General features: G+C 67.8%; 74 protein-coding genes and 4 tRNA genes. 49 read left to right on the top strand and 29 right to left on the bottom strand.

The genetic code is table 11. The features are described from left to right. The first annotated feature begins 566 nt into the window (after positions 1 to 566). From EJO66_RS07030 to EJO66_RS07055, 6 genes are read left to right on the top strand one after another with little or no spacing between them, the layout of a single operon-like run. Entirely contained in the window at positions 567 to 1280 is a 714-nt protein-coding gene (locus EJO66_RS07030) for an ABC transporter ATP-binding protein (RefSeq protein WP_124958022.1), read from the top strand. Positions 1281 to 1319: 39 nt separating this feature from the next. Continuing rightward, positions 1320 to 2315 (top strand): PQQ-dependent catabolism-associated beta-propeller protein, encoded by a 996-nt coding sequence (locus EJO66_RS07035; RefSeq protein ID WP_125964807.1) that lies wholly within the window; start codon positions 1320 to 1322, stop codon positions 2313 to 2315. Next, on the top strand, positions 2312 to 3493 hold the full coding sequence (locus EJO66_RS07040; protein ID WP_125964808.1) for a type 1 periplasmic-binding domain-containing protein: 1182 nt from the start codon (positions 2312 to 2314) through the stop codon (positions 3491 to 3493). The genes EJO66_RS07035 and EJO66_RS07040 overlap by 4 nt, the downstream gene beginning before the upstream one ends. Continuing rightward, a complete protein-coding gene (locus EJO66_RS07045) occupies positions 3475 to 4365 on the top strand; it encodes an ABC transporter permease (protein WP_125964809.1) in 891 nt (296 codons plus the stop codon). The genes EJO66_RS07040 and EJO66_RS07045 overlap by 19 nt, the downstream gene beginning before the upstream one ends. Beyond that, the gene (locus tag EJO66_RS07050; protein WP_125964810.1) at positions 4362 to 5375 is read left to right on the top strand and encodes a tripartite tricarboxylate transporter substrate binding protein; all 1014 of its coding nucleotides are present in this window, start codon (positions 4362 to 4364) and stop codon (positions 5373 to 5375) included. Before EJO66_RS07045 ends, EJO66_RS07050 begins: the two co-directional genes overlap by 4 nt. Positions 5376 to 5388: 13 nt before the next feature. Beyond that, positions 5389 to 7686 carry a TonB-dependent receptor gene (locus EJO66_RS07055; RefSeq protein ID WP_240648526.1) on the top strand — a complete coding sequence of 766 codons (2298 nt, stop codon included), beginning with the start codon at positions 5389 to 5391 and terminating at the stop codon, positions 7684 to 7686. Positions 7687 to 7704: 18 nt separating this feature from the next. Here EJO66_RS07055 and EJO66_RS07060 read toward each other — a convergent pair whose 3' ends face one another. Beyond that, positions 7705 to 8682: a LysR family transcriptional regulator gene (locus tag EJO66_RS07060; RefSeq protein WP_125964811.1), complete on the bottom strand. Its 978-nt coding sequence runs from the start codon at positions 8680 to 8682 to the stop codon at positions 7705 to 7707. Between the two features lie 130 nt (positions 8683 to 8812). Here EJO66_RS07060 and EJO66_RS07065 point away from each other — a divergent pair, with 130 nt between their 5' ends. From EJO66_RS07065 to fba, 11 genes are read left to right on the top strand one after another with little or no spacing between them, the layout of a single operon-like run. Then, entirely contained in the window at positions 8813 to 10270 is a 1458-nt protein-coding gene (locus tag EJO66_RS07065) for a form I ribulose bisphosphate carboxylase large subunit (protein WP_317617010.1), read from the top strand. 32 nt (positions 10271 to 10302) lie between these two features. Then, a complete protein-coding gene (locus EJO66_RS07070) occupies positions 10303 to 10722 on the top strand; it encodes a ribulose bisphosphate carboxylase small subunit (protein ID WP_124958015.1) in 420 nt (139 codons plus the stop codon). 32 nt (positions 10723 to 10754) lie between these two features. Beyond that, complete coding sequence (gene cbbX / locus EJO66_RS07075; protein ID WP_125964812.1) at positions 10755 to 11678, top strand: CbbX protein; 924 nt, start codon at positions 10755 to 10757, stop codon at positions 11676 to 11678. Next, entirely contained in the window at positions 11675 to 12478 is an 804-nt protein-coding gene (locus EJO66_RS07080) for an HAD-IA family hydrolase (protein WP_125964813.1), read from the top strand. The genes cbbX and EJO66_RS07080 overlap by 4 nt, the downstream gene beginning before the upstream one ends. Next, positions 12479 to 13183, top strand: coding sequence for a ribulose-phosphate 3-epimerase (rpe, locus tag EJO66_RS07085; RefSeq protein ID WP_125964814.1), 705 nt, complete (start codon positions 12479 to 12481; stop codon positions 13181 to 13183). Then, positions 13180 to 13911, top strand: coding sequence for an HAD family hydrolase (locus EJO66_RS07090; protein ID WP_125964815.1), 732 nt, complete (start codon positions 13180 to 13182; stop codon positions 13909 to 13911). The genes rpe and EJO66_RS07090 overlap by 4 nt, the downstream gene beginning before the upstream one ends. Before the next feature lie 18 nt (positions 13912 to 13929). Continuing rightward, entirely contained in the window at positions 13930 to 15009 is a 1080-nt protein-coding gene (locus tag EJO66_RS07095; RefSeq protein WP_124958010.1) for a class 1 fructose-bisphosphatase, read from the top strand. 47 nt (positions 15010 to 15056) lie between these two features. After that, entirely contained in the window at positions 15057 to 15935 is an 879-nt protein-coding gene (locus EJO66_RS07100) for a phosphoribulokinase (protein ID WP_124958009.1), read from the top strand. 57 nt (positions 15936 to 15992) lie between these two features. Further along, complete coding sequence (tkt, locus tag EJO66_RS07105; RefSeq protein WP_125964816.1) at positions 15993 to 18032, top strand: transketolase; 2040 nt, start codon at positions 15993 to 15995, stop codon at positions 18030 to 18032. Next, positions 18029 to 19210: a phosphoglycerate kinase gene (locus EJO66_RS07110; RefSeq protein WP_125964817.1), complete on the top strand. Its 1182-nt coding sequence runs from the start codon at positions 18029 to 18031 to the stop codon at positions 19208 to 19210. The genes tkt and EJO66_RS07110 overlap by 4 nt, the downstream gene beginning before the upstream one ends. A gap of 40 nt (positions 19211 to 19250) precedes the next feature. Then, positions 19251 to 20267 (top strand): class II fructose-bisphosphate aldolase, encoded by a 1017-nt coding sequence (fba, locus tag EJO66_RS07115; protein WP_125964818.1) that lies wholly within the window; start codon positions 19251 to 19253, stop codon positions 20265 to 20267. A gap of 6 nt (positions 20268 to 20273) precedes the next feature. On the opposite strand, the gene EJO66_RS07120 is transcribed toward fba, so the two are convergent. The 5 genes from EJO66_RS07120 to EJO66_RS07140 are packed head-to-tail and all read right to left on the bottom strand — an operon-like array spanning position 20274 to position 26264. Further along, entirely contained in the window at positions 20274 to 20498 is a 225-nt protein-coding gene (locus tag EJO66_RS07120) for a formate dehydrogenase subunit delta (protein WP_125964819.1), read from the bottom strand. 11 nt (positions 20499 to 20509) lie between these two features. After that, the gene (gene fdhD / locus EJO66_RS07125) at positions 20510 to 21346 is read right to left on the bottom strand and encodes a formate dehydrogenase accessory sulfurtransferase FdhD (RefSeq protein WP_125964820.1); all 837 of its coding nucleotides are present in this window, start codon (positions 21344 to 21346) and stop codon (positions 20510 to 20512) included. After that, on the bottom strand, positions 21343 to 24216 hold the full coding sequence (gene fdhF / locus EJO66_RS07130) for a formate dehydrogenase subunit alpha (protein WP_125964821.1): 2874 nt from the start codon (positions 24214 to 24216) through the stop codon (positions 21343 to 21345). Before fdhF ends, fdhD begins: the two co-directional genes overlap by 4 nt. 27 nt (positions 24217 to 24243) lie before the next feature. Then, entirely contained in the window at positions 24244 to 25803 is a 1560-nt protein-coding gene (locus EJO66_RS07135) for a formate dehydrogenase beta subunit (RefSeq protein WP_125964822.1), read from the bottom strand. After that, positions 25800 to 26264: a formate dehydrogenase subunit gamma gene (locus tag EJO66_RS07140; protein ID WP_125964823.1), complete on the bottom strand. Its 465-nt coding sequence runs from the start codon at positions 26262 to 26264 to the stop codon at positions 25800 to 25802. The genes EJO66_RS07135 and EJO66_RS07140 overlap by 4 nt, the downstream gene beginning before the upstream one ends. Before the next feature lie 123 nt (positions 26265 to 26387). Here EJO66_RS07140 and EJO66_RS07145 point away from each other — a divergent pair, with 123 nt between their 5' ends. Beyond that, a complete protein-coding gene (locus tag EJO66_RS07145) occupies positions 26388 to 27503 on the top strand; it encodes a substrate-binding domain-containing protein (RefSeq protein ID WP_125964824.1) in 1116 nt (371 codons plus the stop codon). A 135-nt stretch (positions 27504 to 27638) separates the two neighbouring features. Further along, a complete protein-coding gene (locus tag EJO66_RS07150) occupies positions 27639 to 28310 on the top strand; it encodes a hypothetical protein (protein WP_125964825.1) in 672 nt (223 codons plus the stop codon). A 12-nt stretch (positions 28311 to 28322) separates the two neighbouring features. Here EJO66_RS07150 and EJO66_RS07155 read toward each other — a convergent pair whose 3' ends face one another. From EJO66_RS07155 to EJO66_RS07170, 4 genes are read right to left on the bottom strand one after another with little or no spacing between them, the layout of a single operon-like run. Next, positions 28323 to 29129 (bottom strand): PPK2 family polyphosphate kinase, encoded by an 807-nt coding sequence (locus EJO66_RS07155; protein WP_124958000.1) that lies wholly within the window; start codon positions 29127 to 29129, stop codon positions 28323 to 28325. Between the two features lie 50 nt (positions 29130 to 29179). Then, entirely contained in the window at positions 29180 to 29614 is a 435-nt protein-coding gene (locus tag EJO66_RS07160) for an RNA-binding S4 domain-containing protein (RefSeq protein ID WP_185738286.1), read from the bottom strand. A gap of 4 nt (positions 29615 to 29618) precedes the next feature. After that, entirely contained in the window at positions 29619 to 31040 is a 1422-nt protein-coding gene (locus EJO66_RS07165) for a sensor histidine kinase (protein WP_125964826.1), read from the bottom strand. After that, positions 31037 to 31717, bottom strand: coding sequence for a response regulator transcription factor (locus EJO66_RS07170; protein ID WP_124957998.1), 681 nt, complete (start codon positions 31715 to 31717; stop codon positions 31037 to 31039). The genes EJO66_RS07165 and EJO66_RS07170 overlap by 4 nt, the downstream gene beginning before the upstream one ends. Positions 31718 to 31843: 126 nt before the next feature. Here EJO66_RS07170 and EJO66_RS07175 point away from each other — a divergent pair, with 126 nt between their 5' ends. The 3 genes from EJO66_RS07175 (at position 31844) to EJO66_RS07185 (ending at position 34949) form a co-directional block, all read left to right on the top strand. Further along, on the top strand, positions 31844 to 32803 hold the full coding sequence (locus EJO66_RS07175) for a Bug family tripartite tricarboxylate transporter substrate binding protein (RefSeq protein WP_124957997.1): 960 nt from the start codon (positions 31844 to 31846) through the stop codon (positions 32801 to 32803). Between the two features lie 93 nt (positions 32804 to 32896). Then, positions 32897 to 33433, top strand: coding sequence for a tripartite tricarboxylate transporter TctB family protein (locus tag EJO66_RS07180; RefSeq protein WP_125964827.1), 537 nt, complete (start codon positions 32897 to 32899; stop codon positions 33431 to 33433). Position 33434: 1 nt separating this feature from the next. Next, positions 33435 to 34949 carry a tripartite tricarboxylate transporter permease gene (locus EJO66_RS07185; protein WP_124957995.1) on the top strand — a complete coding sequence of 505 codons (1515 nt, stop codon included), beginning with the start codon at positions 33435 to 33437 and terminating at the stop codon, positions 34947 to 34949. Between the two features lie 52 nt (positions 34950 to 35001). Here the strand turns inward: EJO66_RS07185 and EJO66_RS07190 are convergent, their stop codons facing one another. The 5 genes from EJO66_RS07190 to EJO66_RS07210 all read right to left on the bottom strand — a co-directional run bounded on the left by EJO66_RS07190 (position 35002) and on the right by EJO66_RS07210 (position 42671). After that, positions 35002 to 35928 (bottom strand): peptidoglycan-binding domain-containing protein, encoded by a 927-nt coding sequence (locus EJO66_RS07190; protein ID WP_164547779.1) that lies wholly within the window; start codon positions 35926 to 35928, stop codon positions 35002 to 35004. A 173-nt stretch (positions 35929 to 36101) separates the two neighbouring features. Continuing rightward, the gene (locus tag EJO66_RS07195) at positions 36102 to 39221 is read right to left on the bottom strand and encodes an efflux RND transporter permease subunit (protein WP_125964828.1); all 3120 of its coding nucleotides are present in this window, start codon (positions 39219 to 39221) and stop codon (positions 36102 to 36104) included. After that, positions 39218 to 40456, bottom strand: a complete 1239-nt coding sequence (locus tag EJO66_RS07200) for an efflux RND transporter periplasmic adaptor subunit (protein WP_124957992.1) — start codon at positions 40454 to 40456, stop codon at positions 39218 to 39220. The genes EJO66_RS07195 and EJO66_RS07200 overlap by 4 nt, the downstream gene beginning before the upstream one ends. Further along, on the bottom strand, positions 40453 to 41952 hold the full coding sequence (locus EJO66_RS07205; RefSeq protein ID WP_124957991.1) for an efflux transporter outer membrane subunit: 1500 nt from the start codon (positions 41950 to 41952) through the stop codon (positions 40453 to 40455). The genes EJO66_RS07200 and EJO66_RS07205 overlap by 4 nt, the downstream gene beginning before the upstream one ends. Next, positions 41949 to 42671 (bottom strand): CerR family C-terminal domain-containing protein, encoded by a 723-nt coding sequence (locus EJO66_RS07210; protein ID WP_124957990.1) that lies wholly within the window; start codon positions 42669 to 42671, stop codon positions 41949 to 41951. The genes EJO66_RS07205 and EJO66_RS07210 overlap by 4 nt, the downstream gene beginning before the upstream one ends. A 157-nt stretch (positions 42672 to 42828) precedes the next feature. On the opposite strand from EJO66_RS07210, the gene EJO66_RS07215 reads away from it, so the two are divergent. The 10 genes from EJO66_RS07215 to EJO66_RS07260 all read left to right on the top strand — a co-directional run bounded on the left by EJO66_RS07215 (position 42829) and on the right by EJO66_RS07260 (position 52671). Next, entirely contained in the window at positions 42829 to 44373 is a 1545-nt protein-coding gene (locus EJO66_RS07215; RefSeq protein ID WP_125964829.1) for a sigma-54 interaction domain-containing protein, read from the top strand. A 46-nt stretch (positions 44374 to 44419) separates the two neighbouring features. Then, positions 44420 to 44695 (top strand): hypothetical protein, encoded by a 276-nt coding sequence (locus EJO66_RS07220; RefSeq protein ID WP_125964830.1) that lies wholly within the window; start codon positions 44420 to 44422, stop codon positions 44693 to 44695. Between the two features lie 144 nt (positions 44696 to 44839). Continuing rightward, entirely contained in the window at positions 44840 to 46027 is a 1188-nt protein-coding gene (locus tag EJO66_RS07225) for a substrate-binding domain-containing protein (protein WP_124957987.1), read from the top strand. A 154-nt stretch (positions 46028 to 46181) separates the two neighbouring features. Then, positions 46182 to 47639: an extracellular catalytic domain type 2 short-chain-length polyhydroxyalkanoate depolymerase gene (locus tag EJO66_RS07230; protein ID WP_125964831.1), complete on the top strand. Its 1458-nt coding sequence runs from the start codon at positions 46182 to 46184 to the stop codon at positions 47637 to 47639. A 40-nt stretch (positions 47640 to 47679) separates the two neighbouring features. After that, complete coding sequence (locus EJO66_RS07235; protein ID WP_124957985.1) at positions 47680 to 48447, top strand: ABC transporter ATP-binding protein; 768 nt, start codon at positions 47680 to 47682, stop codon at positions 48445 to 48447. Further along, the gene (locus EJO66_RS07240; RefSeq protein WP_124957984.1) at positions 48444 to 49169 is read left to right on the top strand and encodes an ABC transporter ATP-binding protein; all 726 of its coding nucleotides are present in this window, start codon (positions 48444 to 48446) and stop codon (positions 49167 to 49169) included. Before EJO66_RS07235 ends, EJO66_RS07240 begins: the two co-directional genes overlap by 4 nt. Continuing rightward, positions 49166 to 50146, top strand: a complete 981-nt coding sequence (locus EJO66_RS07245; RefSeq protein ID WP_124957983.1) for a branched-chain amino acid ABC transporter permease — start codon at positions 49166 to 49168, stop codon at positions 50144 to 50146. The genes EJO66_RS07240 and EJO66_RS07245 overlap by 4 nt, the downstream gene beginning before the upstream one ends. A gap of 13 nt (positions 50147 to 50159) precedes the next feature. Continuing rightward, a complete protein-coding gene (locus EJO66_RS07250; protein ID WP_124957982.1) occupies positions 50160 to 51227 on the top strand; it encodes a branched-chain amino acid ABC transporter permease in 1068 nt (355 codons plus the stop codon). Then, entirely contained in the window at positions 51224 to 52111 is an 888-nt protein-coding gene (locus EJO66_RS07255) for an alpha/beta fold hydrolase (RefSeq protein ID WP_124957981.1), read from the top strand. The genes EJO66_RS07250 and EJO66_RS07255 overlap by 4 nt, the downstream gene beginning before the upstream one ends. A gap of 53 nt (positions 52112 to 52164) precedes the next feature. Continuing rightward, complete coding sequence (locus EJO66_RS07260) at positions 52165 to 52671, top strand: DUF1993 domain-containing protein (protein ID WP_124957980.1); 507 nt, start codon at positions 52165 to 52167, stop codon at positions 52669 to 52671. Here EJO66_RS07260 and hemH read toward each other — a convergent pair. Next, positions 52653 to 53717: a ferrochelatase gene (hemH, locus tag EJO66_RS07265; protein ID WP_124957979.1), complete on the bottom strand. Its 1065-nt coding sequence runs from the start codon at positions 53715 to 53717 to the stop codon at positions 52653 to 52655. The genes EJO66_RS07260 and hemH overlap by 19 nt on opposite strands. Before the next feature lie 15 nt (positions 53718 to 53732). Between hemH and EJO66_RS07270 the strand changes: the two genes are divergently transcribed. Continuing rightward, positions 53733 to 54464, top strand: a complete 732-nt coding sequence (locus tag EJO66_RS07270; protein WP_125964832.1) for an HAD family hydrolase — start codon at positions 53733 to 53735, stop codon at positions 54462 to 54464. A gap of 1 nt (position 54465) precedes the next feature. Here the strand turns inward: EJO66_RS07270 and EJO66_RS07275 are convergent, their stop codons facing one another. From EJO66_RS07275 to hpnC, 5 genes are all read right to left on the bottom strand, one after another. Further along, positions 54466 to 54771 (bottom strand): NIPSNAP family protein, encoded by a 306-nt coding sequence (locus EJO66_RS07275; RefSeq protein ID WP_124957977.1) that lies wholly within the window; start codon positions 54769 to 54771, stop codon positions 54466 to 54468. A 28-nt stretch (positions 54772 to 54799) separates the two neighbouring features. Next, positions 54800 to 55102, bottom strand: a complete 303-nt coding sequence (locus EJO66_RS07280) for a hypothetical protein (RefSeq protein ID WP_124957976.1) — start codon at positions 55100 to 55102, stop codon at positions 54800 to 54802. Beyond that, positions 55099 to 56358 (bottom strand): hydroxysqualene dehydroxylase HpnE, encoded by a 1260-nt coding sequence (gene hpnE, locus EJO66_RS07285; RefSeq protein WP_125964833.1) that lies wholly within the window; start codon positions 56356 to 56358, stop codon positions 55099 to 55101. The genes EJO66_RS07280 and hpnE overlap by 4 nt, the downstream gene beginning before the upstream one ends. A gap of 153 nt (positions 56359 to 56511) precedes the next feature. Next, entirely contained in the window at positions 56512 to 57351 is an 840-nt protein-coding gene (gene hpnD, locus EJO66_RS07290; RefSeq protein WP_125964834.1) for a presqualene diphosphate synthase HpnD, read from the bottom strand. Beyond that, positions 57348 to 58259 carry a squalene synthase HpnC gene (hpnC, locus tag EJO66_RS07295; protein ID WP_125964835.1) on the bottom strand — a complete coding sequence of 304 codons (912 nt, stop codon included), beginning with the start codon at positions 58257 to 58259 and terminating at the stop codon, positions 57348 to 57350. Before hpnC ends, hpnD begins: the two co-directional genes overlap by 4 nt. A gap of 72 nt (positions 58260 to 58331) precedes the next feature. On the opposite strand from hpnC, the gene EJO66_RS07300 reads away from it, so the two are divergent. The 13 genes from EJO66_RS07300 to EJO66_RS07360 all read left to right on the top strand — a co-directional run bounded on the left by EJO66_RS07300 (position 58332) and on the right by EJO66_RS07360 (position 73386). Further along, a complete protein-coding gene (locus EJO66_RS07300; RefSeq protein WP_125964836.1) occupies positions 58332 to 60254 on the top strand; it encodes a potassium transporter Kup in 1923 nt (640 codons plus the stop codon). Between the two features lie 96 nt (positions 60255 to 60350). Beyond that, positions 60351 to 61544, top strand: coding sequence for an efflux RND transporter periplasmic adaptor subunit (locus EJO66_RS07305; protein WP_125964837.1), 1194 nt, complete (start codon positions 60351 to 60353; stop codon positions 61542 to 61544). Beyond that, positions 61541 to 64696, top strand: a complete 3156-nt coding sequence (locus tag EJO66_RS07310; protein ID WP_125964838.1) for an efflux RND transporter permease subunit — start codon at positions 61541 to 61543, stop codon at positions 64694 to 64696. The genes EJO66_RS07305 and EJO66_RS07310 overlap by 4 nt, the downstream gene beginning before the upstream one ends. Positions 64697 to 64810: 114 nt before the next feature. Continuing rightward, positions 64811 to 64897 (top strand) — tRNA-Leu (locus EJO66_RS07315). A gap of 26 nt (positions 64898 to 64923) precedes the next feature. Next, the gene (gene tig / locus EJO66_RS07320) at positions 64924 to 66237 is read left to right on the top strand and encodes a trigger factor (RefSeq protein WP_124957969.1); all 1314 of its coding nucleotides are present in this window, start codon (positions 64924 to 64926) and stop codon (positions 66235 to 66237) included. 114 nt (positions 66238 to 66351) lie between these two features. After that, on the top strand, positions 66352 to 66960 hold the full coding sequence (clpP, locus tag EJO66_RS07325) for an ATP-dependent Clp endopeptidase proteolytic subunit ClpP (protein WP_021007616.1): 609 nt from the start codon (positions 66352 to 66354) through the stop codon (positions 66958 to 66960). Positions 66961 to 67082: 122 nt separating this feature from the next. Continuing rightward, positions 67083 to 68348, top strand: a complete 1266-nt coding sequence (gene clpX / locus EJO66_RS07330) for an ATP-dependent Clp protease ATP-binding subunit ClpX (protein ID WP_012747621.1) — start codon at positions 67083 to 67085, stop codon at positions 68346 to 68348. 119 nt (positions 68349 to 68467) lie between these two features. Continuing rightward, positions 68468 to 70909 (top strand): endopeptidase La, encoded by a 2442-nt coding sequence (lon, locus tag EJO66_RS07335; RefSeq protein WP_124957968.1) that lies wholly within the window; start codon positions 68468 to 68470, stop codon positions 70907 to 70909. Positions 70910 to 70963: 54 nt separating this feature from the next. Next, a tRNA-Gly gene (locus EJO66_RS07340) sits at positions 70964 to 71039 on the top strand. A gap of 65 nt (positions 71040 to 71104) precedes the next feature. Further along, positions 71105 to 71178 (top strand) — tRNA-Cys (locus EJO66_RS07345). 108 nt (positions 71179 to 71286) lie between these two features. Next, positions 71287 to 71378, top strand: a tRNA-Leu gene (locus tag EJO66_RS07350). Positions 71379 to 71400: 22 nt separating this feature from the next. Further along, positions 71401 to 72033 carry a DUF6806 family protein gene (locus EJO66_RS07355; protein ID WP_012747623.1) on the top strand — a complete coding sequence of 211 codons (633 nt, stop codon included), beginning with the start codon at positions 71401 to 71403 and terminating at the stop codon, positions 72031 to 72033. A 51-nt stretch (positions 72034 to 72084) separates the two neighbouring features. Further along, the gene (locus tag EJO66_RS07360; protein WP_124957967.1) at positions 72085 to 73386 is read left to right on the top strand and encodes an MFS transporter; all 1302 of its coding nucleotides are present in this window, start codon (positions 72085 to 72087) and stop codon (positions 73384 to 73386) included. Between the two features lie 9 nt (positions 73387 to 73395). Here the strand turns inward: EJO66_RS07360 and EJO66_RS07365 are convergent, their stop codons facing one another. Genes EJO66_RS07365 through proV form a run of 6 tightly spaced genes read right to left on the bottom strand, consistent with a single transcriptional unit; the run spans position 73396 to position 80069 of the window. Then, positions 73396 to 74175 carry a PA3715 family protein gene (locus EJO66_RS07365; protein ID WP_124957966.1) on the bottom strand — a complete coding sequence of 260 codons (780 nt, stop codon included), beginning with the start codon at positions 74173 to 74175 and terminating at the stop codon, positions 73396 to 73398. 15 nt (positions 74176 to 74190) lie between these two features. Further along, positions 74191 to 75000 carry a glutamate racemase gene (gene murI, locus EJO66_RS07370; RefSeq protein WP_125964839.1) on the bottom strand — a complete coding sequence of 270 codons (810 nt, stop codon included), beginning with the start codon at positions 74998 to 75000 and terminating at the stop codon, positions 74191 to 74193. Then, entirely contained in the window at positions 74997 to 76550 is a 1554-nt protein-coding gene (locus EJO66_RS07375) for a fumarate hydratase (RefSeq protein ID WP_124957964.1), read from the bottom strand. The genes murI and EJO66_RS07375 overlap by 4 nt, the downstream gene beginning before the upstream one ends. A gap of 58 nt (positions 76551 to 76608) precedes the next feature. Next, positions 76609 to 77619, bottom strand: a complete 1011-nt coding sequence (proX, locus tag EJO66_RS07380; protein WP_125964840.1) for a glycine betaine/L-proline ABC transporter substrate-binding protein ProX — start codon at positions 77617 to 77619, stop codon at positions 76609 to 76611. A gap of 23 nt (positions 77620 to 77642) precedes the next feature. After that, on the bottom strand, positions 77643 to 78794 hold the full coding sequence (proW, locus tag EJO66_RS07385) for a glycine betaine/L-proline ABC transporter permease ProW (protein ID WP_125964841.1): 1152 nt from the start codon (positions 78792 to 78794) through the stop codon (positions 77643 to 77645). Positions 78795 to 78815: 21 nt separating this feature from the next. Continuing rightward, a complete protein-coding gene (gene proV, locus EJO66_RS07390; RefSeq protein ID WP_124957961.1) occupies positions 78816 to 80069 on the bottom strand; it encodes a glycine betaine/L-proline ABC transporter ATP-binding protein ProV in 1254 nt (417 codons plus the stop codon). Between the two features lie 552 nt (positions 80070 to 80621). Between proV and fumC the strand changes: the two genes are divergently transcribed. After that, complete coding sequence (gene fumC / locus EJO66_RS07395) at positions 80622 to 82019, top strand: class II fumarate hydratase (RefSeq protein WP_125964842.1); 1398 nt, start codon at positions 80622 to 80624, stop codon at positions 82017 to 82019. A 52-nt stretch (positions 82020 to 82071) separates the two neighbouring features. On the opposite strand, the gene EJO66_RS07400 is transcribed toward fumC, so the two are convergent. After that, positions 82072 to 82689 (bottom strand): NAD(P)-dependent oxidoreductase, encoded by a 618-nt coding sequence (locus EJO66_RS07400; RefSeq protein WP_125964843.1) that lies wholly within the window; start codon positions 82687 to 82689, stop codon positions 82072 to 82074. Between the two features lie 102 nt (positions 82690 to 82791). On the opposite strand from EJO66_RS07400, the gene EJO66_RS07405 reads away from it, so the two are divergent. Then, positions 82792 to 83754: a LysR family transcriptional regulator gene (locus tag EJO66_RS07405; protein ID WP_125964844.1), complete on the top strand. Its 963-nt coding sequence runs from the start codon at positions 82792 to 82794 to the stop codon at positions 83752 to 83754. Here EJO66_RS07405 and EJO66_RS07410 read toward each other — a convergent pair. Further along, positions 83714 to 84352: a YqhA family protein gene (locus EJO66_RS07410; protein WP_124957957.1), complete on the bottom strand. Its 639-nt coding sequence runs from the start codon at positions 84350 to 84352 to the stop codon at positions 83714 to 83716. The two genes, EJO66_RS07405 and EJO66_RS07410, sit on opposite strands and share 41 nt — an antisense overlap. A 146-nt stretch (positions 84353 to 84498) precedes the next feature. Between EJO66_RS07410 and EJO66_RS07415 the strand changes: the two genes are divergently transcribed. Continuing rightward, the coding region (locus tag EJO66_RS07415; RefSeq protein ID WP_276311959.1) for an acetyl-coenzyme A synthetase N-terminal domain-containing protein at positions 84499 to 84876 on the top strand (378 nt) is incomplete at its 3' end.

The raw sequence follows: 84876 nt of genomic DNA on the forward strand, positions 1-84876 counted from the left end.
CATGCCGTACGAGACGGCCGGCGATCTGCCTGGAAAACTTCATAGATGTCTCCTCACATTTCAGTGGGTTTTGAACATGGTCATGGCGGCAGCCTGCGGATCTTTCGATCACCTTGGCGAATGCTGCGGTCCGCAACATCCATGCCTGCCAGTTCCAGCCTGGAGCACTTCAAAAGCCCATGCGCGCTCCATGCGAAGACACGCGGCTCCGCTCGGGAGAGGCGTGTACGAGGCGGCGTTCGCGCAGCGCGCGGCGGCGTGCTGCTATGCGATCCGAACCTAGGGAAATCCCGAGCGTGCGATGCGCTGTCCGGCACCGCACGCCATGCATTGCCGTGGCCCTGCATCGTGTGCGCATCAAATTTGACGCAAAGTGTCTCGTGCGAAGTCACGGATGTCGAGCGGCCAGGGCTTGCAGCGGGCTGCAGCGGCTCTTGCGCGGGCGAATGAGTAGGGACTCATCACAGTGAAAACCCTCGACCGGCAGAGGCACAGAATTTGCGGATTGAAAGCAAACGGCAAATACCATTGAAACCCCCAAAGCCCGGCACATCCCATCGCTCTACATGCTGCGAACCATCGACTTAACCAAGCGCTATGGCACGCGCACGGCGCTGCAGTCGTTGTCGCTGCATGTGCCCGCGGGCCAGTTCGTGGCGCTGCTCGGGCCCAACGGGGCGGGCAAGTCGACGCTATTCCAGGTGCTCACGGGCATGTTCGCGGCCGACGAAGGCGAGGTCGAGGTGGCCGGCCATTCGCTGCGCCGCTCGGCGACCGCGGCGTTGCGGCACATCGGTGTCGTGTTCCAGCAGATGTCGCTCGACCTGGACCTGAGCATCCGGCGCAATCTGCTGTTCCAGGCCGACCTGCACGGCCTGCCGCGGCGGCTCGCGGCCGCGCGCATTGCGTCGGCCTGCGAGCGCCTGAACATCGACGCCGACCTCGACCGCAAGGTGCGCGAGCTGTCGGGCGGCAACCGCCGCAAGGTCGAGCTGGCGCGCGCGGGGCTGCACCGGCCGGCCGTGCTGCTGATGGACGAAGCCACCGTCGGGCTCGATCCCAAATCGCGCCAGGACTTGCTGGCCGCCCTGCATGCGGACGTGCGCGAGCGCGGCGTGTGCGTGCTGTGGGCAACGCACCGGGTCGAGGAGGCGGAGGAGGCCGACCGCGTGCTCGTGCTGCACAAGGGATCGCTGCTGGCCGATGGCACGCCGGCCGACGTGGGCCGCCAGCTTGGCGGCGCCACCCTGGAGGCGGGCTTCATCGCCCGCACCGCTTGATGATTGACGAATCCGAACCAACAAGAATGGAGACATCGCATGCTGCAACCTTCCTTCCCGGCTCCTGGCGCGCTGGTCCGCGCCGCTGCCAGCGCACTTGTGCTCGCCGCTGCCAGCGGTGCCGTGCTGGCCCAGGGCACCGCCTATGTCTCGAGCGAGAAGGACAACGCGCTGACGATGATCGACCTTGCCACGCTGGCGGTGAAGGGAACGATCCCGACCTGCAAGCGCGCGCGCCACATCCAGCTGACGCCCGAGCGCCAGATCATGGTGGCCTGCACCGACTCCAACCAGGCCGACCTGATCGACCCCGCGAGCGGCAAGTCGGTGCGGCGCATCGCGCTGGGCGACGAGCCCGAGGCCTTCGACCTGTCGCCGGACGGCAAGGTCATCTACGTCTCCAACGAGGACGCGGGTGAGGCCAGCTTCATCGACACCGCCAGCGGCAAGAAGCTGCGCTCGGTCAAGGTGGGCGCGGAGCCGGAGGGCGTCAAGGTCAGCGCCGACGGCAAGACCCTGTATGTGACCTCGGAGGTGGCGAGCCTCGTGCACGTGATCGACACGGCCACCGGCAAGGTCGTGAAGAACATCAAGGCCGGCAAGCGCCCGCGCCGCATGGCCATCACGCCCGACGGCAAGGAACTGTGGATCACCAACGAACTGGGCGCGAGCGTCAGCATCGTCTCCACCGCCACCCACGAGGTGATCGACACGCTGAAGTTCGAGGTGAAAGGCGCGCGCGCCGAGGACATCACGCCCGTGGGCATCCAGATGACGAGCGACGGCAAGCGGGCCTTCGTGGGCCTTGGCCGTGCCAACCACGTGGCCTTCATCGACGTGCCCAGCCGCAAGGTCGGCTCGCTGGTGCTGGTCGGCAAGCGGGCCTGGAACGTCACGCTCGACAAGGCGCAGGCGCGGCTCTACGTGGTCAACGGCTTGAGCGACGACGTGACCGTGGTCGACGTGGCCGGCGCCAAGGCCATCAAGAGCGTTCCGGTAGGGCGCGTGCCCTATGGGCTCGTGATCGTCGAATGAGGATGCGCGCAACGGCTTCCTGGCTGGCGGGCGCGTGGTTGATGTCGGTGGCGCTCGCGGCGCCGCTGGCGGCGGGCGCGGCGGTGCTCAAGGCCACGCTGATCACGCCGGACGACGATCCGCGCCTGGACCGCTCCCGCTTGGAGCGTGCCTACCTGGGCCACCCGGGCGGCCCGCTTTCCGATGGGCTCGAGGTCGCGCTCGAGGAGACCAAGTTCGAGCTCGAGGCCGCGGGCGCCGAAGTGGCGCTGGCCGCCGCGCCGGCCGCGTCCATCGAGGCCGCGCGCGCCGCGGCGGTGGCAGCCGAGAAGAGCGGCGCGGCGGTGCTGCTGACCGACCTGCCGGCCGAATGGACGCTCGCCGTGGCCGATGCCGTGAAGCTGCCGGTGCTGAACCTGGGCGACGCTTCCGACCGGCTGCGCCAGCAGGATTGCCGCGCCCGCATGTTCCACCTGGCGTCCAGCGAACGCATGCGCAGCGATGCGCTGGCGCAAACGCTGGTGTCGCGCAAATGGAGCAAGCTGCTCCTGCTGGTGGGCGGCAGCCCGCAGGACGCCCTGCGCGCGGCCACCGCGCAGGCATCGATCAAGCGCTACGGCCTGCAGGTGGTGGCCAGCAAGCCGTTCAAGCTCTCGGCCGACCCGCGCGAGCGCGACCTGGCCAACCCGCTGCTGCTCACGGCCGGCAACAATTACGACGCCGTGTGGGTGGTCGACAGCGACGGCGAATTCGCCCGCACGCTGCCCTACCGCACCGTGCTGCCGCGGCCGGTGGTGGGCGATGGCGGGCTGGTGGCACTGGCCTGGCATGCGCAGTTCGAGCGCTACGGCGCGCCGCAGGTCTCGCGCCGCTTCGCCAAGGCCGCGAAGCGCCCGATGACGGCGCAGGACTGGGCCGCATGGATGGCCGGCAAGACCCTGGCGGCCGTGGCCATTGCCGCGCCCAAGGGCCCGAACGCGGCCTGGGCCCAGGCCATCGGCAAGAGCACGCTCGACGGCTCCAAGGGCACCAGCCTGAGCTTCCGCGCCTGGGACGGCCAGCTGCGCCAGCCCATGCTGCTGACCGACGGCCAGGGCGTGATCGCGCAGGCGCCGGCCGAAGGCGTGCTGCACCCGCGCAACGTGCTCGACACGCTGGGCGCCGATGCGCCGGAGAAGCTATGTCCGATCGCGCGCTGAAAACGCAAACGCCCGCGGGCGAGAGCGCCGGCGAGCCGCTGGCGCGCCGCGGGCTGGGCCATGCGCTGCAGGCGATGCGCGCGATCATGCTGCGCGAGCTCTACAAGTTCTCGCAGCAGACTGGCCGGCTGGTGTCGGCGCTGGTGCGGCCGTTGCTGTGGCTGGCGGTTTTCGCGGCCGGTTTCCGCAACGTGTTCGGCGTGGCGATCGTCGAGCCCTATGACACCTACATTCCCTACGACGTCTACATCGTGCCGGGGCTGGTCGGCATGGTGCTGCTGTTCAACGGCATGCAGTCGTCGCTGGCCATGGTCTACGACCGCGAGATGGGCCTGATGCGCCTGTTGCTCACGGCGCCGCTGCCGCGGCCCTGGCTGCTGTTCTCCAAGCTCTGCGCCACCGCGCTGCTGTCGGTGCTGCAGGCGCTGGTGTTCGTGGCGGTGGCGGCGCTGATCGGCACCGAACTGCCGCTGCTGTCGCTCTCCGGCCTGCATGCATTGGTGGCACTGGCGGCCGGTGCGCTCATGCTGGGCGCGCTCGGGCTGCTGCTGTCGGTGCACATCAAGCAGCTGGAGAACTTCGCGGGCACGATGAATTTCGTCATCTTCCCGATGTACTTCCTGTCGACCGCGCTCTATCCGCTGTGGAAGCTGCAGGAGTCGGGCGCCGAATGGGTGTACCAGCTGGCGCGCTTCAATCCCTTCACTTACGCGGTGGAATGGATCCGCTTTGCGCTCTACGGCAAGGACCCGGGCCTGGCGCCTTATGTGGTGCTGGGCTGCCTGGTCGTTTTCTTCGGGCTCGCCTGCTGGGGCTACGATCCGCAGCGCGGCTTCGGCGGCCTCACCAAGCGCGGAGGGGGCGGACCATGAGCCGGAGGCGGGCCATGGACGGGCAGGGCGGTCCCACCCGGCGCGGCTGGCTGCGCGCGGCCGGCGCGCTGGCGCTGGGCGCGTTGCCATTGGCCCGGGCGATGGCTTCGACCGAGCCCTTTCCTTCGCGCCCCGTCACGCTGTGGGTGCCATGGCCCGCGGGCGGCGCCACGGACATCTCGCTGCGGATCCTGGCCGAACTGGCCTCGGTTGCGCTCGGGCAGCCGGTGCTGACCGAAAACCGCGGCGGCGCCGGCGGCACACTGGCCATGCCGGTGCTGCAGCAGGCGCGGCCCGACGGCTACACCATCGCCCAGATGCCGCAGCCGGTGTTCCGTGCGCCGCACACGCAGAAGGTGCTGTGGGACCCGATCCGCGACGTCACGCCGATCATCCAGGTGTCCAGCGTCACCTTCGGTGTGCTGGTCGCGGCCGGCAGCCCTGCAAGGTCGCTCGAAGACATGTTCGCATTCGCGCGGGCCCGGCCCGGCGAGCTGACCATTGCCACCAATGGCATCGGGACCACGCCGCACATGGTGCTGGAGGAGCTGTTCACGGCGCGCGGCCTGCGCTACATCCATGTGCCGTACAAGGGCACGGCCGAGCAGCTCAACGCGATTGCGGGCGGGCAGGTGATGGCCGGCGTCAATTCCACCGGCTTCGGGCCGGCCGTCGATGCGGGCACGCTGCGGCTGCTGGCGATCTTTTCCGGCGAGCGTTCGAAGCGCTGGCCCCAGGTGCCCGTGCTGCGCGAGCTCGGCTTCGACATCGTGGCCAAGTCGCCCTACGGGCTGGCCGGTCCGCGCGGCCTGTCGCGCGGCGTGGTGACGGTGCTGCACGACGCCTTCAAGAAAGCCATGTTCGACCAGCGCTTCAAGGACGAACTCGCCAAGTACGACCAGGAGGTCGACTACCTCGGCCCGGAGGCCTATGCGCAGTCGTGCCGCGAAATCTTCGCGCAGGAGCGCGCCATCGTCGAAAAGCTGGGCCTCACGCGCACCGGCACTTGAGGAGGAGAACGCCGTGGGCCGACCGAAATCGCCAACCACCCGCCGGCTGGTCGGCCTTGCCGTGGCCGCCGCTGCCTGCCCCATGCCCGGACAGGCGCAGGAGGCCATCGCGGCCCGGGCGGGCAGCCTGCCGGCCGTCGAGGTGGTCGGCACCACGCCCGTGCCGGGCATCGAGGTGCCGAAGGACCAGATTCCGTCCAACGTGCAGACCGCCGACGACCAGCACCTGCGCCGCGCGCAGAGCCTGAACCTGCCGGACTTCATGGCCGCGCAGCTGCCGAGCGTCAACGTGAACGAGATCCAGGGCAATCCGTTCCAGGTCGACGTGAACTACCGCGGCTTCAGCGCGAGCCCGGTGCTCGGGACGCCACAGGGCCTGTCGGTGTACCAGGACGGCGTGCGCATCAACGAGCCCTTCGGCGACGTGGTGAACTGGGACCTGATCCCGAAGGCCGCCATCTCGAGCATCACGCTGCTGCCGGGCTCCAACCCGCTGTTCGGCCTGAACACGCTCGGCGGTGCGCTGTCGCTGCAGACCAAGCGGGGCGACACGCATCCGGGCACCGGGCTGGAGCTGCAGGCCGGCTCCTTCGGCCGGGTGAGCACGGAGCTCACGCACGGCCGCAAGCTCGCCGAAGGCGGCCACCTGTTCCTCGCGCTCGGCGGCCTCAACGAGGACGGCTGGCGCAACTTCTCGCCCTCGCGCGTGCGCCAGCTGTTTGCCAAGGTCGGGCAGGACAGCGGAAAACTCTCCTGGGACCTGAGCTTCACCCATGGCGACAACCGGATGGTGGGCAACGGCCTGCTGCCCGAATCGATGCTGATGCAGAACCGCAAGCAGGTGTACACGCGGCCCGACCGCACCGACAACCGCATGTCGATGCTCACGCTCAATGCCAGCTACCGCCTGAGCGACGTGCAGACGATCTCCATGACCGCCTACACGCGGCGTTCGCGCTACAGCACGCTCAACGGCGACCTCAACGACGATTTCGAGCCGCCGGAGGTCGAAGCCACGGGCGTGGAGAACCGCACCTACACGCGCCAGCATGGCGAAGGCGTGGCGCTGCAGTCCACCTACACGGCGGGCATTCACCAGCTCACTTTCGGCGCTTCCGTGGACCGTGCGCGCACGCACTTCCGCCAGACCGAGTCCGAGGGCATGCTCGACTCCACGCGCGCGGTGGTGCCGCAGGAAGAAGCCGAGGTCGATGCGCTGCTCGCGGGCAAGAGCCGCACCGCGAGCATTTATTTTTCCGACCTGGTGAGCCTGCGGCCGAACCTGCAGCTGAGCCTTTCGGGCCGGTACAACGACACCCGCGTGAGCACCCGCGACGATGGGCGCGCCTTGCTCGGCCTGTCCACGCAGCTCGATGGCGAAGGCCATTACAAGAAGTTCAATCCCGCCATCGGGTTCACATGGCAGGCGACGCCGCGGCTCACGGCCTACGCCGGCTGGAGCCAGGGCAGCCGCGCGCCGAGCCCGATCGAGCTCGGTTGCTCCGACCCGGCCAACGCCTGCGTGCTGCCGAACGCGCTGCAGTCCGATCCGCCGCTCAAGCAGGTGGTGTCGCAGACGCTCGAAACCGGGCTGCGCGGCACGCTCGAGTCCGGCATGCGCTGGAATGCCTCGGTGTTTCGCACCGTCAACAAGGACGACCTGCTGTTCGTGAGCAGCGGGCTCTCGCGCGGCTACTTCAGCAACTTCGGGCGCACCCTGCGCCAGGGTGTGGAACTCGGACTCTCGCAACAGACGGACCGCGTCGACTGGTCGCTGTCGTACAGCTACCTGCGCGCGAGGTACGACTCGCCGGCCTGCCTGGTGGCCGAAGCGAACAGCAGCGCCGAGACCAGCCCCGCCTGCACCGGTGAAGGCGAGATCGCGGTGCGGCGCGGCGACCGCCTGCCGGGGCTGCCGGCGCATTCGCTCAAGCTCAACGTCGACTGGCGCGTGACCCCCGATTGGACGCTGGGCGCGCAGTACCGCGTGTATTCGAAGCAGACGGTGCGCGGCAACGAGAACGGCCTGCACGCGCCCGACGGGGCCGACTTCAGCGGCAGCGGCCGCATCGGCGGCTACGCGCTGCTCGACCTCACGACGCGCTGGAAGCTCGGGCCCAACGTGGAGCTTTTTGCCAAGGTGGCGAACGTGTTCAACCGCCGCTACGCCACCGCGGGCCAGCTGGGCCGCAATGGCTTCGATGCGAGCGGCGTGGTGGCGGCGCCCGAGGCATGGCGCAATGCGCAGTTCGTGGCGCCCGGCGCGCCGCGCGCGGTGTGGATCGGCATGCGGGTGCAGCTGGGCGTCTGAGCCCGAGCGCCCGAAGGCTCAGGCAGCGCGCCGTACGCTGCGTTTCCTTGCGGCGGTACGTGCCACCGGCAGCGTGCCGAGCTGCTGCTGGATCTGCGCCTGCCCATGCGTGCGCAAATACTCCTCGAAGGCCAGCGCCACCTGCGGCAATTGCCGCGAGGCCAGGTGCATCACGTACCAGTCGCGCACCACGGGGTTGCCCGGCACCGGCAGCACGCCCAGGAGGCCCGCATTCATCTCGAGCACGCAGGTGTGCATCGACAAAAAGGCGATGCCGAAGCCCGCGGCGCACATCTGCTTGATGGCTTCGTTGCTCGACAGCTCGGAGCCGATGCGCAGCGGCAGGCCGTGGTCCTTGAAGAAGCGTTCGACCGTGGTGCGCGTGCCCGAGCCGCGCTCGCGCACCAGCATGCGCGTGTCCGAGAGCAGGGCGATGCTCGGCTTGGCCGCAGACATCAGCGGATGCGAGGGCGCCGCTAGAAAGGCCATCGGGTGCTTGGCGAAGGCGCTGGAGTCGGTCTTCAGCTCCGCGGGCGGGCGGCCCATGATGGCGATGTCGATCTCCTGGCCCGCGAGCATGCGCACGATCTCGTCGCGGTTGCCGACCTGCAGCTTGACCTTCACCTTCGGATGCTCCTTGGCGAAGTTCACCAGGATGGGCGGCAGCAGGTACTCGGCCGTGGTGATGGCGCCCACGCGCAAGGTGCCCGAGAACACGCCCTGCAGCATGGCCATTTCGTCGCCGGCCTCGCGCCACAGGTCGAGGATGCGGCCCGCATAGCCCGCCAGCAATTCGCCCGCCTCGGTCAGCCGGATGCCGCGGCCCGTGCGCTGCAGGAGCGGCGTACCGGCCGACTCCTCGAGTGTGCCGATCTGTATCGACACCGCGGGTTGCGTCAGGTGCATTTCATCTGCAGCAAGTGAAACGCTGCCGAGCCGCGCCACGGCGTGGAAGGTGGCGAGCTGTCTAAAGCTCGCGTGCTTGGAAAGAGGCATCTAGTGATATTAGGTTTGGCAAATGTGAAAGTCAAAAGATTTAATTTTTCTTTATCTTTCATGCGGCCTACATTCACTTCACCAGACAGCACCACACCCCTTCTTTTTCGAGAGGCACTCCATGGGCAACATGAACGAAGCAATCCAGATCACCGACGCCAAGAAGCGCTACTCGGCCGGTGTGCTCAAGTACGCGCAGATGGGCTACTGGGACGGCGACTACGTGCCCAAGGACACGGACATCCTCGCGCTCTTCCGCATCACGCCGCAGGAAGGCGTGGACGCCATCGAGGCCGCCGCGGCCGTGGCGGGCGAATCGTCCACGGCCACCTGGACCGTGGTGTGGACCGACCGCCTCACGGCCTGCGACATGTACCGCGCCAAGGCCTACAAGGTCGAGCCGGTGCCCAACAACCCGGGCCAGTACTTCTGCTACGTGGCCTACGACCTCTCGCTGTTCGAGGAAGGCTCGATCACCAACGTGACGGCTTCCATCATCGGCAACGTCTTCAGCTTCAAGCCGCTGAAGGCCGCGCGGCTGGAGGACATGAAGTTCCCGGTGGCCTACGTCAAGACCTTTTCCGGCCCGCCGACCGGCATCGTGGTGGAGCGCGAGCGGCTCGACAAGTTCGGCCGGCCACTGCTGGGCGCCACCACCAAGCCCAAGCTCGGGCTCTCGGGCCGCAACTATGGCCGCGTGGTGTACGAGGGCCTGCGCGGCGGGCTCGACTTCATGAAGGACGATGAGAACATCAACTCGCAGCCCTTCATGCACTGGCGCGACCGCTTCCTGTTCGTGATGGACGCGGTCAACAAGGCCAGCGCCGCCACCGGCGAGGTCAAGGGCAGCTACCTGAACGTCACGGCCGGCACCATGGAAGAGATGTACCGCCGCGCGCAGTTCGCCAAGGAGCTGGGCTCGGTGATCGTGATGGTCGACCTCGTCATCGGCTACACGGCCATCCAGTCGATGAGCAACTGGTGCCGCCAGAACGACATGATCCTGCACCTGCACCGCGCGGGCCACGGCACCTACACGCGGCAGAAGAACCACGGCGTGAGCTTCCGGGTGATCGCCAAGTGGATGCGCCTGGCGGGCGTGGACCACATCCATGCGGGCACGGCCGTGGGCAAGCTCGAGGGTGATCCGATGACGGTGCAGGGCTACTACAACGTCTGCCGCGACACGCACACCAAGGTCGACCTGCCGCGCGGCATCTACTTCGACCAGGACTGGGGCGCGCTGCGCAAGGTGATGCCGGTGGCCTCGGGCGGCATCCATGCCGGCCAGATGCACCAGCTGCTCGACCTGTTCGGCGACGACGTGGTGCTGCAGTTCGGCGGCGGCACCATCGGCCATCCGCAGGGCATCCAGGCCGGGGCCACGGCCAACCGCGTGGCGCTCGAAGCCATGGTGCTGGCGCGCAACGAAGGCCGCGACATCGCCAACGAGGGGCCGCAGATCCTGCGCGACGCAGCCAAGTGGTGCACGCCGCTCGCGGCCGCGCTCGACACCTGGGGCGAGATCTCCTTCAACTACGCCTCCACCGATACCTCGGACTACGTGCCGACGCCGTCGGTGGCCTGAACCCGCCTTTTCCAGTTCCAGGAGCAACAGACATGCGAATCACGCAAGGCACCTTTTCCTTCCTGCCCGACCTGAGCGACGAGCAGATCAGCCGCCAGGTCGAGTACTGCCTCGACAAGGGCTGGGCCATCGGGCTCGAATACACCGACGACCCGCATCCGCGCAACACCTTCTGGGAGATGTTCGGCAACCCGATGTTCGACATCAAGGATGCGGCTGGCGTGATGCTCGAACTCGCGGCCTGCCGCAAGACTTTTCCGCAGCAGTACATCCGTGTGACGGCCTTCGACTCGACCCACGGCACCGAATCGGTCGTGATGTCCTTCATCGTCAACCGGCCGTCCAACGAACCGGGCTTCCGCCTGATCCGCTCCGAGGAGCCGGGCCGCACGATCCGCTACAGCATCGAAAGCTATGCGGTGCAGGCGCGGCCCGAAGGCAGCCGCTACTGATCGAACCCCGTACGGAGATGCCGGAGCCACGCATGGACGCCACCGAAACCCCCGCTATCACGGCCACGGCGCCGAGGCAGCTCTTCGAGTCCTCGGGCGTGAAGGCGCTGCTCGACCAGCTCGACGCCGAGCTGATCGGGCTGGCGCCGGTCAAGGGCCGCATCCGCGACATCGCGGCGCTGCTCTTGATCGACAAGCTGCGCCAGGAACAGGGACTGCAGTCGCAGCCGCCCTCGCTGCACATGTCGTTCACGGGCAACCCGGGCACCGGCAAGACCACGGTGGCGATGCGCATGGCCGAGGTGCTCAAGCAGCTGGGCTACGTGCGCAAGGGCCACCTGGTGGCGGTGACGCGCGACGACCTGGTGGGCCAGTTCATCGGCCACACGGCGCCCAAGACCAAGGAAGTGATCAAGAAGGCGATGGGCGGCGTGCTGTTCATCGACGAGGCCTACTACCTCTACCGGCCCGAGAACGAGCGCGACTACGGGCAGGAGGCCATCGAGATCCTGCTGCAGGTGATGGAGAACCAGCGCGACGACCTGGTGGTGATCCTCGCGGGCTACAAGGACCGCATGGAGACCTTCTTCGGCAGCAACCCGGGCATGGCCTCGCGCATTGCGCACCACATCGACTTTCCGGACTACAGCGAGGCCGAGCTGATGCAGATCGCGCAGCTCATGCTGGGGCGGCTGAACTACAGCTTCGACGACGGCGCGGCCTCCACCTTCTCGCGCTACGTGAGCCTGCGCCGGCAGCAGCCGCACTTTGCCAATGCGCGATCGATCCGCAACGCGCTCGACCGCATCCGGCTGCGCCACGCCACGCGCCTGTTCGGCAGCGACGAGTCCCTGACGCGCGAGCAGCTCTGCACGCTGCAGGCGCAGGACATCCTGGCCAGCCGCGTCTTCCATCCGGCGGCGGATGCCGCGCAGGCCGAAGGAGCAAGGAAATGAGCATCGAAGCCCTGGTCTTCGACGTCGACGGCACCCTGGCCGACACCGAGGAAGTGCACCGCATGGCCTTCAACCTGGCCTTCGAGCAGCTCGGGCTCGGCTGGCACTGGAGCCAGGCCGAATACCGCGCGCTGCTGGCGGTCACGGGCGGCAAGGAGCGCATGAAGGCCTGGATCGACTCGCGACCGATCGGCGCATCCGAGAAGAAGCGGCTGCACGAGCGGGTGCCGGCCATCCACGCGGCCAAGACGCAGCACTACACCGACATCGCGCGGCGCGGCGGCATCGAGCTGCGCACCGGCGTGCTGCGCTTTCTGGAGGAGGCCCAGCGCGCCGGCCTGCGCCTGGCCATTGCCAGCACCACCACCGCCGCCAACATCGATGCGCTGCTGCAGGCCACGCTGGGCCCGCGCGGGCTCACGATGTTCGACGTGATCGCCTGCGGCGACCAGGTGCGCGCGAAGAAGCCCGCATCCGACATCTACCTGCTGGCGCTGGACACCCTGGGTGTGCCGCCCGAGCGCGCCATCGCCATCGAGGACTCGCCCAACGGGCTGCGCTCGGCCCTGGGCGCCGGGCTCTGGACGCTGGTCACGCCCACCTTCTGGACCGAGGGCAGCGATTTCAGCGGCGCCGGCCTGGTGCTGCCGAGCCTGGGCGATCCCACCCAGCCGCTGTCCGGCGAGCCCGGCGGGCGCCTCGAATCCGCGGCGTGGCTCGGAATCGATGAGCTGTTGCAAATGGCCACCGTGGCCCCGCCATTGAATGCCGTGCAGGCGCTTTACCGCGAGAACCCCTAGATGCAGAACACAAAAAACGCCATGCGCATCGCGCCCAGCCTGCTGTCGGCGAACTTTGCGCGGCTCGGCGAAGAGGTCGCGGCGGTCATCGAGGCCGGTGCCGACCTGATCCATTTCGATGTCATGGACAACCACTATGTTCCAAATCTGACAATCGGTCCGCTGGTCTGCGAGGCCATCAAGCCCTATGCGACGGTGCCGATCGACGTGCACCTGATGGTCAAGCCGGTCGATGCGCTGGTCCCGATGTTCGCGCAGGCCGGCGCCTCGATCATTTCGTTCCACCCCGAGGCCAGCGAGCACATCGACCGCACGATCCGGCTGATCCGGGACAGCGGCTGCAAGGCTGGCCTGGTGCTCAACCCCGCCACGCCGCTCGCGGTGCTCGACCATGTGCTGGAACAGCTCGACCTGGTGCTGCTGATGTCGGTCAACCCGGGCTTCGGCGGCCAGAGCTTCATCGAGGGCGTGCTGCCGAAGATCGAGGCGGTGCGCCGCCGCATCGATACGAGCGGGCGAGACATCTGGCTGGAGGTCGATGGCGGCGTGAAGCCCGACAATGCCGCGCGCATCGGCGCCGCCGGGGCCGACACGCTGGTGGCGGGCTCGGCCGTGTTCAACGGCGGCCGCTACCGCGAAGCCATTGGCGCCATCCGCGCGCAGGCGCTGCAGGGCCGCGAGTCGATGGAAGGGCATCCCGCATGACGAAAGAAGAGCTGCACGGCATCGATGCGATCGCCTTCGACCTCGACGGCACGCTGGTCGACAGCGCGCCCGACATCCGGCAGGCGCTGAACTGCGCGCTCGAGGAAGCCGGGCTGGCCTGCTTCGAGCTGGACACCGTGCGCGCATGGATCGGCGACGGCCCCGACGCGCTGATCCTGCAGGCGCTGCGCGAGCACGGGCTCGGCGGCAGCGAGGCGCTGCGCGGCCGGCTGCGCAAGTCCTTCGATGCCGCCACGCTGGCGGCGCCCTTGAAGTTCGGCAGCGTGTTCGAGGGCATTGCCGCACTCGTCGCGGGCCTGCGCCGCACGCTGCCGATGGTGGTGGTCACGAACAAGCCGACGCCGCTGGCACGCGCCGTGCTGGATGCAGCGGGTCTGCTGCCGGCAATGGCGGGGGTCCATGGCGCCGACACTGCGGCGCAGCGCAAGCCCGCGCCGCTCCTGCTGCAGGCCGCGGCGCGCCAGCTGGGCGTGGAACCCGCGCGGCTGCTGATGGTGGGCGACGGCCCGGCCGACCTGCTTGCGGCGCAGGCGGCGGGCTGTCCGGCGGCGCTGGTGGCCTGGGGCTATGGCGGCCATGCGGCGGCGAATGCGGCTGAAGCGGCGTGCGCGTGGCGCGTCTCGACGCCGCAGCAGCTGCTGCTGCGGGCACGCGAGTCGCGCGCTGCCGTCCGCCGCGACGAAGAGACGGCGACCCGGATTTCTTGATTCAACCAGGAGACGATCATGCCCATTGCAGGCAAGGCCACGCTGACCCAATACATCATCGAGGAGCGCCGCCGCCACCCCGGTGCCACGGGCGCACTCAACGCGCTCATCACCGACGTCTCCCTTGCCTGCAAGGCGATCTCGCGCAAGGTGGCGCTCGGCGCCCTGGGGGACGTGCTCGGCAGCGCCAGCACGCAGAACGTGCAGGGCGAGGAACAGAAGACGCTTGACGTGCTGAGCAACGACATGTTCCTGCGCGCCAACGAGTGGGGCGGCCACGTGGCGGGCATGGTCTCGGAAGAGATGGAGGAACCCTACCTGCCGCCGCAGCAGCAGCAGTACCCGCGCGGCAAGTACCTGCTGCTGTTCGACCCGCTCGACGGTTCGTCGAACATCGACGTCAACGTGGCGGTGGGCAGCATCTTCTCGATCCTGCGCGCGCCCACGCCCGAGGCCGACGCCAAGCCCGAAGACTTTTTGCAGCCCGGCACCGAACAGGTCGGCGCCGGCTATGCGATCTACGGCCCCTCGACCATGCTGGTGCTGACGCTGGGCAACGGCACGCACGCCTTCACGCTCGATCCGCAGCTCGGCGAATGGGTGCTGAGCCATCCGAACCTGAGCATTCCGCGGCAGACCAGCGAGTTTGCGATCAACGCCTCGAACAGCCGCTTCTGGGAACCGGCCGTGAAGCGCTACGTCGACGAATGCCTGGCCGGCAAGGAAGGCCCGCGCGGCATCGACTTCAACATGCGGTGGATCGCCTCGCTGGTGGCAGAGACGCACCGCATCCTGATGCGCGGCGGCGTCTTCATGTACCCGCGCGACAGCAAGGAAGCCGGCCGCGACGGGCGCCTGCGGCTGCTCTATGAGGCCAATCCGATCTCCTTCCTGATCGAGCAGGCCGGCGGCATGGCCAGCACCGGCCGCCGGCGCCTGATGTCGGTCGAGCCGGAGTCGATCCACCAGCGCATCGGCTTCGTCTTCGGCTCGTCCGAAGAGGTCGCGCGCGTGGAGGCCTACCACAGCGAGGAGCCGCAGGACACCTATCAGGCGCCGTTGTTCGGCAAGCGAGGCCTCTTCGCAACCGCCGCCTGAACGAGGCCCTGCCGCCTGCACGAATTCTTCATCTCCCCGAGGCCACCATGTCAGCCAAACATCCCATCGTTGCCATCACCGGCTCGTCCGGCGCGGGCACCACGTCCGTCACGCGGACCTTCGAGAACATCTTCCGCCGCGAGAGTGTCAAGGCGGCGATCGTGGAGGGCGACAGCTTCCACCGCTACGACCGCAATGCCATGAAGGTGGCCATGGCCGAGGCCGAGGCCGCCGGCAACCGCAACTTCAGCCACTTCGGCGAGGACGCCAACCTGTTCGCCGAGCTCGAGGCGCTGTTCCGCGACTACGGCGAAGCGGGCGTCGGCCAGAGCCGCAAGTACCTGCACGACGCGGTGGAGGCGGCGCCCTACAAGCAGGAGCCCGGCACCTTCACGCCGTGGGAAACGCTGCCCGACAGCGAGCTGCTTTTCTATGAAGGCCTGCATGGCGGCGTGACCACCGAGAAGGTCGACATCGCGCGCCACGTCGACCTGCTGATCGGCGTGGTGCCGGTGATCAACCTCGAGTGGATCCAGAAGCTGCACCGCGACAAGAACACGCGCGGCTATTCGACCGAGGCCGTGACCGACGTGATCCTGCGCCGCATGAACGAGTACGTGCACTACATCTGCCCGCAGTTCACGCGCACGCACATCAATTTCCAGCGCGTGCCGGTGGTCGACACCTCCGACCCGTTCATTGCGCGCACCATCCCGAGTCCGGACGAGAGCCTGGTCGTGATCCGCTTCGCCAACCCGATCGGCTTCGACTTTCCGTACCTGCTGAGCATGTTGCACGACTCTTTCATGTCGCGCGCCAACACGCTGGTGGTGCCGGGCGGAAAGATGGAGCTCGCGATGCAGCTGATCTTCACGCCGATGATCCTGCGCCTCATGGAGCGCCGCAAGAAGGCCTACGCGATCTAGCGCGCGCGCCGCGGCCGAACGAACACCTCACGCACAACGAACCAACCGGACCTTCGCATGACGACTGACAACTTCGCCTTGCGCACGCAATGCGCCAACGCCATCCGCGCGCTGGCCATGGACGCCGTGCAAGCCGCCAACTCGGGCCATCCGGGCATGCCGATGGGCATGGCCGACATCGCCGAAGCCTTGTGGCGGCATCGCCTGCGGCACGACCCGGCCGATCCGCGCTGGATGAACCGCGACCGCTTCGTGGTTTCCAACGGCCACGGCTCGATGCTGCTGTATGCGCTGCTGCACCTGAGCGGCTATGCGCTGCCGATGGAGGAGCTGCGGCGCTTCCGCCAGCTGCATTCGCGCACGCCGGGCCATCCCGAGGTCGGCGTCACGCCCGGCGTGGAGACCACCACCGGGCCGCTGGGGCAGGGCATCAGCAATGCGGTGGGCATGGCGCTGGCCGAGAAGCTGCTGGCCGAGGAATTCAACCGCCCCGGCCACGAGGTGATCGACCACCGCACCTATGTGTTCCTGGGCGACGGCTGCCTGATGGAGGGCATCAGCCACGAGGCCTGCTCGCTCGCGGGCACCTGGCGCCTGCGCAAGCTGGTGGCGTTCTACGACGACAACGGCATCTCGATCGACGGCGAGGTCGGCGGCTGGTTCGGCGACGACACGCCGGGGCGCTTCGAAGCCTACGGCTGGACCGTGCTGCGCGACGTCGACGGCCACGACGCCGCGGCGCTCGATGCAGCCATTGAAAGCGCCACGGCCGCGGACCGCCCGGTGCTGGTGTGCTGCAAGACGCGCATCGGCCAGGGCTCGCCGAACCGCGCGGGCACCGCCAAGGCGCACGGCGAGGCGCTGGGCGAGGCCGAGATCGCGCTGACGCGGCAGGCGCTGGGCTGGAGCGCCGCGCCCTTCGAGGTGCCGGCGGATATTGCAGAGGCCTGGTCGGCGCGCGAATCGGGCGCCGCGCTGCACAAGGCCTGGCAGGAACGCTTTGCCGCCTATGCACAGGAGCATCCGGCGCTCGCGCGCGAACTGCTGCGGCGCCATCGCACCGATGCGCCGCTCACTGCGAAGGCCGAAGCGGCACTGGCCTCGGCCGCGTCCGGCGCGGAGCTGCGCAAGGCATCGGTCGCCACGCGCAAGGCCTCGCAGCAGGTGCTCGACGAGGTCGGCCCCGCGATGCCCGAGCTGATCGGCGGCTCGGCCGACCTCACGGGATCGAACCTCACCGACTGGAAGGGCCACCGCGAGCTCAAGGGCACGGGCACCGGCAACCACGTGCACTACGGCGTGCGCGAGTTCGGCATGGCGGCCATCATGAACGGGCTCGCGCTGCATGGCGGTTTCCGCCCCTTCGGCGGCACCTTCCTGACTTTTTCCGACTACGCGCGCAACGGCGTGCGCATGTCGGCGCTGATGAAGCTGCCGGTCATCTACGTCTTCACGCACGACTCCATCGGGCTCGGCGAGGATGGCCCGACGCACCAGCCGGTGGAGCATGCCTCGAGCCTGCGGCTGATTCCCGATGTCGACGTCTGGCGCCCCGCCGATGCCACCGAGACGGCCGTGGCCTGGCGGCAGGCGCTGCGCCGCGTGGACGGGCCAAGCTGCCTGCTGCTGACGCGCCAGGCGCTGCCGCATGCCGGCGACGGCGGCGAGCGCATCGAATCCATTGCGCGCGGCGCCTACGTGCTGCGCCGCCCGGAGGCCGAGTGCGTGGCGCTGCTGGCAAGCGGCTCCGAAGTGGGCGTGGCGCTGGCCGCCGCGGCCTTGCTGGCGCAGGACGGTATCGAGGCGCGCGTGGTGTCCGTGCCGTGCATGGACGTGTTCGAACGCCAGGACGCCGAGTGGCGCCACGCAGTGATTCCGCGCTACCTGCCGCGCGTGGCGGTGGAGGCCGGCAGCACGGGCCTCTGGTGGAAGTTCGTCGGCGAATACGGCGACGTGGTCGGGCTCGACCGTTTCGGTGAATCGGCGCCGGCCGGCGAACTCTTCAGGCTGTTCGGCCTCACGGCCGAAGTGGTGGCCGAACGCGCCCGCCACCTGCTCGCGAACGCCGCGCTGGCCAGCCTGAAAGAGGCCGCATGAGCTTCAACACGCTCGACCAGGTCGACCTGCGCGGGCAGCGCGTGTTCATCCGCTGCGACCTCAACGTTCCGTTGGACGCCTCGGGCCGCATCAGCGACGACACGCGCATCCGCGCCAGCCTGGGCGGCATCCGGCACGCCCTGTCGCAAGGTGCGCGCGTGATGGTCACTTCGCACCTGGGCCGCCCGAAGGAAGGCCGGCTGGCACCCGGCGAATCGCTGGCGCCGGTGGCGAAGCGGCTCGGTGAGCTGCTGGGCGCGCCGGTGGCGCTGGTCAGCGACTGGCTCGATCGCCCCTTCGACATTGCGCCCGGCCAGGTGGCGCTGCTCGAGAACTGCCGCGCGAACGTGGGCGAGAAGGCCAATGCCGAAGCCCTGGCGCGGCGCATGGCGGCGCTGTGCGACGTGTACGTGAACGATGCCTTCGGCACCGCGCACCGCGCCGAGGCCACCACCGAGGCGCTGGCCCGGCTCGCGCCCATGGCCTGCGCCGGTCCGCTGATGGCGTCGGAACTCAACGCGCTCGGCCGTGCGCTCGCGAACCCCGCGCGGCCGCTGGCCGCGATCGTCGGCGGCGCCAAGGTGTCGACCAAGCTGTCGATCCTCGAATCGCTCGCCGCGCAGGTCGAGTGGCTGGTGGTCGGCGGGGGCATGGCCAACACCTTCCTGCTCGCGGCGGGCCATCCGGTCGGCCGCTCTCTCTGCGAGCCCGAGATGGTGGACACCGCGCGCGCCGTGGCCGCGGCGCTCGCGGCGCGCGGTGCGCGGCTGTTCATGCCGACCGACGTGGTCACGGCCACCGAGTTCTCGCCGAACGCAGTGGCAACGGTGAAGGCCGTGGCCGACGTGGCGCCGGACGACATGATCCTGGACTTCGGCCCGGACTCGGTGGCGCGGCTCGTCGCGATGCTCGGCCAGTGCAGGACCATCGTCTGGAACGGTCCGCTCGGCGTGTTCGAGATCGAGCAGTTCTCGCACGGCACGCGCACGCTGGCCCACGCCATCGCGCGGATGGACGCGTTCTCGCTCGCGGGCGGCGGCGACACCGTGGCCGCCATCAACCAGTTCGAGGTGGAGGAGTGCATCGACTACGTCTCGACGGCGGGCGGCGCCTTCCTCGAATTCCTCGAAGGCAAGAGCCTGCCGGCCGTCAAAGCGCTCCAGGACCGGCGGCATTGACGCCCCCATCACCGATTTCCCACATCCACAGGAGCTTCCCATGGCCATGATTTCGCTGCGTCAACTGCTGGACCACGCCGCCGAGCACCAGTACGGCGTGCCGGCGTTCAACGTCAACAACCTGGAGCAGATCCAGGCCATCATGCAGGCCGCGCGCAAGACCGACAGCCCGGTCATCCTGCAGGCCTCGGCCGGTGCGCGCAAGTACGCGGGCGAACCCTTCCTGCGCAAGATGGTCGAGGCGGCCGCCGAGATGTACCCCGAGATCCCGATCGTGATGCACCAGGACCACGGCGCGAGCCCGTCGATGTGCATGCAGGCCATCCGCTCGGGCTTCACCAGCGTGATGATGGACGGCTCGCTGATGGAAGACGCGAAGACGCCTGCGAGCTACGACTACAACGTGGGCGTGACGAGCCGCGTGGTGGAGATGGCGCACGCGGTGGGCGTCTCGGTCGAGGGCGAGCTGGGCTGCCTGGGGTCGCTCGAGTCGGGCATGGCCGGCGAGGAAGACGGCAGCGGCGCCGAGGGCGTGCTGACGCACGACCAGTTGCTGACCGATCCGCAGCAGGCGGTCGACTTCGTCTCGCGCACCGGCGTGGATGCACTGGCCATTGCCATCGGCACCTCGCACGGCGCCTACAAGTTCAGCCGCAAGCCGACCGGCGACATCCTCGCGATCGACCGCATCAAGGAGATCCATGCCCGCATTCCGAAGACGCACCTCGTGATGCACGGCTCCTCGTCGGTGCCGCAGGAATGGCTGGCCGTGATCCGCGACTTCGGCGGCGACATCAAGGAGACCTACGGCGTGCCGGTCGAGGAGATCCAGGAGGGCATCCGCCATGGCGTGCGCAAGGTCAACATCGACACCGACATCCGGCTCGCCATGACGGGCGCCATGCGCCGCGCCATGGGCCAGGACCGCAGCGAGTTCGATCCGCGCAAGTTCCTGAAGGAGGCGACCGCGGCCGCGCGCGACGTCTGCGTCGACCGCTTCCAGGCCTTCGGCACCGCCGGCATGGCGTCGCGGATCAAGCCCGCGGCGCTGCAGTAGGCGCTGTTATTCGAGCAGCGCCCGGTGCACGCGGATCGCCTCGGCCGACACCCGGTTCAGCTCGCCCGGTCCACCGGCGTCCAGGTGCGCCAGCAGCTCGCGCCGCATGCGCGGTTCCCAGAAGCGCTTCAGGTGCAACGCGAGGTCATGCAGGGCCTCGCTGCGGTCGGGCATGGCTTCGAAGAAGCTGCCCATCTGGTTCACCATGCGGATCAGCTGGTCGACGTGCATTGCAAAAAGCCTCAGGCGTTGGCAGGCAGGCCGTTGAGCCGCCACGGGTGGGTGTAGATGACCAGGTCGTCGCTGCGCACGAAGCCCGCCAGCGTCAGGCCTGTGTCCTGTGCAATGGCCGTGGCCAGCGAGGTCGAGGCCGATACCGCCGCCAGCAGCGGCACGCCGGCCGCGACGGTCTTCTGCACCATCTCGAAACTCGCGCGGCTGGTCACCGCGATGAAGCCGGTGGATGCGGCCACGCTGCTTCTCGCGAGCGCGCCCACGAGCTTGTCGAGCGCGTTGTGCCGGCCGACGTCCTCGCGCACCAGCAGGGCTTCGCCTTCGGCGCTGCACCAGGCCGCCGCATGCACGGCACCCGTCACCTTCTGCAGCACCTGCATCGATGCCAACTCCCGCATGCCGCGCGCCACGGCACGGGTCGAGAGCGCCGGACCGTCGGCCAGGGGTGGCAGCGCGCGCGTGACGTGCGCCAGGCTCTCGGTGCCGCACAGGCCGCAGCCCGTGCGCCCAGCCATCGAGCGGCGGCGCTCTTTCAGCCGCGCGAAGGCCGCGCTCGCCACGTCGAGCTTGAGCGTGATGCCCTCGGGCCCATACGCTTCCTCGACGCCGTAGAGCTCATTGCGCCCGAGCAGGATGCCCTCGCTGAGCGCGAAGCCCAGCGCAAAGTCGGCCAGGTCGGCGGGCGTCGCAAGCATCACGGCGTGCGCGATGCCGTTGAACTCCAGCGCGACCGGCACCTCCACGGCCACCCAGTCGCGGTTGTCGAAGGCCTGGAGCGCGCGCACGCCGCGCACGGGCAGCAGTTCGGCGCTCCCGGGGCGCAGTGGTACATCGGACAGGTTCACTTGGCGGCCGCCGTTTCTTCGATGCGCCTGTTCAGCAGTTCTTCCTGCAGCGCGTTGAACCGGCTGTACTCCTGCTGCCATTCGGAAGGCTGCATCACCGGCATCACCTGCACCGCGGTCACCTTGAACTCGGGGCAGTTGGTGGCCCAGTCGGAGTTGTCGGTGGTGATCACGTTGGCGCCCGATTCGGGGAAGTGGAAGGTGGTGTAGACCACGCCCGGCTGCACGCGCTCGGTGATGGTGGCGCGCAGCACGGTTTCGCCCGCGCGGCTCCGGATGCCGACCCAGTCGCCCTCGGCGATGCCGCGGTCCTCGGCGTCGGCCGGGTGGATTTCGAGCCGGTCCTCGCTGTGCCACTGGTTGTTGTCGGTGCGGCGCGTCTGCGCGCCCACGTTGTACTGCGACAGGATGCGCCCGGTGGTCAGGATCAGCGGGTACATGCGCGTGACCTTCTCGTCGGTCGGCACGTACTGCGTGATGATGAACTTGCCCTTGCCGCGCACGAACTCGCCGATGTGCATGGTCGGCGTGCCTTCGGGCGCGGCCTCGTTGCACGGCCACTGCACGCTGCCCAGCTTCGCGAGCTTGTCGTAGCTCACGCCCGCGAAGGTGGGCGTGAGTGCGGCGATCTCGTTCATGATTTCTTCGGCGCTCGCGTAGTTCATGGGATAGCCGAGCGCGTTGGAGAGCAGCTGCGTCACCTCCCAGTCGGCATAGCCGGCCTTGGGCGGCATGACCTTGGTGACGCGCGAGATGCGCCGCTCGGCGTTGGTGAAGGTGCCGTCCTTCTCGAGGAACGACGCGCCCGGCAGGAACACGTGTGCGTACTTGGCGGTTTCGTTCAGGAACAGGTCCTGCACCACGATGCACTCCATCGCCATCAGGGCCTCGGCCACGTGCTGGGTGTTGGGGTCCGACTGGACCACGTCCTCGCCCTCGCAGTACAGGCCCTTGAAGCTGCCGGTGATGGCGGCATCGAACATGTTGGGAATGCGCAGGCCCGGCTCGGGCCGCAGCTCCACGCCCCAGGCGGATTCGAAACTGCCGCGCGCGGTGCTGTCGGATACATGGCGGTAGCCGGGCAGCTCGTGCGGGAACGAGCCCATGTCGCAGGAACCCTGCACGTTGTTCTGGCCGCGCAGCGGATTCACGCCCACGCCTTCGCGACCCACGTTGCCGGTGGCCATGGCGAGGTTGGCGATGCCCATCACCATGGTCGATCCCTGGCTGTGCTCCGTCACGCCCAGGCCGTAGTAGATGGCGGCATTGCGCTTGCCGTCGTGGCCTTTGGCAAACAGCCGCGCGGCGGCGCGCAGCTCGGTGGCCGGCACGCCGGTCACTGCTTCCATGGCCTCGGGCGAGTTGGCCGGGCGTGCAACGAATTCGCGCCACTCGTTGAACGACTTGGGCTCGCAGCGCTCGGCCACGAAGGCCTCGTCGACCAGGCCTTCGGTCACGATCACATGCGCCATGGCGCTGATGACCGCCACGTTGGTGCCGGGCTTGAGCTTGAGGTGGTGGTCGGCCTTGACGTGCGGCGACTTCACCAGGTCGATGGTGCGCGGGTCGATCACGATCAGCCGGGCACCGGCGCGCAGGCGCTTCTTCATGCGCGACGCGAACACCGGGTGGCCGTCGGACGGGTTGGCGCCGATCACCATGATCACGTCCGACTTCTCGACCGACTTGAAGGTCTGCGTGCCGGCCGATTCGCCCATGGTCTGCTTCAGGCCGTACCCCGTGGGCGAATGGCACACGCGCGCGCAGGTGTCGACGTTGTTGTTGCCGAAGGCCGCACGCACCAGCTTCTGGACCAGGTAGCCCTCTTCGTTGGTGCAGCGCGAGGACACCAGGCCTCCAATCGAATCGGTGCCGTATTTCGCCTGGATGCGGCGGAACTCGCTGGCGGCATGGTTGACGGCTTCGTCCCAGCTCACCTCCTGCCACGGGTCGGTGATCCTGCTGCGGATCATGGGCTTGAGCACGCGGTCCTTGTGGGTGGCGTAGCCCCAGGCGAAGCGGCCCTTGACGCAGGAGTGGCCTTCGTTGGCCTTGCCGTCCTTCCAGGGCACCATGCGCACCACTTCGTTGCCCTTCATCTCGGCCTTGAAGCCGCAGCCCACGCCGCAATAGGCGCAGGTGGTGACGGCGCTGTGCTCGGCCTGGCCGAGCCAGATCACCGACTTTTCCTGCAGCGTGGCGGTGGGGCAGGCCTGCACGCAGGCGCCGCAGCTCACGCATTCGGATTCCATGAAGGGCTGGTCCTGGCCCGGCGAGACGCGCGATTCGAAGCCGCGGCCGCTGATGGTGAGCGCGAAGGTGCCCTGCGTCTCCTCGCAGGCGCGCACGCAGCGGTTGCAGACGATGCACTTGGCGGGGTCGTACGTGAAGTAGGGGTTGGACTCGTCCTTGGCGCTTTTCAGGTGGTTGGCGCCGTCGTAGCCGTAGCGCACGTTGCGCAGGCCCGTGACGCCGGCCATGTCCTGCAGCTCGCAGTCGCCGTTGGCTGCGCAGGTGAGGCAGTCGAGCGGATGGTCGGAGATGTAGAGCTCCATCACGCCCTTGCGCAGCTCCTGCAGCCTCGGGCTTTGCGTGCGCACCTTCATGCCGGCCTCGGCCGGCGTGGTGCACGACGCCGGATAGCCCTTGCGTCCGTCGATCTCCACCAGGCAGAGCCGGCAGGAGCCGAAGGGTTCCAGGCTGTCGGTCGCGCACAGCTTGGGCACTTGCACGCCCGCGTCGACCGCGGCGCGCATCAGCGAGGTGCCCTTCGCCACCGTCACAGGCATGCCGTCGATCTCGAGCGTGACTTCCTCGGTGGACTCGCGCCTGGGCGTGCCGCGGTCGATGTCTTGCGATGGATTCAACATGGGGTGTCTCCTGGAATGCTCTTGGATTCAGGCTGCGGCGCGGTCCGGAACCTTGATGCCGAAGTCCTCCGGGTAGTGATTGATGGCCGACAGCACGGGGTAGGGCGTCATGCCGCCCATCGCGCAGAGCGAGCCGTGCAGCATGGTGTCGCACAGGTCGCGCAGCAGAATGACCTGCTGCGGGCGGTTCTGGTTGCCCGTGATCTTGTCGATCACTTCCACCCCGCGCGTGGAGCCGATGCGGCAGGGCGTGCACTTGCCGCAGGACTCGATCGCGCAGAACTCCATCGCGTAGCGCGCCAGCTGCGACATGTCGGCCGTGTCGTCGTGCACCACGATGCCGCCGTGCCCCACCACCGCGCCCACGGCCGCATAGGCCTCGTAATCCAGCGGCAGGTCCCATTGCGATTCGGGCACGTAGGCGCCCAGCGGGCCGCCCACCTGCACCGCCTTGATCGGCCGGCCGCTCGCGCTGCCGCCGCCGAAGTCGTAGAGCAGTTCGCGCAGGCTCAGGCCGAAGGCCTTCTCGACCAGGCCGCCATGCCTGATGTTGCCGGCCAGCTGGAACGGCAGCGTGCCGCGCGAACGGCCCATGCCGTAGTTTTTGTAGAAGTGCGCGCCGCGCGCCAGGATGAGCGGCACCGATGCCAGCGTGATCACGTTGTTGATCACCGTGGGCTGGCCGAACAGGCCCTGCAGCGCCGGCAGCGGTGGCTTGGCGCGCACGATGCCGCGGCGGCCTTCCAGGCTTTCGAGCAGCGCGGTTTCTTCGCCGCACACGTAGGCTCCGGCAGCCTTGCGCACGGTCAGGCGGAAGCTGCGGCCCGAGCCCAGGATGTCGTTGCCCAGGAAGCCGGCCTGCTCGGCATGGCGGATGGCTTCGCCCAGCGTGGCAATGGCATGCGGGTATTCCGAGCGAACGTAGATGTAGCCTTCGGTCGCGCCCGTTGCAATGCCTGCGATGGCCATGCCTTCCACCAGCATCAGCGGATCGCCTTCCATCGTCATGCGGTCCGAGAAGGTGCCTGAGTCGCCTTCGTCGGCATTGCAGACGATGTATTTCTGCGGCGCCTCTGCGGCCAGCACGGTCTTCCATTTGATCCCGGCCGGAAATGCGGCGCCGCCGCGGCCGCGCAGGCCGGAGTCCAGCACCTGCTGGACGATCTCCGCTGGCGCGAGCGCCAGTGCGCGGCGCAGTCCGGCGAAGCCCTCATGCGCCTCGTAGTCGGGCACCGACACCGGATCGGTCACGCCCATGCGCGCGAAGGTCAGTCGCTCCTGCTTCTTCAGATATGGAATCTCGTCGGTCAGGCCCAGGTTCAGCGCATGGGCGCCGCCGGAAAGAAAGCCGGCGTCGAACAGGCCCGCAACGTCGGCACCCGTGACCGGGCCGTAGGCCACGCGGCCCTGCGGCGTGGCCACTTCGACCAGCGTCTCCAGCCAGAACAGGCCGCGCGAGCCGTTGCGCACGATGCGCACGTCGGCATTGCGCACATGGGCTTGCGCTTCGATCTGCCGGGCCACCGGGTCGGCGCCGACAGCCAGCGCCGCGGAGTCGCGCGGGACATAGATCACGGTGGCGGTCATGAGGCGCTCCGTGCTTCCCGGGCGATGTCGTCGAACAGCGCCGGCGTGACGCGCGCATGCACCTCGCCGTTCACCGCGATGGCAGGCGACGAGGCGCACAGGCCGAGGCAGAACACAGGCTCCAGTGCGCAATGGCCGTCCGCCGAGGTCCCGTGCGCGCCGCAGCCCAGGCGCTGCTCGGCATGCGCGAGCAGCGCGTCCGCCCCCATCGCCTTGCAGGCTTCGGCGCGGCAGACCTGCACCAGCAGCCGGCCCGCCGGGGCCGAGCGGAAGTGGTGGTAGTAGCTGACCACGCCATGCACCTCGGCGCGCGACAGGTTGAACTGCTCGGCGATGAGCGGGACCGCGTCGGGCGGAACATGCCCCAGCGCGTCCTGGATGCCATGCAGGGCAGGAAGCAGCCCGCCCGGCGTGTCCTTGTGCGCGGCGGCGATGGATGCAGCGATGCTCAGATTGTTCATATGCTTTGAATCTCCTAAAGTTGGAGCTGCAATACTCGTGGTGGCGCGAGTCTATGGAGAGGCGTCCAACGCCACAATATGAAGCGTTCAGCCCAATAAATATGCTTTGGAAAGCCGAAATTCATGCATGAAGTGCACATCAGGCCGCAATGGACCATCCGCCAGCCCGACGGCGCGGCCCTGGCGCCGCGGGTGATCGAACTGCTGGTGCAGGTGCTGGAGCACGGCAGCCTGTCCAGCGCCTGCACCGCGTCCGGCGTGTCCTACCGCCATGCATGGGAGCTGATCCGCCAGGGCGAAGCCATGTTCGGCCAGCCGCTGGTGGCCATGCGGCGCGGCAAGGGCTCCAGCCTCACGCCGCTCGGCGAAAAGCTGGTGTGGGCCGACCGCCGCATCACCGCGCGGCTGTCGCCGCTCCTGGATTCGCTGGCCTCCGAACTGGGCGCGGAAATCGAGAAGCTGATTCCCACCGCGCCCACGCTGCTGCGCATCCATGCGAGCCACGGTTTCGCGATCGAGGCGTTGCACGGCTTCCTGGCCGCGGCGCAGGTGCCGGGCGATCTGCGCTACTGCGGCAGCGAAGAAGCCGTGGCCTCGCTGCACCACGGCAGCTGCGACGTCGCAGGCTTCCATGTGCCACTCGGCGTGTTCGAGGCCGAAGCCGTCGCGCACTACGGGCCTTGGCTCAACGCCGATACGCAGAAGGTCATCGGCATGGCGACGCGGCACCAGGGCCTGATGGTGGCGCCCGGCAACCCGAAGAAAATCTACACGCTGGCCGATCTGGCGCGTCCCGGCGTGCGCTTCATCAACCGGCAGGCGGGCTCGGGCACGCGCTATTTGTTCGACCTGCAGCTGCGAGAGCAGGGCATTGCGCCCGAGGCCATCAAGGGCTACGAGCAGTGCGAGTTCACGCATGCGGCGGTGGCCGCCTTCGTGGCCAGCGGCATGGCCGACGCGGGCTATGGCGTGGAAACGCCGGCGCGCCAGTTCAAGCTGGACTTCATCTCCAACCAGGTGGAGCGCTATTTCCTGCTGTGCGAGGAGCGCTCGCTTGCCGCGCCGATCGTGCGGCGGATGCTGGACATCCTGCAGAGCGAGGCCTACCAGGATGCCGTGAACCGGCTGCCGGGCTACCAGGCGGTGAACTGCGGCCGCGTGCTGTCGCTGCCCGAGGCCTTCGAGTCGCTTCGCCCCGCACCGGCTGGCAAGCGCCGCACGGCCGCGCGGTCCAAGTGACCGAGGCTCTGTTCCACTGTCAGCAAAAAGCACTCAGCAACTCGCTCGTCGCAACTTTGCGACAAAGCAGGCTCAAAAGTAACCATCTGTATGGTTAAATCGCCCGAACTATCGCGAAGAGGACGAGGGATCTCCATGAAGCTGCTGCTGAGCATCGTGTGCGCCGTTGTTGCGTTGGCAGGGTGCGTCAGCACGCCGCCCACGCCGACGCAACCCGGAACCGGATCGGGGCTGTCGTACGTGCCCATGGTCGCCATGGAAGGCGTGGACCGGGCCCGCTACGACAGCGACGTGGCCGATTGCCGCACGGCGGCGACGCGGATCACCGCGCGCAGCGAAACCGGCGACGCCATGTGGCTCGCACTGGGCCTGGGCCTGATCACGGTGCATGGACAGGGCATCGTGGCAGCGGCCTCGTACACCGGCATTTCGGCCGCGGTGATCGACATGTCCTACCGGCCCAGCGCGCAGCTGATTGCCGAGCACCAGCAGATCGCCGTGGTGCACTGCATGGCCAAGCGCGGCTACCGCAACCTCGACCCGAACGTGCGCGACACGTTCTACGGCCATGCCTTCAATCCGGAAGTGCTGCTGGCGCCGCGCAGGACCGGGGTCGACACCTACAACGCCGAAGTGCTTGCGAGGGCCGGGCAGTGCAGCATCCAGCCGCGCGCCGAGCTGACGGCCAAGGGCCCGGGCTACGAGTCGTACAGCGTGCCCTGCTCGAACGGCACGGCCTGGGCCGTGCGCTGCGAATTCGGCAAGTGCCGCGTGCTGGGCCAGTCGGCCGTCCGGCGCGCCTCCTGACGCCGGCGCTCGTCACTTGATGAGCATGCCCTTGAGGGCCGGGTCGGCGGGCGGCGCCTTGAGCTTCATCTGCCGCAGGATCTTCATCAGGAGCCGCGCGATCATCAGGTTGCGGTGCCGCTTGTTGTTGGCCGGTATCACGTACCAGGGCGCGTGCTCCGTCGAGGTGGCGCGCAGCGCCTTGTCGTAGGCCTGCTGGTAGGCGTTCCACTTGGTGCGCACCTCGAGGTCGCCCACATTGAACTTCCATTGCTTGCCGGGCGTGTCGATGCGCGCCTGCAGGCGTTCGCGCTGCGTGTCCTTGTCGATGTGCAGCATGCACTTGACGATCACCGTGCCGGTCTCGACGAGCAGGCGCTCGAAATCGTTGATCTGCGCGTAGCGCCGCTGGGTCTCGGCCTTGTCGATCCAGCCTTCGACCACGGGCACCAGCACGTCCTCGTAGTGGCTGCGGTTCCACACCGCGATCTCGCCGCTGCGAGGCACCACCGCATGGCAGCGCCAGAGGTAGTCGTGCGCGCGCTCGTCGTCGCTGGGCACCTTGAAGGCGGTAACGCGCACGCCCAGCGGGGAGGTTCGCGAGAAGACCCAGCGGACGGTGCCGTCCTTGCCGCTGGTGTCCATGCCCTGCAGCACCAGCAGGACCTTGCGGCGGCCCTCGGCATGCAGCAGGTTCTGCATTTCGTCGAGTTCGATGGCCAGAGTGTCGATCTCGGCGAGCTGGGCGGCTTCGTCGCCGTCCAGGAACGGAGATTCGCCGGAGTCCACCTGCGAGAGTTTGAACTTGCTGTCGACGCGGTACTTCTTGAAGCTGGCCATGAATCCGGACCTCCGTGCAAAAACACGCAGCGTACGCGATTGGCGCCAGGTCAGAGTTCGCTGTCGTCCGGATCGATGGAAGCGCTCCAGCGGCTGTCCCATTCGGCATGCCGCGCGGCGCCGTCGAGCTCGCGCCGGTCGCGCTTGGTGGGCCGGCCCTGCTCGATGGCCAGCGCCGGCTCGCTGCCCATGCGGCGCTGCTCGCGCAGTGCCGCCTGCGCGGCGATGCTCTCGGGCGTTTCTTCGTAGAGCTGCTGCGCCACCGGCGCCGGCCCGCGCTGGCCGCTCAGGCCGCGCACCGTGACCGTTCGCGTCACCGCGCCCAGGCGGATGGCCACCGTGTCCCCCGGCTTGAGCTCGCGCGAGGCCTTGGCGACGTCGCCGTTGACCTGCACCCGGTTCTTGCCGATTTCGTCCGCGGCCAGCGAGCGCGTCTTGAAGAAGCGGGCGGCCCAGAGCCATTTGTCGATGCGCAGGCGATCCATAGGTTCAGGGATTGTGGTGGAGGGCAGGCAGCCGCACGACAGCATCGAGGCCGACCGCCTGTGCGGAATTTTCCTGCGTGCTGCGGTTGTCGAGGCTGATGCGTCCGCCGAGCGCAAGCACGATCTCGCGGCAGATGGCCAGGCCCAGCCCCGAGCCGCTGGCCGTGTCGCCGGCGGAAAACGGCGCGAACAGGCGCTGGCGCAGCTCGGCCGCAATGCCGGGCCCCTGGTCGCGCACTGTCAGCAGGGCTTCCTGGCCTTCCGAGCGCACCATCATCGAAAGGGCGCCGCCGCGCGGGCTCTGCTTGATGGCGTTGTGCAGCAGGTTGCGCGTGAGCTCCTGCAGCATCCATTGGTGCGCGCGCACGGTGACGGGCCCGTCGATGGCCAGTTCGAAGTCGAGCGCCTTGTCGGCGATCAGCGGCGACAGGTCCAGCGCAATCTGGCGTACCACCTCGCCGAGCTCCAGCGGCACCGATTCCGGCTGCTGGCGCAGCTGCTCGACCTTGGCGAGCGACAGCATCTGGTTGGCGAGGGTGGTGGCGCGCTCCACGGTCTGGCTGATCTCGCCCAGCGCCTGCTCGGGCGGCACGTCGCCGCGCCGCGCCGACTGCACCTGCGCCTTGAGCACTGCGAGCGGCGTGCGCAGCTGATGGGCGCTGTCGCGCACGAAGCGCTTCTGGTGGTCGAGCAGGCGCTGCAGCCGGCCCATGACCTCGGTGGTGGCGTCGACCAGCGGGCGCAACTCGCGCGGCGCATCGGGCGCGTCGATGGGGGAAAGGTCGTCGGCCGCGCGTTTCTCGATGGCTTCGCCGAGCTCACGCACCGGCCGCGTGGCGCGCTGCACCACCAGCACCGTCACCAGCGCGATCACGCCCATCAGCAGCAGCTGGCGCCACAGCATGTCCACCAGCAGCTTGCGCACCAGCGTTTCGCGCAGCTCCAGGGTTTCGGCCACCTGCACCACGGCCATGCCGCGGCCGCGCGCGCTGGCCACGGGCTGCAGCATGACCGCCACCCGCACCGGCTGGTCGCGAAAGCGCGCGTCGTAGAAGTCGACCAGCGCCGCATAGGCCCCGCGGTCGGGGATGCGGCCGCGCCAGAACGGCAGCTCGGCAAAGCCCGAGACCATCTCGCCGTCGAGCGCGGAAACGCGATAGAAAAGGCGGCTGCGGTTGTCGGCCTCGAAGGCCTCGAGCGCGGAATAGGGCACGATGGCGCGCAGCCGCGCGTTCTCGTCGTAGCCCTCCACGTCGAGCTGCTCGCCGATGGTCTTGGCCGACGCGAGCAGCGTGCGGTCGTAGGCCGTGGTGGCCGCGGCCAGGCTCTGCCGGTACAGGCTCACGCTGTTGATCACGATGAACAGCGCCACCGGCGCGAGAATGCCGAACAGCAGCCTCGCGCGCAGCGACAGGGCGGTCTTCATGGCTCGGCGCGCAGCAGGTAGCCCAACCCGCGCAGCGTCATCAGCGCCGCGCCGGTGCCCGCGAGCTTCTTGCGCAGCCGGTACACCACCACCTCGATGGCCTCGTACTGCACTTCGGTCTCGCCCGGGAACACGAGTTCGAAGAGCCGCTCCTTGCTCACCGCATGGCCGGGCTTCATCATCAGCGCCTTGAGCAGCGCCAGTTCGCGCGGCGTGAGCTCCAGGATGCCGTGCTTGTGATAGATGGCGCCGCTTTCGGGCTCGAAGCGCAGCCCGCCCACTTCCTGCGGGTTCGGGCCCGCGTCGGCGCCGGCATTCTGGTGGCGCCGGCGCAGTGCGCGGATGCGCGCTTCCAGTTCGTCGAGATCGAAGGGCTTGGGCAGGTAGTCGTCGGCGCCGGCGTTCAGGCCCATGATGCGGTCGCCCACCGTGCCGCGGGCAGTGAGCAGCAGCACGGGCGTGCGCAACCCCGCTGCGCGCGCCTGGGCCAGCACCTGCAGGCCGTCGAGGTTGGGCAGGCTCAGGTCGAGCGCCACCACGTCGGGCTCCAGCTCTCGCCACTGCTCGACGGCCAGGGCGCCGTCGCCGCAGATGCGCACGTCGATCTTGCTGCGGGCGAGGGCGCGCTGCAGGGTGACCTGCATCGAGGGATCGTCTTCGACCAGCAGCAGCTTCATGGGGTGTGGAGGGGGAATGGTACTTCGGTGTTTTCCCCAGTCTGGTGGACAGCCAACTGACAGCAGGGCGGCGCATGATAGCGGCTCAGGTCCAAGTCAGGTTTCTTTAGTTTTCAGGAGACAACGATGCGTCGCGACACCTTTTTGAAGTCATTGGCCGCGCTGGCCGCCGCCGGAGCCCTGCCGTTGTCGGCGCGCGCCGCAGCCAACGTCAAGATGATGATTCCGGCCAACCCGGGCGGAGGCTGGGACACCACGGGCCGCGCGCTGGGCAAGGCAATGACCGAGGCCAAGCTGGCCGACACGGTCACCTACGACAACAAGGGCGGCGCCGCCGGCGCGCTGGGCCTGGCCCAGTTCGTGAACGGCTCCAAGGGCGATCCGAACGCGCTCATGGTGATGGGCTCCGTCATGCTCGGCGGCATCATCACCGGCAAGCCGCCGGTCAATCTCTCGCAGGCCACGCCGATTGCGCGCATGACCACCGAATACAACGTGTTCGTGCTGCCGGCCAATTCGCCCTTCAAGACCATGAAGGACGTGGTCGAACAGCTCAAGAAGGACCCGGGCAGCGTCAAGTGGGGCGGCGGTTCGCGCGGCTCCACCGAGCACATCGCCGCGGCCATGATCGCGCAGAAGGTCGGCGCCGATCCGTCCAAGATCAACTACGTGGCCTTCCGCGGAGGCGGCGAGGCCACGGCCGCCATCCTGGGCGGCAACGTCACCATTGGCGGCAGCGGCTACAGCGAGTTCGCCGAGTACATCGCCGCCGGCAAGATGAAGGCCATTGCGGTCACGTCGGCCCAGCGCCTGCCGGGCATCAACGTGCCCACGCTCAAGGAGCAGGGCATCGACGTGGAGATCGGCAACTGGCGCGGCGTGTATGGCGCCCCGGGCATCAGCGCCGAGCAGCGCAAGGCGCTGACCGACATGGTGCTGGCCGCCCTCAAGAGCCCGTCGTGGGCCGAATCGCTCAAGAAGAACGACTGGACGCCGGCCGTGCTTTCGGGCGAGGCCTTTGCCAAGTTCGTCGATGACGACTTCGCGAGCCTGCGCGCCATCATGGCCAAGTCCGGGATGATCTGAACTCGCCCCCAGGCTACGCGCACTTCGTGTCGCTTCTCCCTCCCCCTGCCGGGGGCAGGGGTGGCCTTCCTTCCCTGACTGCGGGAGTAAAAAATGACAACTCCAGAATCCTCGGTCTCGCCGCGACCTGCGGCCACGTGGCCGCAAACCCTGGTTGGCGCCGGCGTGCTGCTGACCGGCCTGGCGCTGGCTTTCGGCGCCATCGGCATTTCTTCCGAGGCCGGCTACGGCGGCGTCGGTCCCAATTTCCTGCCCTGGCTGGTGTCGGGCGTGCTCATGCTGTGCGGCGCCTGGATTCTCTGGGAAGCGCGCACCGGCGGCTTTCGCGAGCTCGACGCACCCTCGGACGCGGAGCATGCCTACTGGCCGGGCTTCGTCTGGGTGTCGGCCGGCCTGCTGCTCAACGCTGCGCTGATCACCACGCTGGGCTTCATCCTGAGCTGCACGCTGTGCTACGTGCTGGCGGTGCAGGGCCTGCGCCGCGCGGGCGGCCAGCCCTCGGCCAACCAGCCGCGCACGTGGGCCATCGACCTCCTGACCGGCGCGCTCATCTCCGGGCCGGTGTTCTGGATGTTCACCAAGTTCCTGGCCATCAACCTGCCGGGCCTCACGACCACCGGCTGGATCTGACATGGAAATCTTCAACGCACTCATGGCGGGTTTCGCTGCGGCGATCACCCCTGTCAATCTGCTCTGGTGCCTCGTGGGCTGTGCCCTGGGTACGGCCGTCGGCGTGCTGCCGGGCATCGGCCCGGCGGTGGCGGTGGCCATGCTGCTGCCCATCACCGGCAAGGTCGACATCACGGCCTCGATGATCTTCTTCTCGGGCATCTACTACGGCGCCATGTACGGCGGCTCGACCACCTCCATCCTGCTCAACACGCCGGGCGAAACGGCCAGCATGGTGACGGCGATGGAAGGCAACAAGATGGCCAAGAGCGGCAGGGCGGGCGCAGCGCTTGCGACCGCCGCCATCGGCTCCTTCGTGGCCGGCACCATTGCCACCGTGATCGTCACGCTGTTCGCGCCGTTCGTGGCCGAGTTCGCCGTGAAGCTCGGGCCGCCCGAGTATTTCCTGCTGATGCTGCTGGCCTTCACCACGGTGAGCGCCGTGCTCGGCAAGAGCACGCTGCGCGGCATGACGGCGCTGTTCGTCGGCCTGGCGGCCGGCTGTGTCGGGCTCGACCAGATCTCGGGCCAGGGCCGCTACACCGGCGGCATTCCCGAACTGCTCGACGGCATCGAGATCGTTCTGGTGGCCGTGGGCCTGTTCGCGGTGGCCGAGGTGCTGTACGCCGTGCTCTACGAGGGCAAGGTGGTCGAGGGCCAGAACAAGCTGACCCGCGTTCACATGACGGCGCGCGACTGGAAGCGCTCGATTCCGGCATGGCTGCGCGGCACCGCCATCGGCGCGCCGTTCGGCTGCATTCCGGCCGGCGGCACCGAGATTCCGACCTTCCTGAGCTATGCGACCGAAAAGAAGCTGGCCAAGGACGCGGAAGCCAAGGCCGAGTTCGGCACCAAGGGCGCCATCGAAGGCGTGGCCGGCCCCGAAGCCGCCAACAACGCCACGGTGACCGCGGCGCTGATCCCGCTGCTCACGCTCGGCATTCCCACGTCGAACACCACCGCCATCCTGCTGGGCGCGTTCCAGAACTACGGCATCCAGCCGGGGCCTCAGCTGTTCACCACTTCGGCTGCACTGGTGTGGGCGCTGATCGCCTCGCTCTATATCGGCAACGTGATGCTGCTGGTGCTGAACCTGCCGATGGTGGGCCTGTGGGTCAAGCTGCTCAAGATTCCCAAGCCGCAGCTCTACGCCGGCATCCTGATCTTTGCGACGGTGGGGGCCTACGGCATGCGCCAGAGTGCGTTCGACCTGTTCCTGCTCTACGGCATCGGCCTGCTGGGCGTGGCGATGCGGCGCTTCGACTTCCCGACCGCCCCCGTGGTGGTGGGCATGATCCTCGGGCCGCTGGCCGAAGCGCAGCTGCGCAACGCGATGTCCATCGGCGAGGGCAGCGCCGCGGTGTTCTTCCAGCGGCCGATGTCGATCACGCTGGTAGTGATCATCGTGGCTGTGCTGGTGCTGCCGCGCGTTGCCAAGCGCATGAGCGAACGCAAGCTCGCCAGGCTCGCAGCCTGAGCCTGAGCCGGAATGCCGCGGTGCCTTGTCGGCCCCGCGGCATTTTTCTTTTTCACGCCGCCGACACGGGCGCGAGGAAGTACGCCGTCTCCTGCCTGAGCGCGGCGTAGCTGTACTCGTTGCGCGCGATCACGCTCTTGTTGCCCTTGCTCTTGTCGTTGCGGTCGGGGCCGAAGGCGTTGCCGTCGATGCTCTCCATCCGGTCGTTGCCGTTCGAAGTGACGATGAAGTGGTGGTTGCGTCCGCCCGGGGCGATGCCGCTCACCACGCCGATGCAGCCCGGAAACACGGACGAATAGTCGGTGATCCGGCGGAACACCGTGCTGTCGAACACGTTCTTGCTGTGCTGGGCCCAGCCGCCCGGCACATGGACGCCGGCCGTGCGGTACACGTAGATGCAGAAGATGCCGCACCATGCGCACAGGTCGTTGGCGTTGCGCCAGTTGCCGGCGTCCATCTCCTGCCACTTCGACACGGCCGCCGCGGTGATGGTGGGACAGCGGCTGATGTAGGCGCCGGCGGCGTTCGCATCCTGGAAGATCTTCTGCAGGCCCATGCCGCCCTGGCGCGGACGCTGCGGGCTCGCCGGATTGGCGCACAGCGCCGCGGCAATGCGCTCATTGCTCGGGCTGGGCTGGGACGAGGTCGTCCATCCCCACCTGAGCAGCGCCGCCTCCGCCGCCGCGACCACGCTGTCGCCCAATGCCGACGCCGGCTTGTCGCCGGGCGGCGGCGTTGCCATTCCGACGAGCTGGGCGATCAGCGCTTCGAGCATGCCCCAGGTCTTCGGCCCGACGATGGCATCGGGCACCAGCTTGCAGAATCCCTGGTACTCCTTGACCTTCGAAGTGGTCTTGGATCCGAACTGCCCGTCGGGCACCAGCTGCGCAAGCCTGGAGGCCGTCCACAGGTTCAGGGCCGATTGCAGCAGTGAAACGTCGGCGCCGTGTGAGCCGAATCGCAGGGTGGGTCGAATCATGGGGATCTCGCCGCGCAATGCCGGTGCCTTGTGTGTGTACAGGCACCGGATTATTCGAAGCGCCGCCCTTCGGCGGAATCCGCCATGCAGCCTATTCCTCTGGCCGAACGGGCGGCCCTTCGCCGCCCGATCCCTCTTCCTGCCCATGGCGAGGAAGAGGGACTCGCAGCCGCTCAGGCCGCGGGGCGGGGCGGCGTCTCGACCAGGTCGTCGTCGATATGCGGATCGGCCGGCTGCCCGCGCAGCTTGCGCACCGTGCGCCGGATCCAGTGCTCGATGTCGTCCACGTAGGTGAACACCGCCGGCACCACCAGCAGGCTCAGCACGGTCGAAGTGATCAACCCGCCGATCACCGCCATCGCCATCGGCGAACGGAAGCTCGAATCCGCGGTGCCAAGGCCCACGGCAATCGGCAGCATGCCCGCACCCATGGCCAGCGTGGTCATGATGATGGGCCGCGCCCGCTTGTGGCAGGCGTCGCGCAGCGCGCCCCAGCGGCTCATGCCGTGGTCGCGGCGCGCCACGATGGCGTATTCCACCAGCAGGATCGAGTTCTTGGTGGCGATGCCCATCAGCATGATCAGGCCGATCAGCGACGGCATCGACAGCGCCTTCTGCCCGATCAGGAGACCCACGAAGGCGCCGCCGAGCGCCAGCGGCAGCGCGCAGAGGATCGTCACCGGATGCAGGAAGTCCTTGAACAGCAGCACCAGCACGATGTAGATGCACAGCACGCCCGTGAGCATCGCAAGGCCGAAGCTGTTGAACAGTTCCGTCATCACCTCGGCGTCGCCCACCTCGGTCACGCGCACGCCGGGCGGGAGCTTCTGGATCGAGGGCAGCGCCGTGACCGCAGTCTTGGCATCGCCCAGGCCCACGCCCGAGAGCTCGATCTCGAAGTTGACGTTGCGCGAGCGGTCGTAGCGGTCGATGACGGCGGGGCCGCCTTCCATCGTGAGCGAGGCCACCTGGCTCAGCATGACCGGGCCGCGCGTGCCGGGCACCGAGAGGCGGCCGAGCAGGTCGAGGTCCTGCCGCGCCGAGTCCTCGAGCTTCACCACGATGGGCACCTGCCGCTGTGCGAGGTTGAGCTTGGCCAGCGCCTGGTCGTAGTCGCCCAGCGTGGCCACGCGCAGCGTCTCGGCGATGGCCGAGCTGGTCACGCCCAGGTCGGCGGCGCGCGCGAAGTCGGGGCGCACGGCGATCTCGGGGCGGATCAGGCTCGCGGTGGAAGTGATGTTGCCGAGACCGGGCACCGTGCGCAGGTCCTTCTCGACCGCGCTGGCGGCGCTGGCCAGAGCGGCGGGGTCTTCACCGGTGAGCGCGAGGATGTATTTTTCACCCGAGCCGCCCAGGCCGACGGTGCTGCGCACGCCGGGCAGCGTTTCGAGCGCGGCGCGGATCTGGTTCTCGATCACCTGCTTGCGCGGACGGTCGCCTCGCTCGTCGAGCTTGATGGTGAGCGTGGCCTTGCGCGTCTCGGGCGTGCCGAAGTTGGCGAAGGGATCGCCGCCCGCGCTGCCGCCGGCCACGGTGGTGTAGACGCTGCGCACATGGTCGATCTTCATCACTCTGTGGCGCGTTTCCTCCGCGGCCGCAGTGGTCTGTGCGAGCGTGGAGCCGGGCGGGAGCGACAGGTAGATCTGCGTCTGCGAGTTGTCGTCCGGCGGAATGAAGCCGGTCTTCAGCAGCGGGATCATCGCCAGTGAGCCGAAGAAGAAGAGGGTGGCGAGCACCATCGTCTTGAAGCGGTGGTGCGTGCTCCATTCCACGGCGCGCATGTAGGCCGTGAGCCAGCGCGGCTCCTTTTCGGCACCGACCACCGGCTTCAGCAGGTAGGCCGCCATCATCGGCGTGAGCACCCGCGCCACCACCAGCGACGCGAACACCGCCAGCGAGGCCGTCCAGCCGAACTGCTTGAAGAACTTGCCGGCCACGCCGCTCATGAAGGCGGTGGGCAGGAACACCGCGATCAGCGTGAAGGTGGTGGCGATCACCGCCAGGCCGATCTCGTCGGCCGCCTCCATGGCCGCCTCGTAGGGCGACTTGCCCATGCGCAGGTGGCGCACGATGTTCTCCACCTCCACGATGGCGTCGTCCACCAATATGCCCACCACCAGCGAGAGCGCGAGCAGCGAGATCACGTTGACCGAAAAGCCCAGCAGGTGCATGCCGATGAAGGCGGGTATCACGGACATGGGCAGCGCCACGGCCGAGACGAAGGTGGCGCGCCAGTCGCGCAGGAACAGCCACACCACGATCACGGCCAGGATCGCGCCCTCGTACAGCAGGTGCAGCGAGCCCTCGTACTCTTCTTCCACCGGCTCGACGAAATTGAAGGCCTCGGTCAGCTCGATGTCGGGGCGCTGCGCGCGCAGGTCGGCCAGCGCCTTCTGGATGGCACGGCCCACCTCGACCTCGCTGGCGCCGCGGCTGCGCGCCACTTCGAAGCCGACCACCGGCTTGCCGTTGAGCAGCGCCGCGGCGCGCGGCTCGGCGATGGTGTCGCTGATGCGCGCCACCTGGTCGAGCCGGATGCGCCGGCCGTCGGAAAGCGCGATCTGCATGTCCGCCAGCTGGTCGGCCGACTGCACGGTGGCCAGGGTGCGCACCGGCTGCTCGCTGCCGCCCAGGTCGATGCGGCCGCCCGCGCTTTCGGTCTGCACCTGTCGCAACTGGCGCGAGATGTCGGCCGCCGAGGCGCCCAGCGCCTGCAGCTTGGCCGGGTCGAGGTCGACGTGCACCTGGCGCGTGACGCCGCCCACGCGGTTCACCGCGCCCACGCCGGGCAGCGCGAGCAGCTTCTTGGTGATGTCGTTGTCCACGAACCAGCTCAGCGCCTCGCCGTCCATGCGCGACGAGGCGATGGTGAAGGCCAGCACCGGCTGGGCCGCGAAGTCGAGCTTGGTGACCACCGGGTCGCGTACGTCGGCCGGCAGGTCGGCGCGCACGCGCTGCACCGCGGAGCGCACGTCGTCCACGGCTTCCTGCACCGGCTTCTCGAGGCGGAACTCGACGATCAGCGTGGCGGCGCCGTCCTGCACCTTGGTGGTGATGTGCTTGAGGCCCTGCACCGTGGCAATGGAGTTCTCGAGCTTGCGCGCGACGTCGGTCTCCAGCTGCGAAGGCGCGGCGCCGGGCAGCGACGCCGAGACCGTCACGGTCGGCAGGTCGATGTCCGGGAAGTTCTGCACCTTCATGGCGTTGAAGGACAGCAGCCCGCCGAAGCTGAGCAGCACGAACAGCATCACCGCCGGAATCGGGTTGCGGATGGACCAGGCAGAGACGTTCATGGGCGCGCCCTCGTTTCACCGTTGCCCTGGCCGCCTGCGGCAGCCGAGGCCGGCGCTGCGGCGGGCTGGGCGCCGGCGCCCGCGGCTGCAGGGGGCGGCGCCGCCACGACGCGAACCAGGTCGCCGTCGTTCAGGAAGCCGGCGCCCTGCACCACGATCTGCGCGCCCTCGGGCAGCGCGCTGGTGATCTCCACGCGCTCGCCGACGCGGCGGCCGGTCTGCACCTTCAGCTGCGCCACGCGGTTGTCGGGCTGCAGCACGAAGACGTTGTTGAAGCCGTCGCGCGGAACGATGGAGCTCTGCGGCACGGTGGGCGCGGAGCTGCGCCCCAGCTCGAAGTCGCCGCGCGCGAACATGCCGGCCTTGATGCCGGTGTTCTGCTGCACGTTCGGCAGGTCGACATAGACCAGCGCCGCGCGGGTCTGTGGATCGACCGTGGGTGCGATGCTGCGCACCTTGCCGCGCACCTGGGCGCCGCTCGCGCTCACCACGAAGGCCGTGGTGCCCACCGCAATGCGGCTGAGCTCGGCCGAAGTGACTTCGGCGCGCCATTCGAGCCGGCCCTGGCGGATCAGGCGGAACAACTCGGTGCCGGCGGCCACCACGCTGCCCACCGTGGCGGTGCGCGAGGAGATCACCCCGTCGTCGGGCGCCAGCACCTGCGTGTTGCGGCCGCGCACTTCCTGCGCTGCCAGCACGGCTTCGGCGGCCTCGACGCGCGCCTTGGCGGTCTGCTCGGCCGTCTGGTACTGGTTGATCTGCTGCTGGCTCAGTGCGCCGGTGGCCTGCAGCGTGCGGGCGCGTGCCGCGTTGCCCGCGGCATCGGCCGCGGTGGCCCTGGCCTCGGCAAGCGAGGCGCGCGATTGCGCGATGTCCGCGCGCACCGTCTCGGGCGAGAACACGGCCAGCAGCTGGCCCTTCTTCACCACGTCGCCCACGTTCACGCGCACTTCGGCAAGCCGGAGGCCGCTGGATTCGGAGCCCACGCTGGCCTCCTGCCAGGCCGCCACGTTGCCGTTGGCCGCGAGCGTGAGCGTCAGCTCGGTGGGTTCGGGTTTGGCCACGGTCACGGTCAGCGTCGGCCGGGAAGCGGGCGTGCCGTCCTTGCCCTTGGCTGCGGCGGCCGGCGTGCCGGCTTCGTTCTCGGGCTTGCGGGTCAGCCACACGGCAGCGGCAATGATGATGACCAGCGCCAGCAGCGCGATGGCAAGGGTGGAACGTTTGATTCTTTTCATGGCGACGTCGCGACCTTGGCGGCCGGGTTGGAAGTCATTGAGGGTGATTCGGGGCGGGCCCAGCCGCCGCCCATCGAGCGGTAGAGCGCCACCCAGGCTTCGGTGCGCTCGCGCTGCAGCGAGACGCGCGCGGTCTGCGCGGCAAAGAGCGTGCGGCGCGAATCCTCGAGCTCGAACAGGCTGGCCAGGCCGCTCTGGTAGCGCGCCTGGGTGGCGTCGAACGAGGCCTGGTAGTTCTGCACGGCGGCATCGGCATCGGTGGCGCGTGCGTTGGTGCTGTCCAGATTGACCAGCGCCTCTTCCACTTCGCGCACCGCCAGCCGCACGTTGGCCCTGTAGAGCGCCACCGCTTCGGTGTAGCGGGCCTTGGCCGCATCGGAGTTGGCGGCGCGCGTGCCGCCGTCGAACAGCGGCACGGTCAGCGACACCGGCCCCACGGTCCAGGTGTCGAGCGATTCGCGGAAGCCGCTGGTGCGGATCTGAATGCGGCCGATGGAACCCGAAAGCGACAGGCGCGGATAGCGTGCGGCCTCGGCCGAGCCCACGTCGGCGCTGGCAGCTGCCACGCCGAGCTCGGCGGAGTAGACGTCGGGCCGCTGCGAGATGGCCTGTGCCGGCACGCTGGCAATGCTGCCCACCGCCGGCAGGGCGCGCTGGGTCGGCGAGGCGGCCAGTTTCCCCTCCAGCGCCGTTTCGTCGATGCCGCTGAGCGCCACCAGCGCCTTGCGCTGCACTGCGCACAAGGCGCGCTGCTGGGTCAGGCGGCCCGAGGCGTCGGAGGCGCTGGCGCGTGCGAGCGCGGCATCGGCCGGCGCCGTGAAGCCGGCGCGCGCCGAGAGGTCAGTGAGGCGCGCGGTTTCGGCGCGCGACCTGGCATCGGATTCGGACACGCGCAGCTGCTGCCGGCAGGCGCGTTCTGCAAAGTACGCGTTGGCTGTTTCGGCCGCCACCGCAACGCGCGCCTCGTGCCACTTGGCATCGGCGCTTTCCTGCCGGCGAAGCGCCGCGTCGCGATCGGCACGCAGCCGGCCGAACAGGTCGATCTCCCATTGCGATTGCAGGCCGGCCTGCAGCGTGGTCAGCGGCGCGATCGCCGAGAGGCTGCTGCCGCTCGACGAGCCGCTCGTGCCGCCCGAGCCGAGCGAAGAGCCCGAGACGCCGCGGCTGGCCGATGCCGTGCCGTCCAGGTTGGGCAGCAGTGCCGCGCCGGCCGCGATGCGCGTGGAGCGCGCCTCGGCCACGCGCGCCGCGGCGCTCGCGACATTGGGACTCGCGGCCTCGGCCGCGGCAATGAGTTCGACCAGCAGCGGGTCGTCGAGCTGGCGCCACCAGTCGGCCAGCGATGCGAGCGAGCCGCCGTGCGGCAGCGGCGCGTGCCACTTCGCGGGAAGGGGCGCCTCGACCGCGGCGGGCGGCCTCGTGAACCCGCAGCCGGCAAGCCCGAGCCCAAGGCCCAGCGGCAGGCAGAGGGCGGCAATCGATCGGAGTCGTCTCATGTCTTCTTTCTCCCGGAACGGGCAGGTGCCGCCGCGTGCCTGGCGGCGGTTTGGCGGCGCAGGGCTTCGGCCTCGACCAGCGCAATGGCATAGCCCGTGAGGCGCTGTGCCCAGGTGTCCACGCTGCGCGGCGTATTCAGCAAGGAAGGGCGTATCGCCTCGACGAGGTCCTGGCTCACGAAAAGCTGCATTGCCAGGCCGGTGATGGCAAAGGTCAGCCGGTGCACGTCGTCGTCGGGCCGCGTGATGCCCAGGCGGCGGCACAGCACGCCGGCGATGGCATTGTGCGGGCCCTTGATGTCGCGCTCCATCTCCTCGGCCCACTGGCTGGTCGGCTCGAGCATTTCGCGCAGGTGCAGCTGGATGCACTGGCGCACGATCTCCCCCTGCTTCAGGGGCTCGATCATGCGGGTGAAGAAGATCTGCAGCGCCTCTTCCAGCGGCAGCTCGGGCGCGGCATAGAGCGAGATGAAATCGCCCGCGTTGCCGCCCATCGGCTCGCCGAAGGTGGCGGCATACAGCCCGGCCTTGTCGCCGAAGTAGTAGCTGATGGCCGAGATGTTCACGCCTGCCGCGCGCGCGATCTCGCGGGTCGAGGTCTTGGCGTAGCCGTTGGCGGCGAACAGCGCGAGGGCGGCGTAGAGCAGGCGCTGGCGTGCTTCGACGCCGTCGCTGCGCGGTGCGCGGGCGGAAAGTGCTTGCAGGGCGGAGGCGCTCATGCCGGCGATTAGACCATGCAGCTAATCAAACGTTTGATTTACTTATGGCGGGATGAGGGCTTTCTTCGCATCGTCTGGCGAATGTGCATTTGGTGCATTTCCGGTGGCCGCATTGCCGCCCGGCGAGCGGCCGAATGAGGCGCGCTACGATCCGCCCATGTCCGCCGTTCCGCCCGCTGCCGCATCGCCCGCCCTGCCTCTGGACGCCGAAGGCATCCTTGCGCTGGCCGCGCGCTCGATGTTCCATTTGTTCTCGAGCATCAGCCAGGGCATGTTCCTGGTGGACCGCAGCGGGCGCATCGTGTGGGTCAACGAAGGCTATCGCCGCTTCCTGCCGGCGCTGGGTTTTTCGTCGATCGACCAGTTCCTGGGCCACATGGTCGAGGACGTCATTCCCAACACGCAGATGCGGCGCGTGCTCGAGACCGGCGAGCCGATCCTGGTCGACCTGCTCAACAACAAGGCGGGCACCTTCGTGGTCAGCCGCATTCCGCTGCGCGCCGAGAGCGACGGGCGCGAGGGGCAGGCGGGGGAGGTCATCGGCGCCATCGGCATCGTGCTGTTCGACCAGCCGGAAACCACGCTGCAGCCGCTCATCAGCAAGTTCGCGCTGCTGCAGCGCGACCTCGACGATGCGCGGCGCGAGCTCGCCACCCAGCGCAACAACCCGCTCTACCAGCACGCGGCCGACGGACAGCGCCGCTCCAAGTACACCTTTGCCAGCTTCATCGGCAGCAGCCCGGCCGCGGTGGAGGTCAAGCGCCATGCGCGGCGCGCCGCACAGTCCGCCAGCCCGGTGCTGCTGCTGGGCGAGACGGGCACGGGCAAGGAATTGCTCGCGCATGCGATCCATGCGGCCTCGGCGCGGGCCAAGGGGCAGTTCGTCAGCGTCAACATCGCGGCAGTGCCGGACACGCTGCTGGAGGCCGAGTTCTTCGGCTTCGCGCCCGGCGCCTTCACCGGCGCCGACAGGCGAGGGCGCGAGGGCAAGTTCAAGCTGGCCGATGGCGGCAGCCTGTTCCTCGACGAGATCGGCGACATGCCGCTCGGCCTGCAGGCCAAGCTGCTGCGCGCATTGCAGGAGGGCGAGATCGAGCCGCTCGGCTCCAACAAGCTGGTGCCCTTCGATGCGCGCGTGATCGCCGCCACCTCGCGCGACCTGCCAGAACTGGTGCGCCGTGGCCAGTTCCGCGAAGACTTGTACTACCGCCTCAACGTGCTGCCCTTGCGCGTGCCGCCGCTGCGCGAGCGGCGCAGCGACATTCCGGCGCTGGTCGAGGCGCTGGGCGAGGACATGGCGCTGCGCAGCGGCGAAGCCCCGCCCGAGATCACGCCCGATGCGCTCGCGCTGCTGGCCGGCCAGCACTGGCGCGGCAACATCCGCGAGCTGCGCAACGTGCTGGAGCAGGTCACGATGCGCAGCGACTCGCAGCGCATCGACGCCGCGCAGCTCGAGCGCATCCTGCGCGAAGCGGGGCTGGAGCAGATCGAACTGCCCGCCACCCTGCAGAGCGCGCACGACGCCGACGAAGAGGCGCTGCTGCTGCGGCCGCTCGCGCAGCAGGTGGCCGAACTGGAGCGCAAGGCGATCGCCGCGGCGCTTGCAGCGACCGGCGGCAACAAGCTGGCAACGTCGAGGCTGCTCGGCATTTCGCGTGCAACGCTCTACGAGCGCATGACGAGCCAGGAGCGGCCGGCGTGAAGCCGCCGAGCCTCGTGCGCCGCATCGGCCTGGAGCGAGCAAGCCTGTGAGCGTGCGCGCCCTGCGGTCCACCTTCGGCCCCAATTGCCATTGGTGCGGCCTGGCCATGGACTTCGACGAGCCTCACGGCAGGCCCGAGTCCGCGACCATCGAGCACCTGATCGATTCGACGCTTGGCGGCGTGCGCTCGCAAAAGCGCCGCCGGCTCGCGCACGCCGCCTGCAACCACGCGCGCAACGAGTTCCGCATGCAGGCCGAACGCCAGTTCCAGCACTGGATCGCGGAGCGCCAGGCCTCCGAGAAAACCCTGAACGAAAAATAGACAATTGATCAAAATTCAGGCACATCAAGTGTTCTGAATTCAGTCGAAAGACGCATCTTCCGAATGAAGAAGCGTTTGGTATCAAGGGGTTAGCAGATGGCACGAAGTGTGCAATATTCAGTCACCTATTACAGGAGACACAGAATGAACCGTCGCCATCTCGTCGCCCTGGCCGCACTCGCCGCCTGCGCCGCCGCCGCACCCGCCTGGGCCCAGTCCAACGAAATCCGCATCGCCCACATCTACAGCAAGACCGGTCCGCTCGAGGCCTACGGCAAGCAGACCCAGACCGGCCTGATGATGGGACTGGACTACGCCACCGGCGGCACGATGACCGTCAACGGCAAGAAACTCGTGGTCATCGAGAAGGACGACCAGGGCAAGCCCGACCTCGGCAAGTCGCTGCTGGCCGCGGCCTACTCCGACGACAAGGCCGCGCTGGCGGTGGGCCCCACGGCTTCGGGCGTGGCGCTGGCCATGCTGCCGGTGGCCGAGGAGTACAAGAAGATCCTGATCGTGGAGCCCGCGGTGGCTGATTCGATCACCGGCGACAAGTGGAACAAGTACATCTTCCGCACCGGGCGCAATTCGAGCCAGGACGCAATCAGCAACGCGGTGGCCATCGACAAGGCCGGCGTGACCGTGGCCACGCTCGCGCAGGACAACGCCTTCGGCCGCGACGGCGTGAAGGCCTTTGGCGCCGCGCTCAAGAAGGCGAAGCTGGTGCACGAGGAATACCTGCCGCCCGCCACCACCGACTTCACGGCCGGCGCGCAGCGCCTGATCGACAAGCTCAAGGACCAGCCGGGCCGCAAGATCATCTGGATCGTCTGGGCCGGCGCGGGCAATCCGTTCAAGATCGTCGACCTCGACCTGAAGCGCTACGGCATCGAGATTGCCACCGGCGGCAACATCCTGCCGGCCATGGCGGCCTACAAGAACCTGCCCGGCATGGAAGGCGCGGCGTACTACTACTTCGGCATTCCGAAGAACCCGGTCAACGAGGCGCTGGTGTCGGCGCACTACAAGGAATTCAAGACGCCGCCGGACTTCTTCACGGCCGGCGGCTTCTCGGCCGCGATGGCGGTGGTCACGGCGCTCAAGAAGACGGGCGGCGACACCGGCACCAACAAGCTCATCGGCGCCATGGAAGGCATGAGCTTCGACACGCCCAAGGGCAAGATGACCTTCCGCAAGGAAGACCACCAGGCGATGCAGTCGATGTACCACTTCAAGATCAAGGCCGATCCGGCATTCGCCTGGGGCGTGCCGGAGCTGGTGCGCGAGATCAAGCCTGAAGAGATGGACATCCCCATCAAGAACAAGAAGTAAGGCTCGCCCTTTCAAGTTTGTGCGAACTCGCCCCGGCACGGCCGCCGGGCGAAGCGCCAGCCTGCGCCGCCGAAGCGCGGGCGGGCGCAACCAACGGCCGATTCGTCAGCAATCCAGCAAGCGTTCGATACACCTACAACAGAAGGAGACAGCGATGGCAGCGATGCGATGGAAAAACTGGAAGGGATGGGCCGCGGCCGCGGCGATCACGATGGCGGCGGGGCAGCCCGCGACGGCGGCGGTGCCGCTGCCGGCGCTCGGCGCCAACCCGGCGGAGGTGAGCGTGTCCGGCCTCTCGGCGGGCGGTTTCATGGCCGTGCAGTTGCACGTGGCCTATTCGGCCACCTTCAAGCGCGGCGCGGGCGTGGTGGCCGGCGGGCCGTACTACTGCGCCGAAGGCTCGGTGCTCAATGCCACCGGCCGCTGCATGGCGCACGGCAGCAGCATTCCGGTGTCGACGCTGGTCAACACCACCAACAGCTGGGCCGCCAGCGGTGCGATCGACCCGGTGTCGAACATGACGGGCTCCAGGCTTTACCTGTTCTCGGGCACTTCGGACAACACCGTCAAGCCGGCGGTGATGGACGACCTGAAGACCTACTACCAGAGCTTCGTGCCGGCCGCCAACACGGTCTACAGGAACAACATCGGCGCCGGCCATGCGATGGTCACCGACGACTACGGCGGCGCCTGCAGCACCACCGCCGCGCCCTACATCAACAACTGCGGCTTCGACCTGGCGGGCGAGATCCTCGCGCAGCTGTATGGGCCGCTGAACCCGCGCAACAACGGCACCTTGGGCGGCAGCTTCACCGAGTTCAACCAGTCGGAATTCATCACCGGCCACGGCGTGGCCGCCACCGGCTGGATCTACGTGCCGCAGGCCTGCACCACGGCGTCGTGCCGCGTGCACATGGTGCTGCATGGCTGCAAGCAGAACTACACCGACGTGGGCGACCAGTACGTGAAGAAGACCGGCTACAACCGCTGGGCCGACACCAACGACATCGTGCTGATCTACCCGCAGACCAGCACCGCCGCCACCAACAGCTGCTGGGACTGGTGGGGCTACGACAACGCCAACTACGCGAAGAAGTCGGGCCCGCAGATGGCGGCGCTCAAGGCCATGGTCGACCGCGTGACCGGCTCCGGCGGGGGCTCGTCGCTGCCGGCGCCCACCGGCGTGGGCACCTCGGGCGCGACCAGCAGCAGCATGGTGGTCGGCTGGGCCGGCGTCTCGGGTGCGAGCGGCTACAACGTCTACCGCGGCGGCAGCAAGGTCAACGCGGCGCCGGTGGCCGGCACCAACTACACCGACACCGGCCTGGCCCCGTCCACCACCTACAGCTGGACCGTGGCGGCGCTGGATGCGAGCAATGCGCAAGGCGCAATGTCGGCTGCGGCCACGGGCACCACGCTGGCCGGCAGCGGTGGCGGCGGAACCTGCTACACCGCCAGCAACTATGCGCACACCGTGGCGGGCCGCGCCTATGCGCTGTGGGGCCTCACCTATGCCTACGGCTCGGGGCAGTCGATGGGCCTGTGGAACGTCTACGTGACCACCACGCTCAAGCAGACCGGGCCCAACTACTACGTGATCGGCACCTGCTGAGGCCGATCGGCACCTTTTTTTTCATTTGCCATGACCCACGATGCTTGAGACCAAAGACCTGACCATCCGCTTCGGCGGGCACGTGGCCGTCAACGGCGTGAGCTGCGCCTTCGCGCCGGGCACGCTGACGGCCATCGTCGGCCCCAACGGCGCGGGCAAGACCACCTACTTCAACCTGATCTCGGGCCAGCTCAAGGCGAGCGCGGGCACGGTGTCGCTCGACGGGCAGCTGCTGTCGGGCCTGTCGCCGTCGGCGCGCACGCACGCGGGGCTGGGGCGGGCCTTCCAGCTCACCAACCTGTTCCCCAACCTCACGGTGCTGGAGAACGTGCGCCTGGCGGTGCAGGCCACGCGCGAGGGCGAGCACCGGCGCGGGCTCAACCTGTGGAGCATCTGGAGCGACCACAAGGCGCTGACCGAACGCGCCGACCAGATCCTCGCGGACGTGGCGCTGAAGTCGCGCGAACACGCGACGGTGGCGAGCCTGCCGCACGGCGACCAGCGCAAGCTCGAAGTGGCGCTCCTGATGGCGCTCGAGCCCAAGGTCTTCATGTTCGACGAGCCGACCGCCGGCATGAACGCGGCCGAGGCGCCCGTCATCCTCGACCTGATCCGCAAGCTCAAGCAGGACAAGAGCAAGACCATCCTGCTGGTCGAACACAAGATGGACGTGGTGCGCGAGCTCGCGGACCGCATCATCGTGCTGCACAACGGCACGCTGGTGGCCGATGGCGAACCGGCAAAGGTGATCGCCTCGCCGGTGGTGCAGGAGGCCTACCTGGGCATTGCGAAGGAGGCTGCTGCATGAGCACCAACCTGTTGAGTCTCGAAGGCGTGCAGACGCACATCGGGGCGTACCACATCCTCCACGGCGTCGACCTGGTCGTGCCCCGGGGCCAGCTCACCATGCTGCTGGGCCGCAACGGCGCGGGCAAGACGACCACGCTGCGGACCATCATGGGCCTGTGGCATGCATCGCAGGGCAGGGTGCGCTTCGGTGAAAGGGATATCACGGCGATGCACACGCCGCAGATCGCGGAGCTCGGCATTGCCTATGTGCCCGAGAACATGGGCATCTTCTCCGACCTCACGGTGAAGGAGAACATGCTGCTGGCCGCGCGCGGCGCAAGGAGCGCAGCGGAGATCGACGACACGCGCCTCAAGTGGATCTTCAAGCTCTTTCCCGCAGTGGAGAAGTTCTGGAACCATCCGGCCGGCAAGCTCTCGGGCGGGCAGAAGCAGATGCTCGCGGTGTCGCGCGCCATCGTCGAGCCGCGCGAGCTGCTGCTGATCGATGAGCCCAGCAAGGGCCTCGCGCCCGTGATGATCAACAACATGATCGACGCCTTCGCCGAGCTCAAGGCGAGCGGCGTGACGATCCTGCTGGTGGAGCAGAACATCAACTTCGCCCAGCGCCTGGGCGACACCGTCGCGGTGATGGACAACGGCCGCGTGGTGCACAGCGGCTCGATGGCGGCGTTCTCCGCCGATGCGCAACTGCAGCAATCGCTGCTCGGACTGGCTCTATGAAACTCGACTTCGACTGGAAGCCATTGCTTCTCGCGCCGATCCTCGCACTGGCTGCGCTGCCCCTCACGGGCTCGTTCTCGACCTGGCTCACGCTCACGGTCGCGGGGCTGGCGATGGGCATGATCATCTTCATCATCGCCTCGGGCCTCACGCTGGTGTTCGGGCTGATGGACGTGCTCAACTTCGGCCACGGCGTGTTCATCGCACTCGGCGCCTTCGTGGCCAGCAGCGTGCTCGGCCTGATGGGCGACTGGACGGGTTCGGGCGAACTGTGGCGCAACCTCGTCGCCGTGTTCCCCGCGATGCTGGTCGCCATGGCGGTGGCCGGCGCGGTCGGCCTCGCGTTCGAGCGCTTCATCGTGCGGCCGGTGTACGGCCAGCACCTGAAGCAGATCCTGATCACCATGGGCGGCATGATCATCGGCGAGGAACTCATCAAGGTGATCTGGGGCCCGGCGCAGATTCCGCTGCCGCTGCCCGAGGCGCTGCGCGGCTCGCTGTTCGTGGCCGACGCGGCGATCAGCAAGTACCGGCTGCTCGCGGTGGCGGTGGGCGTGGTGGTGTTCGGACTGCTCGCATGGACGCTCGCGCGCACCAAGATCGGCCTCCTGATCCGCGCCGGCGTGCAGGACCGCGAGATGGTCGAGTCGCTGGGCTACCGCATCGGCCGGCTGTTCGTCGGCGTGTTCGTGGTGGGCAGCGCGCTGGCGGGCCTGGGCGGCGTGATGTGGGGGCTGTTCCAGCAGAACCTGGTGCCGCAGATGGGCGCGCAGGTCAACGTGCTGATCTTCATCGTGATCATCATCGGCGGTCTCGGCTCGACGGGCGGCGCGCTCATTGGTGCGCTGCTGGTGGGGCTCATGACCAACTACATCGGCTTCCTGCTGCCCACGCTCACGCAGTTCGCGAGCATCCTGCTGATGGTGGCGGTGCTGCTGTGGCGTCCGCAAGGCGTGTACCCGGTGGCGAACCGCTGAGGAAGAAGACCCCATGTTCCTGAAACGACTTCTCTCCAACGACATGCCCCGAAGCCGCCTGCTGGCGCTGCTGCTGGTGGCGCTGTTCATCGCGCTGGCGTTCGCGCCGTTCATCTTTCCGGGCGTGAAGGCGCTCAGCGTGGCGGCCAAGATCCTGGTGTTCGTGGTGCTGGTCGCGAGCTTCGACCTGCTGTTGGGCTACACCGGCATCGTGAGCTTTGCGCACACCATGTTCTTCGGCATCGGCGCCTATGGCATCGCGATCTCGGCGTCGCGGCTCGGGCCCAACTGGGGCGCGGTGCTGCTCGGGCTCGCGGCGTCGCTCGCGGTCTCGCTGGTGCTCTCGTTCGCGATCGGGCTGTTCTCGCTCAGGGTGCGCGCGATCTTCTTCGCGATGATCACGCTGGCGGTGGCCTCGGCCTTCCAGACGCTGGCCTCGCAGCTGTCGGACTTCACCGGCGGCGAAGACGGCCTGACCTTCAAGCTGCCCGAGCTGATCTCGCCGAGCTTCGAGTTCTCCGGGGAACCTTTCCTCGGCGTCTCGCTCGATGGCCGGCTGCTGTGCTATTACCTGCTTTTCGTGGCGGCGGTGGTGCTGGTGCTCGCGCTGCTGCGCATCGTGAATTCGCCTTTCGGCCGCGTGCTGCAGGCCATCCGAGAAAACGAGTTTCGCGCCGAGGCCATCGGCTACCGTGTGGTGGTGTACCGCACCACGGCGGCCGTGCTGTCGGCGCTCTTTGCCACGCTGGCCGGCGCCATGCTCGCGATCTGGCTGCGCTACAACGGCCCCGACACTTCACTGAGCTTCGAGATCATGATCGACGTGCTGCTGATCGTGGTGATCGGCGGCATGGGCACGATCTACGGCGCGGCCATTGGTGCGGTGCTGTTCGTGGTGGCGCAGAGCTACCTGCAGGACCTGCTGCGCGTGGGCAGCGAGGCCGCGAGCGGGCTGCCGTGGCTCGCGGCGCTCTTGTCGCCGGACCGCTGGCTGCTGTGGCTGGGGGTGCTGTTCGTGCTCTCGGTCTATTACTTTCCGACCGGCATCGTGGGCAAGCTCAGGGCGAGGGCCGCACGATGAGCAACGAGTTTCCGCTTCCGTCCTCCCACTATGCGCAGCTCGTGGGCCGCGAAATCCATTGGCTCGACTGGGGCGCGCCGGACGCGCCGGTGGTCATTGCCTGGCACGGCCTTGCGCGCACCTGCCGTGACATGGACGAACTGGCGCAGCACTTTGCCACGCGCGGCTTCCGCGTGATCTGCCCCGACACCATCGGCCGCGGCCTCAGCCAGTGGAGTCCGCTGCCCGACGAGGAATACCAACTCTCGTTCTATGCGCGCATTGCCGGTGCACTGTGCGACGAGCTGCGGCTGGGCCGCGTGCACTGGGTCGGCACGTCGATGGGCGGCGCCATCGGCACCGTCTGCGCGTCGGGCCTGTTCGAGCCGCGCATGAAGGCGCGCATTGCGAGCCTCACGCTCAACGACAACGCGCCGCAGCTCGCGCAGGCGGCCATCGAACGCATCCGCGCCTATGCCGGCGAGCCGCCCGCGTTCGGCACGGTGGCCGAGCTGGAGGCGTTCTTCCGCACCGTCTACAAGCCCTATGGCTGGCTCAGCGATGCGCAGTGGCGCCGGCTGACCGAAAGCTCCACGCGCCGCCTGCCCGACGGCCGTGTGACGCCGCATTACGACCCGGCGATGGTCCGGCAGTTCAGCGCGCACGACAACGACTACCTGATCTGGCCGCACTACGACGTGATCGAGGCGCCGGTGCTGTGCCTGCGTGGCGCCGAGTCGGACCTGGTGCTGCCCGAGGTGACGCAGCAGATGCAGCAGCGGGGGCCGGGCGCCGCCGGGCTGCTGAAGGTCGTCGAAATCCAGGGGTGCGGCCACGCGCCCGCGCTCAACGTGCCCGAACAACTGCAGCTGATCGAAGGGTTTATCCGGGCCGCCGGCCGCTAGGCGCGCGTCGGCGAGACAATCGCCGCCGATTTCCCACCACAAGGATCCACGCCATGGCGCTTTCGATGTACGACCTCTCCGTGCCGGTCTTTTCCCGCGGACTCGGCCAGCTCACCCATCTGCTCGAGAAGAGCCTGGCGCACGCCAGGGCCAACGACATCGATCCGGCAACGCTGGTGGACGCGAGGCTGGCACCGGACATGCTCACGCTGGCCGGCCAGATCCAGCGCGCAAGCGATGCTTCGAAGCTCGGCGTGGCGCGCATCGCCGGCATCACGGCGCCGAGCTTCCCCGACGAGGAAAAGACCTATGACGAGCTGCTGGCCCGCATCGCGAAGACGCAGGATTTCCTCGCGACCGTGGACCGCGCGCTGGTCGACGGCCAGGAGGAGCGCCCCGTGACCATCAAGACGCGCGAGGGCGAGGCGCATTTCACCGCGCAGCGCTACCTGCTGCAGTTCGCGCTGCCCAACTTCTTCTTCCACGTGACCACGGCCTACGGCGTGCTGCGCCACAAGGGCATGCCGATCGGAAAGATGGACTATCTGGGCAGGTTCTGAGCGCTGGCGGCGGGCCGGGTGGGCCAGCCCGCCAGGTTGCGCTCGGCAATGCCCGCCAGCGCGGTGATCCACGCCGGGCTGTCGTTGAGGCAGGGGATGTAGCTGAAGGTTGTACCGCCCGCATGCAGGAAGGCTTCGCGGCCTTCCATGGCAATTTCTTCGAGCGTCTCGAGGCAGTCGGCCGGAAAGCCCGGGCACACCACGTCGATCCGCTTCACGCCGCTTGCGCCGAGCTCGCGCAGGGTTGGCTCGGTGTAGGGCTCGAGCCACTTGGCACGGCCGAAACGCGACTGGAAGGTCACGCGGTATCCCGCGTCCGCAAGGCCCAGCCGCGCCGCCAGCAGGCGCGCGGTTTCGAGGCACTGGGCCTGGTACGGATCGCCGAGCGCGATGTTGCGCACCGGAATGCCGTGGAAGCTCATCAGAAGCAGCTCGCCGCGGCCTTCGCGCTTCCAGTGCGCTTCGATGCCGAGCGCCAGCGCCTCGATGTAGGCCGGATCGTCGTGGTACTGGTTGACGAAGCGGAACTCCGGAATGCGGCGCTGGCCGCGGCTCCAGTCGTTCACCGCGTCGATCACGCTGGCCGTGGTGGTGGCCGAATACTGCGGATAGGCCTGCAGCACCAGCACGCGCGTGGCGCCTTCGGCCTGCAGCGCATCGAGGCGCGAAGCGATCGACGGGCTGGCGTAGCGCATGGCATCGTGCACCGTCACGCGGTGGCCGCGCTCGCCGAGCCAGCCTGCGAGCAGCATGGCCTGCTTGCGGGTCCACACCTTCAGCGGCGAGCCCTCGGCCATCCAGATGCTCGCGTACTTGGCGGCCGACTTGGCGGGCCGCACGCGCAGGATGATGCCGTGCAGGATCAAGGCCCAGAGCAGCCTGGGGATCTCGACCACGCGCGGGTCGCCCAGAAACTCCGCCAGGTAGGGCCGCACGGCGGCTGCGGTGGGGGCATCGGGCGAGCCCAGGTTGCACCAGAGGATGGCGGTGCGTTCGATGGCGCGCGCGGGGTCGATGGAACCGCGGTTCCCGTTGTCTTGAGGCATGCGATATTCTCGGGCATGACCTCCGCTTCCACGGCGCCGGCAAGCGCCGCGCCCCTCGACATCAAGCGCATCTCGGCGATCTCGCTCGACCTGGACGACACCCTCTGGCCGATCTGGCCGACCATCGAGCGCGCCGAGACCGTGCTGCAGGAATGGCTGCTGCGCGAGGCACCGAAGACCGCCTCGCTGCTGCTGACGCCGGGCGTCCTGCGCGAGTTGCGCGAAGCCACCGCCAAGGAACGCTCCGACCTGGCGCACGACCTCAGCGCGCTGCGCCGCGAGTCGATCCGCGCGGCGCTCAGGCACGCGGGCGAAGACCCGGCGCTGGCCGATCCGGCCTTCGATGCCTTCTTTGCCGAACGCCAGCGCGTGACGCTCTACGAAGACGCGCTGCCGGCCCTCAAGTGGCTGAGCGAACGCTATCCGCTGGTGGCGGTGTCGAACGGCAATGCGGACATCCACCAGACCGGCGTCGGCCGATGGTTCCGCACCGCGTTCAACGCGCGCGCCTTCGGCAGCGGCAAGCCACATGCGCCGATCTTCCGTGCTGCGGCCGCGTCGGTCGGCCTGCTGCCCAAGGACGTGCTGCACGTTGGCGACGACGCCGAGCTCGACGTGGTCGGCGCACTCAATGCCGGCATGCAGGCGGCCTGGCTGGTGCGCGACGAGCGCCCGTGGGTGCACGGCGCGCGGCCGCAACTGATCGTGCCGAACCTGCACGCCCTGTGCGTGGCGCTCGGCGCCTGAACTATGAAAAGACCGGCCTGAAGAAGCTGCGTTCGTAGCTCAGGATGCACCGGGTGTCCTCGGCGTACCTGAAGGCGGCCTGGCATTCGGCGTCCTGCATCGAATCGCAGCGGTACTGCTCGTAGGCGGCCAGGCTGGGAAAGCTGAACATCGCGAGCGCCACGTTGTTGGCGCCTTCCGACGGCAGGAAATAGCCATGGTGCTGGCCGCCGAACTTCTCGACCAGCGGAATCCACAGCTTGCCGTAATGCTCGAATTCCTTGAGCTTGTAGGGATCGAGGATGTAGCGCAGGTAGCAGGTGACCATGGTTCTTTCCGTATGAACAGAGGGGGCGTCAGTCCAGGCCGAAGCGCTCGCGCAGCGCGGCGCAGAAATCTTCCGTGCCGCTGAGCGAGAAAGTCACCGTGTCCAGCTCCGGCGCCTCGCGGGTCTGCTGCAGGTCGAAGTCCCAGGCCGCCCCGTCGTCGAGCGCGCCGCGCGCATCGGGAAAAGTGGCATCGGCCCAGGCCAGCACCTGCGCGATCTCGGCAAGCACTTCGTGTGTTCTTGCCGGCACGGTCGAGGCCATGGCATCGAAGGTGCCGTGGCCCTCGGTGTCTTCGCTGTAGTCGAAATCCAGGTAGCGCAGTTCGGTCATGGTGTTGTCGATGCCTTGGCGGCGGCCAGTCCGCTCAGGACCGCGCCTTCGAGTGTCGCAGGGTAGGGGCCTGCGGTGTAGTCGCCGCAGGCGTGCAGGCCGGGTGCGATGCGCATCGGCGGCCGTGCGAGCGCGGGCGTGCAGGCGAAGGTGGCGCGCTTTTCGACCACGGTCTGCACGACGTGCAGCGCCGTCTGGCCGAGCTGCACGGCGGCTTGCGCAAGCGCCTGCCGCTCCAGCGTTTCGCGCGGCGTCTCGTTCGCGCTCACGACCATGGCGAGCACGCCTTCAGGCCCGCCGAGCTGGCCGCGATCGAAAACGAATTGCGCCGGTGCGGTGGCGGGATGGCTGCGCAGCGCCAGCATCGGCTGCGCGAGCGGCGAGGCGCCGCGTACGTAGACGGTGGCAATGGCCTCGAAGCGCAGGGCCTCGGTGGTTTCGCACCAGCGCTGCGCTGCCAGGCCGGACGCGCGAACGAGCCGCGCCGCGTCCCACGGCGCACACGCCAGAACAACCTGGTCGAAGCGCTCGCCCTCGACTTGCCATGCCGCGCCCTCGGGCGAGATGGCGTGCACGCGCGTGCCGATGCGCAGCGTTGCGTCGTGCTGCGCGAGCCACGCCAGGGCCGCGTCGGGAAAGAGCGCGCCCAGGTCGACGCGCGGCAGCAGCAGGTCCGCGCCGCCGCTGCCGCTGAAGAGCGCATCGTGCAGCACGCGCAGGAACACCTCGCCGCTCGACTGATCGACCGGCGTGTTGAGCGCGGAAACGCATAGCGGCTCGATCAACTCCTGCATCACGCGCGGCGTGAGGCCGGTGCAGAGCGCAGCCACGGTGGTGCCGTCGGCGCAGCGGAATCCGGCGAGGCGCCATTGCACCGCGGTGCGCAGCAGCGTGGACTTGTCCCGCCACGTCCAGCCGCGCGCCATGAAGATGCCCGCCAGCAGGTCGAGCGGGGCAGGCAGCCGCGGCAGCTTCAGGCCGCCGCCATCGGCAAAGCGCAGCGAGAGCGGCAGCCGCAGCAGCGCCTGGTCGATATCGATGCCTACTTCGCGCATCAGCTTCAGCGTCGCGGCGTAGGCGCCGATCAGGATGTGCTGGCCGTTGTCGAGCACCAGCCCGTGCATGTGGTCGACGCGCCGCGCGCGGCCGCCCGCCATGTGCGCCGCTTCGTAAAGCGTCACGGCATGGCCGAGGCGCGTGGCTTCGACGGCGCAGGCGAGGCCGGCCCAGCCGGCGCCGATGACGGCGACCTTCATGTCAGCACCTCGGTGCCAAGCTGCCAAGCTCAGTGGGCGTCTGCGCGGCCGGATTGCCAGGAACACCGCGGAACGGGCTCTGCCCGGCCGCAGGTGTTGCCCCCGGTAGGGGGAAGGAGAAGCGACACGAAGTGCGCGGAGCCTGGGGGCGAGTCATATTCTCCCCAATGCCTGGACCTTCCATGCGAGCCAGAACTTGCGCACCGGCGTCAGGCTCACGCGCTGGTTCAGCACCTGGAAGTCGTCGCGTTCGATCTCGCGCAGCAGCGTGCGGTAGATGCTGGCCATCATGAGGCCGGGCTTCTGGGCGCGGCGGTCGGGGGCGGGCAGCAGGGCGAGGGCTTCGTCGTACACCGCATGCGCGCGCTCGGCCTGGAACTTCATGAGTGCCACGAAGCGCTCCGAGTGCACGCGGTTCAGAATCTCGTGCGCCTTGACGTCGAATTTCTGCAGCTCGTTCACGGGCAGGTAGATGCGGCCGCGCAGCGCGTCCTCGCCAACGTCGCGAATGATGTTGGTGAGTTGCAGCGCCAGCCCGAGCTTGTGCGCATAGGCGGTGGTCTGCGGATCGGTCTGGCCGAAGATGCGCGCGGCGACTTCGCCCACCACGCCGGCCACCAGGTGGCAGTAGCGCGCGAGGCCGGGAAAGTCGAGGTAGCGGGTCTGCTCGAGGTCCATCTGGCAGCCGTCGATCACCTCGTTGAGCTGGGCGGGCTCGATGCCGTAGGCGGCGGCATGCGGCACCAGCGCCTGCATCACGGGGTGGCGGGGCGGGCCTGCAAAGGATTGCGCCACCTCGGTGCGCCACCAGGCCAGCTTGGTCGCGGCCACGCCGGGGTCGCTGACCTCGTCGACCACGTCGTCGATCTCGCGGCAGAAGGCATAGAAGGCCGTGATCGCGGCGCGCCGCGGCTTGGGAAGGAACAGAAACGCGTAATAGAAACTGCTGCCCGAGGCGGCGGCCTTGTCCTGTACGTATTGCTCGGGAGTCATCGGAGGGGCGCTTTCATGGGCCGCAATTGTCTCCGCATCCGCAGGGCGCGCCAGACCAGGAGCGGGGCGTCGGCCTTGCCTATTTTCGGGCGCTGCGAAAAGGTGTCGAAGCCCAGGTCCTCGATCTTGTCGAGAATGCGCAGGCCGCCCTGCACGACGAAGCGCAGTTCCCAGCCGGCGCGGCCCGGCAGGCGATGGACCAGCGGCGCGCCCTCGGCCATCAGCTCCCGCGCCCAGGCGCTTTCGACGGCGATCAGGTTGATGGCTTCCTGCGGGGGCGATGCGTCGGCCAGCGGCATGAAGACCTTGAAGCTCTCGCGCGTCAGGCCGCGCCGGGCGCAGTCGGCCAGCGGCGGATAGAAGCGTCCGCGCGGCAGGTCCACGCTCGGGTCTTGCCAGAAATTGATGAGTTGCAGTGCGCTGCAGATGGCGTCGCTTTGCGCCAGCGCCTGCGCATCGTTCACGCCATACAGATGCAGCAGCAGGCGCCCGACCGGGTTGGCGGAGCGGCGGCAGTAGTCGAGCAATTCGGCGCGGTCGGCGTAGGTTCCGCCGTCGCGGGTCTTCTCGATGTCCTGCATGAAGGCGCTCAGCAGGTCGGCGAGCAGCTGCTCCGGAAGCTTGAACTGCGCGATGCTGTGGGCGAGCGGGCCGAACACCTGGGGCCAGCGCGAGGAGGGCACCACCTGGCCGCGCGCGGCGGCTGCCAGCTCTTCGCGGTAGGCGCGAAGATCGGCCAGCCGCTGGTCGGGCAAGGCATCGCCTTCGTCCGCAATGTCGTCCGCGGTGCGCGCGAAATGGTAGATCGCGGCGATCGGCGGCCGCAGATGCGGCGGGCACAGCCAGGAGGCCACGGGGAAATTCTCGTAGTGCGCCGGCGGCGCGGCAATGTGGGGTGGTGCAGACACGCGGCGATTGTCCGCGACGCGCGGCGCGGACTATGCTCGTGGCGTCGCCAACAGCCCACTTCTTTTCCATCCATGAATGTACCGACGCAGGCTCCCGCCGCCCCGAGTCCAGCGCCAGGCGAGGCGCCTCATGCGGCGGGGCCGGGCCTGACGATCGCGGCGCTGGGCGTGGTGTTCGGCGACATCGGCACCTCGCCGCTCTATGCCTTCAAGGAAACGCTCAATCCCGAGCACGGCGTGGCGTTCACGCCCGATGCGGTGCTGGGCCTGCTCTCGCTGATCTTCTGGGGCCTGATGTTCGTGGTCACGCTCAAGTACGTGGTGTTCGTGCTGCGCGCCGACCACGACGGCGAGGGCGGCATCCTGGCCCTGCAGGCGCTTGCGCGCAGCGCGGCCGCGGGTCCCCGGACCCGGCCCTGGGTGTGGAACACGATCGGGGTGCTCGGCCTGGTCGGCGCGGCCATGTTCTACGGCGACAGCCTGATCACGCCGGCCATCTCGGTGCTGTCGGCGGTCGAGGGGCTGGAGGTGCAGGCGCCGGTGCTGCAGCGGGTGGTGATTCCGATCACCATCCTGATCCTGCTCGGGCTTTTCGCGGTGCAGCGCAAGGGCACCGGCGCGGTGGGCAAGGTGTTCGGGCCGGTCATGCTGCTGTGGTTCCTGATGCTGGCCGTCGCGGGCGGCTGGCAGGTGCTGCAGCATCCGCAGGTGCTGGCGGCGCTCGATCCGCGCCGCGCCATCGGTTTCCTGGTCGAGCACCGGCTGCAGTCGCTGGCGGTGCTGGGCGCGGTGTTTCTTGCCTTTACCGGCGGCGAGGCGCTCTATGCCGACATGGGGCACTTCGGCGCGCGCTCGATCCGGCGCGCCTGGCTCTTCATCGCGCTGCCCGGCCTGGTGCTGAACTACTTCGGCCAGGGCGCGCTGGTGCTGGCGGAGCCCGCGGCGGTCGACAACCCCTTCTTCCGGCTCTTTCCTTCATGGGGCGTCGTGCCGATGGTCGTGCTGGCCTCGATGGCGACCGTCATTGCGTCCCAGGCCGTGATCTCGGGCGCGTTTTCGCTCACTGCCCATGCCATGCGCATGGGCTACCTGCCGCGCATGCGCGTGGTGCAGACCTCGGGCTCGGCCATCGGCCAGGTCTACGTGCCGGTCGTCAACTGGATGCTGATGACGGGCGTGCTGCTTCTGGTGCTGGGCTTTCGCAGCTCGAGTGCGCTGTCGGCGGCCTACGGCATCGCGGTGTCGATCACGATGGTGACCACCACGCTGCTGGCGGGCGTCGTGGCCTGGGGGCTCTGGCGCTGGAACAGGGTGGCGGTGGTGCTCGGGGTGGCGGCGTTCGCCGCGGTGGACCTGACCTTCGTGCTTGCCAACAGCCTCAAGGTTGCCGACGGCGGCTGGCTCACGCTGGCCGTGGCGGCGGGCGTGATGCTGCTGTTCACCACCTGGGCCAAGGGCCGCCGGCTGGGCCTGGAGGCGGCCGCAGCCGAAAGCATGCCGCTCAGGACCTTCTTCGAGTCGCTGGCCCTCAACATGCCGCACCGCGTGCGCGGCACGGCCGTGTTTCCGAACGCCGACGCGGCCACCGTGCCCCACGCGCTGCTGCACAACCTCAAGCACAACCAGGTGCTGCACGAGCAGGTGATCGTGCTGCGGGTGCTGGCCTGCGACACGCCCCGCGTGGACGCGCGGCAGCGCATCGAGGCCGAACAGCTGATGGACGGCATCTGGGTGGTCACGGCGCGCCACGGCTTCATGGAGCGGCCCGACGTGCCTGAGTTCATCCGCATCCTGGCCTACCAGAAGACGCTGGCCATTGACTCGATGACCACCTCCTATTTCGTTTCCCGGGCCTCGGTGGGGCAGGAAAACCTCCCCGGCATGAACCCCGTGCGCCGCGCGCTCTTCGGCTGGCTGCAGCGCAACGCGGGCCGGGCGTCCGATTATTTCGAGCTGCCGGACAACCGGCTGGTCGAAATGGGGCAGAGGACCTGACAACCCCCGAATCGCGATTGACAGTCCCTGAGGTTTACCCTAAATTACTAACCAGTGGGTCAGTAATGACCGGGTTCGACCTTTCTAGGGTGTCTCATGACTGCCTCCTCCGGCTTTTCTCCTCTTGCCCGCAGTGCCGCCTGGCTGCTGCTCCCCGCCTTGTTCCTCGCCGGCTGTTCGCAGTCGAAGCCGGCCGAGGAGCCCGTGCGCGCGGTCAAGCTGGTGACCGTGGGCACCAGCGATTTCGAGGCCCAGCCCGAGTTCTCGGCCGAAGTCCGGGCGCGCGTCGAATCGCGGCTGGGCTTCCGCGTGGCGGGCAAGATCATCAGGCGCCAGGCCGAACTCGGCCAGCACGTGCAGGCCGGCCAGGTGCTGGCGCAGCTCGATCCGCAGGACTACCGGCTGGCCGCTGAAGCGGCGCGCGCGCAGCTGGCGGCGGCCCAGACCAACCGCGATCTCGCGGCGGCCGATCTCAAGCGCTATACCGAACTGCGTGCGCAGAACTTCATCAGCGGTGCCGAACTGGAGCGCCGCGAATCCACCTGGAAGGCCGCGCAGGCGCAGCTCGAGCAGGCGCAGGCCCAGCTTTCGTCGCAGGGCAACCAGGCCAGCTACACCACGCTGGTGGCCGACGTGGCCGGCATCATCACCGCCATCGAGGCCGAGCCTGGACAGGTGGTGCAGGCGGGCACGCCCGTGGTGCGCATTGCGCAGGACGGCGCGCGCGACGTGGTGTTTGCGGTGCCCGAAGACCGCGCGGCGCTCATCAAGCCCGGCTCGCCGGTCACCGTGCGCGGCTGGTCGGGCGGCAGCGAACTGCAGGGCCAGGTGCGCGAAGTGGCGGCCAGCGCCGACGCGGTCACGCGCACCTACGCAGTCAAGGTAGCCATCGATGCCGCCACCTCGCCGGCGCTCGGCGCCACCGTGTATGCCCGCCCGCAGGCGCTGGCACGCACCGGCGGCGCGGTCATCAAGCTGCCGACCAGCGCCTTGCGCCAGGAAGGCAAAGGCACCTCGGTCTGGGTGCTCGACAAGCCGACCATGACGGTGCGTTCGCAGCCCGTTCAGGTGGCCACTGCCGACGGCAACGAGGCCGTGATCGGCGCCGGGCTCACGCCCGGCATGATGGTCGTGGCCGCGGGCGTGCATGTGCTCTCGCCGGGGCAGAAGGTCACCATCTACCAGTCGAAGGAGGCTGCAGCGGCGGCCGCCAACGCGAAGGAGTCGGCGCAGCCGGTCGAGGCCGTGGCGGCCACGAAGAAGGAGATCGCTGCAGGTGCTTCCAAATGACGGAAGGCGCAGCAACCACCGCCAAGCCCGCCGGCTTCAATCTTTCCAAATGGGCGCTGGACCACGCGCCGCTCACGCGCTACCTGATGGTGGTGCTGATGGTGCTGGGCGCGTTCGCGTACTTCCAGCTCGGCCAGGACGAAGACCCGCCGTTCACCTTCCGTGCCATGGTGGTTCGCACCTATTGGCCCGGCGCCACCGCGCAGCAGGTGGCCGAGCAGGTCACCGACAAGCTTGAGCGTACGCTGCAGGAGGCGCCGTACGCCGACAAGATCCGCAGCTATTCGAAGCCGGGCGAGTCGCAGATCATTTTCCAGATCAAGGACTCGTCCAAGGCCGCCGACGTGGCCAACGTCTGGTACACGGTGCGCAAGAAGGTCGGCGACATGCGCAACACGCTGCCGCCGGGCGTGCAGGGGCCGTTCTTCAATGACGATTTCGGCGACGTCTATGGCGTGATCTACGCGCTGGAGAGCGAAGGCTTCAGCCAGGCCGAGCTCAAGACCCTGGCCGACGAGGTGCGCCAGCAGCTGCTGCGGGTGAAGGACGTGGCCAAGGTCGACCAGTTCGGCGTGCAGGACCAGAAGGTCTACATCGAGATCTCGCAGAAGCGCGTCGCGCAGCTGGGGCTGGACTTCAACGCAGTGCTCGCCCAGCTCGGCTCGCAGAATGCGATCGAAAGCGCGGGCACGATCCAGTCGCCGCTGGACGTGGTGCAGGTGCGCGTGGGCGGGCAGTTCACCAGCGTGGAGCAGCTGCGCGAGATGCCGATCCGCGGCAGCTCGGGCAACCAGCTGAAGCTCGGCGACATTGCCGAGGTTCGCCGCGGCTACGTCGATCCGCCGGCCGTGAAGGTGCATCACCAGGGCAAGGAGGTCGTTGCGCTCGGCGTTTCCATGGCCAAGGGCGGCGACATCATCGCGCTGGGCAAGGCGCTGCGCGCCACCACCGCGCAGATCGACCAGCGCCTGCCGGCCGGCGTGAAGCTCGCCCAGGTGCAGGACCAGCCGGTGTCGGTGGCCAGCTCGGTGAACGAATTCGTCGGCGTGCTGATTGAGGCCGTGGCCATCGTGCTGGCCGTGAGCATCATCTCGCTGGGCCTGCACAAGGGCGGGCGCTTCGGCTGGTACATCGACATCCGGCCCGGGCTGGTGGTGGCCATCACGATCCCGCTGGTGCTGGCCGTGACCTTCCTGGCCATGAACTACTTCGGCATCGGCCTGCACAAGATATCGCTCGGCTCGCTGATCATCGCGCTCGGCCTGCTGGTGGACGACGCGATCATCGCGGTCGAGATGATGGTGCGGAAGATGGAAGAGGGCTACGACAAGGTGCGCGCCGCCACCTTCGCCTACGACGTGACGGCCAAGCCCATGCTGACCGGCACGCTCATCACGGCTGCGGGCTTTTTGCCGATCGGCATCGCCAAGTCGGTCACGGGCGAGTACACCTTCGCGATCTTCGCGGTGACGGTGATTGCGCTGGTGCTGTCGTGGATCGTCTCGGTGTACTTCGTGCCCTACCTGGGCACGCTGCTGCTCAAGGTCAAGCCGCACGATCCCGAGGCGCCGCCGCACGAGCTGTTCGACACGCCGTTCTACAACAACTTCCGCCGCGCGGTGAACTGGTGCGTGCAGTACCGCTGGCTGACCATCGGCGCCACGGTGCTGATCTTCGCGCTCGGCATCTTCGGCATGGGCAAGGTGCAGCAGCAGTTCTTCCCGGATTCGAGCCGGCCGGAGATCATGGTGGACATCTGGTTCCCCGAGGGCACCTCGTTCGCGGCCAATGAAGAGGTCGCCAAGCGGGTCGAGCAGCGCATCATGAAGGAAGAGGGCGTGAAGACGGTCAGCACCTGGATCGGCTCCGGCGTGCCGCGCTTCTACCTGCCGCTGGACCAGGTCTTTCCGCAGACCAACGTCTCGCAGCTCATCGTGCTGGCCAAGGACCTGAAGGTGCGGGAGAGCCTGCGCATCAAGCTGCCGGCCCTGCTGGCGCAGGAGTTCCCCGAAGTGCGCGGCCGTGTGAAGCTGCTGCCCAACGGGCCGCCGGTACCGTATCCGGTGCAGTTCCGCGTGATCGGCACCGATCCCGCCCAGCTGCGCGCGCATGCCGACGAGGTCAAGGCCGTGCTGCGCGAGAACGCGAACATGCGCGGCGTGAACGACAACTGGAACGAATCGGTCAAGGTGATCCGGCTCGAGGTCGACCAGGCCAAGGCGCGCGCGCTCGGCGTGACCAGCCAGGCGATCGCCCAGGCTTCCAAGACCATGTTCTCCGGCACCACCGTGGGCCAGTACCGCGAGAACGACCTGCTGATCGACATCGTGCTGCGCCAGTCGGCGGATGAGCGCGAGGCCATCTCGGACATCGGCAACGCCTACCTGCCCACCACCTCGGGCCGCTCGATTCCGCTGACCCAGATCGCCCGGCCGGTGTTCAGCTGGGAACCCGGCGTGATGTGGCGCGAGAACCGCGACTACGCCATCACGGTGCAGGGCGACGTGGTCGAAGGCCTGCAGGGCGCCACGGTGACCGAGCAGTTGCTGCCGAAGCTGCGCCAGCTCGAGGCCGGCTGGCACGCGGCCGGCGAGGGCGGCTACCGCATCGAGGTGGCCGGCGCGGTCGAGGAAAGCAGCAAGGGCTCGGCGTCCATCGTGGCGGGCGTGCCGATCATGCTGTTCCTGGTGTTCACGCTCTTGATGCTGCAGCTGCACAGCTTCAGCCGCTCGCTGCTGGTGTTCATCACCGGCCCGATGGGCATTGCCGGCGTGGCCGGTGCGCTGCTGCTGCTGAACCGGCCGTTCGGCTTCGTGGCGCTCCTCGGGGTGATCGCGCTGATGGGCATGATCCAGCGCAACGCGGTGATCCTGATCGACCAGATCGAGAGCGACCGCGAGGCCGGCGTGCCGGCCTGGGATGCGATCGTGGAATCGGCCGTGCGGCGCCTGCGGCCCATCGTGCTGACGGCGGCCGCGGCGGTGCTGGCGATGATTCCGCTTTCCCGCAGCGTGTTCTGGGGGCCGATGGCCGTGGCCATCATGGGCGGGCTGATCGTGGCGACCGTATTGACCCTGCTGGCGCTGCCGGCAATGTACGCCGCCGCCTTCCGCGTCAGGCGGGAGCCGAAAGAGCTCCCGATTCGCGCTTAAAATACGCGGTTGACCGATTTCAGGCGGACGGTCTTTGGGCGGCGGGCATCCGGCAATCGGATGTCCGCGGCACCAGGGCCGTCCGCCTTTGCATTCACCTGAAAAATTTGGCAAGCGCGGGTGGCGAAATTGGTAGACGCACCAGGTTTAGGTCCTGACGTTCGCAAGAACGTGCCGGTTCGAGTCCGGCCCCGCGCACCAGCCACACCCCTCACAAGGAAGACACCATGACCGTGACCGTTGAAACTCTCGAGAAGCTCGAACGCAAGATCACGCTGACCCTGCCGGTCGGCACCATCCAGTCCGAAGTCGATTCGCGCCTCAAGAAGCTCGCGCGCACCGTCAAGATGGATGGCTTCCGTCCCGGCAAGGTGCCGATGAACGTCGTGGCCCAGCGCTACGGCTACTCGGTGCACTACGAGGTCATGAACGACAAGGTCGGCGAAGCGTTCTCGCAGGCGGCCAACGAAGCCAAGCTGCGCGTGGCCGGCCAGCCCCGCATCACCGAGAAGGAAGAGTCGCCCGAAGGCCAGCTCGCCTTCGACGCCGTCTTCGAAGTGTTCCCTGAAGTCAAGATCAACGACCTGTCGGGCGCCGAAGTCGAGAAGCTCTCGGCCGAAGTGGGCGACGACGCGATCGACAAGACGCTCGACATCCTGCGCAAGCAGCGCCGCACCTTCGCCCAGCGCGCCCAAGACGCCGTCGCGCAGGACGACGACCGCGTGACGGTCGATTTCGAAGGCAAGATCGATGGCGAGCCGTTCCCGGGCGGCAAGGCCGAAGACTTCCAGTTCATCGTCGGCGAAGGCCAGATGCTGAAGGAATTCGAAGACGCCGTGCGCGGCATGAAGGCCGGCGACAGCCGCACCTTCCCGCTCTCGTTCCCGGCCGACTACCACGGCAAGGACGTGGCCGGCAAGCAGGCCGACTTCATGGTCACCGTGAAGAAGATCGAAGCCTCGCACCTGCCCGAAGTCAACGAGCAGCTCGCCAAGTCGCTCGGCATTGCCGAAGCCACGGTCGAAGGCCTGCGCGCCGACATCAAGAAGAACCTCGAGCGCGAAGTGAAGTTCCGCCTGCTGGCGCGCAACAAGAACGCCGTGATGGACACCCTGGTGGCCAACGCCGAGCTCGATCTGCCCAACGCGAGCGTGCAGTCCGAAGTGAACCGCATGGTGGAAGGCGCCCGCGCCGAGCTCAAGCAGCGCGGCATCAAGGACGCCGACAAGGCGCCGATTCCCGACGAAGTGTTCCGTCCCCAAGCCGAGCGCCGCGTGCGCCTGGGCCTCGTGGTGGCCGAACTGGTGCGTGCCAACAACCTGCAGGCCAAGCCCGAGCAGATCAAGGCCCACATCGACGAGCTGGCCGCCAGCTACGAAAAGCCGGCCGACGTGGTGCGCTGGTACTTCAGCGACAACAACCGCCTGGCCGAAGTCGAAGCCGTGGTCATCGAGAACAACGTGACCGATTTCGTGCTCGGCAAGGCCAAGGTCAACGAAAAGTCGGTGTCGTTCGACGAGCTGATGGCGCAACAAGGCTGATCCGCCGCCGCCTGCAATGCCAATGGGGCTTGTGCTTTGCGGCACGAGCCCCATTTCACTCAGGCGTACAGTAAATTCGAACAGCGAACGAACCCTTTTCCGGAGAGCAATTCAATGAGCGCACAGGAAATCAAAGGCCTCGGCATGATCCCGATGGTCATCGAGCAGTCGGGCCGCGGCGAGCGGTCCTACGACATCTATTCGCGTCTCCTCAAGGAACGCATCATTTTCCTGGTGGGCGAGGTGAACGACCAGACCGCCAACCTCGTGGTGGCGCAGTTGCTGTTCCTTGAGAGCGAGAACCCGGACAAGGACATTTCGTTCTACATCAATTCCCCGGGCGGCAGCGTGAGCGCCGGCATGGCCATCTACGACACCATGCAGTTCATCAAGCCCGACGTTTCCACCATGTGCATCGGCTTTGCGGCCAGCATGGGCGCCTTCCTGCTGGCGGCCGGCGAAAAGGGCAAGCGCTTCTCGCTGCCCAATTCGAAGATCATGATCCACCAGGTGCTCGGCGGCGCGCGCGGCCAGGCGACGGACATCGAGATCCACGCCCGCGACATCCTGCGCACCAAGGACCAGATGAACCGCATCCTGGCCGAGCGCACGGGCCAACCGCTCGAAAAAGTCAAGTCGGACACCGAGCGCGACTATTTCCTCACGGCCGACGAAGCCAAGGAATACGGCCTGGTGGACCAGGTCATTGCGAAGCGCAGCTGATCAATTGAGCCCGTGCCGCGGCGCCGGCGGCGCCAAAAAGGCAAAAACCGGCGTTTCCCACACGGGAAACGCCGTTTTTGTTTAGTTATCATTGTCCCCACCCCGTTACGAGGCACCTGTCCATGGCCGAAAAAAAAGGCTCTTCCAGCGAAAAAACGCTTTATTGCTCGTTCTGCGGCAAGAGCCAGCATGAGGTCAAGAAGCTGATCGCGGGCCCTTCGGTCTTCATTTGCGACGAGTGCATCGACCTTTGCAACGAAATCATCCGCGACGAGCTCCCGGCCGGTGAAGAGGCGCGCGAGGCGCGCAGCGACCTGCCCACGCCGCTGGAAATCAAGACCAACCTCGACAACTACGTGATCGGCCAGGAGCCGGCCAAGCGCATGCTGTCGGTGGCGGTCTACAACCACTACAAGCGCCTGCGCCACAAGGAAAAGGCCAAGGGCGACGATGTCGAGCTCAGCAAGAGCAACATCCTCCTGATCGGGCCCACCGGCTCGGGCAAGACGCTGCTCGCGCAGACGCTCGCGCGCATGCTCGACGTGCCCTTCGTGATGGCCGACGCCACCACGCTGACCGAAGCCGGCTACGTGGGCGAGGACGTCGAGAACATCATCCAGAAGCTGCTGCAAAGCTGCAACTACGAGGTCGAGCGCGCCCAGCGCGGCATCGTCTACATCGACGAGATCGACAAGATCTCGCGCAAGTCGGACAACCCGTCCATCACGCGCGACGTGTCGGGCGAGGGCGTGCAGCAGGCGCTGCTCAAGCTCATCGAAGGCACCATGGCCAGCGTGCCGCCCCAGGGCGGGCGCAAGCACCCGAACCAGGACTTCCTGCAGATCGACACGACCAACATCCTGTTCATCTGCGGCGGCGCCTTCGCCGGCCTCGAGAAGGTCATCGAGAACCGTACCGAAGCCTCGGGCATCGGCTTCGGCGCTTCGGTCAAGAGCAAGGCGCAGCGCAGCATCACCGAGGTGTTCCGCGAAGTCGAGCCCGAAGACCTGATCAAGTTCGGCCTGATCCCCGAACTGGTGGGCCGCATGCCCGTGGTGGCTTCGCTGGCCGAGCTCAGCGAAGACGCGCTGGTGCAGATCCTGACCGAGCCCAAGAACGCGGTGGTCAAGCAGTTCACCAAGCTGCTGCAGATGGAAGGCGTCGATCTCGAGATCCGCCCCGCGGCCCTCAAGGCCATTGCACGCAAGGCGCTGGCCCGCAAGACCGGCGCGCGGGGCCTTCGTTCGATCCTCGAACAGTCGCTGATCGACACCATGTTCGAGCTGCCGAATGCCACCAACGTCGACAAGGTTGTGGTCGAGGAATCCACAATTGATGAAAACAAGCCGCCGCTGCTCGTCTACCGCGAAGCGGCCAAGAAGGCCTGAGTGAACGCGGCGCCGGCTCTTTTCAACAAGGCGTCCGGCGCCTTCGACAAAGACCGGGTGCACGGGCTTGAAATGCCCGAACACCCATCCATCTTTGCCTGATCAATCAAAGGATATTCATGTCCGGTCATACCCCCCTGCCTGCCGACGCGATCGACCTGCCGCTGCTGCCGCTGCGCGACGTCGTCGTGTTCCCTCACATGGTGATCCCGCTGTTCGTGGGTCGCCCCAAGAGCATCAAGGCGCTCGAACTGGCCATGGAGGCCGAGCGCCGCATCATGCTGGTGGCCCAGAAGGCCGCCGCCAAGGACGAGCCCTCGGTCGAGGACATGTTCGAGGTGGGCTGCGTCTCGACCATCCTGCAGATGCTCAAGCTGCCTGACGGTACCGTGAAGGTGCTGGTCGAGGGCCAGCAGCGCGCCCGCGTGAACCGCATCGACGACGGCGAGACCCACTTCTCGGCCAACGTGACGCCCGTCGAGGCGGCCGCGAGCGGCGAGAAGGGCACCGAGGTCGAGGCGCTGCGCCGTGCCGTGATGCAGCAGTTCGACCAGTACGTCAAGCTCAACAAGAAGATCCCGCCGGAGATCCTCACGTCGATCTCCAGCATCGACGATCCGGGCCGCCTGGCCGACACCATCGCCGCGCACCTGCCGCTCAAGCTCGACAACAAGCAGGCCGTGCTCGACCTGGACGACGTCAAGTCGCGCCTGGAGAACCTGTTCGGCCAGCTCGAACGCGAGGTCGACATCCTCAACGTCGACAAGAAGATCCGCGGCCGCGTGAAGCGCCAGATGGAAAAGAACCAGCGCGACTTCTACCTCAACGAGCAGGTCAAGGCGATCCAGAAGGAGCTCGGCGAGGGCGAAGAGGGCGCGGACATCGAGGAGATCGAGAAGAAGATCAAGCTCGCCAAGATGCCCAAGGAAGCGCTCAAGAAGGCCGAGGGCGAGCTCAAGAAGCTCAAGCTGATGTCGCCCATGTCGGCCGAAGCCACTGTGGTGCGCAACTACATCGACGTGCTGGTCGGCCTGCCCTGGAGCAAGAAGACCAAGATCAAGCACGACCTGGCCAATGCCGAGGCGGTGCTCAATGCCGATCACTACGGCCTGGAGAAGGTCAAGGACCGCATCCTCGAATATCTCGCGGTGCAGCAGCGCGTCGACAAGGTCAAGGCGCCCATCCTGTGCCTCGTGGGGCCGCCCGGCGTGGGCAAGACCTCGCTCGGGCAGTCGATCGCCAAGGCGACTGGCCGCAAGTACACGCGCATGGCGCTCGGCGGCATGCGCGACGAGGCCGAGATCCGCGGCCACCGCCGCACCTATATCGGTGCACTGCCGGGCAAGGTGCTGCAGGGGCTGAACAAGATCGGCACGCGCAATCCGCTGTTCCTGCTCGACGAGATCGACAAGCTGGGGACCGACTTCCGCGGCGATCCTTCGAGCGCGCTGCTCGAGGTGCTCGATCCCGAGCAGAACCACACCTTCGGCGACCACTACGTCGAGGTCGACTTCGACCTGTCCGACGTGATGTTCGTCGCCACCTCGAACTCGATGAACATCCCGCCGGCGCTGCTCGACCGGATGGAAGTCATCCGCCTGTCGGGCTACACCGAGGACGAGAAGACCAACATCGCGATCAAGTACCTGCTGCCCAAGCAGATGAAGAACAACGGCGTCAAGGAAGACGAACTGCTCGTCACCGAGGAGGCCGTGCGCGACATCGTGCGCTACTACACGCGCGAAGCCGGCGTGCGTTCGCTGGAGCGCGAGCTTTCCAAGATCTGCCGCAAGGTGGTCAAGGGCCTGCTGCTCAAGCAGATGACGCCCAAGGTCACGGTGGATGGCGCCAACCTCAACGACTTCCTGGGCGTGCGCAAGTACAGCTTCGGCCTGGCCGAGAAGCAGAACCAGGTGGGCCAGGTGGTCGGCCTGGCCTGGACCGAGGTGGGCGGCGACCTGCTCACCATCGAGGCGGTCACCATGCCCGGCAAGGGCGTGATCAGCCGCACCGGTTCGCTCGGCGACGTGATGAAGGAATCGGTCGAGGCCGCACGCACCGTGGTGCGCAGCCGCTCGCGCCGCCTGGGCATCAAGGACGAGGTGTTCGAGAAGCGCGACATCCACATCCACGTGCCCGATGGCGCAACGCCCAAGGACGGGCCGAGCGCGGGTGCCGCAATGACCACCGCCTTCGTGTCGGCGCTCACGGGCATCCCCGTACGTGCAGACGTCGCCATGACCGGCGAGATCACGCTGCGCGGCGAGGTCACGGCCATTGGCGGCCTGAAGGAAAAGCTGCTGGCGGCATTGCGCGGCGGCATCAAGACCGTGCTGATTCCCGAGGAAAACGCGAAGGACCTGCAGGACATCCCCGAGAACGTGAAGAACGGCCTCGAGATCGTGCCCGTGAAGTGGATCGACAAGGTCCTGGAGATCGCGCTCGAGAAGATGCCCGAGCCGCTGTCGGACGAGGAGGTTGCCGCCTCTGCTGCTGCCGTGGCCGAACTGGCCAAGCAGCGTGCGGGCACGCCGGCTTCAGAGGGTTCCGTCAAACATTGATTGGCAGAACTTGCCGAGCCCCGAAAAAGTGTTCTATAATTCGAGGCTCGAAACGCGGGAATAGCTCAGTTGGTAGAGCGCAACCTTGCCAAGGTTGAGGTCGAGAGTTCGAGACTCTTTTCCCGCTCCAGTTTTTGAAAAAGGGAAGCACTGCTTCCCTTTTTTTCGCGAATTCGATTTCGTTTTCAGCAGCGTGGCGCGATAGCAAAGCGGTTATGCAACGGATTGCAAATCCGTCTAGCCCGGTTCGACTCCGGGTCGCGCCTCCACCCTCTCTCTGATCAAGTTCGATCCGCCCTCCACCGAAAAAACCAGCCCCGCCAACCTGCGTTGCCGGGGCCCGTTTCGTTTGGGTTATCGTCGATGTTCAACCCGAGGCCCGGATGGTGAAATTGGTAGACACATCGGACTTAAAATCCGCCGCTTCCTTAATCGGGGCATACGGGTTCGACCCCCGTTCCGGGCACCACATTTAGACAAGGGAGCACTCCATGCCTCGTTACAACGCTCCATTTGAAATCCATGTGCACGGCGACGTGCCCTTGCGCTCCGACGTCGGCTTCGACCAGATCCAGGAAGCGCTCAAGCCGCTGTGGGCCTATGCGGGCGCCAAGTCGCTCGCCGACGGCGCGACGAGCACCTACGAAGAAGAACCCGGCATCCGTTTCGAGCAGAAGGACCACATGCTCCAGATCTGCTGGACGGTGCCGGGCGACGAGGACTTTCGCCAGGCGCTCGACGAAATGTGCATGGCCCTGAACGAGTTGTCCGAGCGCGGTGCCGCAATCGAGGTCACCTTCTACGACACCGACTTCGACGAGGAGGAGGGCGACCCCGACGAAGAGTCGCGCGACGATTTCCTGATGCTGTTCGTCGGCCCCAATCCGGCCGCGATCATGCAGGTGCAACGCGACCTGCTGGTGGAAGACGTTGTCAACCTGATGGAGCGCCACTTCGATGGCGCCGAGCTCGGCGGTGTGGTGTCCGAGATCGACCGCCTTTTCAGCGACCGCTTCGATGCGCTCGTGAACTCGCTCGAGATCGGCAAGCGCCCGCGCGGCACCGGCGGCAGTGGCAGCGGCGGTGGGCATGGCGGCGGCCGCCGCCCGCGCCACCTGCACTGATCCGATCGGGCCAAGGCTGCGTCCGGCGCCCGGTTGACCATCCATCGCCGCATGGCGCTGTTTTCGTCTTCAGCCCTGAATCCCGGCGTGCGCAAGCGCGAGGTGTTCGGCTGGGCCATGTACGACTTTGCCAATTCCGGCTACACCACGGTCGTCATCACGGCCGTGTTTGCCGCCTATTTCGTGGGCGGTATCGCCAAGGGCGCGCCGTGGGCCGCCTTCGCCTGGACCGCGGCGCTCAGCGCCTCCTATGCCGTCGTCATGATCTCGATGCCCGCGATCGGCGCCTGGGCCGACCGGCGCGCAGCCAAGAAGCGCGTGCTCGTGGTCGCGACGGTCGGCTGCGTCGTTGCGACAGTCGCGCTCGCACTCACGCCGAGGTTCTCGGGGGCCATGGGTGTCGCGGTCGCGATGGCGCTGATCATTGTCTCGAACACCTTCTATTCCTACGGCGAGTCGCTGACCGGCGCCTTCCTGCCCGAACTCGCAACCGCCGAGGGCATGGGCAAGGTCAGCGGATGGGGCTGGAGTTTCGGCTACGTCGGCGGCATGCTGGCGCTCGGGCTGTGCCTGGCCTATGTGCTGTCGGCCCAGGCGAAAGGCTTGCCCGCGTCGCACTTCGTTCCGGTCACGATGTTGATCACGGCGGCCATCTACGGTGCAGCCGCTTCTGCCACCTTTGTTCTCCTGCCCGAGCGTGCGCAGCCCCGAACGGCCGGCAGCGCAGTGGGCGCGTGGCAGCAATTGCGCGCCACCTTCCGGCAGGCCCGCGCCTACCGCGATTTCATGCAGTTGCTGGCCTGCACCGTCTGCTACCAGGGCGGCGTGGCGGTGGCCATCACGCTTGCGGCCATCTATGCCGAGCAGGTCATCGGCTTCGTGGCGAGCGAGACCATGGTGCTGATCTTCGTGCTCAACATTGCGGCCGCCGTCGGCGCCTTCGGCTTCGGCTACGTGCAGGACCGCGTCGGCCACAAGATCTCGCTGGCCGGCACGCTGGTGGCATGGATCGCGGTCTGCGTGATTGCCGCGATGGCGACCACCAAGGGTACCTTCTGGTGGGCTGCCGCAATCGCGGGGCTCGCCATGGGCTCGAGCCAGTCGGCCGGCCGTGCGATGACCGGCTATCTGGCGCCGCCGCGGCAGCTCGCGGAGTTCTTCGGGCTCTGGACCTTTGCCACGCGGCTCGCGAGCATCATCGGTCCGCTGATGTTCGGCGCCATCACCTGGGCCGCGGGCGGCAACCAGCGCATCGCCATTCTCTCGACCGCGGCGCTGTTCGTTGCGGGACTGCTGCTGTTGCTGCCCATCGACATGGCGCGTGGGAGGGCGGCCGCGCAGCGCAGCGGATAAGCCCGCCGATCAGGGCATCCGCTGCCGCAGGGACTTCGGCACGCGATAGCGCTCGCCGTCGTAGCGCAGCGTCAAGGTATTGAAGCGTGCGGGCATGGCCTTTTCGGTGCAGCCCTGGTCCTCCTGCATCTGCGCGCGGCTCTGCACCAGCGTGCGCGACAGCTGCAGATCGGCGTAGCCGTTGCTCGCCGATTTGCCGACCGAAAGCATCGTGCGAAGCTGCTCGAAGCGGCCGGTGCAGGTGCTGTCCCATTCGCCGCTGTCGTGGTCGAGTTCGACCTCCTGGAGCACCTGGCGCAGCTTGCTGCCATGGTGCACGTAGAGGCGGATGGTTTCGCTAGCCACCGTGCTGCCCGGTGCCGTGCCTCTGTAGCGCACGCGCAGACCGAAGGCGCGCGTGTCGGACGACAGCACGTAGCGCGAGGTGTCGATGCGGATGTCCTGGATGGCGGTCGCGTTGTCTTCGTCGAGCGCCTCGGGCTGGAAGATGCGGCCGATCACCGTGTCGCGCTCGGTGTTGCCGTTGTCGGGCCGCTGGATCAGCAGCAGTTCGAGATCGAAGACCTTGGCGCCCGCGCTGCTGGTTTCGCGCGGCACAGGCAGTACCACGATGCTGCGCCCCGCAAACGCGGGCCAGAGCTTGCAGGCGGCCAGGCGCTCGTCGAGCGGACGGTTCGGATAGAGCTTGGCATGCATGCGCTCGGCGAGGCCGCTCTCGCAGGCCGCATGGCCGAGGCCCGCAGCCGAGAGGCCGAGCAGCAGCAGGGCGCGGCGCAAAAGAAAATGCATGGTGTCGGATCGGCTTCAGGCGGTGGTCGCAGCAGCCGCCGAAGCAGCTTGGGGCTGTTGCAGCCAGTGTGCGGCGGCGGCTTCGAGCACGGCCGGATCGCCGCTGCCCTGCAGGACCAGCCCGCCTTCGCCGCCTTGCGCGAGGCGGCCGAGCGAAGCCAGCACGCGCCGGGCCTGCTGCGCGACCGGCGCGCCGGTGTCGATGAAGCGCAGCGCGGGCGGCGCATGGCGCTGAAGCTCATTTTTCACGAGCGGGTAGTGGGTGCAGCCGAGCACCACGGTATCGACCTGGCCGGGCGCATCGCCCAAAGGGCCGGCTTCGGCCATGTAGCGGGCGCAGAGCTCCGCGATGGCCGCGGTGTCGAAGCCCTCGATCGCCTTCACGAGCCCGTCGCAGGGCACGGCGCGCACATCGGCTGACCCTGCGAAAGAGTCGCGCAGTGCCGCGTACCTGGCGCTGGCCAGCGTCCCGCGCGTGGCCATCACCGAGATGTGGCCGGTGCGGCTGGTTGCCACGGCGGGCTTGAGCGCAGGCTCCAGGCCCACGATGGGTAGCGCCGGGTGCTCGGCGCGCAGCAGGTGGATCGCGGCCGTGGTGGCCGTGTTGCAGGCCACCACCAGCGCCTTGATGCCGTGCTCGGCAATCAGTTGCTCCACCACCTTGCGCGAGCGGTCGATCACGTAGCCATCGCCGCGCTCGCCATAGGGCGCGAACGCGGTGTCGGCAAAGTACACGAAGCGCTCGTGCGGCAGCTCGGCGCGCAGCGCGGCGAGCACGCTGAGCCCGCCGACGCCACTGTCAAAGACGCCGACCGGGTTGTTCAAGCCTCTTCCATCATGATGGTCTTGAACTCGCCGCTCGCAATGCGCTTTTGCCACTCGGCCGGGCCGGTGATGTGCGCGCTGGTGCCGCCGGCATCGACTGCCACCGTCACGGGCATGTCGACCACGTCGAATTCATAGATGGCTTCCATGCCCAGGTCCTCGAAGCCCACCACCTTGGCGGTCTTGATCGCCTTGCTCACGAGGTAGGCGGCACCGCCCACGGCCATGAGGTAGGCGCTCTTGTGCTTCTTGATGGCCTCGATGGCGACCGGGCCGCGCTCGGCCTTGCCGATCATCGCGATCAGGCCGGTCTGGGCCAGCATCATCTCGGTGAAGCCGTCCATGCGCGTGGCGGTGGTCGGGCCGGCGGGGCCCACGGCCTCGTCGCCCACCGGATCGACCGGGCCGACGTAGTAGATGACGCGGTTCGTAAAGTCGACCGGCAGCTTCTCGCCCTTGGCCAGCATGTCCTGGATGCGCTTGTGCGCGGCGTCGCGGCCGGTGAGCATCTTGCCGTTGAGCAGCAGCGTGTCGCCGGGCTTCCAGCTCGCCACTTCGGCGGGCGTGAGCTTGTCGAGGTCGACGCGCTTGCTCTTCTTTTCGTCGGGCGCCCAGTTGACGTCGGGCCAGAGGTCGAGCGAGGGCGGGTCGAGGTAGACCGCGCCGCTGCCGTCCATCACGAAGTGCGCATGGCGCGTGGCCGCGCAGTTGGGGATCATCGCCACGGGCTTGCTGGCCGCGTGCGTGGGGTACATCTTGATCTTGATGTCGAGCACGGTGGCCAGGCCGCCCAGGCCCTGCGCGCCGATGCCCAGCGCATTGACCTTCTCGTACAGCTCGATGCGCAGCGCCTCGACCTTGCTGAGCTCGGCGCCCGAGGCCTTCTTGGCTTGCAGCTCATGCATGTCGAGGTCGTCCATCAGGCTTTCCTTGGCCATCAGCGCGGCCTTCTCGGCGGTGCCGCCGATGCCGATGCCCAGCATGCCGGGCGGGCACCAGCCTGCGCCCATGGTGGGCACCGTCTTGAGCACCCAGTCGACCACGCTGTCGCCGGGGTTCAGCATGGCCAGCTTGCTCTTGTTCTCGCTGCCGCCGCCCTTGGCCGCGACCGTCACCTCGACGGTGTTGCCCGGAACGATCTCGGTGAAGATCACCGCGGGCGTGTTGTCCTTGGTGTTCTTGCGGTCGAACTGCGGATCGGCCACGACCGAGGCGCGCAGCGTGTTGTCGGGGTGGTTGTAGCCGCGGCGCACGCCTTCGTTGATGGCGTCGTCCAGCGAGCCGGTGAAGCCGCCCCAGCGCACGTCCATGCCCACCTTGAGGAACACGTTGACGATGCCGGTGTCCTGGCAGATCGGGCGGTGGCCCGTGGCGCTCATCTTGCTGTTGGTCAGGATCTGCGCGATGGCGTCCTTGGCGGCGGGGCTCTGTTCGCGCTCGTAGGCGCGGGCCAGGTGGGCGATGTAGTCGGCGGGGTGGTAGTAGCTGATGTACTGCAGCGCGGCGCTGATCGATTCGATCAGGTCGGCCTGCTGGATCGTGGTCGTCATGGTGGGGGGTGTTTTTTGGAGTGTGGAAACGCCCCCCGATTATCTCAGCCGCCGCGTTCTACCTTGCGGCGGCCCGGGCTTCCTCGATCCAGCCGTCGAACAGCGGCCGGTGCGCCCGGATCCAGCCGTCGGTGTGGCGCTCCAGGTCTTGCTGCGTGTTGGCGCCCTGGCTCATGCGCAGGTTCTGGGCGTTGATGTCGCTGATCGGCAGTTTCATCACCTCGAACAGCCTGCCGGCGGCCGGATTCTTCTCGACGAAGGCCCGGTTGGCGACGATCTGCTCCTGGTTGGCCTGGAAGCCGTAGTTCTTGCCGTTGGGAAGCTGCGTGTCCGCGTTGCCGCCCTGGGAGGACGAGAAGGGTACCTGCAGCCACACCACGTCCGCGCCGGGCCGCAGCACCGCGCTGACCCAGTAGGGCGTCCACGTGTAGTACAGCACCGGCTTGTCCTGCTTGAAGCGGGCGATGGTGTCGGCCATCAGCGCGGCATAGCTGCCCTGCTTGTGCGTGACGGTGTCGCGCAGCCGGTAGGCCGTCAGGTGGCTCTCGATCGCCAGTTCGCAGCCCCAGCCCGGGTTGCAGCCCGTCAGGTCGGCCTTGCCGTCGCCGTCGGCATCGAACAGCCTGGCGATCGCCGGGTCCTTCAGCTGCTCAATGCTGCCGATGTTGTACTGCTCGGCCGTCTTGCGGTCGATCAGGTAGCCCTGCACCGCGCCATCCGAGTACACGCCCTTTCGCCACAGCTTGGCGTCGCCGCCGCTGTTCTTGTAGAAGTCGGCGTGCAGCAGGCTCCAGTGGTTGGCCATGAAAGTGGCGTCGCCGTTGGCGATGGCCAGGTGCTCGGTGGCGGGTTCGAGGTCTTTCATGGGCTCGACCGTGTAGCCGAGCTTTTCGAGCGCGCGCATCACGAGCAGCGTCTGGAACGCCTCTTCGGCGAGCGAGCTCTTGAGCGGCTGCACGGTGACGCCCTGGCCGGGCAGGTCGTTGGCGGCCTGTGCGCCCATGCCGAAGACGACGAAGCCGAGGGCCAGCAGGCCGCGAGCGATGATGAGACTGGTTCTTTTCTTCATGCGTTGATTTCCTGCGTGACGGCTCATTGCGCTTGCGTGGCGAGGGCGGGCACGGGTTCGTTCGCAACGTCGCTGCGTGAGGGCGTGCCCACGAGGCGCTGCAGCAGGCGCAGCGCCAGGCCGGCCGGGCCGGTGTGCCACCAGCGGCGCCCGGCGCTGCGGCGCGACTTGCCCATGGCCTGCGTGAGCCGGTCGAGCGAGATCGCCAGCAGCACGATGCCCAGGCCGCCCACGGTCGCCAGGCCCATGTCGAGCCGGCCGATGCCGCGCAGCACCATCTGGCCCAGGCCGCCGACGGCGATCATCGAGGCGATCACCACCATCGACAGCGACAGCATCAGCGCCTGGTTGATGCCCGCCATGATCGAGGGCATGGCCAGCGGCAGCTGCACCTTCACGAGCATCTGCCAGGGCGAGGCGCCGTAGGCGCGCGCGGCCTCGATCAGGTCGGGCCGCACCTGGCGCAGGCCCAGGTTGGTCAGGCGCACCAGCGGCGCCAGCGCGAAGATGATGGTCACGATCACTCCGGGCACGTTGCCGATGCCGAACAGCATCACCACCGGCACCAGGTAGACGAAGGCGGGCGTGGTCTGCATCGCGTCGAGCACCGGACGCATGAGGCGCTGGGCGCGGTCGCTGCTGGCCAGCAGCACTCCGAGCGGCAGGCCGATGATCATGCAGAACACCAGCGAGGTCAGCACCAGAGACAGCGTCACCATGGCCTCGGGCCAGATGCCCAGCATGGCCACGAGCAGCAGCGCCACCGTGGTGCCGATGGCGAGCGCACGGCCGGCGAACTGCCAGGCGAACAGGCCGATCAGCGCGATCATCGCCAGCGTCGGCAGGCCGGTCAGCAGGCCCTGGACCCAGTTCAGCGTGCTGTCGATGGGCAGGCGCACGGTCTGGAAGAAGGGGCGGAAATGTTCGACCACCCAGCCGAGGCCCTGGTTGATCCAGGATTCGACGGGCAGGGATCCGTCCCAGAGGCGGTGCAGCTGCAAGCCGCTGGCCGCGGCATCGGCCGAGCCGGCCAGCTGGTGGGCCGCGTCGGCGGGCGCGTCGAGCCAGGCGCTGGTGGCCGAGGTGTCGGGCGCGGCCGAGAGCGCTTCCCACGGATCGACAAAAGTGGGGGGTGCGGGCGTGCTCAGGTCGGAAGGAAGTGTGTTGTCGTTCATCGTTCAGGGGCCTTCGTGAATTCAGTGCGGCTCGGCGGCGAGCGCGGGTGCGGCGTTGGGCAGGACGGGCTCGATCGGCGGCGTGTCGCGGTCCAGGAACTTGAGCAGCGTCGTCTTGCTGATCGCACCGCAGAAGCGGCCGTCGTTCGCCACCACCGGCAGCGCGCACGGTGCCTGCGCGAGTTGGCCGATCAGGCCTGCCACCGGGGCATCGGCATCGATGCGCGGCAGGTCGTCGATGAATGCGTGCTGCAGCCCCAGCGAGCCCGAATGCCCGTCGAGCGCGCCGCGCAATGTATCCGCCGACACCACGCCGAGGAAGCGCTTGTTCGGACTCGTCACGTAGGCGAAGTCGCGGTCCTGGTCTTCGAGCAGCTTGAGCGCCGCGCGCGCGCCGCGCTCGGGGTGCTCGCACACCACCGTGAGCGACTTGCGCGCGATGTCCGCCGCCTTGAACACGGCCGCCGCATCGACGCCGCGCACGAAGCTGCGCACGTAGTCGTCGGCGGGGCTGCGCAGGATCTCGTCGGGCGTGCCGACCTGGATCACCTGGCCGTCCTTCATGATTGCGATGCGGTCGCCGATGCGCATGGCCTCGTCGAGGTCGTGCGAGATGAAGACGATGGTGCGCCGCTGCTCCTTCTGCAGCCGCAGCAGTTCCGACTGCATCTCGGTGCGGATGATCGGGTCGAGCGCCGAGAAGGCTTCATCCATCAAGAGGATCGACGGGTCCGAGGCCAGCGCGCGCGCCAGGCCCACGCGCTGCTGCATGCCGCCCGAAAGCTCGTCGGGATAGCTGTCGCCCCAGCCCGCAAGCCCTACCTGCGCGAGCGCCAGGTCGGCCTGCGCGAGGCGCTCCTTCTTGCTCGTGCCCGACAGTTCGAGGCCGAAGGCGGTGTTCTCGCGCACCGTCATGTGGGGCATCAGCGCGAACGACTGGAACACCATGCTGATGTCCTTGCGGCGCAGCGCGCGCAGCCTGGCGTCGGAATGCTCGTTGATGTCCGCGCCATCGATCACGATGCGCCCGGCGGTCGGCTCGATCAGCCGGTTCAAGAGGCGCACCAGCGTCGACTTGCCCGAACCCGAGAGTCCCATGATGACGAAGATCTCGCCGGCCTGGATCTCGAAGGTGGCATCGAACACGCCGATCGACTGTCCCGTTTGCGCGAGGATTTCCTTCTTCGAAAAACCTTGGCGGACAAGTTCGAGCGCCTGCTCGGGCGAATCGCCGAACACCTTGAAGACATGGTCGATGAGAATTCCTTTGGCCATACGCCGGGGCTCCTTGTGTGAAGGTTGGACACAACACCGCCCCGGAGGGCGGCAGCGGCCACGCCATCAGCCGATGGGGCTGCCCGAACAGAGCGCGCGTGTAGAAGGCGCGTGCAATGGCCCGGCGAGCCTCAAGGGCTGCCGACAGGCACTGAAGACGACATGGCGACGAAGCCAGTGCCCGCCGGATGCTTCATTCGCAGAACGGCGGGCCTGGTCGAGGGGCGCCGCCTGGATGAGCGTGACGTGGCAATGGGACCGGAAAAAAGATCCGGCCGGTTTGCCGGGCAGGGCCCGGCGGAGAGAGCCTTGCACCGCGACGGGATTCGGTGATCCGCGAGTAGCGCAAGGGCAACCAACATGACTTGTTGGTCGTCTGAAGACCGCAATTATAACTTTTTGACATGATGCGCGTCAACCCCGGGGCGTATCGTGGGCTGCGCATCCGGAGCCAAAAGCCTCGCCAGATGCGAGCTATTCTTATCAAGGCCATACTCGGCGTCGCGCCCGGCGAGCGGGCGCAACCATCCAAGACTGCGGAGCTTTTTCATCATGACGACTTCCCCCAAGACCCGTGCCGAGCGCGATACCTTCGGACCGATCGACGTGCCGGCCGACAAGCTGTGGGGTGCGCAGACGCAGCGCTCGCTGCAGAACTTCGACATCTCCGGCGAGCAGCAGCCGCGCGAGATCATCAAGGCGCTGGCCCAGGTCAAGCGCGCCTCGGCCGTGGTCAACCACGCGCTGGGCCTGCAGGACGAGAAGAAGACCCAGGCCATCGTGGCCGCGGCCGACGAAGTCATCGCTGGCAAGCATCCGGGCGAGTTTCCGCTCGTGGTGTGGCAGACCGGCTCAGGCACGCAGACCAACATGAACGTCAACGAGGTGCTGGCCAATCGCGCCAGCGAGCTGCTGGGCGGCGAGCGCGGGGAAGGACGCCTGGTGCACCCGAACGACGACGTGAACCGCAGCCAGTCGAGCAACGACGTGTTCCCCACAGCCATGCACGTGGCCGCCGTCGAGGCCATCACGCACAGGCTGCTGCCCGCCATCGCCAAGCTGCGCGGCACGCTGGAACAGAAGTCGAAGGACTTTGCCGACATCGTGAAGATCGGCCGCACCCACCTGCAAGACGCCACGCCGCTCACGCTGGGCCAGGAGTTCTCGGGCTACGTGGCGCAGCTCGCGCATGGCGAGGCGCATGTGCGCGCTGCGCTGCCGCACCTGTGCGAACTGGCGCTGGGCGGCACGGCCGTCGGCACCGGGCTCAACGCCCCCAAGGGCTATGCGGAGCAGGTGGCGGCCGAACTGGCCAGGCTCACGGGCCTGCCGTTCGTGACCGCGCCCAACAAGTTCGAAGCCATGGCCAGCGTCGACGCGTTGGTGCATGCCCACGGCGCGCTCAAGACGCTCGCCGCCAGCATGAACAAGATCGCCAACGACGTGCGCTGGCTCGCGAGCGGGCCGCGCAGCGGCATCGGCGAATTGAGCATTCCGGAGAACGAGCCCGGCTCGTCGATCATGCCGGGCAAGGTCAATCCGACGCAGAGCGAGGCCGTCACCATGCTGGCCGCGCAGGTGTTCGGCAACGACGTGGCCATCAACATCGGCGGCGCCTCGGGCAACTTCGAGCTGAACGTGTTCCGCCCGATGGTGGCGCACAACTTCCTGCAGAGCGTGCGCCTGCTGGCTGACGGCATGGTGAGCTTCAACGACCACTGCGCCGTGGGCATCGAGCCGAACCGCGAACGCATCACCGAGCTGGTGCGGCGCTCGCTGATGCTGGTGACCGCGCTCAACACGCACATCGGCTACGACAAGTCGGCGTACATCGCGAAGAAGGCGCACAAGGAAGGCACCAGCCTGCGCGAAGCCGCGATGGCCTCGGGCCATCTCACGGCCGAGCAGTTCGACCAGTGGGTGGTGCCGGAGAACATGACGGGCCGCTGATCCGGGCCGCGCAAAAAAAGGACCCGCGCGGGTCCTTTTTGTTGCCGGCCGGTCAGTAGCCGATGGTGTAGCGCTGGCGCGAGTGCGCGGGTTTCTCGAGTTCGTCGATGAATGCGATCGCGTAGTCCTCGAACGTGATCCAGCTGCGGCCTTCGGCGCTCACGAGCAGGTCGTCCTTGCCCAGGCGGAACTTGCCCGTGCGCTCGCCTTCGACGAATTCGGCCGAGGGCGACAGGAAGGTCCAGTCGAGTTCCTTCTCGCCCTGCAGCACTTGCAGGAATGCGGCGCCGGCCGAGGCCTCGGCCTTGTACGCCTCGGGGAAGTTCGGCGTATCGATCACCTTCAGGCCCGGCGCCGCGAACAGGCTGCCGGCGCCGCCGACCACCAGCAGGCGCTTCACGCCCGCGCGCTTGGCCGGCTCGATGATGGCCGCGGGCGGCACGGTGGAGAAGTGCGCAGCGCTGAACACGGCGTCGTGGCCGGCCAGTGCCTTCTCGAGCGCGGCGCTGTCGAGCACGTCGAGGTCGACAGCCTTCACATTGGCGCGGCCCGAGAGCTTTTCGCTCGCCTTGCGCGCGATGGCCGTCACGGTGTGGCCGCGGCGCAGGGCTTCGTCGAGAAGGCGGCCGCCGGCGCGTCCGGTGGCGCCGATGATGGCGATGTGGCTCATTGAATGGCTCCAGAAAGTGGTTGGGATGAACCGCATCTTAGGTTTCTGCTTTCGAAAGAAATACCTCGATTTGCGCGCTTGTTTATTCCTAAAATCGTTCGAATGGATCGATTGAATGCAATGCGCGTGTTCGTCACCGTGGCGGATTCGGGCAGCCTCTCGGCCGCGGCCGACAAGCTCGACCTCTCGCGCCCGGTGGTCACGCGCTACGTGGCCGAGCTCGAGCAATGGACGGGTGCGCGCCTCTTGCACCGCACGACGCGCCGGCTGAGCCTCACGGCGGCGGGCGAGGAACTGCTGCCGCGCTGCCGCCAGGTGCTCGAGCTCGCTGGCGACATGCAGGAAGCTGTGCGGCAGCCGGCCGAGGCGCCGCGCGGCCAGCTGCGCATCACGGCCAGCACCTCGTTCGCACAGGCGCAGCTGGCCGATGCGGTGGCCGACTACGTGCGGCTCTATCCCGGCGTGGCGGTCGACCTGGTGCTGCTGGACCGGGCGGTGAACCTGGTGGACGAGCGCATCGACCTGGCGATCCGCGTGGCGGTGGAGATCGATCCCAACCTCATTGCGCGGCGGCTCACCGATTGCCGCTCGGTGGTGTGCGCATCACCCGGCTATCTGAAGGAGCACGGGCAGCCGCTGCGCGTGGAGGAACTGGCCCAGCGCAACTGCCTCACGCACTCGTACTTCGGGCGCAGCCTCTGGAACTTCACGCGCAGGGACGACGGCACGCCCGTTTCGGTGGCCGTGGGCGGCAACGTGTCGACCAACGATGCCGCGAGCCTGATGCATCTGGCGCGGGCCGGGGCCGGCATCACGATGCTGCCGACCTACCTGACCGCCGGCTTGCTGCAGGCCGGCGAACTGGTGCGGCTGTTCCCGGAATTCGAGCCGCAGGTGGTCGGCATGTATGCGGTGTATGCCTCGCGCAAGCACATGCCGGCCACGCTGCGCACGATGCTCGATTTCCTGGCCAGGCGATTCACCGAGGTGCCCGCCTGGGACCTGCCGCATGCAGGCCGGGAACTCAATGCGAGCCGCCGCCCTGTGGTGCGCTCGACGTCATGAGCTTGTCGGTGTAGGCGATGGCCATGGCCGAGAACAGGAAGGCGATGTGGATCACGGTCTGCGCAATCAGCACCCGGTCGGTGTAGTTGTCCGCATTGATGAAGGTCTTCAGCAGGTGGATCGAGCTGATGCCGATGATGGCGGTGGCCAGCTTCACCTTGAGCACCGAGGCGTTCACATGGCTCAGCCACTCAGGCTGGTCGCGGTGGCCTTCGAGGTCCATGCGGCTCACGAAGGTTTCGTAGCCGCCCACGATCACCATGATCAGCAGGTTGGAGATCATCACCACATCGATCAGCGCCAGCACCACCAGCATGATCACGGTTTCGTTGAGCGTGCCCACCGGCGCGGTGGTCTTGTAGCCGATGCTGGTGATCAGCGCCTGCAGCGCGTCCTTGCTGCCGAAGGCCGCCTCCACCAGATGCAGCAGCTCGACCAGGAAGTGCACCACGTACACCGCCTGCGCCACGATCAGCCCCAGGTAGAGCGGCAGCTGCAGCCAGCGGCTCGCGAAAATCAGCTTGGGCAGCGGCCGCAGCGGCGAGCCGCGGGCTGGAACAGGCGTATTCGGGCGGTCGAAGGATTCGGGTGCGGACATGGAGAGGATGATTGGAAGCGACCGGCGATTCTAGAGGTGCCCCCATGTCCGACTCGTGATAACCCTGCGAACTAACATCGCAACCGTCAGTGACCCGTAAGTGGGCCCCCCGACATTACGGCCGCACCTACCAAGGAGACAAGAAAATGAGCAGCAGCGCATCGAAGAACATCGAATCCGTCCTGGTCGAGAACCGCGTGTTCCCGCCCGACGCCCGCGCCCGCACCGGCGCGCGCATTGCCGGCATGGCCGCCTACGAGGCCCTGTGCCGGGAGGCCGAACAGGACTTCGAAGGTTTCTGGAGCCGCCTGGCCAAGGACAACCTGGACTGGACCCGGCCCTTCACGAAGACACTCGACGAGTCGAAGGCGCCGTTCTACGAGTGGTTCGGCGACGGCGAACTCAACGCCAGCGCCAACTGCCTGGACCGCCACATCGGCACCCCCGTCGAGCACAAGACCGCCATCGTCTTCGAAGCCGACGACGGCGCCGTCACCCGCGTCACTTACAAGGAACTGCTCGCC

It is taken from the genome of Variovorax beijingensis, from assembly GCF_003951285.1.
Taxonomy (GTDB): Bacteria; Pseudomonadota; Gammaproteobacteria; order Burkholderiales; family Burkholderiaceae_C; genus Variovorax; species Variovorax beijingensis.

What these genes read in the sequence shown, in the direction of transcription:
- EJO66_RS07135 (WP_125964822.1), bottom strand. Translation starts at nt 25,803, where the DNA reads ATGACCGCCACCGTGATCTATGTCCCGCGCGACTCCGCGGCGCTGGCT.
- EJO66_RS07030 (WP_124958022.1), top strand. Translation starts at nt 567, where the DNA reads ATGCTGCGAACCATCGACTTAACCAAGCGCTATGGCACGCGCACGGCG.
- cbbX (WP_125964812.1), top strand. Translation starts at nt 10,755, where the DNA reads ATGGACGCCACCGAAACCCCCGCTATCACGGCCACGGCGCCGAGGCAG.
- EJO66_RS07355 (WP_012747623.1), top strand. Translation starts at nt 71,401, where the DNA reads ATGCCTCGTTACAACGCTCCATTTGAAATCCATGTGCACGGCGACGTG.
- EJO66_RS07145 (WP_125964824.1), top strand. Translation starts at nt 26,388, where the DNA reads ATGCATGAAGTGCACATCAGGCCGCAATGGACCATCCGCCAGCCCGAC.
- EJO66_RS07140 (WP_125964823.1), bottom strand. Translation starts at nt 26,264, where the DNA reads ATGAACAATCTGAGCATCGCTGCATCCATCGCCGCCGCGCACAAGGAC.
- EJO66_RS07180 (WP_125964827.1), top strand. Translation starts at nt 32,897, where the DNA reads ATGACAACTCCAGAATCCTCGGTCTCGCCGCGACCTGCGGCCACGTGG.
- EJO66_RS07365 (WP_124957966.1), bottom strand. Translation starts at nt 74,175, where the DNA reads ATGCATTTTCTTTTGCGCCGCGCCCTGCTGCTGCTCGGCCTCTCGGCT.
- EJO66_RS07360 (WP_124957967.1), top strand. Translation starts at nt 72,085, where the DNA reads ATGGCGCTGTTTTCGTCTTCAGCCCTGAATCCCGGCGTGCGCAAGCGC.
- hpnE (WP_125964833.1), bottom strand. Translation starts at nt 56,358, where the DNA reads ATGAAGGTCGCCGTCATCGGCGCCGGCTGGGCCGGCCTCGCCTGCGCC.
- EJO66_RS07195 (WP_125964828.1), bottom strand. Translation starts at nt 39,221, where the DNA reads ATGAACGTCTCTGCCTGGTCCATCCGCAACCCGATTCCGGCGGTGATG.
- EJO66_RS07120 (WP_125964819.1), bottom strand. Translation starts at nt 20,498, where the DNA reads ATGCACGTCGACCAGCTGATCCGCATGGTGAACCAGATGGGCAGCTTC.
- EJO66_RS07270 (WP_125964832.1), top strand. Translation starts at nt 53,733, where the DNA reads ATGACCTCCGCTTCCACGGCGCCGGCAAGCGCCGCGCCCCTCGACATC.
- EJO66_RS07155 (WP_124958000.1), bottom strand. Translation starts at nt 29,129, where the DNA reads ATGGCCAGCTTCAAGAAGTACCGCGTCGACAGCAAGTTCAAACTCTCG.
- fba (WP_125964818.1), top strand. Translation starts at nt 19,251, where the DNA reads ATGGCCATGATTTCGCTGCGTCAACTGCTGGACCACGCCGCCGAGCAC.
- EJO66_RS07175 (WP_124957997.1), top strand. Translation starts at nt 31,844, where the DNA reads ATGCGTCGCGACACCTTTTTGAAGTCATTGGCCGCGCTGGCCGCCGCC.
- EJO66_RS07250 (WP_124957982.1), top strand. Translation starts at nt 50,160, where the DNA reads ATGTTCCTGAAACGACTTCTCTCCAACGACATGCCCCGAAGCCGCCTG.
- EJO66_RS07215 (WP_125964829.1), top strand. Translation starts at nt 42,829, where the DNA reads ATGTCCGCCGTTCCGCCCGCTGCCGCATCGCCCGCCCTGCCTCTGGAC.
- EJO66_RS07235 (WP_124957985.1), top strand. Translation starts at nt 47,680, where the DNA reads ATGCTTGAGACCAAAGACCTGACCATCCGCTTCGGCGGGCACGTGGCC.
- EJO66_RS07040 (WP_125964808.1), top strand. Translation starts at nt 2,312, where the DNA reads ATGAGGATGCGCGCAACGGCTTCCTGGCTGGCGGGCGCGTGGTTGATG.
- tig (WP_124957969.1), top strand. Translation starts at nt 64,924, where the DNA reads ATGACCGTGACCGTTGAAACTCTCGAGAAGCTCGAACGCAAGATCACG.
- EJO66_RS07205 (WP_124957991.1), bottom strand. Translation starts at nt 41,952, where the DNA reads ATGAGACGACTCCGATCGATTGCCGCCCTCTGCCTGCCGCTGGGCCTT.
- EJO66_RS07060 (WP_125964811.1), bottom strand. Translation starts at nt 8,682, where the DNA reads ATGCCTCTTTCCAAGCACGCGAGCTTTAGACAGCTCGCCACCTTCCAC.
- tkt (WP_125964816.1), top strand. Translation starts at nt 15,993, where the DNA reads ATGACGACTGACAACTTCGCCTTGCGCACGCAATGCGCCAACGCCATC.
- EJO66_RS07405 (WP_125964844.1), top strand. Translation starts at nt 82,792, where the DNA reads ATGGATCGATTGAATGCAATGCGCGTGTTCGTCACCGTGGCGGATTCG.
- proW (WP_125964841.1), bottom strand. Translation starts at nt 78,794, where the DNA reads ATGAACGACAACACACTTCCTTCCGACCTGAGCACGCCCGCACCCCCC.
- EJO66_RS07080 (WP_125964813.1), top strand. Translation starts at nt 11,675, where the DNA reads ATGAGCATCGAAGCCCTGGTCTTCGACGTCGACGGCACCCTGGCCGAC.
- EJO66_RS07090 (WP_125964815.1), top strand. Translation starts at nt 13,180, where the DNA reads ATGACGAAAGAAGAGCTGCACGGCATCGATGCGATCGCCTTCGACCTC.
- clpP (WP_021007616.1), top strand. Translation starts at nt 66,352, where the DNA reads ATGAGCGCACAGGAAATCAAAGGCCTCGGCATGATCCCGATGGTCATC.
- EJO66_RS07185 (WP_124957995.1), top strand. Translation starts at nt 33,435, where the DNA reads ATGGAAATCTTCAACGCACTCATGGCGGGTTTCGCTGCGGCGATCACC.
- EJO66_RS07100 (WP_124958009.1), top strand. Translation starts at nt 15,057, where the DNA reads ATGTCAGCCAAACATCCCATCGTTGCCATCACCGGCTCGTCCGGCGCG.
- EJO66_RS07200 (WP_124957992.1), bottom strand. Translation starts at nt 40,456, where the DNA reads ATGAAAAGAATCAAACGTTCCACCCTTGCCATCGCGCTGCTGGCGCTG.
- EJO66_RS07035 (WP_125964807.1), top strand. Translation starts at nt 1,320, where the DNA reads ATGCTGCAACCTTCCTTCCCGGCTCCTGGCGCGCTGGTCCGCGCCGCT.
- EJO66_RS07400 (WP_125964843.1), bottom strand. Translation starts at nt 82,689, where the DNA reads ATGAGCCACATCGCCATCATCGGCGCCACCGGACGCGCCGGCGGCCGC.
- EJO66_RS07275 (WP_124957977.1), bottom strand. Translation starts at nt 54,771, where the DNA reads ATGGTCACCTGCTACCTGCGCTACATCCTCGATCCCTACAAGCTCAAG.
- proV (WP_124957961.1), bottom strand. Translation starts at nt 80,069, where the DNA reads ATGGCCAAAGGAATTCTCATCGACCATGTCTTCAAGGTGTTCGGCGAT.
- EJO66_RS07260 (WP_124957980.1), top strand. Translation starts at nt 52,165, where the DNA reads ATGGCGCTTTCGATGTACGACCTCTCCGTGCCGGTCTTTTCCCGCGGA.
- hemH (WP_124957979.1), bottom strand. Translation starts at nt 53,717, where the DNA reads ATGCCTCAAGACAACGGGAACCGCGGTTCCATCGACCCCGCGCGCGCC.
- EJO66_RS07225 (WP_124957987.1), top strand. Translation starts at nt 44,840, where the DNA reads ATGAACCGTCGCCATCTCGTCGCCCTGGCCGCACTCGCCGCCTGCGCC.
- rpe (WP_125964814.1), top strand. Translation starts at nt 12,479, where the DNA reads ATGCAGAACACAAAAAACGCCATGCGCATCGCGCCCAGCCTGCTGTCG.
- EJO66_RS07240 (WP_124957984.1), top strand. Translation starts at nt 48,444, where the DNA reads ATGAGCACCAACCTGTTGAGTCTCGAAGGCGTGCAGACGCACATCGGG.
- EJO66_RS07310 (WP_125964838.1), top strand. Translation starts at nt 61,541, where the DNA reads ATGACGGAAGGCGCAGCAACCACCGCCAAGCCCGCCGGCTTCAATCTT.
- EJO66_RS07305 (WP_125964837.1), top strand. Translation starts at nt 60,351, where the DNA reads ATGACTGCCTCCTCCGGCTTTTCTCCTCTTGCCCGCAGTGCCGCCTGG.
- EJO66_RS07280 (WP_124957976.1), bottom strand. Translation starts at nt 55,102, where the DNA reads ATGACCGAACTGCGCTACCTGGATTTCGACTACAGCGAAGACACCGAG.
- EJO66_RS07210 (WP_124957990.1), bottom strand. Translation starts at nt 42,671, where the DNA reads ATGAGCGCCTCCGCCCTGCAAGCACTTTCCGCCCGCGCACCGCGCAGC.
- fumC (WP_125964842.1), top strand. Translation starts at nt 80,622, where the DNA reads ATGACGACTTCCCCCAAGACCCGTGCCGAGCGCGATACCTTCGGACCG.
- fdhF (WP_125964821.1), bottom strand. Translation starts at nt 24,216, where the DNA reads ATGTTGAATCCATCGCAAGACATCGACCGCGGCACGCCCAGGCGCGAG.
- EJO66_RS07245 (WP_124957983.1), top strand. Translation starts at nt 49,166, where the DNA reads ATGAAACTCGACTTCGACTGGAAGCCATTGCTTCTCGCGCCGATCCTC.
- hpnD (WP_125964834.1), bottom strand. Translation starts at nt 57,351, where the DNA reads ATGACTCCCGAGCAATACGTACAGGACAAGGCCGCCGCCTCGGGCAGC.
- EJO66_RS07045 (WP_125964809.1), top strand. Translation starts at nt 3,475, where the DNA reads ATGTCCGATCGCGCGCTGAAAACGCAAACGCCCGCGGGCGAGAGCGCC.
- EJO66_RS07095 (WP_124958010.1), top strand. Translation starts at nt 13,930, where the DNA reads ATGCCCATTGCAGGCAAGGCCACGCTGACCCAATACATCATCGAGGAG.
- EJO66_RS07300 (WP_125964836.1), top strand. Translation starts at nt 58,332, where the DNA reads ATGAATGTACCGACGCAGGCTCCCGCCGCCCCGAGTCCAGCGCCAGGC.
- lon (WP_124957968.1), top strand. Translation starts at nt 68,468, where the DNA reads ATGTCCGGTCATACCCCCCTGCCTGCCGACGCGATCGACCTGCCGCTG.
- EJO66_RS07150 (WP_125964825.1), top strand. Translation starts at nt 27,639, where the DNA reads ATGAAGCTGCTGCTGAGCATCGTGTGCGCCGTTGTTGCGTTGGCAGGG.
- clpX (WP_012747621.1), top strand. Translation starts at nt 67,083, where the DNA reads ATGGCCGAAAAAAAAGGCTCTTCCAGCGAAAAAACGCTTTATTGCTCG.
- proX (WP_125964840.1), bottom strand. Translation starts at nt 77,619, where the DNA reads ATGAAGAAAAGAACCAGTCTCATCATCGCTCGCGGCCTGCTGGCCCTC.
- EJO66_RS07110 (WP_125964817.1), top strand. Translation starts at nt 18,029, where the DNA reads ATGAGCTTCAACACGCTCGACCAGGTCGACCTGCGCGGGCAGCGCGTG.
- EJO66_RS07165 (WP_125964826.1), bottom strand. Translation starts at nt 31,040, where the DNA reads ATGAAGACCGCCCTGTCGCTGCGCGCGAGGCTGCTGTTCGGCATTCTC.
- EJO66_RS07160 (WP_185738286.1), bottom strand. Translation starts at nt 29,614, where the DNA reads ATGGATCGCCTGCGCATCGACAAATGGCTCTGGGCCGCCCGCTTCTTC.
- EJO66_RS07070 (WP_124958015.1), top strand. Translation starts at nt 10,303, where the DNA reads ATGCGAATCACGCAAGGCACCTTTTCCTTCCTGCCCGACCTGAGCGAC.
- EJO66_RS07230 (WP_125964831.1), top strand. Translation starts at nt 46,182, where the DNA reads ATGGCAGCGATGCGATGGAAAAACTGGAAGGGATGGGCCGCGGCCGCG.
- EJO66_RS07190 (WP_164547779.1), bottom strand. Translation starts at nt 35,928, where the DNA reads ATGATTCGACCCACCCTGCGATTCGGCTCACACGGCGCCGACGTTTCA.
- EJO66_RS07375 (WP_124957964.1), bottom strand. Translation starts at nt 76,550, where the DNA reads ATGACGACCACGATCCAGCAGGCCGACCTGATCGAATCGATCAGCGCC.
- EJO66_RS07050 (WP_125964810.1), top strand. Translation starts at nt 4,362, where the DNA reads ATGAGCCGGAGGCGGGCCATGGACGGGCAGGGCGGTCCCACCCGGCGC.
- EJO66_RS07170 (WP_124957998.1), bottom strand. Translation starts at nt 31,717, where the DNA reads ATGAAGCTGCTGCTGGTCGAAGACGATCCCTCGATGCAGGTCACCCTG.
- EJO66_RS07255 (WP_124957981.1), top strand. Translation starts at nt 51,224, where the DNA reads ATGAGCAACGAGTTTCCGCTTCCGTCCTCCCACTATGCGCAGCTCGTG.
- EJO66_RS07065 (WP_317617010.1), top strand. Translation starts at nt 8,813, where the DNA reads ATGAACGAAGCAATCCAGATCACCGACGCCAAGAAGCGCTACTCGGCC.
- EJO66_RS07410 (WP_124957957.1), bottom strand. Translation starts at nt 84,352, where the DNA reads ATGTCCGCACCCGAATCCTTCGACCGCCCGAATACGCCTGTTCCAGCC.